The 113,494-nt window shown below is 72.3% G+C and carries 100 protein-coding genes and 1 tRNA gene (1 of these 101 cut by a window edge); 38 read left to right on the top strand and 63 right to left on the bottom strand.

Annotated elements, in window-relative coordinates; genetic code table 11:
• The 6 genes from ACZ6WH_RS32180 to ACZ6WH_RS32155 form a co-directional block, all read left to right on the top strand.
• Positions 1 to 603 carry the 3' portion of a coiled-coil domain-containing protein gene (locus ACZ6WH_RS32180; RefSeq protein WP_361555727.1) on the top strand. 333 nt of this gene lie to the left of the window's left edge, so the window shows 603 of its 936 coding nt (coding positions 334–936); its start codon lies beyond the left edge, outside the window; the stop codon is at positions 601 to 603.
• A 251-nt stretch (positions 604 to 854) separates the two neighbouring features.
• Entirely contained in the window at positions 855 to 1,898 is a 1,044-nt protein-coding gene (locus ACZ6WH_RS32175) for an ABC transporter ATP-binding protein (protein ID WP_469732863.1), read from the top strand.
• Between the two features lie 2 nt (positions 1,899 to 1,900).
• A complete protein-coding gene (locus tag ACZ6WH_RS32170) occupies positions 1,901 to 2,671 on the top strand; it encodes an ABC transporter permease (protein ID WP_432864709.1) in 771 nt (256 codons plus the stop codon).
• Entirely contained in the window at positions 2,668 to 3,558 is an 891-nt protein-coding gene (locus ACZ6WH_RS32165) for a hypothetical protein (RefSeq protein ID WP_469732860.1), read from the top strand. Before ACZ6WH_RS32170 ends, ACZ6WH_RS32165 begins: the two co-directional genes overlap by 4 nt.
• Positions 3,559 to 3,655: 97 nt before the next feature.
• Positions 3,656 to 4,885: an ABC transporter ATP-binding protein gene (locus ACZ6WH_RS32160; RefSeq protein ID WP_469732858.1), complete on the top strand. Its 1,230-nt coding sequence runs from the start codon at positions 3,656 to 3,658 to the stop codon at positions 4,883 to 4,885.
• Complete coding sequence (locus tag ACZ6WH_RS32155; RefSeq protein WP_469732857.1) at positions 4,882 to 5,952, top strand: ABC transporter permease; 1,071 nt, start codon at positions 4,882 to 4,884, stop codon at positions 5,950 to 5,952. Before ACZ6WH_RS32160 ends, ACZ6WH_RS32155 begins: the two co-directional genes overlap by 4 nt.
• 51 nt (positions 5,953 to 6,003) lie before the next feature.
• On the opposite strand, the gene ACZ6WH_RS32150 is transcribed toward ACZ6WH_RS32155, so the two are convergent.
• Positions 6,004 to 6,321, bottom strand: coding sequence for an ATP/GTP-binding protein (locus ACZ6WH_RS32150; RefSeq protein WP_361555709.1), 318 nt, complete (start codon positions 6,319 to 6,321; stop codon positions 6,004 to 6,006).
• Positions 6,322 to 6,513: 192 nt separating this feature from the next.
• Between ACZ6WH_RS32150 and ACZ6WH_RS32145 the strand changes: the two genes are divergently transcribed.
• A complete protein-coding gene (locus ACZ6WH_RS32145) occupies positions 6,514 to 7,542 on the top strand; it encodes an LLM class flavin-dependent oxidoreductase (RefSeq protein WP_469732854.1) in 1,029 nt (342 codons plus the stop codon).
• Positions 7,543 to 7,733: 191 nt separating this feature from the next.
• On the opposite strand, the gene ACZ6WH_RS32140 is transcribed toward ACZ6WH_RS32145, so the two are convergent.
• Positions 7,734 to 8,126, bottom strand: coding sequence for an SCO5389 family protein (locus tag ACZ6WH_RS32140; protein ID WP_469732852.1), 393 nt, complete (start codon positions 8,124 to 8,126; stop codon positions 7,734 to 7,736).
• A gap of 283 nt (positions 8,127 to 8,409) precedes the next feature.
• On the opposite strand from ACZ6WH_RS32140, the gene nucS reads away from it, so the two are divergent.
• A complete protein-coding gene (gene nucS / locus ACZ6WH_RS32135) occupies positions 8,410 to 9,072 on the top strand; it encodes an endonuclease NucS (protein WP_361555700.1) in 663 nt (220 codons plus the stop codon).
• An 85-nt stretch (positions 9,073 to 9,157) separates the two neighbouring features.
• On the opposite strand, the gene ACZ6WH_RS32130 is transcribed toward nucS, so the two are convergent.
• From ACZ6WH_RS32130 to ACZ6WH_RS32115, 4 genes are all read right to left on the bottom strand, one after another.
• Complete coding sequence (locus ACZ6WH_RS32130) at positions 9,158 to 11,656, bottom strand: ATP-binding protein (RefSeq protein ID WP_469732850.1); 2,499 nt, start codon at positions 11,654 to 11,656, stop codon at positions 9,158 to 9,160.
• Between the two features lie 285 nt (positions 11,657 to 11,941).
• Positions 11,942 to 12,265, bottom strand: coding sequence for an STAS domain-containing protein (locus tag ACZ6WH_RS32125; RefSeq protein ID WP_469732848.1), 324 nt, complete (start codon positions 12,263 to 12,265; stop codon positions 11,942 to 11,944).
• 220 nt (positions 12,266 to 12,485) lie between these two features.
• Positions 12,486 to 13,334, bottom strand: coding sequence for a 3-hydroxyacyl-CoA dehydrogenase family protein (locus ACZ6WH_RS32120; RefSeq protein ID WP_469732846.1), 849 nt, complete (start codon positions 13,332 to 13,334; stop codon positions 12,486 to 12,488).
• A gap of 182 nt (positions 13,335 to 13,516) precedes the next feature.
• Complete coding sequence (locus tag ACZ6WH_RS32115) at positions 13,517 to 14,173, bottom strand: TetR/AcrR family transcriptional regulator (RefSeq protein WP_469732844.1); 657 nt, start codon at positions 14,171 to 14,173, stop codon at positions 13,517 to 13,519.
• A gap of 81 nt (positions 14,174 to 14,254) precedes the next feature.
• Here ACZ6WH_RS32115 and ACZ6WH_RS32110 point away from each other — a divergent pair, with 81 nt between their 5' ends.
• From ACZ6WH_RS32110 to ACZ6WH_RS32100, 3 genes are read left to right on the top strand one after another with little or no spacing between them, the layout of a single operon-like run.
• A complete protein-coding gene (locus ACZ6WH_RS32110; RefSeq protein WP_469732843.1) occupies positions 14,255 to 15,037 on the top strand; it encodes an ABC transporter ATP-binding protein in 783 nt (260 codons plus the stop codon).
• Between the two features lie 13 nt (positions 15,038 to 15,050).
• Entirely contained in the window at positions 15,051 to 15,806 is a 756-nt protein-coding gene (locus tag ACZ6WH_RS32105) for an ABC transporter permease (protein ID WP_469732842.1), read from the top strand.
• Between the two features lie 13 nt (positions 15,807 to 15,819).
• On the top strand, positions 15,820 to 16,407 hold the full coding sequence (locus tag ACZ6WH_RS32100; RefSeq protein ID WP_469732840.1) for a cob(I)yrinic acid a,c-diamide adenosyltransferase: 588 nt from the start codon (positions 15,820 to 15,822) through the stop codon (positions 16,405 to 16,407).
• Here the strand turns inward: ACZ6WH_RS32100 and ACZ6WH_RS32095 are convergent, their stop codons facing one another.
• Positions 16,408 to 17,010: a hypothetical protein gene (locus ACZ6WH_RS32095; RefSeq protein ID WP_469732838.1), complete on the bottom strand. Its 603-nt coding sequence runs from the start codon at positions 17,008 to 17,010 to the stop codon at positions 16,408 to 16,410.
• 160 nt (positions 17,011 to 17,170) lie between these two features.
• Between ACZ6WH_RS32095 and ACZ6WH_RS32090 the strand changes: the two genes are divergently transcribed.
• The gene (locus tag ACZ6WH_RS32090; protein ID WP_469732836.1) at positions 17,171 to 18,358 is read left to right on the top strand and encodes a sensor histidine kinase; all 1,188 of its coding nucleotides are present in this window, start codon (positions 17,171 to 17,173) and stop codon (positions 18,356 to 18,358) included.
• Complete coding sequence (locus ACZ6WH_RS32085; protein WP_469732834.1) at positions 18,355 to 19,032, top strand: response regulator; 678 nt, start codon at positions 18,355 to 18,357, stop codon at positions 19,030 to 19,032. Before ACZ6WH_RS32090 ends, ACZ6WH_RS32085 begins: the two co-directional genes overlap by 4 nt.
• A gap of 78 nt (positions 19,033 to 19,110) precedes the next feature.
• Here the strand turns inward: ACZ6WH_RS32085 and ACZ6WH_RS32080 are convergent, their stop codons facing one another.
• The 25 genes from ACZ6WH_RS32080 to ACZ6WH_RS31960 form a co-directional block, all read right to left on the bottom strand.
• A complete protein-coding gene (locus ACZ6WH_RS32080) occupies positions 19,111 to 19,578 on the bottom strand; it encodes a DUF2550 domain-containing protein (RefSeq protein WP_052865207.1) in 468 nt (155 codons plus the stop codon).
• 118 nt (positions 19,579 to 19,696) lie between these two features.
• Positions 19,697 to 20,080: a F0F1 ATP synthase subunit epsilon gene (locus tag ACZ6WH_RS32075; RefSeq protein ID WP_030258514.1), complete on the bottom strand. Its 384-nt coding sequence runs from the start codon at positions 20,078 to 20,080 to the stop codon at positions 19,697 to 19,699.
• 109 nt (positions 20,081 to 20,189) lie between these two features.
• Positions 20,190 to 21,632 (bottom strand): F0F1 ATP synthase subunit beta, encoded by a 1,443-nt coding sequence (gene atpD / locus ACZ6WH_RS32070; protein WP_432858835.1) that lies wholly within the window; start codon positions 21,630 to 21,632, stop codon positions 20,190 to 20,192.
• Between the two features lie 5 nt (positions 21,633 to 21,637).
• Entirely contained in the window at positions 21,638 to 22,555 is a 918-nt protein-coding gene (locus ACZ6WH_RS32065; protein ID WP_469732831.1) for a F0F1 ATP synthase subunit gamma, read from the bottom strand.
• A gap of 20 nt (positions 22,556 to 22,575) precedes the next feature.
• A complete protein-coding gene (atpA, locus tag ACZ6WH_RS32060) occupies positions 22,576 to 24,168 on the bottom strand; it encodes a F0F1 ATP synthase subunit alpha (protein ID WP_432858831.1) in 1,593 nt (530 codons plus the stop codon).
• A 154-nt stretch (positions 24,169 to 24,322) separates the two neighbouring features.
• The gene (locus tag ACZ6WH_RS32055) at positions 24,323 to 25,138 is read right to left on the bottom strand and encodes a F0F1 ATP synthase subunit delta (RefSeq protein WP_432858829.1); all 816 of its coding nucleotides are present in this window, start codon (positions 25,136 to 25,138) and stop codon (positions 24,323 to 24,325) included.
• Positions 25,135 to 25,698, bottom strand: coding sequence for a F0F1 ATP synthase subunit B (locus ACZ6WH_RS32050; RefSeq protein WP_469733212.1), 564 nt, complete (start codon positions 25,696 to 25,698; stop codon positions 25,135 to 25,137). The genes ACZ6WH_RS32055 and ACZ6WH_RS32050 overlap by 4 nt, the downstream gene beginning before the upstream one ends.
• A gap of 48 nt (positions 25,699 to 25,746) precedes the next feature.
• Positions 25,747 to 25,989 carry an ATP synthase F0 subunit C gene (gene atpE, locus ACZ6WH_RS32045; protein WP_143940224.1) on the bottom strand — a complete coding sequence of 81 codons (243 nt, stop codon included), beginning with the start codon at positions 25,987 to 25,989 and terminating at the stop codon, positions 25,747 to 25,749.
• Between the two features lie 78 nt (positions 25,990 to 26,067).
• A complete protein-coding gene (atpB, locus tag ACZ6WH_RS32040) occupies positions 26,068 to 26,871 on the bottom strand; it encodes a F0F1 ATP synthase subunit A (RefSeq protein ID WP_469733210.1) in 804 nt (267 codons plus the stop codon).
• Positions 26,872 to 27,147: 276 nt separating this feature from the next.
• A complete protein-coding gene (locus ACZ6WH_RS32035; protein WP_362208658.1) occupies positions 27,148 to 27,585 on the bottom strand; it encodes a hypothetical protein in 438 nt (145 codons plus the stop codon).
• 316 nt (positions 27,586 to 27,901) lie between these two features.
• Positions 27,902 to 29,245, bottom strand: a complete 1,344-nt coding sequence (locus tag ACZ6WH_RS32030; protein WP_469732827.1) for an MraY family glycosyltransferase — start codon at positions 29,243 to 29,245, stop codon at positions 27,902 to 27,904.
• A 99-nt stretch (positions 29,246 to 29,344) separates the two neighbouring features.
• On the bottom strand, positions 29,345 to 30,688 hold the full coding sequence (locus ACZ6WH_RS32025; RefSeq protein ID WP_469732825.1) for a serine hydroxymethyltransferase: 1,344 nt from the start codon (positions 30,686 to 30,688) through the stop codon (positions 29,345 to 29,347).
• A gap of 146 nt (positions 30,689 to 30,834) precedes the next feature.
• A complete protein-coding gene (locus ACZ6WH_RS32020) occupies positions 30,835 to 31,494 on the bottom strand; it encodes an arsenate reductase/protein-tyrosine-phosphatase family protein (protein WP_361555641.1) in 660 nt (219 codons plus the stop codon).
• The gene (locus tag ACZ6WH_RS32015; protein ID WP_361555638.1) at positions 31,491 to 32,138 is read right to left on the bottom strand and encodes an L-threonylcarbamoyladenylate synthase; all 648 of its coding nucleotides are present in this window, start codon (positions 32,136 to 32,138) and stop codon (positions 31,491 to 31,493) included. The genes ACZ6WH_RS32020 and ACZ6WH_RS32015 overlap by 4 nt, the downstream gene beginning before the upstream one ends.
• An 88-nt stretch (positions 32,139 to 32,226) precedes the next feature.
• Positions 32,227 to 33,108: a peptide chain release factor N(5)-glutamine methyltransferase gene (gene prmC, locus ACZ6WH_RS32010; RefSeq protein ID WP_432858820.1), complete on the bottom strand. Its 882-nt coding sequence runs from the start codon at positions 33,106 to 33,108 to the stop codon at positions 32,227 to 32,229.
• 67 nt (positions 33,109 to 33,175) lie between these two features.
• Entirely contained in the window at positions 33,176 to 34,246 is a 1,071-nt protein-coding gene (gene prfA, locus ACZ6WH_RS32005; protein ID WP_399710386.1) for a peptide chain release factor 1, read from the bottom strand.
• A 133-nt stretch (positions 34,247 to 34,379) separates the two neighbouring features.
• On the bottom strand, positions 34,380 to 34,604 hold the full coding sequence (gene rpmE, locus ACZ6WH_RS32000) for a 50S ribosomal protein L31 (protein WP_469732822.1): 225 nt from the start codon (positions 34,602 to 34,604) through the stop codon (positions 34,380 to 34,382).
• A gap of 167 nt (positions 34,605 to 34,771) precedes the next feature.
• Entirely contained in the window at positions 34,772 to 35,896 is a 1,125-nt protein-coding gene (locus ACZ6WH_RS31995; protein ID WP_432858817.1) for an LCP family protein, read from the bottom strand.
• Between the two features lie 383 nt (positions 35,897 to 36,279).
• A complete protein-coding gene (gene rho / locus ACZ6WH_RS31990; protein WP_469732819.1) occupies positions 36,280 to 38,373 on the bottom strand; it encodes a transcription termination factor Rho in 2,094 nt (697 codons plus the stop codon).
• Positions 38,374 to 38,755: 382 nt separating this feature from the next.
• Positions 38,756 to 39,673, bottom strand: a complete 918-nt coding sequence (thrB, locus tag ACZ6WH_RS31985; RefSeq protein ID WP_361555623.1) for a homoserine kinase — start codon at positions 39,671 to 39,673, stop codon at positions 38,756 to 38,758.
• A gap of 354 nt (positions 39,674 to 40,027) precedes the next feature.
• Positions 40,028 to 41,110 (bottom strand): threonine synthase, encoded by a 1,083-nt coding sequence (thrC, locus tag ACZ6WH_RS31980; protein WP_030621153.1) that lies wholly within the window; start codon positions 41,108 to 41,110, stop codon positions 40,028 to 40,030.
• An 8-nt stretch (positions 41,111 to 41,118) separates the two neighbouring features.
• Positions 41,119 to 42,420: a homoserine dehydrogenase gene (locus ACZ6WH_RS31975; RefSeq protein WP_432858811.1), complete on the bottom strand. Its 1,302-nt coding sequence runs from the start codon at positions 42,418 to 42,420 to the stop codon at positions 41,119 to 41,121.
• A 121-nt stretch (positions 42,421 to 42,541) separates the two neighbouring features.
• On the bottom strand, positions 42,542 to 43,933 hold the full coding sequence (gene lysA / locus ACZ6WH_RS31970) for a diaminopimelate decarboxylase (RefSeq protein ID WP_469732816.1): 1,392 nt from the start codon (positions 43,931 to 43,933) through the stop codon (positions 42,542 to 42,544).
• 25 nt (positions 43,934 to 43,958) lie between these two features.
• Positions 43,959 to 45,128, bottom strand: a complete 1,170-nt coding sequence (gene nrtL / locus ACZ6WH_RS31965) for an ArgS-related anticodon-binding protein NrtL (RefSeq protein WP_469732814.1) — start codon at positions 45,126 to 45,128, stop codon at positions 43,959 to 43,961.
• Positions 45,129 to 45,382: 254 nt separating this feature from the next.
• Positions 45,383 to 45,841, bottom strand: a complete 459-nt coding sequence (locus ACZ6WH_RS31960) for a response regulator (protein WP_469732812.1) — start codon at positions 45,839 to 45,841, stop codon at positions 45,383 to 45,385.
• Between the two features lie 203 nt (positions 45,842 to 46,044).
• Between ACZ6WH_RS31960 and ACZ6WH_RS31955 the strand changes: the two genes are divergently transcribed.
• Positions 46,045 to 46,116: transfer RNA gene (locus ACZ6WH_RS31955), tRNA-Arg, on the top strand.
• A 146-nt stretch (positions 46,117 to 46,262) separates the two neighbouring features.
• Here the strand turns inward: ACZ6WH_RS31955 and ACZ6WH_RS31950 are convergent.
• Entirely contained in the window at positions 46,263 to 46,748 is a 486-nt protein-coding gene (locus ACZ6WH_RS31950; RefSeq protein WP_469732810.1) for an MSMEG_6728 family protein, read from the bottom strand.
• 174 nt (positions 46,749 to 46,922) lie between these two features.
• Between ACZ6WH_RS31950 and ACZ6WH_RS31945 the strand changes: the two genes are divergently transcribed.
• Positions 46,923 to 50,015 (top strand): ATP-binding protein, encoded by a 3,093-nt coding sequence (locus ACZ6WH_RS31945; RefSeq protein ID WP_469732808.1) that lies wholly within the window; start codon positions 46,923 to 46,925, stop codon positions 50,013 to 50,015.
• 101 nt (positions 50,016 to 50,116) lie between these two features.
• On the opposite strand, the gene ACZ6WH_RS31940 is transcribed toward ACZ6WH_RS31945, so the two are convergent.
• From ACZ6WH_RS31940 to ACZ6WH_RS31920, 5 genes are all read right to left on the bottom strand, one after another.
• Positions 50,117 to 50,758 carry a LutC/YkgG family protein gene (locus ACZ6WH_RS31940; protein ID WP_469732806.1) on the bottom strand — a complete coding sequence of 214 codons (642 nt, stop codon included), beginning with the start codon at positions 50,756 to 50,758 and terminating at the stop codon, positions 50,117 to 50,119.
• Positions 50,755 to 52,374, bottom strand: a complete 1,620-nt coding sequence (locus tag ACZ6WH_RS31935; protein ID WP_469732804.1) for a lactate utilization protein B — start codon at positions 52,372 to 52,374, stop codon at positions 50,755 to 50,757. Before ACZ6WH_RS31935 ends, ACZ6WH_RS31940 begins: the two co-directional genes overlap by 4 nt.
• Positions 52,371 to 53,174: a (Fe-S)-binding protein gene (locus ACZ6WH_RS31930; protein ID WP_469732802.1), complete on the bottom strand. Its 804-nt coding sequence runs from the start codon at positions 53,172 to 53,174 to the stop codon at positions 52,371 to 52,373. Before ACZ6WH_RS31930 ends, ACZ6WH_RS31935 begins: the two co-directional genes overlap by 4 nt.
• A 179-nt stretch (positions 53,175 to 53,353) precedes the next feature.
• Positions 53,354 to 54,085, bottom strand: coding sequence for a FadR/GntR family transcriptional regulator (locus ACZ6WH_RS31925; protein ID WP_469732800.1), 732 nt, complete (start codon positions 54,083 to 54,085; stop codon positions 53,354 to 53,356).
• A gap of 198 nt (positions 54,086 to 54,283) precedes the next feature.
• Positions 54,284 to 55,570: a cytochrome P450 gene (locus tag ACZ6WH_RS31920; RefSeq protein ID WP_469732798.1), complete on the bottom strand. Its 1,287-nt coding sequence runs from the start codon at positions 55,568 to 55,570 to the stop codon at positions 54,284 to 54,286.
• 208 nt (positions 55,571 to 55,778) lie between these two features.
• Here ACZ6WH_RS31920 and ACZ6WH_RS31915 point away from each other — a divergent pair, with 208 nt between their 5' ends.
• The 5 genes from ACZ6WH_RS31915 (at position 55,779) to ACZ6WH_RS31895 (ending at position 60,842) form a co-directional block, all read left to right on the top strand.
• A complete protein-coding gene (locus ACZ6WH_RS31915; protein WP_469732796.1) occupies positions 55,779 to 57,335 on the top strand; it encodes an FtsW/RodA/SpoVE family cell cycle protein in 1,557 nt (518 codons plus the stop codon).
• Between the two features lie 40 nt (positions 57,336 to 57,375).
• Positions 57,376 to 58,833 (top strand): penicillin-binding transpeptidase domain-containing protein, encoded by a 1,458-nt coding sequence (locus ACZ6WH_RS31910; protein ID WP_469732794.1) that lies wholly within the window; start codon positions 57,376 to 57,378, stop codon positions 58,831 to 58,833.
• A gap of 66 nt (positions 58,834 to 58,899) precedes the next feature.
• Positions 58,900 to 59,358: an HD domain-containing protein gene (locus ACZ6WH_RS31905; protein WP_469732792.1), complete on the top strand. Its 459-nt coding sequence runs from the start codon at positions 58,900 to 58,902 to the stop codon at positions 59,356 to 59,358.
• Between the two features lie 133 nt (positions 59,359 to 59,491).
• Positions 59,492 to 60,304: an ABC transporter ATP-binding protein gene (locus ACZ6WH_RS31900; protein ID WP_432858777.1), complete on the top strand. Its 813-nt coding sequence runs from the start codon at positions 59,492 to 59,494 to the stop codon at positions 60,302 to 60,304.
• 55 nt (positions 60,305 to 60,359) lie between these two features.
• A complete protein-coding gene (locus ACZ6WH_RS31895; protein WP_469732790.1) occupies positions 60,360 to 60,842 on the top strand; it encodes a DUF3291 domain-containing protein in 483 nt (160 codons plus the stop codon).
• 11 nt (positions 60,843 to 60,853) lie between these two features.
• Here the strand turns inward: ACZ6WH_RS31895 and ACZ6WH_RS31890 are convergent, their stop codons facing one another.
• Both ACZ6WH_RS31890 and ACZ6WH_RS31885 read right to left on the bottom strand, forming a co-directional pair.
• Positions 60,854 to 61,225 (bottom strand): hypothetical protein, encoded by a 372-nt coding sequence (locus ACZ6WH_RS31890; protein WP_469733208.1) that lies wholly within the window; start codon positions 61,223 to 61,225, stop codon positions 60,854 to 60,856.
• A gap of 53 nt (positions 61,226 to 61,278) precedes the next feature.
• Positions 61,279 to 62,385 (bottom strand): ferritin-like domain-containing protein, encoded by a 1,107-nt coding sequence (locus tag ACZ6WH_RS31885; protein WP_432858773.1) that lies wholly within the window; start codon positions 62,383 to 62,385, stop codon positions 61,279 to 61,281.
• 168 nt (positions 62,386 to 62,553) lie between these two features.
• On the opposite strand from ACZ6WH_RS31885, the gene ACZ6WH_RS31880 reads away from it, so the two are divergent.
• From ACZ6WH_RS31880 to ACZ6WH_RS31865, 4 genes are all read left to right on the top strand, one after another.
• Entirely contained in the window at positions 62,554 to 63,498 is a 945-nt protein-coding gene (locus ACZ6WH_RS31880) for an AurF N-oxygenase family protein (protein ID WP_432858771.1), read from the top strand.
• A gap of 61 nt (positions 63,499 to 63,559) precedes the next feature.
• On the top strand, positions 63,560 to 64,300 hold the full coding sequence (locus ACZ6WH_RS31875; RefSeq protein ID WP_469732787.1) for a TetR/AcrR family transcriptional regulator: 741 nt from the start codon (positions 63,560 to 63,562) through the stop codon (positions 64,298 to 64,300).
• 47 nt (positions 64,301 to 64,347) lie between these two features.
• The gene (locus ACZ6WH_RS31870; protein ID WP_469732785.1) at positions 64,348 to 64,614 is read left to right on the top strand and encodes a hypothetical protein; all 267 of its coding nucleotides are present in this window, start codon (positions 64,348 to 64,350) and stop codon (positions 64,612 to 64,614) included.
• A 180-nt stretch (positions 64,615 to 64,794) separates the two neighbouring features.
• A complete protein-coding gene (locus tag ACZ6WH_RS31865) occupies positions 64,795 to 65,919 on the top strand; it encodes a C40 family peptidase (protein ID WP_469732783.1) in 1,125 nt (374 codons plus the stop codon).
• A gap of 73 nt (positions 65,920 to 65,992) precedes the next feature.
• On the opposite strand, the gene ACZ6WH_RS31860 is transcribed toward ACZ6WH_RS31865, so the two are convergent.
• Genes ACZ6WH_RS31860 through ACZ6WH_RS31840 form a run of 5 tightly spaced genes read right to left on the bottom strand, consistent with a single transcriptional unit; the run spans position 65,993 to position 71,723 of the window.
• A complete protein-coding gene (locus tag ACZ6WH_RS31860; RefSeq protein WP_432858765.1) occupies positions 65,993 to 67,246 on the bottom strand; it encodes a styrene monooxygenase/indole monooxygenase family protein in 1,254 nt (417 codons plus the stop codon).
• Positions 67,247 to 67,287: 41 nt separating this feature from the next.
• Entirely contained in the window at positions 67,288 to 67,902 is a 615-nt protein-coding gene (locus ACZ6WH_RS31855) for a GTP-binding protein (protein ID WP_432858763.1), read from the bottom strand.
• A gap of 4 nt (positions 67,903 to 67,906) precedes the next feature.
• On the bottom strand, positions 67,907 to 68,308 hold the full coding sequence (locus ACZ6WH_RS31850) for a DUF742 domain-containing protein (RefSeq protein ID WP_432858761.1): 402 nt from the start codon (positions 68,306 to 68,308) through the stop codon (positions 67,907 to 67,909).
• Positions 68,305 to 68,790: a roadblock/LC7 domain-containing protein gene (locus ACZ6WH_RS31845; RefSeq protein WP_432858759.1), complete on the bottom strand. Its 486-nt coding sequence runs from the start codon at positions 68,788 to 68,790 to the stop codon at positions 68,305 to 68,307. Before ACZ6WH_RS31845 ends, ACZ6WH_RS31850 begins: the two co-directional genes overlap by 4 nt.
• Complete coding sequence (locus ACZ6WH_RS31840) at positions 68,790 to 71,723, bottom strand: sensor histidine kinase (protein ID WP_469732780.1); 2,934 nt, start codon at positions 71,721 to 71,723, stop codon at positions 68,790 to 68,792. Before ACZ6WH_RS31840 ends, ACZ6WH_RS31845 begins: the two co-directional genes overlap by 1 nt.
• Positions 71,724 to 72,291: 568 nt before the next feature.
• Here ACZ6WH_RS31840 and ACZ6WH_RS31835 point away from each other — a divergent pair.
• A complete protein-coding gene (locus ACZ6WH_RS31835; RefSeq protein ID WP_469732778.1) occupies positions 72,292 to 73,137 on the top strand; it encodes a hypothetical protein in 846 nt (281 codons plus the stop codon).
• 102 nt (positions 73,138 to 73,239) lie between these two features.
• Here ACZ6WH_RS31835 and ACZ6WH_RS31830 read toward each other — a convergent pair whose 3' ends face one another.
• Entirely contained in the window at positions 73,240 to 73,728 is a 489-nt protein-coding gene (locus ACZ6WH_RS31830) for a MarR family winged helix-turn-helix transcriptional regulator (protein ID WP_469733206.1), read from the bottom strand.
• A gap of 272 nt (positions 73,729 to 74,000) precedes the next feature.
• On the opposite strand from ACZ6WH_RS31830, the gene ACZ6WH_RS31825 reads away from it, so the two are divergent.
• A complete protein-coding gene (locus ACZ6WH_RS31825; protein WP_469732776.1) occupies positions 74,001 to 74,870 on the top strand; it encodes a lysozyme in 870 nt (289 codons plus the stop codon).
• A gap of 123 nt (positions 74,871 to 74,993) precedes the next feature.
• Positions 74,994 to 75,815, top strand: a complete 822-nt coding sequence (locus ACZ6WH_RS31820) for a lysozyme (protein WP_469732774.1) — start codon at positions 74,994 to 74,996, stop codon at positions 75,813 to 75,815.
• 4 nt (positions 75,816 to 75,819) lie between these two features.
• Here ACZ6WH_RS31820 and ACZ6WH_RS31815 read toward each other — a convergent pair whose 3' ends face one another.
• Both ACZ6WH_RS31815 and lon read right to left on the bottom strand, forming a co-directional pair.
• Entirely contained in the window at positions 75,820 to 76,407 is a 588-nt protein-coding gene (locus ACZ6WH_RS31815; protein ID WP_469732772.1) for a Uma2 family endonuclease, read from the bottom strand.
• 132 nt (positions 76,408 to 76,539) lie between these two features.
• Entirely contained in the window at positions 76,540 to 78,948 is a 2,409-nt protein-coding gene (gene lon, locus ACZ6WH_RS31810; RefSeq protein ID WP_469732770.1) for an endopeptidase La, read from the bottom strand.
• Between the two features lie 150 nt (positions 78,949 to 79,098).
• Here lon and ACZ6WH_RS31805 point away from each other — a divergent pair, with 150 nt between their 5' ends.
• The 4 genes from ACZ6WH_RS31805 to ACZ6WH_RS31790 all read left to right on the top strand — a co-directional run bounded on the left by ACZ6WH_RS31805 (position 79,099) and on the right by ACZ6WH_RS31790 (position 85,800).
• Entirely contained in the window at positions 79,099 to 79,794 is a 696-nt protein-coding gene (locus ACZ6WH_RS31805) for a spermidine synthase family protein (protein ID WP_469732768.1), read from the top strand.
• 124 nt (positions 79,795 to 79,918) lie between these two features.
• Positions 79,919 to 80,662: a response regulator transcription factor gene (locus tag ACZ6WH_RS31800; protein ID WP_361555513.1), complete on the top strand. Its 744-nt coding sequence runs from the start codon at positions 79,919 to 79,921 to the stop codon at positions 80,660 to 80,662.
• Entirely contained in the window at positions 80,659 to 81,774 is a 1,116-nt protein-coding gene (locus ACZ6WH_RS31795) for a HAMP domain-containing sensor histidine kinase (protein ID WP_432858747.1), read from the top strand. The genes ACZ6WH_RS31800 and ACZ6WH_RS31795 overlap by 4 nt, the downstream gene beginning before the upstream one ends.
• Positions 81,775 to 82,035: 261 nt before the next feature.
• On the top strand, positions 82,036 to 85,800 hold the full coding sequence (locus ACZ6WH_RS31790) for a multifunctional oxoglutarate decarboxylase/oxoglutarate dehydrogenase thiamine pyrophosphate-binding subunit/dihydrolipoyllysine-residue succinyltransferase subunit (protein WP_469732760.1): 3,765 nt from the start codon (positions 82,036 to 82,038) through the stop codon (positions 85,798 to 85,800).
• A 99-nt stretch (positions 85,801 to 85,899) separates the two neighbouring features.
• Here the strand turns inward: ACZ6WH_RS31790 and fxsT (ACZ6WH_RS31785) are convergent, their stop codons facing one another.
• The 9 genes from fxsT (ACZ6WH_RS31785) to ACZ6WH_RS31745 all read right to left on the bottom strand — a co-directional run bounded on the left by fxsT (ACZ6WH_RS31785) (position 85,900) and on the right by ACZ6WH_RS31745 (position 101,857).
• Positions 85,900 to 88,689, bottom strand: coding sequence for an FxSxx-COOH system tetratricopeptide repeat protein (gene fxsT / locus ACZ6WH_RS31785; protein WP_469732758.1), 2,790 nt, complete (start codon positions 88,687 to 88,689; stop codon positions 85,900 to 85,902).
• 135 nt (positions 88,690 to 88,824) lie between these two features.
• Entirely contained in the window at positions 88,825 to 91,821 is a 2,997-nt protein-coding gene (gene fxsT, locus ACZ6WH_RS31780) for an FxSxx-COOH system tetratricopeptide repeat protein (RefSeq protein ID WP_432858741.1), read from the bottom strand.
• 100 nt (positions 91,822 to 91,921) lie between these two features.
• On the bottom strand, positions 91,922 to 93,319 hold the full coding sequence (locus ACZ6WH_RS31775; protein ID WP_469732756.1) for an aKG-HExxH-type peptide beta-hydroxylase: 1,398 nt from the start codon (positions 93,317 to 93,319) through the stop codon (positions 91,922 to 91,924).
• Positions 93,316 to 94,518, bottom strand: a complete 1,203-nt coding sequence (locus tag ACZ6WH_RS31770; protein WP_469732754.1) for an FxsB family cyclophane-forming radical SAM/SPASM peptide maturase — start codon at positions 94,516 to 94,518, stop codon at positions 93,316 to 93,318. Before ACZ6WH_RS31770 ends, ACZ6WH_RS31775 begins: the two co-directional genes overlap by 4 nt.
• 160 nt (positions 94,519 to 94,678) lie before the next feature.
• Positions 94,679 to 94,909: an FxSxx-COOH cyclophane-containing RiPP peptide gene (gene fxsA / locus ACZ6WH_RS31765; protein ID WP_469732752.1), complete on the bottom strand. Its 231-nt coding sequence runs from the start codon at positions 94,907 to 94,909 to the stop codon at positions 94,679 to 94,681.
• A gap of 58 nt (positions 94,910 to 94,967) precedes the next feature.
• Positions 94,968 to 98,264, bottom strand: a complete 3,297-nt coding sequence (locus ACZ6WH_RS31760) for an SAV_2336 N-terminal domain-related protein (RefSeq protein WP_469732749.1) — start codon at positions 98,262 to 98,264, stop codon at positions 94,968 to 94,970.
• Between the two features lie 4 nt (positions 98,265 to 98,268).
• A complete protein-coding gene (locus ACZ6WH_RS31755) occupies positions 98,269 to 99,291 on the bottom strand; it encodes an AAA family ATPase (RefSeq protein ID WP_361555486.1) in 1,023 nt (340 codons plus the stop codon).
• A 110-nt stretch (positions 99,292 to 99,401) separates the two neighbouring features.
• Positions 99,402 to 101,429, bottom strand: a complete 2,028-nt coding sequence (locus ACZ6WH_RS31750; RefSeq protein ID WP_469732747.1) for a VMAP-C domain-containing protein — start codon at positions 101,427 to 101,429, stop codon at positions 99,402 to 99,404.
• A complete protein-coding gene (locus ACZ6WH_RS31745) occupies positions 101,426 to 101,857 on the bottom strand; it encodes a CU044_2847 family protein (protein ID WP_469732745.1) in 432 nt (143 codons plus the stop codon). The genes ACZ6WH_RS31750 and ACZ6WH_RS31745 overlap by 4 nt, the downstream gene beginning before the upstream one ends.
• A gap of 126 nt (positions 101,858 to 101,983) precedes the next feature.
• Here ACZ6WH_RS31745 and ACZ6WH_RS31740 point away from each other — a divergent pair, with 126 nt between their 5' ends.
• The 4 genes from ACZ6WH_RS31740 (at position 101,984) to ACZ6WH_RS31725 (ending at position 105,264) form a co-directional block, all read left to right on the top strand.
• Positions 101,984 to 102,163: a DUF6104 family protein gene (locus tag ACZ6WH_RS31740; protein WP_018536135.1), complete on the top strand. Its 180-nt coding sequence runs from the start codon at positions 101,984 to 101,986 to the stop codon at positions 102,161 to 102,163.
• Positions 102,164 to 102,277: 114 nt separating this feature from the next.
• On the top strand, positions 102,278 to 103,156 hold the full coding sequence (locus tag ACZ6WH_RS31735) for a DUF4097 family beta strand repeat-containing protein (RefSeq protein ID WP_469732743.1): 879 nt from the start codon (positions 102,278 to 102,280) through the stop codon (positions 103,154 to 103,156).
• A 3-nt stretch (positions 103,157 to 103,159) separates the two neighbouring features.
• The gene (locus tag ACZ6WH_RS31730) at positions 103,160 to 104,206 is read left to right on the top strand and encodes a PadR family transcriptional regulator (RefSeq protein ID WP_469732741.1); all 1,047 of its coding nucleotides are present in this window, start codon (positions 103,160 to 103,162) and stop codon (positions 104,204 to 104,206) included.
• A gap of 179 nt (positions 104,207 to 104,385) precedes the next feature.
• Entirely contained in the window at positions 104,386 to 105,264 is an 879-nt protein-coding gene (locus ACZ6WH_RS31725) for an SCO6745 family protein (RefSeq protein ID WP_469732739.1), read from the top strand.
• A gap of 36 nt (positions 105,265 to 105,300) precedes the next feature.
• Here the strand turns inward: ACZ6WH_RS31725 and ACZ6WH_RS31720 are convergent, their stop codons facing one another.
• The 6 genes from ACZ6WH_RS31720 to ACZ6WH_RS31695 form a co-directional block, all read right to left on the bottom strand.
• Positions 105,301 to 105,852 (bottom strand): Clp protease N-terminal domain-containing protein, encoded by a 552-nt coding sequence (locus tag ACZ6WH_RS31720; RefSeq protein ID WP_469732737.1) that lies wholly within the window; start codon positions 105,850 to 105,852, stop codon positions 105,301 to 105,303.
• Positions 105,852 to 106,061, bottom strand: coding sequence for a helix-turn-helix domain-containing protein (locus ACZ6WH_RS31715; RefSeq protein WP_361555465.1), 210 nt, complete (start codon positions 106,059 to 106,061; stop codon positions 105,852 to 105,854). Before ACZ6WH_RS31715 ends, ACZ6WH_RS31720 begins: the two co-directional genes overlap by 1 nt.
• 91 nt (positions 106,062 to 106,152) lie before the next feature.
• On the bottom strand, positions 106,153 to 107,385 hold the full coding sequence (locus ACZ6WH_RS31710) for an extracellular solute-binding protein (RefSeq protein WP_469732735.1): 1,233 nt from the start codon (positions 107,383 to 107,385) through the stop codon (positions 106,153 to 106,155).
• Positions 107,386 to 107,589: 204 nt separating this feature from the next.
• Positions 107,590 to 108,198 carry a HutD/Ves family protein gene (locus ACZ6WH_RS31705; RefSeq protein ID WP_469732733.1) on the bottom strand — a complete coding sequence of 203 codons (609 nt, stop codon included), beginning with the start codon at positions 108,196 to 108,198 and terminating at the stop codon, positions 107,590 to 107,592.
• Positions 108,198 to 109,160 carry a zinc-binding dehydrogenase gene (locus ACZ6WH_RS31700; protein ID WP_432858717.1) on the bottom strand — a complete coding sequence of 321 codons (963 nt, stop codon included), beginning with the start codon at positions 109,158 to 109,160 and terminating at the stop codon, positions 108,198 to 108,200. The genes ACZ6WH_RS31705 and ACZ6WH_RS31700 overlap by 1 nt, the downstream gene beginning before the upstream one ends.
• A 219-nt stretch (positions 109,161 to 109,379) precedes the next feature.
• Positions 109,380 to 110,585, bottom strand: a complete 1,206-nt coding sequence (locus ACZ6WH_RS31695) for an NAD(P)-dependent malic enzyme (protein ID WP_361555453.1) — start codon at positions 110,583 to 110,585, stop codon at positions 109,380 to 109,382.
• A gap of 540 nt (positions 110,586 to 111,125) precedes the next feature.
• Here ACZ6WH_RS31695 and ACZ6WH_RS31690 point away from each other — a divergent pair.
• From ACZ6WH_RS31690 to ACZ6WH_RS31680, 3 genes are all read left to right on the top strand, one after another.
• Positions 111,126 to 112,094 (top strand): ABC transporter substrate-binding protein, encoded by a 969-nt coding sequence (locus tag ACZ6WH_RS31690; RefSeq protein WP_432858715.1) that lies wholly within the window; start codon positions 111,126 to 111,128, stop codon positions 112,092 to 112,094.
• 57 nt (positions 112,095 to 112,151) lie between these two features.
• Positions 112,152 to 113,093 (top strand): amino acid ABC transporter permease, encoded by a 942-nt coding sequence (locus ACZ6WH_RS31685; RefSeq protein ID WP_469732730.1) that lies wholly within the window; start codon positions 112,152 to 112,154, stop codon positions 113,091 to 113,093.
• A 29-nt stretch (positions 113,094 to 113,122) separates the two neighbouring features.
• A partial coding sequence (locus ACZ6WH_RS31680) for an ATP-binding cassette domain-containing protein (RefSeq protein WP_469733204.1) occupies positions 113,123 to 113,494 on the top strand: 372 nt, incomplete at its 3' end.

Here is a 113,494-nt window from a genome sequence, read left to right as displayed (position 1 = left end):
CGTAACGACGCCGAGGCATTCGCCGCCGAGCGCAAGGCCAAGGCGGAGGACGAGGGCGCCCGGATCGTCGAGAAGGCGAAGGGCGAGGCGCAGACGCTGCGGTCCGACGCGCAGAAGGACGCGCAGTCCAAGCGCGAGGAGGCGGACTCCCTCTTCGAGGAGACCCGCGCGAAGGCCGCCCAGGCCGCGGCCGACTTCGAGACGAACCTCGCCAAGCGCCGCGAGCAGTCCGAGCGCGACCTCGCCTCGCGTCAGGCCAAGGCCGAGAAGCGCCTCGCCGAGATCGAGCACCGCGCCGAGCAGCTCCGCCTGGAGGCCGAGAAGCTGCGGACGGACGCGGAGCGCCGGGCCCGCCAGACGGTGGAGACCGCGCAGCGCCAGGCCGAGGACATCGTGGCCGACGCGAACGCCAAGGCGGACCGTATCCGCAGCGAATCCGAGCGCGAGCTGGCGGCGCTGACGAACCGCCGCGACTCCATCAACGCCCAGCTGACCAACGTCCGCGAGATGCTCGCGACGCTGACCGGTGCCGCGGTGGCCGCCGCCGGCAACCCGGGCGAGGAGGACTCGTCCCGCGGTGTGCCGGCCCAGCAGGGCCGCTGACGCGGCGTAGCGCCGACCGTCCGCCCCGTGCCGTGTTCCGCGGCGCGGGGCGGACGTGTGTCCGGGTGCGGCGGCTCGTACGAGTGCGGGTCTCGTGCCGCGGGCCGTATCGCGGCCTGGCGGCCGCTCGTCCTCAACCTCCCCCAGCTGCCGCTGGGAGGTGCCAGCTGCCGCTGGGACGTGCCCCCAGGACAGGCTGGATCGGGTGTATCCAGGCGGCGGAGGAGCGCTACCGCGCCTAGCGTGGACACATGATCGAGATTGAAGGGCTGACGAAGCGGTACGGCGAGAAGCTTGCCGTCGACCGGCTGACCTTCACCGTCCGGCCCGGCATCATCACCGGCTTTCTCGGCCCCAACGGCGCCGGGAAGTCGACCACCATGCGGATGATGCTCGGCCTGGACAACCCCACCGCCGGCACGTCCCGCATCGACGGCAAGCACTACCGGCAGCTGAAGGACCCGCTCAAGTACGTAGGTGCCCTGCTGGACGCCAAGGCGATGCACGGCGGCCGCAGCGCCTACCACCACCTGCTCTGCCTGGCGCAGAGCAACGGCATTCCGCGCGCCCGCGTCCACCAGGCGCTGGACACGGTGGGCCTGACCGCGGTCGCCAAGAAGCGCGCCAAGGGGTTCTCGCTCGGCATGGGACAGCGGCTCGGCATCGCCGCCGCGCTGCTCGGCGACCCGCGGATCCTGATGTTCGACGAGCCGGTCAACGGTCTCGACCCCGAAGGCATCCACTGGATCCGCAACCTCATGAAGAGCCTGGCGTCCCAGGGCCGTACGGTCTTCGTCTCCTCGCACCTGATGAGCGAGATGGCGCTGACCGCCGACCACCTGGTCGTCATCGGGCAGGGCCGGCTGCTCGCCGACACCTCCATGGCCGACTTCATCCGGCGCAACTCGCGCAGCTACGTCAGGATGCGCTCGCCCGAGCACGAGCGGCTGCGGGACGTGCTGGCGGAGGCCGGGCACAGCGCCGTACCGGCGGCGGACGGAGCGCTGGAGATCGACGGGGTGAGCGCCGACCACCTGGGCGAGCTGGCCGCCGGGCACGGCCTCGTCCTCCACGAACTCAGCCCGCAGCAGGCGTCACTGGAGGAGGCGTTCATGCAGCTCACCGCGGAGTCGGTGGAGTACCACGCGCACTCGGGAACGACGGACCCGGCGGCCCCGGCGGGTCCGTCGGGAGCGGCCCCCGGGGCGGGTGCGGGCCCGGGGACGGGTGCGGCCCCGCAGGCGGGCCCCGCGCCCGGCTGGGGCGAGGACTGGCGCCGGAAGAAGGGGCGCTGACGATGGCGGTGGTCTCCCAGGTCATCGGTTCGGAATGGACCAAGATCAGGTCGGTGCGCTCCACGGTGTGGACGCTGGGCATCGCCGTGGTCGTCACGGTCGCGCTGGGCGCGCTGATCTGCCTGCTCGTCAAGAACGACTTCGGGTCCATGCCGGCCCGCGAGCGGCTGACGTTCGACCCGACCAACACGGCCTTCGCCGGGATGGGGCTGGGCCAGCTCGCGATGATCGTCTTCGGGGTGCTGGTGGTCTCCAACGAGTACAGCACGGGCATGATCCGTACCTCGCTCGCCGCCGTGCCGCAGCGCGCCACCTTCCTCACCAGCAAGATCGTCGTGGCCACGGTGCTCGCCTTCGTCGTGTCGCTGGTGACCGCCTTCCTCGCCTTCTTCATCGGCCAGGCCATGCTCGGACCCGACCTGCGCGTGGCGCTGGGCGACCCGGGCGTGCTGCGCGCGGTCTTCGGCGGCGCGCTCTACATGACGCTGATCGCGGTGTTCTCCATGGGCGTGGCCTCGATGCTGCGCAGCCCGATGCTCTCGCTGGGCATCCTCATGCCGTTCTTCTTCCTGATCTCCAACATCCTGGGCACCGTCTCGGCCACCCGGAAGATCGGCCGCTACCTCCCCGACCAGGCGGGCCAGCGGATCATGAAGGTGGTGCTCACCGACGACGTGCCGTACGGGCCGTGGGGCGGGCTCGGCATCATGGCCCTGTGGGTGATCGCCGCGCTGGCCGGCGGCTACCTCCTGCTCAAGAAGCGGGACGCATGACGTCGGTACGGGCCGCCGGCCTCGGCGCCGTACCGGCCCTGGAACCGCTCAGCTACCCGGGACGCCCGGTCGCGGCGCCCGCCCTCCTGGACGGCGAGGCGCTGCTGCCGCTCACCGCCGTCCCCGGCCGGCACCGGGTCGGCGGCTGGCGCCTCGGCCCGGACCCCGACCGCACGCTCGACGACGTCCTGCGCACCCGCGGCCTGCCGCTCACCGGGCGGCGCCACCCCGTCCTCGCCGTCGGCTCCAACGCCTCCCCCGCCCAGATCGCCTACAAGCTCACCCGGACCGAGGTGCCGGTGGCCGTGCCGATGGTCCCGGTACGGGTCGGGGGTATCGGCGTGGGCAGCTCCGCGCACGTCGGGACGCCGGGCTACGTGGCCGCCGCGCCCTTCGCCGACCCGCACTCCGAGGTGACGCTGGTGGCGGGGTGGCTGGACGCCGCGCAGCTGGCGGTCGTGGACGCCACCGAGGCCCGCTACCACCGGATCCTGCTGTCCGGCGACCGCTTCCCGATGACGCTGCCCTCCGGGGAGCGGCTGGGCGGCGCGTACCTCTACGTCAGCCGGTACGGCGTGCTGGCCGGGCCGGACGGCCGGCCGCGGCCCGCCGAGGCGCAGCCGGCGCTGCTCGCCGCGCTGCTGGCCGGCTCGGCGGCGCTGCGGCGGCTCCTGGGCCCCGACCCGCGGGCGTGGGTGAAGCGGGCCTCGGCGGACGGGGCGGTGCGCGCCGCGGCCCGGCAGGTCTTCCGGGCGGAGGGCCGGGTGGTGCCGCAGCCGGAGTTCACCCCATACGTGGACGACGACGCGGAGGTCCTGACGTACGACGATCTTCCGCCCATCGGGGGCGGCGCGGGACTTCGTGGGTCACCGACACGCGGGGATTGAGTGGAACCGTCAATGGCTCGATAACCTCCTAACCCTCACGGGGGCATGAGGTCACTTCGGCATGCCGTGCCCCACACCATCTCGCGAGGGGCGGAGAATGATCGAGGCAGTCGGCCTGACGAAGCGCTACGGCGCCAAGACGGCCGTGCACAACCTGTCGTTCCAGGTACGGCCGGGCACCGTCACCGGCTTCCTGGGGCCCAACGGGTCCGGGAAGTCCACCACGATGCGCATGATCCTGGGGCTGGACACCCCGACGGCCGGGCACGTGACGATCGGCGGCCACCCCTTCCGCAAGCTGCCGAACGCGCCCCGCCAGGTCGGCGCGCTGCTCGACGCCAAGGCCGTGCACGGCGGCCGCAGCGCCCGCCAGCACCTGCTGTCGCTGGCCCAGCTCGCCGGGATCCCGCCCCGCCGGGTGGACGAGGTGCTCGGCCTGGTCGGCCTGCAGGACGTGGCCAAGAAGCGGTCCAAGGGCTTCTCGCTGGGCATGGGGCAGCGCCTCGGCATCGCCTCCGCGATGCTCGGCGACCCGCAGGTGCTCCTCTTCGACGAGCCGGTCAACGGCCTGGACCCGGACGGCATCCTCTGGGTCCGCAACCTGATGAAGCAGCTGGCCTCGGAGGGCCGTACGGTCTTCGTCTCCTCGCACCTGATGAGCGAGATGGCGCTGACCGCCGAGCACCTGATCGTGATCGGCCGCGGCCAGCTGCTCGCCGACATGAACGTCAAGGACTTCATCGCGGCCAACTCCACCGGCTTCGCGCGGGTCCGCACCCCGGACACCGAGCCCGGCCAGGCCGAGAAGCTGACCGCCGCGCTGGGCGGGGCGGGCGGCCAGGTCGCGCCCGAGCCGGACGGCGCGCTGCGCGTGACCGGGCTGGCGCTGCCGCAGATCAGCGATCTGGCGCACGAGGCCGGCGTCCGGCTGTGGGAGCTCTCGCCGCACCAGGCCTCCCTGGAGGAGGCGTACATGCAGCTGACGCAGAGCGCCGTGGACTACCGCTCGGCGATGCCGCCGCAGGTCCCGCACGGTGCGGTGCCGCCGCAGGCGGTCGCACAGCCGCCCGGTATGCCGCCGCAGGGGTACGCGGGTGGCCCGTACGCCGGACAGCCCGGGCCGCAGGCCGGTATGCCGCCGCAGGCCGGTATGCCGGGGCCGTACGGGCAGCCCGGCCCCTTCGCCGGTGCGCCCCCGCAGGGCGCGCCCGTGCCCGGCCCGTACGGAGCGCCGCCGCAGGCCCAGCCTCAGCCCCAGGCCCCTGCCGGGCCGCCGCACGCCGCCCCCGCCGATCCGACCCAGCAGCACAGCGAGGACGCCCGATGACCACCCCCGAGCAGCCGCAGCAGCAGCCGCAGCAGCCGCGCCAGGACGTACCGCCCCGTCAGGACGAGGGCACGATGATGCTGAACGCCGTCGGGGCGCGGGGCGCCCAGCCGCAGGCGCAGCCTCAGCCTCAGCCGCAGGGCCAGCAGCCTCCCCAGGCCCCGCCGCAGCAGTACCAGCACCCCCAGCAGGCTCCGGTCCCCACCCCACCGCAGCCGCAGCCCGGGCAGCACGCCGCCGGTCCCCCGCAGTCGCAGCTGCCCGGGTCCGGCTACGTCTCCCCCATTCCGGTGCGGCGGGCCCACCTCGGCCACGCGCTGGCCTCGGAGTGGACGAAGATCAAGTCGGTCCGCTCCACGGTGTGGACGCTCGGCGTGATGATCCTCCTCGTCGTCGGCATCGGCGCGCTCACCGGCATCGGCATCTCCGCGAGCGGCACGAACCTGGGCAGCGAGTCGCCGCTGGGCTTCGGCATGTTCGGCATGCTGCTCGGCCTGATGTGCGTGATCACGCTGGGTGTGCTGTGCGTCTCCTCCGAGTACGGCACCGGCATGATCCGTACGACGCTGACCGCATGCCCCAGCCGGGCGCGGGTGCTCGCGGCGAAGGCGATCGTCTTCTTCCTGCTGTCCTTCGTGGTCACCGCCGTGACCACGGCGGTGGTGGCGCTGCTGCTGACCGGCATGCTCAGCGGCCAGGGCGGCGCCACGCCGGACGGCTCCGAGTGGTTCAAGGCGACGATCGGCGTCAGCCTCTACGTCGCGATGATCGGGCTGCTCGCGCTGGCCGTGGGCGCGCTGCTGCGGCACTCCGCCGGCGCCATCACCATCATGATCGGCCTGGTGCTGCTGCCACTGGTGCTGGCGCTGTTCATGATGGCGGAGAGCCTGTCGGACCTGCGGGAGTGGCTGTTCGAGTACTCCATCCCCAGCCAGCTCGGCGTGATGTACAGCAACGCCGTGGCCTCGTCCGGCCCGTCGGGCTGGGAGCCGCTGTGGATCATGACGGGGCTGACGGCCGTCGTCCTCGGCGGCGCCTTCGTGGCGCTCAACCAGCGGGACGTGTAGGCCCGCACCGGGAAGGACCGGCCGGGAGGCCGGAAAGCGCCGCTCCGAGGGTCAGTATCGGGGCGCGTTACGGGACCGCTGGAGCCGGGCGCTCCGGCGGTCCCGCGCGTTCCAGCAGGCCTTGTGCCAGTGTCTGCGGTCGTCGCCGTCGCTGTGCTGCGGCCAGGCCACCACATGCGGCACGCCGGGCGGGATCTCCTGGTCACAGCCCGGGCAGCGGTAGTGCTTGGCGGCCGCGCCCCCGCCGATGTGGCGGACGTACCACTCCTCGCCGCGCCACTCCGCCGTACTCTCCAGTCCGTACCGGCTGCCGCCCACGCGGTCCGAGGGATTCTCACCGCCGCGTGGACGGTTTCGACGGGGGGACACTGGGCACCTCGGGACTTCTCTGGGGGAGTAACGGCCTGTTACCAGACTACGGTGCGGGGCCGGCGTCCCGGGTCCCCTGTCGCAATGCTGCGATCATCAGGAAACTTCGCCGGGAGCCGTGCCTTTGGCACGTGTCAGCCGTTGTTGCCTGTAAGGGGGATGTCGCGTCGGCTGCGAGGAGGCAGAAGAGCGATGCGCGTTGGGGCATTCATCCTGGCCGCCCAGTTTCCGGGCCAGGGCGAGGGGGAGACACTGCATCGGGCCGTCCGGTCCGCCGAGGTGGCCGAGGAGGCCGGGCTCGACGACGTCTGGGTGGCAGAGCATCATTTCGTGCCGTACGGCATCTGCCCGTCGGCGGTGACGCTGGCCGCGCAGCTGCTGGGGCGTACGCACCGCATCGGTGTCGGCACGGCCGTCAGCGTACTGCCGACGGCGCATCCGGTCGCGGTCGGTGAGCAGGCGGCACTGCTGCATCTGACGTCCGGCGGGCGGTTCACGCTCGGCGTCGGGCGGGGCGGGCCGTGGGTGGACCTGGAGGTCTTCGGGTCCGGCCTCGCGGCGTACGAGGAAGGCTTTCCGGAATCCCTGGACCTGCTGCTGCGCTGGCTGCGCGAGCCGCGGGTCGGGGCCGCCGGGGCGCGGTACGCCTTCCGGGACGTGGCGGTGGTGCCGCGGCCCGCGGAGGAGCCGGCCGGGCGGGACGGCCCGCCGGTGGTGGTGGCCTGCACCTCTCCCGGGTCCGTGCGGCTCGCGGCCGAGCGCGGCCTGCCGATGCTGCTCGGGATGCACGCGGCGGACGAGGAAAAGGCCGAGATGGTCGCCTGCTGGCGGCGTACGGCGCTGGCCGCGGGGCGGGATCCGGACGAGGTCGCCGCGGTCGGGCATGTCTCGGCGGGCATCGCGCAGATCGCCGACACCCGGCAGGACGCCACGGAGATCCTGCTGAAGTCGATGCCCGGCTGGCTGCGCCAGGGGCTGGCGGCCCATGTCACGGTCGACGGCCGGCACCGCGCCATGCGGGATCCGCTGGCCTACACCGAGTTGCTGTGCGGGCTCCATCCGGTCGGGACACCGGAGAGCTGCGCCGACCGGCTCGCCGCGTCGGCGGAGAAGACGGGGATCAGGCGCTACGCCCTGCTGGTCGAGGGCTCCGGCGACCTCGCCACGACGGAGGAGAACATCCGCCGGCTGGGCAAAGAGGTCCTTCCGGTACTGCCCTGAGGGCGCCGCCGGGCGCGGTCGGGCGAGAGACCCCAGGGGCCGGGGGGTCCGGAGAGAACGTTCATGTGCCCGGTGGACGGACCGCCCGCCGGCGGGGCCGGTTGACCCCGCCGGCGGACCGTCGTCCGATGCCGCCGCTGCGTACTGACGTCAGGCGCCACATCCCACGTACGCGGCGGCGGCAACTCCCATCAGCAGTCGCGCAGTTCGGGCGACTGGTTCAGCAACTGGCCCCGCATGGAGGTGAAGCGGGCCAGACGGTCGTCCACCGCCGAGTCGAGCGGGAAGACCGCGACCCGGTGGCAGTTCTGGAACGCCAGCCGCACACCGAAATGGCGTTCAAGCGACCCGCGTATCGCGTCACTCGCCAGCGCTCGCAGCAGTTGGCCGCGCGCCTGCTCGTCGGGCGGCGGGGTCTGGTTGTCGGCGAACTGTCCGCCGTCCACCTTCAGCCGGGCCACCAGCGTGCTGATCATCTCCCATGCATAGGGCAGAGAGGTCCGGACGCAGTCGACAAATGCGGCTTCGTCGACCTCGCCTCGCTCGGCCTGTTCGAGGAGGGCCGGTGAGACGTCGAGCGACATGAGGTTCTCCTCTCGCGGCTCCAATTGGGGCGGAGCCTCAGGGATAGGGCAGAGAATCGCCACGCAGCGTGTCCGCGTCACGACCCCCCGCGTCAACGGTATTCCGCCTTTCTTGACCGCACCAGGAGATTGCGCACACAACCGGCCACGGGAGTCCGCCGGAGCTGCGCCGGTTTCGGCCGCAACGTCGCGTGCGTACCGGACCCGCCGCCTTCCGGGCCTCCCGGGCGGACGGTACGGGCGAATCGCGTGCACCACCCGCTGTCGAGTAGCGTGGCGCACCATGCGTCTCGTCATCGCCCGTTGCTCCGTGGACTACGCCGGCCGGCTCACCGCCCACCTGCCCTCCGCCCCCCGTCTGATCCTGGTCAAGGCAGACGGCAGCGTCTCCATCCACGCTGACGACCGGGCCTACAAACCGCTGAACTGGATGTCCCCGCCGTGCACCCTCAAGGGTGGCGACAGCGACGTGTGGACCGTGGAGAACAAGGCGGGCGAGAAGCTGATCATCACGATGGAGGAGATCATGCACGACTCCTCCCACGAACTGGGCGTGGACCCGGGGCTCATCAAGGACGGCGTGGAAGCGCACCTTCAGGAGCTGCTCGCGGACCGGATCGACACCCTCGGCGAGGGCTACTCCCTGATTCGGCGTGAATACCCCACCGCGATCGGCCCGGTGGACATCCTGTGCCGGGATGCGGACGGTGCGACCGTCGCCGTGGAGATCAAGCGGCGCGGCGAGATCGACGGTGTCGAGCAGCTGACCCGCTACCTCGAACTCCTCAACCGCGACCCGCACCTCGCCCCGGTGAAGGGCGTGTTCGCGGCGCAGGAGATCAAGCCGCAGGCCCGGGTGCTGGCCACCGACCGCGGCATCGGCTGCGTGGTCCTGGACTACGACGCGCTGCGCGGTATCGAGGACGACAAGCTGCGGCTGTTCTGAGGGCCCGGCCCCTCCCCCGTACGCACGCGACGGCCCGCCCGCGAGAGATACGCGGGCGGGCCGTCGTGCGTCGTTGCAGAGACCGTCAGGCCGTCGGCTCGCCCGCTCCCGACGCGGTGCCGCCGGTGCCCTCGCTCATCGGGCTGCTCGCGGTCTGCGACGGGCTCTGCGAGTCGCCGGTGGTCGGGTCGTCCGTCGGATCCGGCGTGGTCGGCTCCTCCGTCGGCGTGGGCTCCTCCGTCGGCTCGGTGGGCTCGCTCGTCGGCGGCGTGGGCTTCTGGGTGGGCCTGTGGGTCGGCCTGTGCGTGGGCGGCGTCGGCTTGCCCGGCGAGGTCGTCGGCCCCGTGGAGCCGGAGGGCTCCTCGCCCGGCTCGGTGGTGCCCGGGGTGCCGGGCTCGCCGCTGGTGGCGGGGTCGCCGGGCCGGGTGGCGCCGGAATCGGCGGGCTCGCCGGTACGGGCGCCGGTGCCGTTGTTCCAGCGGCCGGAGTCGCTGCTCGATCCCTGGCTCGGCTCGTCGGCGGTGAGGCCGCCGCCGTCCTTGCCCTCCTCCGCCGACTGCTCGGACTTGACCTTGTCGGCGGGGCTGTCGCCGCCGGAGGTGGCGCCGAGCGTGACGATCGTGCCGAGGACGGCGGCCAGCAGGGCGCCCGCGCCGGCCGCGACCACGTTGCGGCGCGCGCCGGAGAAGACCGCTCGCTTCCGCTTCGCCGGGGCCGACGGGGCCGGAGCGGCGGTGACGGCGGGGGCGACCACGGTCGCCGCGGTCTCGTCCACCCGCGGCACGGGCGTGGTGATCGCGGTCGGCGACCCGGGCGGCGAGGCCGACTCGTCCGTCCCGACCAGCGGCACCTCCTCGCCGGCCGCCGTCACCGCGGCCGCGGTGACCTCGGCCGACACGGGCACACCGGTACGGTCGGCGACCAGGGCGAGGGCGCGCCGCCCCGCGACGGCGCCGCGCCGGTCGGCGAGCGCGCCGCGCAGTCCTATGGACGCCTCCAGTTCGGCGCGGGCCTTGTCCAGGTTGCCCAGGCAGAGCGCGAGGACGCCCAACTCGTGGTGGAAGTACGCCTCTTCGCCCACCTCGCCGGCGATCCTGGCGGCCTCCTGGCCGTGCCGGAGGCTGCGCTCCCAGGCGTTCCACTGCAGGGCGGCGGCGAAGGCGGGAGCCGCGGTACGGGCGAGCAGCACGGCGGCGCTGGCGTGCCCGGACTCCCGGCTCGCGGTCAGCCGGGCCATGGCGGCGAGCAGCGCGTCGGCCTCGGCGGCGGCCCGCTCGGGGGCGACGGAGTGGTGTCCGGCCCACCAGGAGTAGTGCTGGGCGGCGGCGTGCGCGCGGCCGGCCGCGCCCTCGGCGTACCCGGCGGCGGTGAGCTGGTCCAGCACGGTCGCGGCGAGGCGGTAGTGGGTGCCGGCGGGGCTGATGAGCCCGCAGGCCAGCAGGTCGCCCAGGACGGCGTCGGCGTGCGGGTCCTTGAACAGCGCGGGCAGGTGGGTGGGGTGCGGGAGGTCGCCGCCGAGGGCGACGGCCAGCCGCAGCGTGTCCTGCGCCGCCGGTGCCAGCCGCTCGGCGATGAGCGTGGCGAACGAGCCGGCCTGGGGGATGCCCGGCAGCGGCGGTACGTCGTCGGAGTCGGCCGGCTCACCGCCGTCCGCCGTACCGTCGGCGGGCGCCGCGGCGCGCAGCCGGTCGCGCTGCCGCAGGACCGCGCCGGCCTGCAGGAAGCGCAGCGGGAGCCCTTCGGACTCGAACCAGAGGTCGCCCGCCCAGGCGGCCTCCTGCTCGGAGAGCGGCCGGCCGGCGGCGCGCTCCAGCAGTTCCTGGCAGGCGGCGCGGCCGAGGCCGGAGACGAAGACCTCTTCGATGTGCGAGGCGGCGGAGGGCGCGGGCACGTCGGGCGTGGCCGAGAGCAGGAAGGCGCACTCGGGGGTGGCGGCCAGCAGCTCCTCCAGCGGCTCGCCGCCGAACTCCAGGTCGTCCACGATCACCACGGCGCCGATGCCGGCCAGCGCGGTGAGCAGCTCGGGGCGGCCCGGGCGGTACGTCGGCGTGCGGTGCACGGCGGCGAACAGGTCGTACATCACGTCGGTGGCCGTACGGCGGTACCCGGAGAGCCGGACGACGCCGTCGGGCGCGAGGCCGGCGCAGGCGGTGGCGACGGCGTCCAGCAGCCGCGTGCGGCCGGCGCCGGCGGGGCCGGTGAGGCGTACGGAGCGGCCGCGGGTGAGCAGCCGGGTCAGCCGTTCGGTCTCCTCCCGGCGCTCCAGCAGCGGGAGCCGGTCCACGGGGTGTGCGAGGCCGCCGGGCGGCACCGGTGGCGCGCTCGTGGCCCGGGTCCGCTCGGCGCGCTCCTTGGGCGTCTGCTTCTGGGGCGTGCCCGGCTCCTCGCCCGGCGGGGTCGGCTCGATCTCGCTGCCGTCGACGGGGTTGACGGTGAGCAGGTAGTCCCCGGCGACCAGGCGGGCGGTGCGTGCCGGGCCGTCCGGCGGTACGAACTGCCGGCTTCCGGTGCCGGACGGGAGCCGGCCGGCAGGGTGCTCCTGCGCGCCGTGCTCCTCCGGCCGCCGGCCGTTGTGCGGATCCATGGAATCGAGCCCCCAGATGCGTGGCGTGCCGAACTGCTCTCCCGGCCGTCCGCACTCCCCGACCGGGCCGGGACGGGTCGCCCCGGCCGCCGCTCCTGGTCCGGTGTCCGCCGCGGCCGTCCGGGACGCGACGAAACCGAACATTAAGCCTCGGACAGTATCTATGATGCGCCGGGGTCCTGCTCTGACCGGTACGTCACGGATTCACGAGGATCACTGCGGTATGTACCACTTCCGCCTCTCACTTCCCGGCGGCCGTACGGCTCCTCGCAGGTCACACGGTCCTCAGACGCGGGGCAGCGACTCCGCTTCGATGCCGCCCTCGATGGCGAGAATGCGATGCAACCGTGTGGCCACCAGCAGGCGCTGCATCTGGGGCGGCACCCCGCGCAGTACGAGCCGGCGGTTCACCCGGCCCGCACGGCGGTGCGCGCCCATGATCACGCCGAGTCCGGTGGCGTCCCAGGAGTCCAGTTCGGTCAGGTCCAGGACCAGGTCACCGCGACCGGAGTCGACTGCGGTGTGCAGGGCCGTACGGGCGTCCGCCGCGCTGCGTACGTCGAGGCGGCCCCCGACGACCAGCTCGACGTGGTCGCCCTTGATGTGCATATGCGCTCCCCGTGATGCGAAATGTATTTTGCGTCTACAGAACTGACTGCCTCTCACACGACGAAGTTGCCGCCTGTAAGCGAACCGATACCGAAACCACTCGGCCGAGTGACGGCTGAACGGGTGTTGGCATCGGGTCGTGCGGGAATCCCGGCATTCCCGTGCCGGGGTCCGGGGCGCGGGCTTCCGGAGCCCGCGCCCGTGGTCGGGCCCGGACTTCTCAGTGCTCGTAGAATCCCTGCCCGCTCTTGCGGCCGATATCGCCTGCGTCCACCATGCGGCGCATGAGCTCCGGCGGCGCGAACTTCTCGTCCTGCGATTCGGTGTAGATGTTCTCGGTGGCGTGCAGGAGGATGTCGACGCCCGTGAGGTCGGCGGTGGCCAGCGGGCCCATCGCGTGACCGAAGCCCAGCTTGCAGGCGGTGTCGATGTCCTCGGCCGTGGCCACGCCGGACTCGTAGAGCTTGGCGGCCTCGACGACCAGCGCCGAGATGAGCCGGGTGGTGACAAATCCGGCCACATCGCGGTTGACGACGATGCAGGTCTTGCCGACCGACTCGGCGAACTCCCGCGCGGCGGCGAGCGTTTCGTCGCTCGTCTTGTAACCGCGCACCAGCTCGCACAGCTGCATCATCGGCACCGGCGAGAAGAAGTGCGCGCCCACGACCCGATCGGGGCGGGAGGTGGCCGCCGCGATCTTGGTGATCGGGATGGCGGAGGTGTTGGAGGCCAGTACGGCGTCCTCCCGGACCAGCTTGTCCAGCGTCGAGAAGATCTCCCGCTTGATCTCGATCTTCTCGAAGACGGCCTCGACGACGATGTCGGCGTCGGCGGCCGCCTCCAGGTCGGTGGTGGTGGTGATGCGGGCCAGCGCCTGCTCGGCGGCGGCCGCGTCCAGCTTGCCCTTGGCGACGAACTTCTCGTACGACGCCTCGATGCCGCTCCGGCCGCGGGCCAGCGCACCGTCGGTGACGTCCCGGAGGGTCACGTCCCAGCCGGCCTGGGCCGAGACCTGTGCGATGCCGGAACCCATGAGTCCGGCCCCGATGACGGCGAGCTTCCTTGCCACTGAACGACCCCTCACACGCTGTGCACTTCACGACTTCTCCCGGGCGACGTTAGCGCCCGTTCGCCTCGGTTGGGAGGTCTGACGAGTGCGTCCTGTCTCACATGACGGACATCACACCGGAACGGCCCCCGCCCGCCACGCCTGGCACCCGGCACCCCATCGCGCCGCCGGTGGCGACCGGCTCACTCCGGCGCGCGCACCGCGTAGTTGAGCACCCGTTCGCTGAGCAGGTCCTCCAGCTCGTCCAGCAGCGCCAGCGCCTCCCGGGACACCTCGGCCGCCTTGCGGCCCGCGGTCATCTCGCGGCCGATGTGGGCCATGAGCGTCGCGTGCGCCCAGTTCAGCTGTCCCGCCACGAGGACCGGCAGCAGGTCCCCCTCCTCGGCGCCGACCTCCTCGCACAGCGTGCGCTCCAGGTGCTCGGCCGTCTCCTGCTGGATGTACCACAGCCGCGCCTTCAGGGCCGCCGAGCCGTGGATCACCCGCATGAACCGCTCGTACCCCTCGAACAGCCCCACCCGCGGCGAGACCGCCTCCACCTCGTCGCGCAGCTCGCGCAGCACCGCGGCGGCGGCCGACTCCCCGGCACCCCGGGCCCGCACCCAGCGCGAGAGCCGGTCCACGACCCCCTTGCTGCGGTCGAAGAAGAGGTCCTCCTTGGCCGGGAAGTAGTTGTAGACGGTGTTCACGGAGACCTCGCAGGCCTCGGCGATCTCCGCGACGGTCACCGCGTCGAAGCCGCGCTCCAGGAAGAGCCCGGTGGCGACGTCCGACAGGTACTGCCGGGTCTGCCGCTTCTTCCGCTCGCGCAGCCCTTCCTTCTTCGACCCCTCGCTCATGGCCCCATCCTAGGCGCGTTTGCATGGTCTGAAAATTTGGGGCCATTGCAAAATTGTGGCCACTCTGCTTTTCTTGCCGTCATGCCCGCCATCACCGCCACCGGCCTGTCCCGGACCTTCACGACCAAGCGCGGCCCCGTCGAGGCGGTCCGCTCCGTCGACCTCACCGCCGAACGCGGCGAGATCGTCGGCCTGCTCGGCCCCAACGGCGCCGGCAAGACGACGACCCTGCGCATGCTCACCACGCTGCTGCCGCCCACCGGCGGCACCGCCACCGTCGCGGGCTGCGACCTCGCCCGCGACCCGGCGGGCGTCCGCGAGCGGACCGGGTACGTCGCCCAGTCCGGCGGCGTCGACCCGTCCGTGTCGGTACGCGAGGAGCTGGTCACCCAGGGCCGGCTGTACCGGCTCGCCAAGGCCGACGCCACCGCGCGCGCCGCCGAACTCGCCGCCGACCTGGGCCTGGAAGGGCTGCTGGACCGGAAGTCCGCCGCGCTCTCGGGCGGCCAGCGGCGCCGGCTCGACCTCGCCATGGGCCTCATCCACCGGCCCGAGGTGCTCTTCCTCGACGAGCCGACCACCGGGCTGGACCCCGGCAGCCGCGCCGACCTGTGGGACCTGGTCCGCCGGATCCGCGCCGAGCACGGCACCACCGTCGTGCTGACCACGCACTACCTCGACGAGGCCGACGCGCTCGCCGACCGGCTGATCGTCGTCGACCACGGCGTCGTCGTCGCCGAGGGCCGGCCCCCCGCGCTCAAGGAGCGGTACGCCGGATCGGCCGCCGCCTCCCTCCAGGACGCCTTCCTCGCCCTCACCGGCCGCTCGGTCACCACCGAGGACGCCTCACCCCTCTCCGTCTGAGGAGCCCGACCCGATGTCCGCACTGCTCTCCGACACCGCGCTGGTCTTCGGGCGGTACGCCCGCCAGACCCTGCGCTCGAAGTTCCAGATCCTCTTCGGCGTCCTGATGCCGCTGCTGTACCTGCTCTTCTTCGGGCCGCTGCTGACCGGCCTGCCGCTCGGCTCCGCCGGCAGCTCCTGGCAGGTGCTGGTGCCCGGCCTGCTGCTTCAACTCGCCCTGTTCGGCGCCTCGTTCTGCGGCTTCGCGATCATCATCGAGAAGAACTACGGGGTGGTGGAACGGATGCGGGTCACCCCCGTCAGCCGGCTCGCGCTGCTCCTCGGCCGGGTACTGCGCGACACCCTCCTCTTCGTCTTCCAGACGGTGCTGCTGGTCCTCGTCGCCCTGGCCATGGGCCTGCGCGCGCCCCTGGGCGGCATCCTGACCGGCTTCGGCTTCGTCGCGCTGCTGGTCGTCTCGCTCGCGTCACTGTCGTACGCGCTGGCCCTGAAGGTCCGTACGCCGCAGGAGTTCGGCCCGGTCATCAACGCCCTGACCATGCCGTCCATGCTGCTCTCCGGCCTGATGCTGCCCATGGCGCTGGGCCCCGGCTGGCTGGACGCCCTCTCGCACCTCATGCCGCTGCGCTATCTGGTGGACGCGGTGCGGGACGCGTACGTGGGCCAGTACGCGACCGCGCACATGCTGTACGGCGTCCTCGTCGCGCTCGGCCTCGCCGCGCTCGCCGTGACGGTCGGCACACGTGTCTTCCGCCGGGCCGGGGCATAACTACGCTGGCGGAATGGTCAATCTGACGCGCATCTACACCCGTACCGGCGACCAGGGCACCACCGCCCTCGGCGACATGAGCCGGACCGCCAAGACCGATCTGCGGATCGCGGCCTACGCCGACGCCAACGAGGCCAACGCCGTCATCGGCAGCGCCATCGCCCTCGGCGGCCTCCCCGAGGAGGTCGTCAAGGTCCTCGTCCGCGTCCAGAACGACCTCTTCGACGTGGGCGCCGACCTCTCGACGCCGGTCGTGGCGGACCCGGAGTTCCCGCCGCTGCGCGTCGAGCAGGCCTACATCGACAAGCTGGAGGCGGACTGCGACCACTTCCTGGAGCAGCTGGAGAAGCTCCGCAGCTTCATCCTGCCCGGCGGCACGCCCGGCGCGGCCCTGCTGCACCAGGCGTGCACGGTCGTCCGGCGGGCCGAGCGGTCCACCTGGGCCGCCCTGGAGGTGCACGGCGCCGGTGAAAAAAATGGCAGCATGAACACGCTCACCGCCACCTACCTCAACCGCCTCTCCGACCTGCTCTTCATCCTGGCCCGGACGGCGAACAAGGAGATCGGCGACGTGCTGTGGGTCCCGGGCGGCGAGCGCTGATCAGGGCTTGGACAGGGACCGGGGGCGCTCCCCCGCGCCGTCCCCGGCCCCGTCCGGCCCCGGCTCCCGCTCGCCCTTCTTCGGCTGCTTCGGCCAGATCGTGTACGTGAGGGCGATCAGCCCGTGGATCCCCACGATGCGGGCCGCCGTGGCCTGCCAGGACCGCAGCGAGGCGGTGTCGCCGTCCCCCGCGTACCAGACCGCCGCCTGGAGCAGCCCTGCCGCGACCGCGCCCATCACCACCGTGCGCAGCCACAGCTTCCACTCGTGCACCGCACGCGCCCGGCCGTACCCGGCGCCCGGCGGCTTCGGCCCGCCCGCGAAGCGGTACGCGAACTGCCCGTCCGCCCACCGGATCGTGTAGTGGCCGTAGGCGACCGTGAAGCCGATGTAGACCGCGGCCAGCCCGTGTTTCCAGTCCGCCTGCGCACCGTTGCGCAGGTCGATCACCGTCGCCACGAGCAGCACCAGCTCCAGCAGCGGCTCCATCAGCAGGACCGCGGCCCCGGTGCGCGGCATCCGCGCCAGATAGCGCAGCGCCAGCCCCGCGGCCAGCAGCACCCAGAACCCGACCTCGCACAGCACGACCAGCGTCACGATCACGGTTCGCTCCTCTCCCTCCCCTCCAGCCTCCGCGCCCCGCGCCCCCGATTCGTCGTCGCCCATGACGATCCGGCACTGCATCCTTCGATGTACGCGGCGCCGGCGGCGGATCGTCGCCGGTAGGGAGGCCCGGACGGGCCCGGCCGTGTTGGATGGCAGGGTGAGCCCCTTCACCGCCCCCGGCCGCCCGCACCGCGACGACGTCCTCATCGCGGTGTCCGGCCTGCTCGGGGGCGTACTGCTGTGGTTCCTCGGACTGCACGGCGGCCCGCCCCTGCTGCCCGCGCAGCTCGCGCTGGTCGCCCTCGCCGCGATGTCCGGCGCCGAGCTGCTGCGCCGCACCGCGCCCGGCACGGCCCTGGCCGTCGGCGTGGCCGCGATGGTCCTCGACGTGCTCAGCGGCACGGTGATCGCCACCGTGCTGATGTTCACCGACGTGATCTACGCGGCCGTCATGTACGGCACCCCGGCCGCGGCCCGCCGCATCCCCCGCGCCTGCGTCCTGGTCACCGTCCTCGCCACCCTGCTGCCCGTCGCCCTGCTCCGCGACCCGCAGGCGCTGCTCATCGGCGTCGCGGTCGGCGTCGGCACGATCGGCCCGGCCTGGACCGCGGTCATCATCCGCAGCCACCGCGAGGCCGCCCAGGCCGCCCGGCTGCGTGCCGAGCAGACCGCGCTGCTGGCCGAGCTGGACCGCCGGGAGGCCGTCCTGTCCGAGCGCGCCCGGATGGCCCGGGAGCTGCACGACATGGTCGCCAACCACCTCTCGGCCATCGCCATCCACGCCACCGCCGCCCAGTCCCTCGACGACCCCGCGGCGACCGGCGACGCGCTCGGCGTCATCCGCGAGAACAGCGTGCAGGGCCTGGCGGAGATGCGCCGCCTCATCGGCCTCCTGCGGGACGCCGGGGCCCAGGACGCGCCGGCCGCCACGCCCCGGCTCGACGCCCTGGACGCCCTCCTGGAGCGCGCCCGCGGCCACGGCGCCGGCAGCGGCCTCACCTTCACCCTCGCCGACGAACGCCAGCCCGGCGGTTCCGCGCTCGCGGCCCCGGTGGAGCTGGCCGCGTACCGGATCGTCCAGGAGTCCGTGACGAACGCGCTCAAGCACGCGGCGCCCGGCGAGGTGACCGTACGCATCGAACGCGCCGACGGCGCCCTGTCGCTCGCCGTCACCAGTCCCTACGGCCGGCGCCCCGGCCCGAGCGCGCCCGGCTCCGGCTCCGGACTGGTCGGCATGCGCGAGCGGGCCGCGCTGCTGCACGGGACGTTCGACGCGGCCCCCGACGGAGACGTATGGCGCGTACGGGCGACCCTGCCCGCCGACGAGAAGGAGCACCCCCGATGACCGACCGTACCGACCGTCCGATCCGGGTCCTGGTGGCCGAGGACCAGTCGGCCGTCCGCGCGGGCCTGGTCCTCATCCTGCGCTCGGCGCCCGACATCGAGGTGGCCGGGGAGGCGGCGGACGGCGAGGAAGCGGTCCGGCTGGCCGCCGGGCTCCGCCCGGACCTGGTGCTGATGGACGTCCAGATGCCCCGGCTGGACGGCGTCTCGGCCACCCGCGAGATCACCGCTCAGGGCCTGGCCGACGTCCTGGTGCTGACCACCTTCGACCTGGACGAGTACGTCTTCGGGGCGCTCCGCGCGGGCGCGGCCGGATTCCTGCTGAAGACCAGCGACGCGGCGGAGCTGCTGGCGGCGGTCCGTACGGTGGCGGCCGGCGAGGGGATCATCGCGCCCGCCGTGACCCGGCGGCTGATCGCGGAGTTCGCGGCGCCGCGTCCGGCAGCCGCCGCCCAGGACACCGCCGTCCTCGACGTGCTCACCCCACGGGAGCGCGAGGTGCTGGGCTGCCTGGGCGAAGGGCTGTCCAACGCGGCCGTCGCGGCCCGCCTGGACATGGCGGAGGCGACGGTGAAAACGCACGTCAGCAGGGTGCTGAACAAGCTGGAGCTGCGCAGCCGCGTACAGGCCGCCGTGCTCGCCCAGGAACTGGGCCTCGGCCGCGAGCACGCCTGACGCAGGACCGGGCCCGCAGCTCCTCCCGGGAATTCCCCGGAGGAGCGGCCCCCGGAAAACAGAAAACCCGGACAGTCGTCAAGCCACGTTGACTCTCTGTCCGGGTGGTGCCGCCTCCAGCCAGGCGAGGAAGCCCGTGAGCGCGTCCTCGCTCATCGCCAGCTCCAGGCGCGTGCCCCGATGCCGGCAGGCGAGGACGATGGAGTCGGAGAGCAGGGCCAGCTCCTCCTCGCCCTCCGGGCTGCGCCGCTCCAGTACCTCGATGGAGGCCCGCTCCAGGATGCGCCGTGGGCGCGGCGCATAGGAGAAGACCCGGAACCACTCGACGCGGTCACCGTTGTACCGGGCCACGCCGTAGATCCAGCCTTTGCCGCTGGGCTCGCCGTCCGGCGTCGTGACGGCCGCCGCGGCGGGCACGTCCCAGCGCAGACTGCAGTCGAACGTGCCGCCGGACCGCTGGATCAGCCGCCGCCGCAGTCCGAAGACGAAGAGCCCCAGTAGTACCAGGACGACGACCGCGGCACTCACACACAGAGCGAGGACCATCTCCACCGACCTCCTCGCCTCGAATACGGTTACGCACCTGCATCGGCTCAGCCGCGGACCGCTCTGGAGAATTCCAGCGCAGCCCGCGGCTGAGGGTAAAGCTCGTCTGTGACAGGGTTCAGTGAACGCCTGCCACCGCACGCAGCCGGACATCGGCGCGGCGCTCGGCGGCCGCGTCGGCCTCCGACTTCGCCCGCTCCAAGGCCCGCTCCGCGCGCTGGACATCGATCTCGTCCGACAGCTCGGCGATCTCCGCGAGCAGAGAAAGCTTGTTGTCGGCGAACGAGATGAAGCCGCCGTGCACCGCGGCAACGACGGTGCCGTCGCCGCTCTCGCCGGTCGTACGAATCGTCACCGGACCGGACTCCAGCACGCCGAGCAGCGGCTGGTGACCGGGCATGACGCCGATGTCGCCCGACGAGGTGCGCGCGACGACCAGGCTGGCCTCGCCGGACCAGACCTGACGGTCCGCGGCGACCAACTCGACGTGCAGCTCAGCCACGATGGCTCCTCGGGTCTTCACCTGCCGGGATCAGCAGATGTCGGGTCAAATACTAGTGGGCGTCGGCGCCGGGGGCGGCCACGGCCGCCCCCGGAACCGGAAGCCGGGGTCAGGAGACGCCCAGCTCCTTGGCGTTGGCCTTGAGGTCCTCAATGCCGCCGCACATGAAGAACGCCTGCTCGGGGAAGTGGTCGTACTCACCGTCGCAGATCGCGTTGAACGCCGAGATGGACTCGTCCAGCGACACGTCCGAACCGTCGACACCGGTGAACTGCTTCGCCACGTGGGTGTTCTGCGACAGGAAGCGCTCGACACGACGGGCACGGTGGACAACGAGCTTGTCCTCCTCGCCCAGCTCGTCGATACCGAGAATCGCGATGATGTCCTGCAGGTCCTTGTACTTCTGCAGGATCGTCTTCACGCGGGAGGCGCAGTCGTAGTGCTCCTGCGTGATGTACCGCGGGTCCAGGATGCGGGACGTCGAGTCCAGCGGGTCCACCGCCGGGTAGATGCCCTTCTCCGAGATCGGACGCGACAGAACGGTCGTGGCGTCCAGGTGCGCGAAGGTGGTCGCCGGCGCCGGGTCGGTCAGGTCGTCAGCGGGGACGTAGATCGCCTGCATCGAGGTGATCGAGTGACCACGGGTCGAGGTGATGCGCTCCTGCAGGAGGCCCATCTCGTCCGCCAGGTTCGGCTGGTAACCCACCGCGGAGGGCATGCGGCCCAGCAGGGTGGACACCTCGGAACCCGCCTGGGTGTACCGGAAGATGTTGTCGATGAAGAAGAGGACGTCCTGCTTCTGGACGTCACGGAAGTACTCCGCCATCGTCAGACCGGCCAGCGCGACCCGCAGACGGGTGCCCGGGGGCTCGTCCATCTGGCCGAAGACCAGCGCGGTCTTGTCGATGACGCCGGAGTCCGTCATCTCCTCGATGAGGTCGTTGCCCTCACGGGTACGCTCACCGACGCCCGCGAACACCGACACACCGTCGTGGTTGTTGGCCACACGGTAGATCATTTCCTGGATCAGAACGGTCTTGCCGACACCGGCACCACCGAACAGACCGATCTTGCCGCCCTTGACGTACGGGGTCAGCAGGTCGATGACCTTGACGCCGGTCTCGAACATCTCGGTCTTGGACTCGAGCTGGTCGAAGGTCGGGGCCTTGCGGTGGATGGGCCAGCGCTCGGTGACCTCGGAAGCCGCCTCCGGCTTGTTGAGGATCTCGCCGAGGGTGTTGAACACCTTGCCCTTGGTGACGTCACCGACGGGGACGGTGATGCCCGTGCCCGTGTCGGTCACCGCGGCCTGGCGGACCAGACCGTCGGTGGGCTGCATCGAGATCGCGCGGACCATGCCGTCGCCCAGGTGCTGGGCGACCTCAAGGGTCAGCGTCTTCTTGACGCCGGCCTCGGCCGGGTCGTCGACCTCGACGGTCAGCGCGTTGTAGATGTCCGGCATCGCGTCGACGGGGAACTCCACGTCGACGACCGGGCCGATGACCCGCGCGACGCGGCCCGTCGCCGTGGCCGTCTCAACAGTGGTGGTCATAGTTGTCAGTCACTCCCCGCGGTCGCGTCGGCCAGTGCGCTCGCGCCACCGACGATCTCGCTGATTTCCTGGGTGATTTCGGCCTGGCGGGCCTGGTTTGCAAGCCGCGAGAGCGACTTGATGAGCTCTTCCGCGTTGTCCGTCGCCGACTTCATCGCGCGCCGGCGGGCGGCGTGCTCGGAGGCGGCGGACTGCAGCAGCGCGTTGTAGATGCGCGACTCCACGTACCGCGGCAGCAGGGCGTCCAGGACGTCCTCCGCCGACGGCTCGAAGTCGAACAGCGGCAGCAGCTCGTCCTTCGCCGACTCGTCCTCGCCGTCCTTCGCGTCGAGGCTGAGCGGCAGCAGCCGGTCGTCGACCGGCGTCTGCGTCATCATCGAAACGAACTCGGTGAAGACGATGTGCAGCTCGTCCACGCCGCCCTCGGCCGTGTCCTTCCGGACGGACTCGATGAGCGGTGCGGCGACGGCCTTGGCGTCCGCGTACGTCGGGCTGTCGGTGAAGCCGGTCCACGACTCCTCGACCTTGCGCTCGCGGAAGCCGTAGTACGACACACCCTTGCGGCCGACGATGTAGGTGTCGACCTCCTTGCCCGCGCCCTTGAGCCGCTCGGTGAGCTGCTCGGCGGCCTTGATGGCGTTGGAGGAGTAGCCGCCCGCGAGACCGCGGTCGCTCGTGATGAGCAGCACCGCGGCCCGGGTCGGGTTCTCCGCCTCGGTCGTCAGGGCGTGGTTGGTGTTCGAGCCGGTAGCAACCGCCGTCACCGCGCGGGTCAGTTCACTCGCGTACGGCGTCGATGCCGCCACCTGGCGCTGCGCCTTGACGATGCGCGAGGCGGCGATCATCTCCATCGCCTTGGTGATCTTCTTGGTCGCGGTGACGGAGCGGATGCGACGCTTGTAGACCCGGAGCTGGGCTCCCATGGATCAGGTCCCTTCCGTCGTCACTTGGCGGCGCCGGCCGAAGCGTCCTCACCGAGCAGCTTGCCGTCCGAGGTCTCGAACTGCTGCTTGAAGGTGGAGACCGACTCGGTAAGGGCCTGGATGGTGTCGTCGGACATCTTGCCGCCCTCGACGATGCTGGTGAGCAGCTCCTTCTTCTCGCGGCCCATCCAGTCCAGGAGCTCGCGCTCGAAGCGGCGGATGTCCTCCACCGGGACGTCGTCCATCTTGCCGGTGGTACCGGCCCAGATGGAGACGACCTGCTCCTCGACGGGCATCGGCTGGTACTGACCCTGCTTGAGCAGCTCGGTCATGCGCTGACCGCGGGACAGCTGGGCCTTGGAGGCCGCGTCCAGGTCGGAACCGAAGGCGGCGAACGCCTCCAGCTCACGGAACTGGGCGAGGTCCACACGGAGGCGGCCGGAGACCTGCTTCATGGCCTTGTGCTGGGCGGAGCCACCGACTCGGGAGACGGAGATACCGACGTTCAGCGCCGGGCGCTGGCCCGCGTTGAACAGGTCGGACTCCAGGAAGCACTGGCCGTCGGTGATGGAGATGACGTTGGTCGGAATGAACGCCGACACGTCGTTCGCCTTGGTCTCGACGATCGGCAGACCGGTCATCGAGCCGGCGCCCATGTCGTCCGACAGCTTCGCGCAACGCTCCAGCAGACGCGAGTGCAGGTAGAAGACGTCGCCCGGGTAGGCCTCACGGCCCGGCGGACGGCGCAGCAGCAGCGACACGGCACGGTAGGCGTCGGCCTGCTTCGACAGGTCGTCGAAGATGATCAGGACGTGCTTGCCCTCGTACATCCAGTGCTGGCCGATGGCCGAGCCGGTGTAGGGGGCGAGGTACTTGAAGCCGGCCGGGTCGGACGCCGGAGCCGCGACGATCGTCGTGTACTCCAGGGCGCCGGCCTCCTCCAGGGCACCGCGCACGGACGCGATGGTGGAGCCCTTCTGGCCGACCGCGACGTAGATGCAGCGGACCTGCTTCTTCGGGTCGCCCGAGCGCCAGTTGTCGCGCTGGTTGATGATGGTGTCGACGGCCAGCGCGGTCTTGCCGGTCTGGCGGTCGCCGATGATCAGCTGACGCTGACCGCGGCCGATCGGCACCATCGAGTCGACGGCCTTGTAGCCGGTCTGCATCGGCTCGTGGACCGACTTACGGACCATGACGCCCGGAGCCTGCAGCTCCAGGGCGCGGCGGCCCTCGGACTCGATCTCGCCGAGGCCGTCGATCGGGTTGCCCAGCGGGTCGACGACGCGGCCGAGGTAGCCCTCGCCCACGGCGACCGAGAGCACCTCACCGGTGCGCTGCACCGGCTGGCCCTCCTCGATACCGCTGAACTCGCCGAGGACGACCGCACCGATCTCGCGCTCTTCGAGGTTCAGCGCGAGGCCGAGGGTGCCGTCCTCGAACTTCAGCAGTTCGTTCGCCATCGCCGAGGGAAGTCCCTCGACCTTCGCGATGCCGTCACCGGCCTCGCTGACCGTCCCGACCTCCTCGCGCGAGGCCGCGTCCGGCTTGTACGCCTGGACAAAGTTCTCCAGCGCGTCCCGGATCTCCTCCGGCCGGATCGTGAGCTCCGCCATCTGGGTTCCCTGCTCTCCTTGTTGGGCCCGAAGTCTTGTTGCGGGGTATGGGGCTCCCCCGCCGCAGGCAGAGGGCGGGTTCGCCCCCTGTTGCTGTCCCTGCGTTACGGCCCAACTCGGGCCGCTGCTCATGCTGTTGAGTTGGTTGGCTGTTTCAGCCGGCCATCCGCCGGGTCGCCTCGTCCAGGCGCTCGGAGATGGTCCCGTTGATGACCTCGTCACCGATGCGTACCTGCACGCCGCCGAGGACCTCGGGGTCCACGTCGAGGTTCAGGTGGACCCGCCGGCCGTACAGCGAGGCGAGGGCAGCGCCCAGGCGCTGCTTCTGGCTCTCACTGATCGGCACCGCGGAGGTGACCACCGCGACCAGCCGGTCCCGGCGGTGCGCGGCCAGCTTGGACAGGGCGTCCAGCCCCGCCTCCAGGCTACGGCCCCGCGGCTGTGCGACGAGTCGCACGACCAGGCGCTCGGTGACCGGGTTCGCCCGGCCGCCCAGCAGCGAGCGGATCAGCTCGGCCTTGGCCGAGGCGTCCGCCCGGCGGTCGGTCAGTGCGGAGCGCAGCTCGGCCGAGGAGGACACGATCCGGCCGAACCGGAACAGCTCGTCCTCCACGTCGTCGAGCGCCCCGGCCCGCTGCGCGGCGGTGAGGTCGGCGCTGTACGCCAGCTCCTCGATGCCGTCCACCAGGTCGCGCGACTGCGACCAGCGGGAGCGGACCATGCCGGAGACCAGATCGACGGTCTCGCCGCCGACCTGGCTGCCCAGCAGGCGCCCGGCCAGCTCGGCCTTCGCCTCGCCGGCCTGCGCCGGGTCGGTGAGGACCCGACGCAGCGACACCTCGCGGTCGAGCAGCGCGGTGACGGCAGCCAGCTCCTCGGCGAGCTTCGCCGCGTCGACGGAGGCGTTGTCCGTCAGTGCGTCGAGGCGCTCGCGTGCGGAGGCCAGTGCCTCGCGGCTCGCTCCATTCATCGGCCGGCCTCGGCCTTCGCCGTGTCGGTCGCCGCCTTGGTCTCGAGCTCGTCGAGGAAGCGGTCGATGGTGCGGCTCTGCCGGGCGTGGTCCTCGAGGGACTCACCGACGAGCTTGCCGGCCAGGTCGGTGGCGAGCTTGCCCACGTCCTGACGCAGCGTGTGCGCGGCCTGCTTCCGGTCCGCCTCGATCTGGGTGTGACCGGCGGCGATGATCTCCTCACGCTGCCGCTGGCCTTCCGCACGCATCTCGGCGATGAGCGCGGCACCCTGCTCCTGCGCCTCCTGGCGCAGACGAGCGGCCTCGTGGCGGGCGTCGGCGAGCTGGGCCCGGTAGTCCTCCAGGACCTGCTGGGCCTCGGCCTGGGCGGCCTCCGCCTTCTCCATGCCACCTTCGATCGCCGCGCGGCGCTCGTCCAGAACCTTGTTGATGTTCGGGAGGAGCTTCTTGGCGAGGAAGCCGAAGACGATGAAGAAGGCGATCAGGCCGATGACAAGCTCTGGGATCGGCGGGATGAGGGGGTTCTGCGGAACCTCTACCTCACTCGCCAGGCTGACCAGGGTCACGTCAATGCCTTCCGTCTATAAGGGTCGTCGTAGTGCTTCGGCTTACTTGTAAACGAAGCCCATGACGATGCCGATGAGGGCGAGCGCCTCACAGAAGGCGAAACCCATGATCTGGTTGGTGCGGATCAGGCCGGCGGCCTCGGGCTGGCGGGCCAGGGCCTGGGTGCCGTTACCGAAGATGATGCCGACGCCGACGCCGGGGCCGATGGCGGCCAGGCCGTAACCGATCGCGCTGGCGCTGCCGGTGAACGCGTCGGCGGAGGCAAGGGTCTGGAGAGCGGACATGCCGGTTCTTCCTTCTCTTTCAAGGACCGATGGGGGTTGGCCACCGGACGTCTGGTGTGTATCGGGGAGGCGGGGTGCTCAGTGGTGCTCGGCGAGCGCGCCCTGGACGTAGTTGCAGGCCAGCAGCACGAAGACGTACGCCTGGACGGCCTGGATGAACAGCTCGAAGGCGGTCATCACGATGGTCATCACGAAGGACGCGCCCGCGTAGACGAAGCCGACGCCGTTCGCGAGGTAGAAGCTGGCGATGGTGAACATCACGATCAGCATGTGGCCCGCGAACATGTTCGCGAAGAGCCGGACCGCGTGGGTGAAGGGCCGGATGATCAGGTTCGAGAAGAACTCGATGACCATCAGCAGCGGCAGGACCCAGCCGAGCGACTTGTCGTAGCCCGTGAAGTTCTTGAGGGCGCCGACGAAACCGTGCTTCTTGAAGGTCAGACCCACCCAGAGCAGCCAGACCATCAGGGCCAGGCCGGCGGGGAACGCGATGACCGAGGTCACCGGGAACTGGGCGACCGGAATGATCGACCAGATGTTCATGACCCATACGAAGAAGAACAGCGCGACCATGAAGGGGACGTACTTGTCGCCCTCCTTCTTGCCGAGCGCGTCGTACACGAGCCCGCGGCGCACGAAGTCGTAACCGGCCTCCGCGATCATCTGCAGCTTGCCCGGCACGACCTTGGCCCGGCCGAAAGCAGCCCAGAAGAACCACACCACGACGACGGTGCTGACCAGGGCCAGCAGCATCGGCTTGTTGAAGTTGAAGCTGCCGATCGAGAAGAGCGGGTCGAAGACGAACGAGTGCAGGCCGGGAGCCTCGAAGCCACACCCTGGAATGAAGAGGTGGCACTCGGTGTTAAAGGCGAGCGTATTCATGTCAGCACTCACCGCGAGCTCCTTCAGCGTGGCGCATAGGTACGGCAACCTCGTTGTGTCGGCGCGGCGTTGATCCGCGGAACGGCACTGGACTGGTCTTACGGATTTGGGGGCGGCACATCGGCACTGGGCCGGTTCGCATCACAGGCGGGGGCCGCAGGATTCGTACTTCCTGCCCCGGGGGACTCGGGAGCCGCGCCGCCTGCGCCAACTGTGCCGCAGATGGCACCGGACGATAGCAGGCTCTCACGGCTGCGTTTATCCCGGCCCTACGTCTCACGGCGTGGACCCCGCCGTTTCCGCGCGCTTGGCTTCCGCGGCTTCGGGGTCGACGTAGAGAATCTTCGCCTTCATGTAGCCGCGGGCCTGTGCGGCGATCCACACGAGGGTCGAGGCGAGCAGTGTGAACGCGAAGGCCTTCGTATCAAAAAGAGACGTGTCCTTGAACGCGAGCAGGAAGACCCCGACGAACAGGATCTGCACGGCGTACAGCAGCAGCCCCATCATCTGGAACAGCGCGGGGTATTTCTTCGCGGTCTGCTGAAGGACGACGAGGCTGATGCCCATCACGAAGAGCACCAGCGCCACACCGAACACGGCACCGATCGCGCCCTTGCCGCCGGCGACCAGCGCACTGACGACGACGGCGAGAGCGCCGACGACAAGCGTGGGTACGAGGGCACGAAGAAACAGGCGAGCGTCATGTGACTGCATGGCGGCGCTCCGGCGGGGTGGGGGCGGGTGTGCTCGCGGACGAGCGTAGACCCGGTACGACGGTGGTCAGCCGAGCCGAGCGGCCCGATCGATTCGGGACTTACGGCTCTATCACCGGGTCTCGTGAACGGTATCACAAACTATTTGATGAGGTCTTTACCTACTTCGTGTGCTACCTGTCACACGTGAGCAGTACTCCGCGCGTTGGTGCACTGACAGCCGCCACTTTGTGTGCTATGGGCACAGAATAGTCCGATTTTCAGTGTGGCGAACATAATCTCGAACATGTTCCAAAGAAGTTTCCGGAACCTCTCGTTCAGTGCCGGCTGCCGACCCGTCGCCAGTCCTGGAAGCGGGACCGGTCGCCGATCGCGGTCGCTCCGTTGATCCCGGCCGGCACCACTTCCCGCGGCTCCTCCCCCGCCTCCGCGTCCGCGGAACCGGCTTCCGGAGCCGTGCCCTCCGCGTCCGTCGCGACGGCCCGGCGCCGGTACCGCGGGGGCACCATCCGCTCCGCCCAGCGCGGCGCCCGCGGCGTGAACCGCGGCAGCAGCAGGAGGCCCAGGCCGACCGCGCTCAGCGCGACGATGCCCAGGACGATCCAGACGCTGGCGTTGTTGACCGAGTACGCCACCGCGCCGAACGCGATCAGCGCCGACCAGAAGTACATGATCAGCACCGCGCGGCTGTGCGAGTGACCGATCTCCAGCAGCCGGTGGTGCAGGTGGCCGCGGTCGGCGGTGAACGGCGACTGACCGTTCCAGGTACGCCGCACGATCGCCAGGACCAGGTCGGCGAAGGGCACCGCGATGATGGTCAGCGGCAGCAGCAGCGGGATGTAGACGGGCACCATCGTGTGCACCGCGGCCCGCTCCGAACCGGCGAACAGCTGCATCGCGTCCGGGTCCACCTGGCCCGTGACGGAGATCGCGCCCGCCGCCAGCACCAGCCCGATCAGCATCGAGCCCGAGTCGCCCATGAAGATCCGCGCCGGGTGCATGTTGTGCGGCAGGAAGCCCAGGCACATGCCCATCAGGATCGCCGCGAAGAGGGAAGCGGGCGCCGCCGCCTCCAGGCCGTAGCCGTACCAGATGCGGTACGCGTACATGAAGAACGCCGCGGCCGCGATGCACACCATGCCGGAGGCGAGGCCGTCCAGGCCGTCGACGAAGTTCACCGCGTTGATGGTGATCACGACCAGCGCGACGGTGAGCAGCGTGCCCTGCATGGGGGTCAGCGAGACCGTGCCGACGCCGGGCACCGGGATCCACAGGATGGTCAGGCCCTGGAGGACCATCACGCCCGCGGCGATCATCTGCCCGCCGAGCTTGATGAGCGCGTCCACGCCCCACTTGTCGTCCAGGACGCCGAGGATCCAGATCAGCGCGGCGCCCGAGAGGAGCGCCCGCGGCTCGTTGGAGAACTCGAAGACGCTCTTGATGTTCGTGAAGTGGGCGGAGACGAGCAGACCCGCGCACAGACCGCCGAACATCGCGATGCCGCCGAGTCGCGGCGTCGGTTCGCGGTGCACGTCGCGGGCGCGGATCTCCGGCATCGCGCCGGCCGCGATCGCGAATTTCCGTACCGGCCCGGTCAGCAGGTAAGTGACCGCGGCCGTGACGCACAGCGTCAGCAGGTATTCACGCACGGGCTGCCCCATTGGTATCGCTGGCCATCACAGCCACACACCATATGCGTGTCCGCCCCTCAGCCGTGAATGTAGGTAACGACGTTCCTCGCGCGCGAACGGTTCCCCGATTCAGGCCAGTGGGGGATATGGCGGGAAGTTCCGGACCAGTTCCGTGGTCCCCGCACGGACCGTGCCGTCCTCCCGCAGCGCCGCTCCGATCAGTGCCCCGATGCGTGTCATCTCTGCTTCCCCCATTCCCTGAGTGGAAACGGCGGCGGTACCCAGCCGGATGCCGGTCCTGCGCTTCGCGGCGTCCGCCGGACCGGGCAGCGCGCAGGTGTCCAGGACGATGCCGGCCGCGGCCAGCCGCCCGCGCGCCGTCCGGGCGTCCAGCCCCAGCGGCGCGGTGTCCGCGGTGATCAGGTGGGTGTCGGTGCCCCCGGTGGTCACCGTCAGCCCCTCGGCCTCCAGCGCCGCGGCGAGCGTCCGCGCATTGCCCGTCACCCGATGGGCGTACGCCGCGAACGCCGGCATCGACGCCTCCCCGAAGGCGACCGCCTTCGCCGCGACCGTGTGCATCTGCGCACCGCCCTGGGTGAACGGGAACACCGCCCGGTCGATCCGCTCGGCCAGGTCGGCGCCGCACAGGATCATGCCGCCGCGCGGGCCGCGCAGGACCTTGTGGGTGGTCGCGCAGACCACGTCGGCGTACGGCACCGGGTTCGGCGCCGCTCCCCCGGCCACCAGCCCGATGGGGTGCGCGGCGTCCGCGATGAGGTACGCGCCCACCTCGTCGGCGATCTCCCGGAAGGCCGCGTAGTCGATGTGGCGCGGATAGGAGATCGAGCCGCAGACGATGGCCTTGGGGCGGCGCCGCACCGCCAGCTCCCGGATGGCGGCGTAGTCCAGCAGCCCGGTGTCCGGGTCCACGCCGTACCCGGCGAAGTCGAACCAGCGGCCGGAGAAGTTCGCGGCCGAGCCGTGCGTCAGATGGCCGCCGTGCGGCAGCGCCATGGCCAGCACGCTGTCCCCGGGGCGCAGCAGGGCGGCGTAGGCGGCCAGCACGGCCGAAGAGCCGCTGTGGGCCTGCACGTTGGCGTGTTCGGCGCCGAAGAGGGCCTTGGCGCGCTCCACCGCCGTCCGCTCGGCGAAGTCCACCAGCTCGCAGCCGCCGTGGTGGCGGGCGCCGGGGTAGCCCTCGGCGTACTTGTTGGCGAGCGGGGAGCCGAGCGCGGCGAGCACGGCGGGCGAGGTGAAGTTCTCCGCGGCGATCAACTGGAGGCCCGACGCCTGCCGGGCGCTCTCGCCGAGCAGCGCGTCGGCGATCTGCGGGTCCTGGGCGCGCAACTGGTCGAAGCCGGGGCCGCCCCAGGGCTCTGCGGCCATGCTCCCGGGCGGCCGGCCGTCGCTCTGCTGCCGGACCGGCCGGGCGTGCGGGGTGGCGCTGCGGGTGGACGCGGGAGTCGCTGACATCGCTCGCTCCGGGCCTCGTACGGGGGACGTACGTCCAATGTAGGCGCGGAACGGCCTCCGGGCGCGGTGTACGGCGCGACGGGGCGGCCGGGCGGGTGGCGAGGGGTCTTTACGGCCGGCCGGCGGGCAGGGCGGCACAGGGCCGCTCAGGCGCGTGCGGGGACTCCTGTGAGGGCGGTGACGACCGGGTCGAGGGCCTGGTTGATCTCGTCGCCGATGGAGCGGAAGAACGTGATGGGCGCGCCGTAGGGGTCGTGCACCTCGTCGGCCTCGGCGTTCGGCGCGAGGAGCCAGCCGCGCAGCGCGGCCGCCGCGCCCACCAGCGCGCGGGCGCGGTCCACCAGGCCGCCGTCGGGCAGCGCCGGGTCGGGCTCGGGCAGGGTGGCCGGATCTATGGCCTTCACCAGCCGGTTGAACTCCTTGAGGGTGAAGGTGCGCAGCCCCGCGGAGTGGCCCATGGAGATGACCTGGGCGCGGTGGTCGCGGGTGGCGGTGAGCACCAGGTCCGCGCGGATGACGTGCTCGTCCAGCAGCTCACGGCCGATGAACCCGTCGGGGTCGGCGCCGTAGTCGGCCAGCACGGTGGCGGCGTGGGTCTCCATCGGGGCGCCCTCGTGGCCCCAGGTGCCGGCGCTCTCCACCACGATGCCGCTGGTCAGCTCGGTACCGAGTCTGCATTGCAGGCCATGGCGGTGCAGCCGCTCGGTGATCGGCGAGCGGCAGACGTTGCCGGTGCTGACGTGGAGGATGCGGAAGGTGTAGTCGTCCTGCGTTCCCGCTATGCCACGCCCCTGCGGGGCCATCAATTGGCCACCTCGAGCTCGGGTACGACCTTGCGGAGCTCGTCGGCGTCGATCGCGCCGGCCCGCAGCAGCCGCGGGATCTTCCCGGTGACGTCGACGATGGAGGACGGTACGGCGGCCGGGGTGGGCCCGCCGTCGAGGTACACGGAGATGGAGTCGCCCAGCATCTCCTGCGCCGCGTCGCAGTCCTGCGGGGACGGGTGTCCCGTGAGGTTGGCGCTGGAGACGGCCATCGGGCCGAACTCGGTCAGCAGATCGATGGCGACCGGGTGCAGCGGCATCCGTACCGCCACCGTGCCACGGGTCTCCCCCAGGTCCCAGGTCAGCGACGGCTGGTGCCGGGCGACCAGGGTCAGCGCGCCGGGCCAGAAGGCGTCGACCAGCTCCCAGGCCTGCTCGGAGAAGTCGGTGACCAGGCCGTGCAGGGTGTTCGGGGAGCCGACCAGGACCGGCGAGGGCATGTTGCGGCCGCGGCCCTTGGCCTCCAGGAGGTCGCCGACGGCCTCCGAGCTGAAGGCGTCCGCGCCGACCCCGTAGACGGTGTCGGTCGGCAGCACGACCAGCTCCCCGCGCCGGACCGCCGAGGCGGCCTCACGCAGGCCGGTCGCGCGGTCGGTCGCGTCGCTGCAGTCGTATCGCCGTGCCATTAGCGGGCCTCCTGGTGCGGAACGGTGGTGGGGTGGGAACGGCGGCGCCCGGCGGCGGCCGGGGCCCGGTCGGGAGCTGCGGGTGCGGTCACGGCATCGCCCTGCGGGCGGTCGCGAAACGCGGGCGGTTGTTCAGGTCGGGGTGGTCGGCCGCGTCCGCCCAGCCGCGCTCCTCGGTGAAGATCCACGGCACCTGGCCGCCCTGGGTGTCGGCGTGCTCGATCACGACGACGCCGCCGGGCCGCAGCAGGCGGTGTGCGGTGCGCTCGATGCCCCGGATGGTGTCCAGGCCGTCGTCACCGGAGAAGAGCGCGAGCTCGGGGTCGTGGTCGCGCGCCTCCGGTGCCACGTGCTCCCACTCGGTCAGCGGGATGTACGGGGGGTTGGAGATGACCAGGTCCACCTGGCCGTCCAGCTCGGGCAGCGCGGTCAGCGCGTCGCCCTGATGGAGAACGACGCGGGACCCCTCGACGTTCTTGCGTGTCCACACCAGGGCGTCCTCGGACAGCTCCACGGCGTGCACCCGCGAGCGCGGGACCTCCTGGGCGAGCGCGAGCGCGATGGCGCCGGAGCCGGTGCACAGGTCGACGATGAGCGGCTCGACGACGTCCATCGCGCGGACGGCGTCTATGGCCCAGCCCACCACCGACTCGGTCTCCGGCCGGGGCACGAACACCCCGGGGCCGACGTGCAGTTCCAGGTACCGGAAGAAGGCGCGCCCGGTGATGTGCTGGAGCGGCTCGCGGGCCTCGCGGCGGGCGATCGCCTCCCAGTACCGGGCGTCGAAGTCCGCGTCGCCCACCATGTGCAGCTGGGACCGCTTCACGCCGTGCACGTGGGCGGCGAGCTCCTCGGCGTCGAAGCGGGGCGAGGGCACGCCGGCGTCGGCCAGCCGCTGGGTCGCCTGGGCCACCTCGGCGAGCAGCACAGACCGGGCCTTGGGGGGACGGCCCCCGGGAGACTGCTGCACTGGTCCTCCAGCCGGTACGTACTTCGGTCGTGCGGTGTGAAGCGGGCGCCGGGCGCCCGCCCGCGGCTTACTGCGCTGCGGCGAGCTTGGCCGCCGAGTCGGCGTCCACGCAGGCCTGGATGACCGGGTCGAGCTCGCCGTCCAGCACCTGGTCCAAGTTGTACGCCTTGAAGCCCACCCGGTGGTCGGAGATCCGGTTTTCCGGGAAGTTGTAGGTCCGGATCCGCTCGGAACGGTCGACCGTACGTACCTGACTGCGGCGGGCGTCCGACGCTTCCCGCTCGGCCTCCTCCTGCGCCGCCGCGAGCAGCCGGGAGCGCAGGATGCGGAGCGCCTGCTCCTTGTTCTGCAGCTGGCTCTTCTCGTTCTGGCAGGAGACGACGATGCCGGTGGGCAGGTGGGTGATGCGCACCGCGGAGTCGGTGGTGTTGACCGACTGGCCGCCCGGGCCCGAGGAGCGGTAGACGTCGATCCGCAGGTCGTTCGGGCCGATCTCGACCTCGACCTCCTCGGCCTCGGGCGTGACGAGCACGCCGGCGGCGGAGGTGTGGATACGGCCCTGGGACTCGGTGGCGGGCACCCGCTGCACGCGGTGCACCCCGCCCTCGTACTTGAGGCGCGCCCACACGCCCTGGCCGGGCTCGGTCTGGCCCTTGGTCTTCACGGCGACCTGGACGTCCTTGTAGCCGCCGAGGTCGGACTCGTTGGCTTCGAGGATCTCGGTCTTCCAGCCGAGGCGCTCGGCGTAGCGCAGGTACATCCGCAGCAGGTCGCCGGCGAACAGCGCGGACTCCTCGCCGCCCTCGCCGGCCTTGACCTCAAGGATCACGTCCTTGTCGTCGCTGGGGTCGCGCGGGACGAGCAGCAGCCGCAGCTTCTCGGTCAGCTCCTCGCGGCGGACCTCGCCCTCCTTCACCTCGTCGGCGAAGTCGGGGTCGTCGGCGGCGAGTTCGCGGGCCGTCTCGATGTCGTCCCCGGTCTGCTTCCAGGCGCGGTACGTGGCGATGATCGGGGTCAGTTCGGCGTAACGCTTGTTGAGCCGCATCGCCTCGCGCTGGTCGGCGTGGACCGCGGGGTCGGCGAGCCGCTTCTCGAGGTCGGCGTGCTCGCCGATCAGTTCCTCGACCGCCTCGAACATCGTGGTGTTCCTCTGCTGGCTGGGATGTACCGGGGGCGCCCGCGGCCGGGGGGACCGGCGGGCCATTGACGGCAAAACGCCGGTCCGGTCGCCCCTGCGCGGGGGCGACCGAGAACCGGCGCCTTGTGGGTCGCTACTTCTTGGCGGACCCGGCGTTCTTGCCGAAGCGGGCCTCGAAGCGGGCCACGCGGCCACCGGTGTCGAGGATCTTCTGCTTGCCCGTGTAGAACGGGTGGCACTCGGAGCAGACGTCGGCGCGGATGGTGCCGTCCGCAACGGTGCTACGGGTGGTGAACGAGGCGCCACAGGTGCAGCTGACCTGGGTCTCGAAGTACTCCGGGTGGATGTCGCGCTTCAAGGGATTCTCCTATGTATCGGGAGGGCACCGGGTCGTGCTCGCGGGATGCGTCACGTGAACCGGGGCCGACGGTCCAGTTTGCCAGTACTGGCCGCATCTCCCCAAACCGGGGGGCGGCTGCCGTTATTCCCGGCCCGGGTGCGGGCCGGGAGACGGAGCCGCCCCTCTCACCGTACGTAGTCGGACGTGCCGCCCTTGTCGCCGGCCGAGTCCTTCAGGGCCGACTTCGGGATGGTCCTGTCCTCCCGCAGCGCCTTCCAGACCTGCTTGTTCGCGGCCTCCAGCGGCAGCACCCGGTTCGGGTTCTGCGGGTCGTAGGTCACCGGCAGGGTGGCCATGTTGATGTGGTCCGAGCCGATGCCCCCGACGCTCTTGGCCAGGCCGACCAGCGCGTTGACCGAGTTCAGCCGGGTGTCGGTGGTGATCGCCTTGGTGGCGGTGTCCCCGATGTCGTACAGCTTCGTCGGGTTCGACAGCACACCGACGTCCTTGACCTGGTCCATCAGCGCCTTGATGAAGGTCTGCTGCAGCTGGATGCGGCCCAGGTCACTGCCGTCGCCGCCGGGCACGCCGTGCCGGGTGCGGACCAGGCCGAGGGCCTGCTCGCCGTCCAGGGTGTGGGTGCCGGGGTTCAGGTCGAGGTGGCTGTCCGGGTCGTGGATCGCCTTCTTCGTGGTGATCTCGACGCCGCCGAGGGCGGTGATGAGCTTCTTGAAGCCACTGAAGTCGACCTCGACGAAATGGTCCATACGGATGCCGCTCATGGACTCCACCGTCTTGACGGCACAGGCCGGACCGCCGACCTCGTACGCGGTGTTGAACATGACGTGCTGCGCACCGGGGGTCTGCTGCCCGCCCTTGGTGCACGAGGGCCGCGAGATCAGGGTGTCCCGGGGGATGGAGACGACGCTGGCCTTCTTGTGGCCCTTGTAGACGTGCACCACCATCGCGGTGTCCGAGCGGGCGCCGCCGCCGTCCGAGCCGTACTTGGCGTTGTCCCCGGCCCGGGAGTCCGAGCCGAGCACCAGGATGTCCATCGAACCGTTGTCGACGTCGTCCGGGCGGTCGGCGCCCAGTGCCGCGTCGATGTCGACGCCCTTGAGGTTGCCGTTCAGCTGGTAGTAGACGAACCCGAGCCCCGCGCCGCCCAGCAGCACGCAGCTCACCAGGGCGCAGAGTGTGATCGTCAGCGCCCTGCGGCGCCTCGTGGGTCCCTTGCGCCGGCGGCCGGTGGCGCGTATGCCGCGGGAACGGCCCTCGGCCGTCCGCGCGGCCCTGCTGCTGTCCGCCATCTGCTCCTCAGTCCTTGCTGCTCGGCTGGCCTCGCCGTCCCCGGCTGTCACGTCCTCTCACCGGTGGTGTCCCGCACCTTGTCAGACGGGAGGCATCCGGGAAGGGTTGCACAGACGGCGGGGCCGTCCCGGTCGCTCCGGCCGGGCGTGCCGGAGCCGGCGTACAGCCGTTCGCACCTCGCTCACCAGGGCTTTTGTCCGGTCTGCCGTATACGGGACGGGACGTTTGCGGACTTTATGTCTGTGCGGAAGGTCTCAGGGCGCGGCTGTCGGACGCGGCATGCGTCACAGCATTTTCACGGCCCGGACGCACGGGTGACGGCACGACGAAGCCCTCCCCGCCGGGTGGCGGGGAGGGCTTCGCTCGACGGTGCCGGCGGGCGTCAGTCGTTGCCGTTGCCCGCGGTCGGCGTCGTCTTCTGGATCTGGAGCAGGAACTCCGCGTTGGACTTCGTCTGCTTCATCTTGTCCAGCAGCAGCTCGATGGCCTGCTGCTGGTCCAGGGCGTGCAGCACCCGGCGCAGCTTCCACACGATCGCCAGCTCGTCGCTGCCGAGCAGGATCTCTTCCTTACGGGTGCTGGACGCGTCCACGTCCACCGCCGGGAAGATGCGCTTGTCCGAGAGCTTCCGGTCGAGCTTGAGCTCCATGTTGCCGGTGCCCTTGAACTCCTCGAAGATCACCTCGTCCATCCGCGAGCCGGTCTCGACCAGCGCGGTGGCCAGGATGGTCAGCGAGCCGCCGTCCTCGATGTTGCGCGCGGCACCGAAGAACTTCTTCGGCGGGTACAGCGCGGTCGAGTCGACACCACCGGACAGGATGCGGCCGGAGGCAGGCGCCGCGAGGTTGTACGCGCGGCCCAGACGGGTGATGGAGTCCAGCAGGACGACGACGTCGTGGCCCAGCTCCACCAGGCGCTTGGCCCGCTCGATGGCGAGCTCGGCGACGGTGGTGTGGTCCTCGGCCGGGCGGTCGAAGGTCGAGGAGATGACCTCGCCCTTGACCGACCGCTGCATGTCGGTGACCTCTTCCGGACGCTCGTCGACGAGGACGACCATCAGGTGGCACTCGGGGTTGTTGCGGGTGATCGAGTTGGCGATCGCCTGCATGATCATGGTCTTGCCGGTCTTCGGCGGGGCCACGATCAGACCGCGCTGGCCCTTGCCGATCGGCGACACGAGGTCGATGATCCGCGTGGTCAGCTGGCCGGCCTCGCCCTCCAGGCGCAGCCGCTCCTGCGGGTACAGGGGGGTCAGCTTGCCGAACTCCGGGCGGCCGCGGCCCTGTTCGGGGGCGACGGAGTTGACGGAGTCCAGGCGCACCAGCGCGTTGAACTTCTCGCGGCGCTCGCCCTCACGGGGCTGGCGGACCGCACCGGTGACGTGGTCACCCTTGCGGAGGCCGTTCTTGCGGACCTGGGCGAGGGAGACGTACACGTCGTTCGGGCCCGGGAGGTAACCGGAGGTCCGGATGAACGCGTAGTTGTCGAGGATGTCCAGGATGCCCGCGACGGGGATCAGGACGTCGTCCTCGGCGACCTGCGGCTCGGCGCCGAAGTCGTCACGGCCCCGACGGCCACGGCGGTCGCGGTAACGGCCCCGGCGACCGCGGCGGCCGCCCTGGCCGTCGTCGTCGAAGTCGTCCTGGCGGTTGCCACCGCCGCCACCGCCCTGCTGACGGTTGCCGCCGCCCTGCTGGCCGCCGCCGTCGTTGCCGTCGTTGTTCTTGCGGCGGTCCCGGTCCCGGTCCCGGTCGCGGCCCCGGCGGTCGCCCTTCTGGCCGCGGTCCTGACGGTCACCGCGGTCCTGGCGGTCACCCCGGTCCTGACGGCCCTCGCCGCCCTTCCGGCCCTCGCCGTCCTGGCCGGAACCGTCCTTCTGACCGTCCTTGACCTCGGTCTTCGCCTCGGCCTTGGCCTCGCCGCGCGAGCCCTCCTTGGCCTCGCCGGCGGACTCGGGGCTGCCGGCCGCGGCGGTGGCGCGGCGGCGGCGGCGCTCGCCCGCCGGCTGCTCGTCACTGGCGCCCTGGCCGGGGATGTCGATCTGCTGCTGGCCGGCGGCGGTGTCCGCGGCCTTCTCCGCCTTGGCGGGCTTCTCGGCGGTCTTTTCGGCGCTCTTCTCGGCCGCGGCCTCGCCGGTACGGGCCTTGGAGGTGGCCCGGCGCTTCGGCTTGGCCTCGGCGGGAGCCTCGGCGGACGCGTCGGCGCCCTTGGCCGCACCGGCTCCGCCGGCGGCCTGCTTCTCCTTGATGACCTCGATGAGCTGGCTCTTGCGCATCCGCGCGGTGCCCTTGATGCCGAGGCTGGAGGCTACCTGCTGCAGCTCGGCCAGGACCATGCCCTCGAGGCCGGTGCCGGAACGGCGTCGCCGCGAGGCACCAGTGGCGGCCCCGGTGGCAGGCGCGGCGGGAGCGTCCGTGGCGGGCGCTGCGGCATCGCCATCGGTGCGTACGCCCATCAGATCGGTGGTGTCGCTCACGAAGGGTCCTTCCCTGGAGCGGGCGTCGGCCTGTCTGGCTCGGCGACCGGTTGTGCTGTCCGACCGCGGTCCCTGGACATTCACGGGCCGGGCCGGGGCGGTGGTCCCGCCGGATTCGGCGGAGAGATCAGTTCATGGTTCCGACGCGAAAGATGCTGCGCATTCATGCAGGTCACGCTTCATGCACATCACGCCGATTTCCGGAGCGTGCTCGCTTCTGCTTTAGGCCTTCGCTCCAAGCAGGTTGGGAGGCTCCCGGAAGAAAGGTGGTCCCGACTGGGGACACGGAGTACCTCGCCGCTGCGGCGTCGAGTACTCACTTGAGGTTAACACTACCGGATCCAACAAACATTCCCCCTCTCTCAGACCGGCAATCCGTCGGTCACCCGGCGAGCGGCAGCACGCTCGTTCCTGCTGCGTCGAGGGACAGCCGGTTGGCCGCCCACCCCTCGCCCGCCAGGGTCGCGACCTTGTCGGCCGCTCCCTCCTCGACCAGCGCGAGCACCGTCGGGCCCGCGCCGGAGACGACCGCGGGGACACCGTCCGCCCGCAGTCGGTTCACCAGGGCCACGCTCTCCGGCATCGCCGGCGCCCGGTACTCCTGGTGAAGTCGGTCCTCGGTCGCGGCGAGCAGCAGCTCGGGGCGCCTGGTCAGGGCCTCGACGAGCAGTGCGGCGCGACCGGCGTTCGCCGCGGCGTCACCGTGCGGGACGGTCCGCGGCAGCAGGCCCCGGGCGGTCTCGGTGAGCACGGGCTTACCCGGTACGAAAACCACCGGAACGACGGAATCGGCGGGGTCCATCCTGATGGCTCGCGCTGCGCCGGCGTCCATCCAGGACAGGGTGAATCCGCCGAGCAGACAGGCGGCGACGTTGTCGGGGTGGCCCTCGATCTCGGTGGCCAGTTCCAGCAGCGCGGCGTCGTCGAGCTTCTGCTCGCCGCCTATCGTCACGGCGCGCGCCGCGACGATGCCGGCGCAGATGGCCGCGGAGGAGGAGCCGAGGCCCCGGCCGTGCGGGATGCGGTTGGCACAGACGACCTCCAGGCCGCGCGGCTGCCCGCCCAGCAGGTCGAATGCGGTGCGCAGGGACCGTACGAGCAGGTGGCTCTCGTCGCGCGGCAGGGTGTCGGCACCCTCACCCGCGATGTCCACGTGCAGCCCGGAGTCGGCGACGCGTACTACGACGTCGTCGTACAGGCCCAGGGACAGGCCGAGGGCGTCGAAGCCGGGACCGAGATTGGCGCTGGTGGCGGGGGTGCGCACCCGGACGGCGGCGGCGCGGAACGCTGGACCGGCCATCGCTCGATGACTCTCCTTGATGTGAAACTGCGGTACTGCCCCGGAGCGCCGCGGTGCCGAGGCACCTGATCGGCTCATGGGGTCCGTTCTGACCTGCCCTGCACACCACTGCACTATGCCGCGGGGAGGGGAGTTGGCTGCCAGCCTATCGAAGGAAGGTTCAGTGGCGACATAGGGCGCACGGGAGGCGCACGATTCGTGTCGCGCGCCCTCTCATGCCACACCACTCACTTTGCAGCCTTTGCAGGATTTGCCCTGCGGGTCCTGCGGGGCCGGTGCGACACGCGCGCCGACCCCGTCCGGACCGTTCCGACCGGCTGTTTCCGGTCGATTTTTTGTCTTACGACAGATGCCTTACGCCAGGCCCAGCCGCTCGGCGGCGGCGTCCGCGTCGACCGGAACCGTCACCGGCTGCGGCGCGCCGGCCACCGCCCAGTCCGGGTCCTTCAGACCGTTGCCGGTCACGGTGCACACGATCTTCTGGCCCGGGTCGACCCTGCCCTCTTCGGCGGCCTTCAGCAGACCGGCCACCGAAGCGGCCGAGGCCGGCTCCACGAAGACACCCTCCTGCGAGGCCAACAGGCGGTACGCAGCGAGGATCTGACGGTCGGTCACCTCATCGATGGCGCCGCCCGACTCGTCCCGCGCGGCCTCCGCGAAGGACCAGGAGGCCGGGTTGCCGATGCGGATCGCGGTGGCGATCGTGCTCGGGTCCTTGACCACCTCGCCACGCACGATCGGCGCGCTGCCGGACGCCTGGAAGCCCCACATGCGCGGCGCGCGGGAGGAGATCCCGTCGGCCGCGTACTCCTTGTAGCCCTTCCAGTACGCGGTGATGTTTCCGGCGTTGCCGACCGGCAGCACGTGGATGTCGGGCGCGTCGCCCAGCATGTCCACGATTTCGAAGGCCGCGGTCTTCTGGCCCTCGATGCGGACCGGGTTGACGGAGTTCACAAGTGCGACCGGGTACTTCTCCGAGAGCCCGCGGGCGAGCGTCAGACAGTCGTCGAAATTCCCGTCGACCTGGAGAATCTTCGCCCCGTGCACCAGGGCCTGGCCCATCTTGCCCAGGGCGATCTTGCCCTGCGGGACCAGTACGGCGCTGACCATGCGGGCACGCACGGCGTACGCCGCCGCGGAGGCCGAAGTGTTGCCCGTGGAGGCACAGATGACGGCCTGCGCACCCTCCTCCTTGGCCCGGGTGATGGCCATCGTCATGCCGCGGTCCTTGAAGGAACCGGTGGGGTTGGCGCCCTCGACCTTGAGGTGCACCTCACAGCCGGTGCGCTCGGAGAGCACCTGCGCCGGCACGAGCGGCGTACCGCCCTCGCGCAGGGTGACGACCTCGGTCGTGTCCTTGACCGGCAGGCGGTCGCGGTACTCCTCGATGATGCCGCGCCACTGGTGGGTGGTACCGGCGCTGGTAATGGCAGACATGGGTTCCTTTACTCCCCTTCGACCCGCATGATGCTGGCGACGCCCCGGACGGTGTCCAGATTGCGCAGCGCCTCGACGGTCGAGGACAGCGCCGCGTCGGCGGCGCGGTGGGTGACGACGACGAGGGACGCCTCGCCGCCTCCGTCCGGCCGGCCTTGCTGGCGCACCGTATCGATCGATACGCCGTGCTCGGCGAAGACCATGGCGACCTGGGCCAGGACGCCGGGTTTGTCGGCCACATCGAGGCTGATGTGGTAGCGGGTGACGACCTCGCCCATGGGGCCGACCGGGAGCTGCGTGTACGCGGACTCGCCCGGCCCGGTGGCCTCGCTGAGCTTGTTGCGGCAGACCGCGACCAGGTCGCCGAGGACGGCCGAGGCGGTCGGCGAGCCACCGGCGCCGGGACCGTAGAACATCAGCTGCCCGGCGGCGTCCGACTCCACGAAGACGGCGTTGTACGCCTCGCGCACGGACGCCAGCGGGTGGGTCAGCGGGATCATCGCGGGGTGGACCCGCGCGGTGACCGAAGCACCGTCGGCGGCCCGCTCGCAGATCGCCAGCAGCTTGACCGTGCAGCCCATGCGCTTGGCGGAGGCGATGTCGGCCGCGGTGACCTCGGTGAGGCCCTCGCGGTGCACGTCGTCGATGGTCACCCGGGTGTGGAAGGCGATGCCGGCCAGGATCGCGGCCTTGGCGGCGGCGTCGAACCCCTCGACGTCCGCGGTCGGGTCGGCCTCGGCGTACCCCAGCGCCGTCGCCTCGTCCAGCGCCTCGCTGTAGCCGGCGCCGCTGGTGTCCATCTTGTCGAGGATGAAGTTGGTCGTGCCGTTCACGATGCCGAGCACCCGGTTGACCTTGTCCCCGGCCAGCGACTCGCGCAGCGGCCGGACCAGCGGAATCGCACCGGCCACCGCGGCCTCGTAGTACAGATCCGCGCCGTGCTCCTCGGCGGCCGCGTGCAGCGCCGCGCCGTCCGCCGCGACCAGCGCCTTGTTGGCGGAGACCACGCTCGCGCCGTGCTCGAAGGCGGTGGTGATGAGCTTCCGGGCCGGCTCGATGCCGCCGATGACCTCGATGACCACGTCGATGTCCCCGCGCTTGACCAGCGCGGTCGCGTCGGTGGTGACCAGCTCGGCGGGCACGCCCTCCCGGACCCGGTCCGGGCGGCGGACGGCGATGCCCGCGAGCTCCACGGGCGCGCCGATCCTGGCTGTGAGGTCGTCCGCGTGCGTCGTCATGATGCGTGCCACCTCTGAGCCGACCACACCACAGCCCAGGAGCGCCACCTTCAGCGGACGCGTACGCATCATTCGACCTCTGCTTCTTCCGTGTTGCGGTCCCGAGGGACCGGGACCTGTTCGCAATGGACCAGTCTCACTCACCGGACGGCAATTTCTTGACTTCGTCCAGATCCCGAGACATCTATTTCACTTATCCGACATCGAGCCGCAGGAGATCTTCCTCCGTCTCGCGCCGCACGATCACCCGGGCCTCGCCCTGGCTCACCGCCACGACCGGGGGCCGCAGCGCGTGGTTGTAGTTGCTGGCCATCGACCGGCAGTACGCACCGGTCGCCGGCACGGCCAGCAGGTCACCCGGCGCCAGGTCCGACGGCAGGAACGCGTCCCGCACGACGATGTCACCGCTCTCGCAGTGCTTGCCGACCACCCGCGAGAGCATCGGCGCGGCGTCCGAGGTCCGCGAGACCAGCGCCACGCTGTACTCCGCGTCGTACAGCGCCGTACGGATATTGTCCGACATCCCGCCGTCGACGCTGACATACGTCCGCAGGCCTTCCAGCTCCTTGACCGTGCCCACCTCGTACAGGGTGAACGCGGTCGGGCCCACGATGGCGCGGCCCGGCTCGACCGAGAGCCGCGGCACGGCCAGCCCGGCGGCCTCGCACTCGTGCCGCACGATCTCCCCGAGCGCCTTCGCGATCTCGTGCGGCTCCCGCGGGTCGTCGTCCGAGGTGTAGGCGATACCGAGGCCACCGCCCAGGTCGATCTCCGGCAGCTCGACCCCGTGCTCCTCCCGCACGTCCGCCAGCAGCTGCACGACGCGCCGCGCGGACACCTCGAAGCCGGCCATGTCGAAGATCTGCGACCCGATGTGCGAGTGGATGCCGGTCAGCTCCAGCCCGTCCAGCTTCAGCACCCGGCGCACGGCCTCGGCGGCCTGCCCGTCGGCCAGCGCGATACCGAACTTCTGGTCCTCGTGCGCGGTGGCGATGAACTCGTGCGTGTGCGCCTCCACGCCCACGGTCACCCGGATCTGCACCGCCTGCCGCTTCCCCAGCCGGTCGGCGATGTGCGCGACCCGCGCGATCTCCTGGAACGAGTCGACGACGATCCGCCCGACCCCGGCCTCCACGGCCCGCCGGATCTCGCCCTCGCTCTTGTTGTTGCCGTGCAGCGCGATCCGCTCCGCCGGCATCCCGGCCGCGAGCGCCGTGGCCAGCTCGCCCGCGGAGCAGACGTCGAGGTTCAGCCCCTCCTCGTGCAGCCACCGCACGATGGCCCGCGACAGGAAGGCCTTTCCGGCGTAGAAGACATCGGCCTCTTCCCCGAAGGCGTCCTTCCAGGCCCGGCACCGCTCCCGGAAGTCGTCCTCGTCGAGGAAGTACGCGGGAGTACCGAACTGCTCCTTCAAATCGGCAACGCTCATCCCGCCGACGGTGACGACACCGTCGGCGTCCCGCCGCACCGTCCGGGACCAGACCCGCGGGTCCAGGTCGTTCAGATCGGCGGGCGGAGCGGTGTAGTGGCCCTCGGGCAGTACGTCGGCGTGGCGGGGCCCTGCGGGGTGCGCGGAACGGCTCATGACGGTGGGAGATCCCCTCGGAGGTTCAGAGGTGTTCGGGTGCGGAGACGCCCAGCAGGGTCAGGCCGTTCGCGAGCACCGTACCGGCGGCCTGGGCGACGGCCAGCCGGGCGCGGTGAACGGCCATGGGTTTCTGCTCTCCGGCGGGAAGCGGCGGACAACTGGCAAGGAAGCGGAGGACGGCGTCGGCGGTCACTTCCAGGTGCCGCGCCAGCCGGTCGGGCGCCCGCAGCCGCGCGGCGGCCGCGAGCACCGCGGGGTAGGCGGCCAGTGCGGCGTGCAGGGGCGTGTACGGGACGTCACTTTCAGCGGCGGTGGCACCGTCAGGGGCGATGACACCGTCGGTGGCCGTTCCGCCGGCGACTGCCTCGTCCGTGGCGGCTCCGGGAACGACAGCTTCTTCCGTTCCGGAAACGACGGCTTCTTCCGTGCCGACCCCATCGGCGCCCGCACCGAGCACGCCCAGGTCGTGGGCGTTGCGCGACACTGCGCACGTACGAGCGTACGCGTACTGGACCAGGAACCGCGGATTGCCCTCCCGCTGCACCGGCCGCTCCGGAACCCGCACGTGATCATGCGCGGCGGGGTACACCAACACCCACCGCATCTCGTCCCGCCCGAGCCGCGCGAGCAACTCGTCGGCGGTGACGTACTCCCCGGTCGTGTCCTTCACGGGGACGGGTCGCACGGCTTCCCCACCGGGCCGGGTCCCCTCCCCCGCGGCCTCCATGATCGCCCGCAACGCGTCCGCGACAGCCGCAGCCCGGGGGCCGGGGGCGGGACGGAGGTCGACGGGGGGCGAGGTGAGATGGACGCCCGGGGAGGCGGCCTCGGGGAGTCGCCCGCGCCGGCCGTACGCGGGGCCCGCCGCCAGCACGTCCCGGACGAGCGCGGCAGGGGCGTCGCCCCCCAGCGTGATGTTCAGAAATCCGGGCCCGGCGACATCCACCGCCGCGATCCCCGGCACCCGGGCCAGCCGCTTGGCGACGACCCCCGCGACCTCCCGCGGCCGCGCCCCCGCGGCCTTCGCCAGCCGCAGCGCGACATTCGTGGCGTAGTCCCCACAGCCGTCATGCGGCGGCGGGGCCACCTCCACCCGCTCGGGCAGGGCACTCTCCGCCAGCACGAGCTCCCGCGCCTCGACAGCACCGCGCACGGAGCGCAGGACGGTGCGGGAGAGCTCAGCGGGAGTCACAGGACAAGCGTATGGGAGAAGGGGGGCGGGTATGCGAACGGGTTTCGCCCTTCGGACACCGCCTGCCCGCCGCGCCGGCCATCGGCAGCGCGGCGGGCGCGGCGCGCAGGGCCCCGGGTCCGACGCGCAGGGCGGCGGGTCCGGCCTCGCGCGGGGCGGTGGGTCCGGCCTCCGGCAGGGCAGCGCCACACGACGCCGCCCGCATCCTCAGCCCACTCCCCTTCGCGCTGCCGCTGCCCGCCGTGCCGGCCATGTCACCCCGTAGGCCGGGCGGCGGGCTCGGAATCCGGATCGGCATCGGCCGCCCCGTCCGGCCCGCCCCCGGGTCCGGAGCCACGGGCCCCGCTCAGCAACTGGCGCACGGTCCGTATCAGCTCGACCGGCTCGAACGGCTTGGCGAGGAACGCGTCCACCCCGAGCGCTTCCCCGCTGTCCACCTCCAGCTGCGTGCACGCGCTGATGATGGCGATCGGGAGCTCCCTGGTACGCGGATCGGCGCGCAGCCTCTCGGCGGTACGCAGTCCGTTCAACCGCGGCATGACGACATCGAGCGTCACCACATCAGGACACACGTCGTGCACGATGTCGAGGCACTCGGCACCATCAGCCGCGGTCACGACCTCGAAGCCCTCCAGCTCGAGATTGACCCTGATCAACTGCCGGATGACCTTGTTGTCGTCGACAACAAGGACCCGGCCGGGCAAGCCAGGCACATATTGAGACTAAGCGCCTGCCACCTGCTGCGTCCGGGTTTTCCCCACTTCCGCCCCGTGCGAGGGACCTTTCCCCGATCACCGCGGCCACCCCGTCCCCATGCGCTAGCGACCGACGTTCGACGTCCTCCCGAAACCCGTTCATGACCACCCCACCCAAGCTGGTAGTGTTCTACCCGTCGCAAGCGCACAGCGCCCGACACGCCCCCGTAGCTCAGGGGATAGAGCAACGGCCTCCGGAGCCGTGTGCGCAGGTTCGAATCCTGCCGGGGGCACTTCGCCTGGAACAGCGTGATGACACCGCTGACCAGCCCAAGTGCCAAGAACGAAGGGTCGGACCCAGTACCACTGGGTCCGGCCCTTCGTCGTTGTTGCGGGCCGGGCTCGGGAGGTCGGGGCCGTGCCTGGGGTGGCGGTGGTGTCAGGGGGAGTTGGGCGGGGCGGAGGCCCGGTCCGATGTCGGCCATACGTAGGGCAGGCCATCGGGGACGTCCGGGAAGTGGTGGCGGTAGTGGGCCGGGTCCTTGGTGCGGAGGGCGGACTGGTGGCTGCGGTGGAAGGCGGGGTCGCCGAGCCAGTTGGGGAGGTCGCCTGAGGCGGAGAGGGTGGCGTAGTCGCGGGGTGGGGTGTCGGGGAACGTGGCGGCGTAGTCCTGGGTGAGGGTGCGGGCGCAGGTGTCCTGGCGGCCGGTTGCGGTCCAGGCGTCGCAGATCTCCAGGCCGTACCGGACGAGGGCCTCCTCGTAGCCCGTCCACATGCGGACCGCCGGGTGGTGGCGCCAGCCGTAACCGGGGACGGTGAGGCCGCGCAGGACCTGGAGTGCCTCGACGCGCTGCTTGCCGAGGCGGCGGGCGTCGAGGACCGCGGCGGAGGCCGCGAAGTCCGGGTACGGGAGGAATGTCTGCATGGGGGATGCGTAACCGGTCGCTTGCGGGTGTAATCGGGCCCCGTCCGCGTCGGGCGGCGCGTCTTGTCAGGGTGGGGGCGGGGAAGTAGTTTCGCGGTCAACCGCGGTGACCGGGGGTAAGGGGAACGGGTGGTCGCGGCGGGTCACGGTCTCGTGTTCGGGTCGGAGATGCTGATGCTGCGTTCCGCCTTCCGTCGGTCAGGGGCGCCGGTACTCGTCGGCCGCGGCGGGGAGCTGCGTGCCCTGGTGGACGCGCTCGGGCAGGCGCCGTCCGTCGTGCTCGTGGAGGGCGAGGCGGGCATCGGGAAGACGCGGTTGATCCGGGAGGCGATCGGCCATCCGTCGGTACGGGGGCGGCGGATTCTGCTCGGTACGTGTCATCCGTTGCGTGAGCCGTTTCCGTACGGGCCTGTCTTTGATCTGTTGCGGCAGTTGGACGGGCGGATGGACGCCGTCGCCGGGCGGCTGAGCCCGGTGTGCGGGGCGCTGCGGCCGTATCTGCCGGAGCTGGCGGCGTCCCTGCCGCCCGCGCCGGACCCGCTGCCGGACCACCGGGCGGGGCGGCACCGGCTGTTCCGGGCGGTGCGGGAGCTGCTGGCGGCGCTCGGGCCGGTGGTCGTGGTCGTGGAGGATCTGCACTGGGCGGACGACGGGACGCGGGATCTGGTGCGGTTCCTGGTGGACGATCCGCCGGGCGGGATGGCCACGGTGCTCAGCTACCGGCGGGAGGATCTGCCGGGAGGAGCGCTGCCGTTGGGGCGCGCGTACCGGGAGCCGCCGGGCACCACGGCGGCTCTGCTGCGGCTGGGGCCGCTGGACGTGGCCAGCGTGCGGAGTCTGGCCGCCGCGATCGGCGGGGGCACGGAGGTGTCGGCCGCGTTCGCCGCCGGGCTGCACGAGCGGACGGCCGGTATCCCACTCGTGCTGGAAGAGGTCGTACGCGCGCTGGACGGGAACGGGTACGAGGGTGCGGCGGGGCGGCTCGGCAGCGGCACGGCGCGCGAGACGCTGGACGCGCTGGAGGTGCCCGCGCTGCTGCGGGACGCCATGGCGGAGCGGATGGGTGGGCTGTCCGGGGCCGCTGCCGCCGTGGTGCACGCCGTTGCCGTGCTGCGCGTTCCGGCCGGTGAGGACCTGATCGCGGCGACGGCCACCCGGACGCCCTGGGAGGCCACGACGGCAGCAGGCACCGACGCGATCGGCGACGGCACGCGTGAGGCGCGGCGGGCCGGCGAGGGCGGCGACGGCGCGCGAGAAGCGTTGCGGGCCGACGAGACCGGCGACGGGAGGCGGGAAGTGTCGCGCGCCGACGAGATCGACCACGGCGCGCGGGAAGCGCTGCGCGCCGGCGAGGTCGGCGACGGTATCCGGGAGGCGTTGCGGGCCGGGGTGCTCTACGACTGCGGGGACGACCGGTACGGGTTCCGGCACACGCTCGCGCAGCAGGCGGTGTACGGCGGGCTGGCGGGGGTGGACCGGCGGCGGCTGCACGAGAGGGCCGTGGCCGCGCTCGCCGGGGCCGAGCCGCCGCCGTTGGTGCAGCTCGCGTACCACGCGCGGCAGGCCGGTGACCTGGCCGCCTGGCTGCGGTACGGGGAGGCGGCGGCCGAGGCGGCGCGGGATATGGGCGACACCGCGGTCGTCGTGGAGATCCTGGAGGGCCTGCTGTCCGACCAGCGGCTGGGGGCCGCCGAGCGCGGCCGGCTGGCGACGGAGCTGAGCCGGGTCGCCGTCATGGGGCTGTCGTTCCGCAGGGCGGCCCGGCTGCTCGAACGCGTCGTGCGCGACCGCGGCCTGCCCGTCGCCGTACGCGGCGAGATCCGCCTCAACCTCGGGCTGCTGCAGCACAACCAGGCCGGCGACTACGAACAGGGGCGGGCCGACACCGAGACCGCCGTGGCCGAGCTGCGGGAGCGGCCGGCGCTGGCGGCCCGGGGCATGGCGGCCCTGGCGATGCCCAGCTGGGGCGAGCATCCGTACGCGGTGCACCAGCGGTGGGCGGAACGGGCCGAGGAGCTGGTCGCGGGGCAGGCGGTGGCCGGGCAGGCGGATCCCGCCCTGCGGATGGCGGTACGCGGCAACCACCTCGCGCTGCGGGCGAGCAAGGGCGAACCGGGCGTATGGGCGGACATCGAGGAGATGGTGCGCGCGGGCCGGACGGCGGCCGAACGGCTCCAGGTCGCCCGGCTGTGCGGCAACGTCGCGGAGGCGGCCGCCTGGCTGGGCCACCACGACCGCGCCGAGCACTTCCGCCGTACCGGGACGCGGCTCGCGGCCGAGTGCGGCGCGCCGTTCCTGCAGGGCATCATCGACGGCACCGCGCTGCGGCTGGAGTGGCACGGCGGCCGGTGGCAGGGGCTGGACGGCCGGGCGCGGCAGGTGCTCGACGTGGTGCAGGGGGTCTCCGGCATCTCCGCCGACGCGCATCTCGTACTGGGCTGGCTCGCCGTCGCCCGCGGCGAGTGGGAGGAGGCCGCGGCGGAACTGGGCGCCGCGGCGCTGGACGACCCGGCCAACGCGCCGGCGCCGATACTGGCCGCCGCGTCCGGCGCGATGGTCCGGGTGCTCCTCGCGCGCGGCGAGCCGGCGGCGGCCTGCGCGGAGGCGGAGCGGGCGGTCGCCCGGGTACGCCGCAAGGACATCTGGGCCTGGGGCGGCGACCTCGTCCCCATGGCGGTGATCGCCCTCGTACGGAGCGGGCGCGGCGGTGAGGCGGCGGCGCTGGGCGAGGAGTTCGCCGGGGCGGCCGCCGGGATCGACGCGCCGCTGGCGGCGGCCGCGGCGGAGGTGTGCCGCGGCGTGGTGGCGTGCGCGCGTGAACGGTACGGGGAGGCGGTGGCCGCCTTCGGCCGGGCGCGGGACGGGTACGCCGCGCTGCCACGGCCGTACTCCGAGGCCCGGGCCGCCGAGGCGGCGGCGCGCTGCCGGCTGGCGGCCGGGGACCGGGGCGCGGCGGGTGCGGTCGCCGAACTCGCCGATGCCTTCGCGAGGCTGGGCGCCACGCGGGACGCGGCGCGCTGCCGCCGGGTGCTGCGGGGCAACGGGGTGGTGACGCCGTCGCGGCGCGGCCGGCGTGGTTACGGAGACGAGCTGTCACCCCGGGAGCGCGAGGTGGCCCGGCTGGTGGCCCTGGGACACACCAATCGGGAGATCGCCGACGTGCTGTTCCTCTCGCCCCGCACGGTGGAACAGCACGTGGCGAAGGTGCTGCGCAAACTGGGCGTGACCTCACGCGCGGGGGTGACGGGGGCGTCGGTCGGGGGGTGAGGGGGCCGTCCTGCTCGGCCGCCGTGATCCGTTGGCCGCCGTCGTACGCCTGCCGGTCGTAGCTGACGGCGAGGCGTGGGGCCTCGATGGTCGGGCGGACCTCACACGTCCGTGCGGAGCACCACCACCAGCGTCCGGGGCCCGTGTACGCCCTCCACTCGTTCCAGTTCGATGTCGGAGGTGGCGGAGGGGCCGCTGATGAGGGTGGTGGGGCGGGTCGGGTGGAGGCGGGCCACGGTCTCGGGGATGCCGGCCTCGACCGATGAGGCGTCGACGACGCAGAGGTGGAGGTCGGGGACGAGGGTGAGGGCGCGGCGGCCCTGGTCGGGCGAGGCGTCGAGGAAGATGGTGCCGGTCTCCGCGCAGGTGACGGCGGAGGCGGTCACCACCCCGTCCAGCGCGTCCAGTTCGGGCGCGGGGGTCTCGGCGGAGTCGTGCCGTACCTCGCCGTCGTACGCCGTGAGCCAGGTCGGGTCGAGGCCGGGCGGTACGCCGATGCGGCGCGCGCCGTGGTCGCGGAGCGCGGTGGCGATCACGTCGGCGGCGCCGGCGGCCTCGCAGCTGTGGACCTCGGCCTTGTAGTCGATCAGGCGGTCGGTGAGCAGTTCCAGGAGTCCGGCTTCGGGGAGGGTGCGGCCGGTGCGGTAGTCGCGCGGGACGGTGACCTCGGGGGCGGGCGCGAGGGCCAGCGCGTCCTGGATGCGGCCGAGGATCGTTTCGCGGGCGGTGGCGGGTGTGGTCACTGTTCCTCCTCGTCGGGGCCGGTGCCCTCGGTGCGGGCCGGTGCCGCTTCCTCCGCGGCGGTCCGGATCACTTCCGTCCCCTCCGCGGTCCGTAGCGCTTCCGCTCCCTCCTCCGCCGCGGTCCGCATCGCCGCCGCGCCCTCCCCCGACGCCAGCCATGCCCGGAAGGTCTCCTTCGGTGGGGCGGGGGTGTCGCGGCTGTCGCTCCAGCCGTTGAAGGGCGGCGGGAGGTGGGCGATGCGGCCGTCCCTGCCCGCGACGACGCGGGCCGCGCCCGCTGCCTTCTGGGCGGTCGTGAAGAGCTTCGGGCGGCCCATCACGGCGGCCGCGGCCTTCATGGCCAGCTTCTCGGCCGTCGTGCCGGCGGCCTCGGTGTGCTGGTGGCGGAGTTCGACGAGGAGGGAGGGGATGTCGATCTTGACCGGGCAGGCGTCGTAGCAGGCGCCGCAGAGCGTGGAGGCGTACGGGAGTGAGCTGTTGGGGTCGTTCTTGGCGGCGTCCATCCCGGCGAGCTGCGGGGTGAGGACGGCGCCGATCGGGCCGGGGTAGGTCGAGCCGTAGGCGTGGCCGCCGGCCCGCTCGTACACCGGGCATACGTTCAGGCAGGCCGAGCAGCGGATGCAGTTCAGGGCCTGACGGCCGATCTTGTCGGCGAGCGCCGCCGTGCGCCCGTTGTCGAGGAGAACGAGGTGGAAGTTCTGCGGGCCGTCGCCCGGGGTGACGCCCGTCCACATCGACGTGTACGGGTTCATCCGCTCGCCGGTGGAGGAGCGCGGCAGCAGCTGGAGGAAGACCTCCAGGTCGGCGAAGCGCGGGAGGACCTTTTCGATGCCCATGACGGTGATGAGCGTGTCGGGGAGGGTCAGGCACATGCGGCCGTTGCCCTCCGACTCCACCACCGAGAGGGTGCCGGTCTCGGCGATGCCGAAGTTGGCGCCGGAGACGGCGACGGGCGTGGTCAGGAACTTCTCGCGCAGGTAGGCGCGGGCGGCGGCCGCCAAGTGCGCCGGTACGGAGTCCAGTTCGGGGTCCACGCCGGGGATGCCGGCCTTGAAGATCTCGCGGATCTCGTCGCGGTTGCGGTGGATGGCGGGGACGAGGATGTGGGACGGCTTGTCGTCGGCGAGCTGGACGATCAGCTCGGCGAGGTCGGTCTCGTACGCCGTGATGCCCTGGTCCGCGAGGTGCTCGTTGAGGCCGATCTCCTGGGTGGCCATCGACTTGACCTTGATGACCTCGTCGGAGCCGGTCTCCTCGACCAGCCGGGTGACGATCGCGTTGGCCTCGACGCCGTCGCGCGCCCAGTGGACGGTGCCGCCGTGCTCGGTGACCTTCGCCTCCAGCTGTTCCAGCAGCTCGGGGAGGCGGTTCATGGTGTCGGTCTTGATCGCGGACCCGGCGTCGCGCAGCGCCTCCCAGTCGGGGAGTTCGCCGGTGACGGCCAGCCGCTTGGCGCGGATGGTGTGGGTGGCCCTGCCGAGGTTGCGGCGCAGCTGGTCGTTGCGGAGTTCGTCGTGGGCGGCCCGGGGGAACTTCCGGTCACCGCGGAGGTTGCCGGTGCCGTACGGCGAACGGGGCGGAACGGTGGGCATGCCGAGGTAGGTGGGGGTGCTCATCGGGCGGCCTCCAGCGGGGTGCCGGACGCCTCGTGGGTGCCGGGCTCCGGCAGGACGTACGGCTGGGTACGGGTGGACGCGAGGATCTGCGCCAGGTGGAGGGTGCGGGTACCGGCCCGGATGCGGGAGAGGCCGCCGCCGATGTGCATCAGGCAGGACGAGTCGCCGGCCGTGCAGACCTCGGCTCCGGTGCCGGTGACGTGGCGCATCTTGTCGGCGAGCATCGCGGCGGAGGTCTCGGCGTTCTTGACCGCGAAGGTGCCGCCGAAGCCGCAGCAGGCATCGGCCTCCGGCAGCTCGACGAGGTCGATGGCCTCGACGGCGCGCAGCAGCCGCAGCGGCTTCTCGCCGACCCGCAGCATGCGGAGCGAGTGGCAGGTGGGGTGGTACGTCACCCGGTGCGGGAAGTAGGCGCCGACGTCGGTCGTGCCCACCGCGTCGACCAGGAACTCCGACAGCTCGTACGTCTTGGTGCGCACTGCCGCGACGCCGGCGCGCAGGGCCGCGTCGCCGTACCGCTCGGCCACGATCCCGTGCTGGTGCCGGACGGAGCCCGCGCAGGAACCGGAGGGCATGACGACCGCCTCGATCGAGGGGTCGCCGAACTGCTCGGCGAAGCCGCGTACCAGCGGGACCGGCTCGCGCTGGTAGCCGGTGTTGACGTGCATCTGGCCGCAGCAGGTCTGGTCCGGCGGGAAGACCACGTCGTGGCCGAGCCGGGCGAGCAGGACGGCGGTGGCTTTCACCGCGTCGGGGAAGAGCGTGTCTCCCAGACAGGTGGCGAAGAGTCCGACGCGCATGGGACCTCCGAAGGGGGTGACCGTGGCCGTCGTCGGCCGGCTGGCTGGCTGGCTGGCTGGCTGTGCACCGGGCACCGTCGTACGACCTCTTTATGGTCGGACCATACTAGAGCGGGGCGGGTGTGAGGAGTGGCGGGTGTGGTGACGGCGTGGGAAGGCGTGGGCGCGAGGGCCCGGCGTCAGTCCGCCGGGCCGTCGTCCACCAGCGTGCCGTGGAACCCCCGGATGTGCCGTTCGGCCAGGTCGGCGGCGCCGTCGCCGTCGCCGGCCCGCACCAGGCGGAGCAGTTCGGTGTGCTCGGCGTTGAGCGCGGCCGCGGTCGCCGGCCAGTCCTCGGCCGCCTCCAGGGCGCGCAGGATCAGCGGACGGACGGACTCGCGGACGGCGGAGGTGAGGGTGGAGGTGAGCGCGTTGCCGGAGCTGCGGGCGATCTGGACGTGGAACCGGGTGTCCAGGTCGTTGAACTCCGCCACGCTCACCTCCGGCGACGCCATCCGCGCGACGAGCTCCGCCGCCTCGTCGAGGTCCGCGGCGGCGGCATGCTCGGCGGCCGCGTGGAAACTGGAGCGTTCCAGGGTGACGCGGGCCTCCAGGACGTCCTCCAGGCAGTAGCTGCCGAGAGCGAAGTGGAGGCGGAGCAGCCGGCCGAGCGCGTCGTCGGGGTTCCGGACGATCCGGGCGCCCGCGTCGGGACCACGGCCGGCCTGGGCGACCAGGACGCCGATCGTCTCCAGGACGCGGAGCGCCTCACGGAGCGCGGAGCGGCTGACGCCCAGTACCGGGGCCAGCTCACGCTCGGGCGGCAGCCGGTCGCCGGCCTTCAGCTCGCCGGCCAGCACCCGCTCCTCGATGCTTTCGAGAACGAGTTCGTGCGTACGGGACTGCCGTACGGGTCGCCATTCGACAGCCATCCGTCACTCCCTGGTCGGCCCGGCACTGCGTCCTGATCGGCCGGCGCGCTCACCGAAAAACTATGTCACACGGCAGGTCAAGCCGTGATTGCGGTCGGACCGGACGCTTTCGTTCCCCCTGTGGTTCTCCCTCTGCACATCCCCCTTTTGGTCCCGCCCGCACGCCGGCACCGGCGCCCCGGCCGGTGCCCCGCGCACTCAGCCGTGCAGGCGTACCGGCAGCGATTCCACTCCGTAGACGATGGACAGCTTGCGGAATGCCAGTTCCTGTTCCGGAACGGCGAGCCGCATGTTCGGGAATCTGCGGACAAGTGCCGGATAAGCGGCGCGGAGTTCCATCCGGGCCAGTTCGGCGCCGACGCAGCGGTGGATTCCGTAACCGAATGCGAGGTGCGAGGGGACCTTGCGATGCGGATCGAAGTGTTCCATGTCCGGGCCGAGCTTTTCGTCCCGGTCCGCGCCGCTGAGCGAGCACAGCACGACGTCACCCTCGGCCATGCGGACGCCGCCGATTTCGACCTCCTCCCGGGCGAACCGGGGAAAGGCGACCTGTACGACGGTGAGATAGCGAAGCAATTCCTCGACATAGCGGTCGGCGGCGTCGTCGCCGTCCTTCAGCGCCGCGAAGTGGTCGGGGTCGCGCAGCAGGACGAGGGCGCCGAGCGCGAGCATGCTCGCGGTGGTCTCGAAGCCGCCGGTGAGCACGCCGTCGGCGAGTCCGGCCAGCTCGTCGTCGGTGACGGTGTCGCCGTGGTCGCGGACGATCTGGCCGAGCAGGCCGTCACCGGGGTTCTTGCGCTCCTTCTTGACGATCTCCTGGAAATAGGCGAGCGATTCCGATATGGCGCCGAAGGAGGCGTTCGCGCCGCCGAAGAGGTCGAAGCGGGCCGCGCTCAGCCGCTCGAAGTCGGCGCGGTCCTCGTAAGGAACTCCCAGCAGCTCACAGATGACGAGGGAGGGAATGGGCAGGGCAAAGGTGTGGACGATGTCGACGGGCTCCCCCGAGCGCCCGAGGCGCTCCATTTCCGCCAGCCGGTCCTCGACGATCTCGTGGATGCGGGGCGTGAGCCGGTTGAGCCGGCGCATGGTGAATTCGGGGGTCAGCAGCCGGCGCAGCCGGGTGTGGTCCGGCGGGTCGGCGAATCCCAGGCCGCCGGGATTCTTCCCGGCGTCGGCGCCGGCATTGCCGACGAGGTTGGTGTAATCGGTGCTGAAGGCCTTCGCCTTGCCCAGCACCTCCTTGACCTCGTCATAGCCGGTGACCAGCCACACATTCGAGGCGAGCGGCACGGGAAGGACACTCACCGGCGACTTCTGCCGCACTTCCGACAAGTCGGCCACCGGGTCAAGGCCGTGGCGACGCAGCGGCATGAGGGTGGACTCGGGCAAGAAGGGCATTCGAGACAGATCGAAGCCCTTTTTCTGAGTCCGCGCGAGATATCTGCGGGCCAGCCAAGCGGTGACGCCCGAGCGGATTTTGGTCATGCCCGCAATACTGCCTGGCCGATACCCGTGCTGACCAAGCGACCTGGCAGCGAAGTGATAACAAGATGAACGTCTGTTACGCCCGGTGCGCCCCGTCGGCCACCCTTTGCACCCTCTTGCCCCCGCCACCCCGTACCCCGGCGGCACAGGGGCCTGATCATGATCGTCCTCGGTGGCATCCGCCCGGCCGCTTGCTACTTTGCCTGACATGACCGCGACCACGGCCCCGACGGCGGACGCCCCTCCCCCAGGAATCCGGCTGCCCCGGCGCCGCGGCGTGGAACTGCTGCTGCTCGCCGGCGCCGTCCTGATCAGCGTCTACGGTTACGTCGAAGTCGGCCTGGCGCGGCACGGCACCGTCCCGACCGGCGCCGCGAGCTACGGCGCGGGGCTGGCCGTACTGGCGCTCCTCGGCCATCTCGCCGTACGGTTCCGGGCGCCGTACGCCGATCCGCTTCTGCTGCCGATCGCGGTCCTGCTCAACGGCCTCGGCCTGGTCCTGATCTTCCGGCTCGACCAGGAGACCCCGAAGGACGAGGCGGCGCCCACCCAGCTGATCTGGTCGGCGCTCGGCGTGGCGCTGTTCATCGGCGTGCTGGCGCTGCTGCGCGACTACCGGGTGCTCCAGCGGTACGCCTACCTCAGCGTCGCCGCCGCGCTCGTCCTGATGGTCGTGCCGATCCTCTTCCCCGCGGTCAACGGCGCGAAGATCTGGATCCGGTTCGCCGGGTTCTCCATCCAGCCCGGCGAGTTCGCGAAGATCCTGCTCAGCGTCTTCTTCGCGGCCTATCTCGCGGCGAACCGGCACGCGCTCGCCTACACCGGCCGCCGGCTGTGGCGGATGCAGCTCCCCACCGGCCGGGTGCTCGGCCCCATCGTCGCGATCTGGCTGATCAGCGTGGCCGTGCTGGTGCTGGAGCGGGACCTGGGCACCTCTCTCCTCTTCTTCGGTGTCTTCGTCGTGCTGCTGTACGCGGCCACCGGGCGCACCGGCTGGATCGCCGTCGGGCTGCTGCTCGCCGCGGTCGGCGCGGCCGCCGTGGGCAGCGTCGAGCCGCATGTGCACAGCCGGGTCGCGGACTGGCTGCACCCCTTCGCGAGCATCGAGCGGGGCGAGGGCGCGAGTCAGCTCGCCCTGTCGCTGTTCGCGTTCGGCGCGGGCGGCATGCTCGGCACCGGCCTCGGCCAGGGCCACTCCGCGCTCATCGGCTTCGCCATGAAGTCGGACTTCATCCTGGCCACCGCGGGCGAGGAGCTGGGCTACACCGGCCTCACCGCGCTCTTCCTCCTCTACACACTGCTGGTCGCGCGCGGTTACCGCGCGGGCCTGGCGATCCGCGAACCCTTCGGCCGGCTGCTCGCGGTCGGCCTGTCCTCGCTCCTCGCCATCCAGGTGTTCGTGATCGCGGGCGGGGTGATGGGGCTGATCCCGCTCACCGGGATGGCGATGCCCTTCCTGGCCCAGGGCGGCTCCTCCGTCGTCACCAACTGGATCATGATCGCGCTGCTCGTCCGCATCAGCGACCGGGCGCGGCGGCCCCGGCCGGTCCGCGCGGACACCGGAGTGATCGCGCGGGTGGTGGTGCCGGAGGCGGGGGCCGACGGGGGCGACGGCCCGCCCGGCGACGGACGGGATCCCGGCGAGGGCCCCGGGCCGGCCGGCGGACGGCGCGCGGGGCGGGCCGGCGGACAGCCCGGCGGCCGGCGCCGCCGCCGGGCCGGGAACGCGCGCCGCGACCGCCGCCGGAACGGAGGCGCCAAATGACCCCGGTGACCTCTCCCCTTCACCGGATCGGAGCCGACCGGTGATCCGCCACATCCGACGTACCTCGGCGTTCTGTCTCCTCCTCCTGGTCCTGCTGCTCCTGAACGCCGCCCGTGTGCAGCTCCTCAACTCCGAGGAGTACGCCCGCAACCCCGCCAACCGCCGGGCCGACCTCCAGCGGTACGACCAGCCGCGGGGTGCCATCGTGGTCGGCGACCGGCCCGTGACCGGCTCCCGGGACAGCGGCGGCACACTGCGGTACGCCCGTACCTACACCCAGGGACCGCTGTACGCGCCGGTGACCGGGTACGCCTCGCAGGTCTACGGCACCTCTCTCCTGGAGAACGCCGAGGACGGGATCCTCTCCGGCACCGACGCCCGGCTCTCGCCCGTCCCGCTCCGGACCGCCCTCACCCGCGAACAGCAGCCGGCCGGTGACGTGGTCACCACCATCGCCCCGGCGCTGCAGCGAGCCGCTTACGAGGGCCTGGGCGGCAAGAAGGGCGCGGTCGCCGCCGTGGAACCGGCGACCGGGAAGATCCTCGCCCTGGTCAGCACGCCCTCGTACGACCCCGGCCGGCTGTCCGGCAGCGGCCCCGCCACCACCGACGCCTGGACCCGGCTCAACGCGGACGCCGACCGGCCGATGCTCAACCGGGCGCTGCGCCAGACCTATCCGCCCGGCTCGACGTTCAAGGTCGTCACCGCGGCGGCGGCGCTGGAGCACGGCGTGGTGGAGGACCCCGACGCGGCCACGGACACCCCGAGCCCGTACACCCTGCCCGGCACCTCCACCCGGCTCACCAACGAGGCGGGCGGCTGCGAGGACGCCACGCTGCGGCGCGCCTTCGAGGTCTCCTGCAACACCGTCTTCGCGCGCCTGGGCGTGGACGTCGGGCCGGACGGAATGGCGGACACGGCCGAGAAGTTCGGCTTCAACGACGACGGGCTGATGATCCCGTCGCGGGTCGCCGAGAGCACCTTCGACACCGACATGGACGACGCGCAGCTCGCGCTCTCCTCCATCGGCCAGTACAACACCGCCGCCACCCCGCTCCAGATGGCGATGGTCGCCGCCGCGGTCGCCAACGACGGTGATCTGCGGCGCCCGTTCCTGGTGGACCGGCTGACCGACGCGCGGGGGAACACCCGCACCCACACCCGTTCGCGCCGCCTGCACCGCGCGATGAGCGAGGACACCGCACGGCGGCTCCGCGCGCTGATGACCGACGTGGTCACCAAGGGCACCGGTACGAAGGCGGCCATCCCCGGCGCGACCGTCGGCGGCAAGACCGGCACCGCCCAGCACGGCGTCGGCAACTCCGGCACCCCGTATGCCTGGTTCCTCTCCTGGGCGCAGGCGGACGGCGCGGAAGTCCCTGCCGTCGCGGTGGCCGTCGTGGTCGAGGACGCGTCGGCGAACCGCGCCGACATCAGCGGCGGCGGCAGCGCGGCCCCGATCGCCCGGCAGGTCATGCGCGCGGCGCTCGACCAGTGAACCCGGGCTCCGCAGGCGCTCCCACCGCGCGCCCCGGCCCGCCGCACCCCGGGGGACAATGCCCCCATGACTGACACGGGATTGCTGACACTGTCCGAGGTGGAGGCGCTGGCGCGGCGCGCGCACGAGGGGCAGACGGACAAGGCCGGGCGGCCGTACGCCGAGCATCTGGCGGCGGTGGCGGCGGGGGTGCGGGCGCGGGGCGGGAGTGCCGAGCAGATCGCGGCGGCGTGGCTGCACGACTCGGTGGAGGACGACGCGCTGTCGGCGAAGTGGCTGGCGGAGGCGGCGCTGACGCGGGCCACGAAGGACATGATCCTGGCCGTCACGAAGCGGGCGGGTGAGCCGCCGGAGGAGTACGCCGCGCGGATCCTGGCCACGCCCGGCGCGCTGCTGGTCAAGGAGGCCGACCTCGCGCACAACGCGGATCCGGACCGGCTGGCCGTCCTGGACCCGGCGACCCGGGACCGGCTGACGGCGAAGTACGCGCGGATGCGGGGGCTGCTCGGACTGGCCGGGAACTGAGGACCGTGGCGGCGTACGGCTCGGGGTGACGCGCGGCGCGCGGGCGGCGTGCGGTGGCCGGGGCCGGGCGTGTTCCGTTCCAGCCGCCGGACACCTCCGCATAAACATGCCCAATGCAGCTAACCTGCCGCGCATGAGCGCATCGGACGACACCCAGGAGCGTGTGATCGCCGCCCTTTCGGGGGCGAGCGTCCGCCGCATCACCACCGGCCAGGTCATCCTCGACGACATCGACTGGTCCGTACGCAACGGCGAGCACTGGGCGCTGCTCGGCGCGAACGGTGCCGGGAAGACCACCATCCTCCGCCTGGTCGGCGCGCTGATGTTCCCCACCACCGGCACCGTCGAGGTGCTCGGGCACCGGCTCGGCACGGTCGACGTACGGGAGCTGCGGGCCGCGATCGGGCTGGTCTCCAGCGCGCAGAAGGTGCCGCAGGACCTTCCCGGGCACACGGTCGTCCTCACCGGCGCCAGCGGCACCGTGCAGCCGCTGTGGAAGAAGTACGACGGTGCCGTGCGGGACCGCGCCCACGCGCTGCTGACCGAGCTGGACTGCAAGGAGCTGGCGGACCGGCCGTACGGGGTGTGCTCGGGCGGGCAGCGGGCCCGGCTGCTCATCGCCCGCGCGCTGATGGCCGACCCCTCGCTGCTGCTGCTCGACGAGCCGTTCAACGCGCTCGACCTGCCGTCCCGCGAGGACTTGATCGACACCATGCACCAACTGGCCCTGAACCGGCCGGAACTGGCGACGATCACCGTGACCCACCACCTGGAGGAGCTGTCGCCGGCCATCGGCCACGCGGTCCTGCTCCGCGACGGCCGCGTCCAGGCGAAGGGGCCGGTCGAGGAGGTGCTGACCGGGGACGGGATGACGGCGTGCTTCGGCCGCCCGATCGAGGTCACCCGCCACGAGGGCCGCTGGCTGGCCCGCTCGGGACGCCGCTGACCACGATGCGGACGGCCCGCTGACCGTGCCCGCGCCCCCTGGCTAAGGTGCGGGCATGGTCACGTCATCAGCGGCGACGCCGCAGCCCGCGCCCTTACCCGTACTGGCCCAGGTCAACATCGCCCGGCTCAAGGCGCCACTGGACTCCCCCGAACTCAAGGCGTTCGTCGACGGGCTGGACCCGGTGAACGCGCTGGCCGAGGCCGCCGACGGGTTCCTGTGGCGGCTGAAGTCGGAGGGCGGGGACGCCACCGACATCAGCATCTTCGGCGACGAGTGGCTGATCGTGAACATGTCGGTGTGGCGGGACGTCCCCGCGCTCACCGCCTTCATGTACACCGGTCTGCACCGGGAGTTCCTGGCGCGGCGACGCGAGTGGTTCGAGAAGGTCGACGAGGCGATGACCGCGCTGTGGTGGGTCGCGCCGGGCCACGAGCCGACCGTCGCGGAGGCCGAGGAGCGCCTGCTGCACCTGCGGGAGCACGGCCCGGCCCCGCGCTCCTTCAGCCTCCGTACGACGTTTCCTGCCGCTCTCTGAGCCGGCACGTACTACGACGTCCCCCGCCGCTCCCTGAACAGCGCGTACCCGGTCGCCGCCGCGCCCGCGCCCTCCCACAGGCCCACGCCCAGGAAGCCCGCCGGCACCGCGCCGCCGATCACGACACCCGTGAAGACGGCGCAGGTCAGCAGGCGGAAGGGCACGGTCCAGCGGAAGAAGGCCCGCCAGTCGGCCGCGGCGGCGAGCAGGTAGTACGCGCCCATGTTGAACGAGGCCATCGAGGACGCGGTGAGAAAGGCGCGGGTGTGGTCGGCGGGGGCGCGTACGGCCGGGTCTGCGAAGCCGAGCGAGGCGAGCAGCGCGCCGGGCGCGACCAGCCCGGCCGCGCCCATCACCAGCGCGCAGGCGCCGAAGACGGCCATCGTCCAGCCGGACGCCGACCGCGGCAGGCCGGGCCGCCGGGGTCTTCCGGACACTACGCGGCGCCACCGCGCTCGATCGCCTCGGCCACCTCGGCGGTACGGGCCGCCTCCTCGGCCGCGAAGCGTTCCGCGTCCAGCTTCTCGGCCACCTCCTCGTCCTGGGCCATCAGCAGGTCCAGGTTGGAGTCGCCGAGGTCGAAGACGCCCATGTCGAGGTAGGTCTGCTGGAGCCGCTTGCCCCACAGGCCGATGTCCTTCACGCACGGGACGATGCGGCTGAAGAGCAGCTTCCGGAAGAGGTGCAGGAACTCGGACTGCTCGGTGAACTCCTCGGCCTCCGCCTTGGGTATGCCCCAGTTCTCCAGCACTTCGAGGCCGCGCAGCCGGTCGCGCATCAGGTAGCAGCCCTCGATGACGAAGTCCTCGCGCTCGCGCAGCTCGGCCTCGGTGAGCTGCTTGTAGTAGTCGCGCAGCGCCATCCGCCCGAAGGCTACGTGGCGGGCCTCGTCCTGCATGACGTACGCGAGTATCTGCTTCGGGAGCGGCTTGTTGGTGGTGTCGCGGATCATGCCGAAGGCGGCCAGGGCCAGGCCCTCGATGAGGACCTGCATGCCGAGGTAGGGCATGTCCCAGCGGGAGTCCTTGAGGGTGTCGTTCAGCAGCGACTGGAGGTTGTCGTTGATCGGGTAGAGCATCCCGATCTTCTCCTGGAGGAAGCGGCTGTAGATCTCGGCGTGCCGCGCCTCGTCCATGGTCTGGGTCGCGGAGTAGAACTTCGCGTCCAGGTCCGGCACCGACTCCACGATCCGCGCCGCGCAGACCATCGCGCCCTGCTCACCGTGGAGGAACTGGCTGAACTGCCAGGAGGTGTAGTGCTGCCGCAGCTCCCCGCGCTCCTTCTGCGACATCCGGTCCCAGTACTTCGTGCCGTACAGGGACATGGACTCGTCGGGCGTGCCGAGCGGGTCGTGCGGGTCGACCTCCAGGTCCCAGTCGATGCGCAGGTCCGCGTCCCACTGCTTGTCCTTGCCCTTCTTGTACAGGGCGAGGAGGCGGTCGCGCCCGTCGTCGTACTCCCAGGTGAAACGGGCCGCGCCGGTCGCGGGCACCTGCCACAGCGACTCACCCGGAGCGGTGACGTAGAGGTCATGCGTGGACATGGGGAGCCTCCTCGGGTCCGGACGCCGCGGCGCGTCCGGTAGTTGGCAGGCTCACACGCACCTTACCGACGGGTCAATAAGTCGTGCGCGGGGGATTGACGGCCTTACTGACGCGCAGTCTCATAAGACGTGACCGCCGGTAACCCCATGAGCGAGGTACCCACAGTCATGACGACAGCTCCCGACATCAGTACGGCGGAGACCGAGGTCCTGCGGGACGCGCTCGGACTGCTCAAGGACCGCGAGCAGGTCGCCGAGCGCCTGCTGGACTCCTCCGCGAAGCACTCGTTCGACCCGGACACCGAGCTGGACTGGGACGCGCCGATGGTGGAGGGGAAGTGGTTCTGGCCCCCGGAGCTGGTCTCCCTCTACGACACCCCGCTGTGGCATCGCATGCCCGAGGAACAGCGCATCGAACTCTCCAAGCACGAGGCGGCGTCCCTGGCCTCCCTCGGCATCTGGTTCGAGATCATCCTGATGCAGCTGCTCACCCGGCACATCTACGACAAGTCGCCGACCAGCTCGCACGTGCGCTACGCGCTCACCGAGATAGCCGACGAGTGCCGGCACTCCAACATGTTCGCCAGGCTGATAAGCCGCAGCGGGGCGCCCGTCTACCCCGTCTCGAAGACCCACCACAACCTCGGCCGGCTCTTCAAGACGGTCTCCACCACGCCCGGTTCGTTCACCGCGACCCTCCTCGGCGAGGAGATCCTGGACTGGATGCAGCGGCTCACCTTCCCCGACGAGCGCATCCAGCCGCTGGTCCGCGGCGTGACCCGGATCCACGTCGTGGAGGAGGCGCGGCACGTCCGGTACGCCCGTGAGGAACTGCGCCGCCAGATGACCACCGCGCCCCGCTGGAGCTGCGAGTTCACCCGGCTCACCTCCGGCGAGTTCGCCCGCGTCTTCTCGCAGGCGTTCATCAATCCGCTGGTCTACACGAACGTCGGGCTGAACCGCGCGGAGGCCGTCGCCCAGGTGAAGGCCAGCGGCCACCGGCGCGAGGTCATGCAGACCGGCGCCAAGCGGCTGACCGACTTCCTGGACGAGATCGGCGTGCTGCGCGGTGCCGGCCGCAAGCTCTGGCAGACCTCCGGCCTGCTGGCCTGAGGAAGCTACGGAGACCAACCACCCCCGGACCGAGGAGAACGGTGCGGTTACGCTGCTGTTCATGAACGGCAGCGGCACCGCCCCAGCAGTCCCCCGCCCCGCCTACCGGCGGCTGAGCGTGGCGGAGCGGCGTGCCCAGCTGCTGACGGCGGCGCTCGGCCTCTTTGCCCAACGGGCGCCGGAGGACGTGTCGTTGGACGACGTGGCGAACGCCGCCGAGGTCTCCCGGCCGCTGGTCTACCGGTACTTCCCCGGCGGCAAGCAGCAGTTGTACGAGGCCGCGCTGCGCAGTGCGGCCGACGACCTCGAAGGCTGCTTCGCCGAGGCGGAGACCGGCCCGCTGACCGAGCGGCTGGGCCGCGCCCTGGACCGCTACCTCGCCTTCGTCGACCAGCACGACACCGGGTTCAGCGCCCTGCTCCAGGGCGGCAGCGTGGTGGAGACGGCCCGTACCGACGCCATCGTCGACGAGGTACGGCGCACGGCCGCCGAGCAGATCCTGCACCACCTCGGCGCGCCCGAGCCCGGCCCCCGGCTGCGGATGATGGTCCGTACGTGGATCACCGCCGTCGAGGCCGCCTCGCTGATCTGGGTGGACGAGGAGAAGCGGCCGCCGCTGGACGAGCTGCGCGACTGGCTGGTCGACCACTTCGTGGCGCTGATCGTCGTGACCTCGGCGACGGACGAGGAGACCGCGCGGATCGCGGCCGCCGCGCTGGCGGCCGAGACCCGCGAGGGCCCGGTCGGCACCCTCGTGCGGCGGCTGGCACCGGCCCTCGGGGACGCCGCCCACCTGCTCTGAACCCGGCGCACGGCCGCCGGGCGCGGCCCTGATGTGACACTGACCGCGTGAGAAGCGAGAACACGCCCTTCGTCGGCGGCCCCCTGGACGGCCGGGTGCTGCCGGTCCTGGTCGGCGCGACCGGCCGGCCGCCCGCCCGGTACGAGATCCCGGTCCCGGGCACGGACGGCGCGCCGGACACGGTGCACGTCTACCGGCGCGAGCCGGGCCCCACCGGACGGCTCGGGCTGCCGCGCGGCTGGGTGTACACGTACGCGGCGGATGCGCGACCGGGTGAGGGGCGGCCCAAGTGGCCGTGGTCGCGGAGGCATTGACGGAACTTCCGGCATCCGCCGGGCGTTCTTCCCTCGCACGACGGCGGCTGATCGGGTGACGCCCGTCCCCCGGTTCGCCCGCTCCCTGAGCGGGCAGGAGTGCCGCGTGGCACCATCCGAACGTATCGGATGGTCGGTCCAGAGCGGAGGTGCAGGGTGCGGGGACGGTTCCGGCGGTCGGTGGGGACGGTGGCTCTGCTGGGCGCTGCCGCCGCGGCACTGCCCGCGGCTCCCGGGTACGCGGCGCCGCGGCCCGCGCCGCCCGACATCCCCGTGAGCGAGCTGCTGACCCGGCTGCAGAAGCTGTACCAGCAGACGGAGGCGGCCAGCGAGGCGTACAACGCCACCGAGGAGGACCTCAAGGCGCAGGCGAAGCGGTCCAAGAAGCTGGACGGCCGGCTGAAGGACGCCCGCGCCGACCTGGCGCAGGGCCGCGCGGACGCCGGCCGGCTGGCGCGCGAGCAGTACACCGGCTCAGGACCCGGCGGCCTCTCCCCGTACGTGCAGTTCCTGCTCTCCAAGGACCCCGAGCAGGCGCTGGACCGCGGCCATCTGCTCAAGGAGGCGGCCGGCCACCAGGCCGACACCGTCACCCGGCTCGCCGGCAGCGCCGAGAAGGCCGACCGGCTGGCGACCGAGGCGAAGAAGGCACTGGACAAGAAGAAGTCCCTGGCCGAGAAGCAGAAGAAGCAGAAGGCGCAGGTCGAGAGCCGGCTGCGCGAGGTGGAGGCCATGCTCTCCTCCCTCTCGCCCGAGCAGCTGGCGGAGCTGAGCCGGCTGGAGCGGGCCGACATGAAGGACGCGCAGCGGGCGTTCCTCGGCTCCGGAAAGCTCGGCGGCCCGCAGGCCCCGTCGAAGGGCGGCCAGCGGGCCATGGCGTACGCGCTGACGCAGGTCGGCAAGCCGTACGTCTGGGGTGCCGAGGGCCCGGACTCCTTCGACTGCTCCGGGCTGACCAGCCAGGCCTGGGCGCACGCCGGGAAGCCCATCCCCCGCACGAGCCAGGAGCAGTGGAAGCAGCTGCCGCACGTCAGCCTGCGCAAGCTCCGCCCCGGCGACCTGATCATCTACTTCCCGGGCGCGACGCACGTGGCGATGTACATCGGCGAGGGCATGGTCGTCCAGGCCCCCCGCCCCAACGCCCAGGTCAAGATCTCCCCGATCGCCGCCAACCCCCTCCTGGGCGCCGTCCGCCCCGACGAGAACGCCCCGAGCCTGAAGGACTACACCCCGCCCGAGATCCCGGACGGCGCCACGGACGGCGACGACACGGGCTACGGCGACTCCTCCGCACCCGGCGACTGACGGTCCCCGCACGACAGCGGGGCGGCTCCCCCCCGAGGGAGCCGCCCCGCTCTGTCGTTCCGAGACCGTTGCGTCAGGCCGTCAGCGACGCGAGGTACGCGCCCGTCTTCTCCGGCTCATAGAAGAAGTTCTCGAAGTCGGAGGGGTCGTTGAAGCCATTGGCGAAACGATCGGCCGCCGGCTGGAGCTGGCCGGCCGCGCCGATGAGGTTCAGGACGTGCTCCGGCGGCGGGGCCAGCATCGCGTTCGTCCACTTGGTGACGTGCTGGGCGGTGTTCCAGTACCGGTCGAAGGTGGCCTGCATGAAGTCCGCGTCGAACGGCTTGTCACCGTGCTCGATGATCGAGTCGAGGTACGCCTTGGCGCACTTGGACGCGGAGTTCGAGCCCTGGCCCGTGATCGGGTCGTTGGCCACGACCACGTCGGCCACGCCGAGCACCAGGCCGCCCGAGGGCAGCTTGCCGATGGGGTTGCGGACGGTCGGCGCGTACCGGCCGGCCAGCGTGCCGTTCGCGTCGGTCAGCTCGACCTTCGTGGAGCGCGCGTACTCCCACGGCACGAACTTCTCCAGCAGCTCCAGCGTGAGCGCCAGGTGCTCGTTGGGGTCCTTCACACCCTGGAAGGCGTCCAGCGGGCCGCCGGGGATGCCCTCCCAGAAGAGGATGTCGGCACGGCCGGACGTCGTGTACGTCGGCATGACGAACAGCTCGCCGACGCCGGGCACGAGGTTGCAGCGCACCGCGTCGAACTCGGGGTGCTCCGGGCGGGGGCCCATGCCGTGCACGTACGCGACGGCCAGCGCGCGCTGCGGGGTGTCGTACGGGGAACGCGAGGCGTCCCGGCCGAACATGGACACCAGCTCGCCCTTGCCCGCCGAGACCAGCGTCAGGTCGTAGCGGGAGGCGAAGAAGTCGAGGTCGGAGACGGCGGCGCCGTGGATGACGAGCTGACCGCCGCGCTGCGCGAAGGTCTCCATCCAGCCGGCCATCTTCACGCGCTGGTCGACGGACTGCGCGTACCCGTCGAGCTTGCCGACCCAGTCGATGGCGCGCTGCGTGCCCTCGGGGGACTCGTGGCTGCCCGGTGCGGCGACGGAGACCCCCAGGCCCTCGATGCGCGGGGCCTGGCTCTCCCAGAAGTTGATCTGAAGGTCGCGCTCGTACTGGAGGGCGGTGTGGAACATGCACTGCGTCGACATGACCCGCCCTGAACGGATCTCGTCGGCGGTGCGATTGGACATGAGGGTGACCTCATAGCCCTGGGACTGCAGTCCGAGGGCCAGCTGGAGACCGGACTGGCCGGCTCCGATGATGAGTATCTTCCGCATGGTGGTGCTCTTCTCTGCTGGGGCTCGCGAGCGGTGCGAACCTATTCGGGGGTCAACTCCAGGGCATGCGCGACGAGAGTGAGCAAGGACTCCACGACCGTGATCCGATTCCGTGCATCCATGATCACCACGGGCACGTCGAGCGGTACGGAAAGGGCCTCGCGCACGTCATCGACCGCGTATTCGGCGGTCCCCTCGAAGTGGTTGACGGCGACGACGTACGGAAGACCGCAGCTCTCGAAGTAGTCGAGAGCGGGGAAGCAGTCCTCCAGCCGCCGGGTGTCCGCCATCACTATCGCGCCGATGGCACCCCGGACCAGGTCGTCCCACATGAACCAGAACCGCTGCTGACCCGGCGTACCGAAGAGGTACAGCACCAGGTCCTGGTCGAGCGTGATGCGGCCGAAGTCCATCGCGACCGTGGTCGTGGTCTTCTCCGGGGTGGCCGTCAGGTCGTCGGTGTCCTCACTGGCCTGCGTCATCACCGCTTCGGTCTGCAGCGGCGTGATCTCGGAGACCGACCCGACGAAGGTCGTCTTGCCGACGCCGAACCCGCCCGCCACCACGATCTTGGTGGCGATGGGGGCCCGCGTGCGGTCCGTCTGCCAGCTCTGCAGCCCTTCGTCGGCGGCAGGCGTCCCGGCGCTCGCCGTCATCGTCTCAGAGCCTGCGAAGTCCACTCAGCACCCTCTCAAGCAGCGCGCGGTCGGGCTGGCCGGTGCCGTGACCGGAGCCGTAGACGCGGATCTTTCCCTGGTCGGCGAGGTCGCTGAGCAGGACGCGGACCACGCCCAGCGGCATTTTGAGCAGCGCGGAGATCTCCGCGACGGACCGCATCCGGCGGCACAGTTCGACGATGGCGCGCATCTCGGGCATCACGCGGTCGGCCCAGGCGCCCGCGGTCAGCTCGCGGCGCTCCTCGGGCGCGTCCAGCGCGGCCACGAAGGTCTCCACGAGCAGGACGTGTCCGAAGCGGGTGCGGCCGCCCGTGAGCGAATACGGCCGCACACGCGCGGGTTTCCTGTCCCCGCCTCGTGTGGGGAGTTTGGGTGCGGTACTCACTGGACGCTCTCCATCGACTTGCGCAGTTCGCTGCGGAGTTCGGGGGTGAGGACATGGCCGGCCCGGCCGACGAAGAGCGCCATGTGGTACGCGACGACACTCATGTCGCAGTCGGGGGTCGCGTGCACGCCGAGCAGCGAACCGTCGCTGATGTAGCTGACGAACAGGCTGCCCTCGTCCATGGCGATCATCGTCTGCTTGACCGTTCCGCCGTCCATCAGCTTCGCCGCACCGTTGGTGAGGCTGCCGACGCCGGAGACGATGGTGGCCAGGTCCGCGCTGGACCCCCGCGGGCCGCGCGGGGCCCCGGTGTCAGCGGCCCCCTCGGCCAGCTCCGGGTCGGAGGCCAGCAGCAGCAGTCCGTCCGACGACACCACGGCCACCGAACGGATGCCCGGCACCTCGTCGACCAGATTGGACAACAGCCACTGCAGATTCCGTGCCTGGCTGCTCAGTCCGTAAGCAGTGGGCGCTTGCGCCATCAATCGCGTGCCTCCTCGACAACGTGACTCTCTCCCGGGGCCCCCGCTCCGTCGGTGTCCGTTTGTGGGATGGTCCGGTCCGCCGTGTGCTCCGCGATCTCGGCGGCCACGTCCCGGCGGCCCTCGCGCGCCCCTTGCTGGAAACCGCCCAGCCGGCGCCGCAGCGCTTCGGCGTTCACCCCGCCGCTCTGGCGCGGGGCACTCGGCGGCCGCTGTGCCACGACGCGGGGCGTGCGCTTGGGCAGCCCCATGTCGGTGAGCCGCCGTGCGGGCGGCTCCTCCTCGGTCCCGGCCCGGCTGTGCTCGGCGCCGTCGTCGTACGGGGACGGCGCGGCGGCGGCCCGGTCCTCGTCGGCGACGTACGGCGACCGGCCGGCCGGCGCACCGCCGGTGTCCGGCTCGCCGTCGGGGTCACCGGAGAAGTCCGGTACTCCCGGGCGCCCGGCACCGGCCGTCGGCGCGTACCCCTCGGGGCCGGCCGCGGCAGGCGTCCGGGGAGCGGCCGGGGCCTGCGCCTCCGGAGCGTGCGCCGCCGGGGCCTGGGCCTGCGCCGCCGGGTCGTGAGGGCCGTACGGTGCCTGCGGCGCCGGTGCCGCGGGGCCGGCCTGCGGGTACCCGCCCGGCGTCCCCGCGTCGGGCGCACCCGCACCCGGCGCTGCCCTGTCCGGGCCCAGGCCCGCCGCGTCGATGGACCGCTCCGCGGCCTCGATCAGCGGGTCGGCATGCTGCCCGGGAAGGGGGCCGGTGAGGGGGTCCGGCAGGGGATCCGTCAGCGGATCGCCGACGGGGGCCGGAGCCGGCTGCGCGTGCTGCGGCTGCTGTACCTGCTGCGCCTGCGGCCCGGCCTGCTCCACCTGGCGCCGGTCCTGCTGCGGCGTCAGGGGGCGCTGGCCACGGGCGGGCAGCGCGTTGGAGTTGGCCTCGGCGACCGAACCCGGGAGGGTCGGTCCGGCCTGCACCGTGCCGGGCTGCGCGGCGGCGGCCGGCGTCGGACGGGTCGGCAGGATGGACTTCGGCAGCACCACGACGGCGGTGACCCCGCCCTGCTGCTGGTCGCGCAGCTGGACGCGGACGCCGTGCCGCGCGGCGAGCCGTACGACGACGTACAGGCCGAGACCGAGCGCCTCGTCGACGGTCTCCGAGGAGGTCGCGGTCTCCGGGTCCGCCAGCCGCTGGTTCAGCTCCGCCATCCGCTCGGCGGTCATCCCTATGCCCTGGTCCTGGACGGAGAGCATCAGTTCGCCGCTCTCCAGCAGCCAGCCGGACAACTCGACGTGCGCGTCCGGCGGGGAGAACGCCGTGGCGTTGTCCAGCAGCTCGGAGATCAGGTGGCTGACGTCGTCGGCGGCGAAGCCGGCGACCTGGGAGTGCGGCGGCAGCGACTGGATGCGCACCCGCTCGTACCGCTCGATCTCGCTGATCGAGGCGCGCAGCACGTCCAGCAGCGGCACCGGCACGGCGTTGTGGTTGCTGTGCTCGGAGCCGGACAGGACGAGGAGGTTCTCGCTGTTGCGGCGGACCCGGGCGGCGAAGTGGTCGAGCTTGTAGAGGGTGTCCAGGCGCTCGGGGTCCTGCTCCTTCTCCTCCAGGCTCTCGATGACGCCGAGCTGGCGCTCGACGAGGCCGACCGTACGCATCGCCAGGCTGACGAAACGGTTGTTGACGCCCGAACGCAGGGCGGCCAGCCGTTCGGTGAGGTCGGCCCGCTCCTCCAGCAGCACGTCGCGCTCGGCGGCCAGCCGCTTGCGGCCGCTCGCCATCCGGGCGCGCTCGCCCTCGGCCTCGGCGGCCTTCTTCGCCAGCTCGGCGACCTGCGCGTGCAGCGTGTTCACCGAGCGGACGGTCTGCGCGTACTCGTCGTTGCGGCCCTTGTACTCGACGGGCTGCTCGTCGGCCGGGTCCTCGGCGACCCGCGCGGCCCCGCGGCGCAGCGCGGACAGCGGCTGGGTCATCGTGCGCGCGGACCAGATGCTGATGCCGACGGCGAGCAGCAGGCAGAGGCCCACCAGCCCGATGCGGATCTCCAGCGTGGTGACGTCGTCGTCCCGGAGCGTGCCCATGGACTTCACGTCGGCGGTGGTCAGCGAGGACTCCACGCTGCGCATCAGGCCGATGCGGGTGGTGAGCGTGGACCCGATCCGCTCGCGGTTCAGCTGGAGGTCGAGGGGGGTCAGCCGCGACTGGTCGGTGAGCCGGGTGAGGTAGCGCTCGGCGGTGTCGACGTCGGTGCCGTTGACGGTCCGGTCGTAGCTGTCGCGGGAATGCGCGTCCGCGCTCTGCCGGAAGTCGGCGATCGCGGCCTGCGCGCGGACGTGCGACTGCTGTGCGGCGGCCGACAGGTCCGGCTGCTGTCCGCCGCTCGCCAGCGCGGCGAGCAGCAGTCCGCGGGTGGCGGAGGCCTGTTCGGTGGCGCGGGCGAGGAGCGGCAGGGCCTGGGCGTGGGAGCCGGCGGCGAGCGCGCGGGGCGGCACCTTGCGGGCGATGTCGGTCGAAATGGCGTCCAGCGCCTGAATGGTGGCACTGTAGGACTTGAAGGTGTCCAGCGCGGTGCCCCGGCCCGTCAGTCCCTGCTGCCGGACCTCGGGCAGCGTCTTCAGCAGCTTGCCGGCGTCGGCGAACGCCGCGGTCTCGGCGGAGCTCTCGTCCGCCTCGGCGCGCAGGTCCTTGATCTGCCGGTCCACGCGGGCCCGCTGGGCCTCCGACACGCCGCCGCCGCTCTGCGTGGTGCGGCCGGTCGCGACGTACGTCGTCATGGCGTCGCGCTCGTCGGCGAGGGAGTGGGACAGGGTCACCGCGCGGGCGTTCAGCTCGCCGAGGTCGACCAGCTCCTGGGAGCCGTCCACGTCCTGTGTCGCCGAGGCGATGACCGGCGTGCCGACCGCGAGGACGGCGACGGCGACCACCGCCACGGCCCCCACGAGCCTGTTGCGCACGCGCGCGGGACGTCCGCCCGCGCGGCCACCGTCCGTACCGGACCTGGCCGGGCCGGCCGGTGTTCCCGGCTCCACCACGTCACCCCGAAGCCGCTTTTTCCGCACCGCTGCTCGCAATCCTGTCTCGCCTGCCCACGCCGTGTGGCCTTGCGGACCCGGCCGTTCTCCCCCGGAGGGCGGACCTGCGACGCGTCCGCGGCACCTCACGCCCCTGCCGGGGTAACAGTCCGGCTGTGCGCGTCCCGGTGAGCGAATGACCCCACCCCATGATCCGGAATACGACCATTTCACCGGTGCCGCGCGGCGGCCCGGCAACACTTGCCCGGCCACCTGAATGAGTGAACATCAATCGGAAGTTGACCATCAACTTCCTCTGTGAGGCGCAACAGTAGGCCATCGGCAGGCGGGTTTGGAGAACCGTCGCCGTCCTGGCAGGATGCCCGCCCGCATTTTCCGGAGCGGCTTTTCCGCGGCCCGGAGCGCCGGAGCGGGCGCCTCACCCGCCCCGCGCAACGCGAACCGCGCATTCCGGACGGCCTCTTCCGGCCGTTCCGGCATCCTGGCTCGCATGCGCATCGAACTCGCCACGGAGCCCGGCGACCCCCAACGCCCCAACGAGGACTACGCATCAGTCGCGCTGCCCGCGTCCGGTGAGGGCGGCGTGCTCGTCCTGCTCGACGGCGTGACGCCGCCGGCGGAGGACTTCGGGTGCCACCACGACGTGCCGTGGTTCACCGCACGCCTCGGGGGCGCGATGCTCGAACTGTCCGGTTCGCTCCGCGACATGACGCTCACTGAGGCGCTCGCCGAAGCCATCGGCCGCACCGCCGCGGCCCACCGCGACACCTGTGACCTTTCTCACAGCAGGACTCCGCAGGCAACGGCCATCGCCGCACGCTGGTCCCGTTACGCCGTGGAGTACCTGGTGCTGTCGGACTCGGCGCTGCTCGTCGAGGCGCCGGACGGGACCGTCGAGGCGGTGCTGGACGAGCGTCTCGCGCAGTTGCCGGCCTCGGTCGGCGAGCTGCGGGCCGCCGTACGGGCCCTGCCGGAGGGGTCCGCCGAACGGGCGGCGGCGGCCCGCGAGTACGTCGCCGCGGTCGAGGCGCTGCGCAACGCCGAGGGGGGCTTCTGGACGGCGGCCGCCGATCCGTCCGTCGCGGAGCGGGCGGTCACCGGCAGCGTGCCGCGCGACCGGGTCCGTTCGCTGACCGCGCTGAGCGACGGGGCCGGGCGCTGGGTGGAGGTGTTCCGGGAGGGCACCTGGACCGACTGCCTCGCCGTGGTGCGCAAGGAGGGGCCGCGGGCGCTCGTCGAGCGGGTGCGGGCCATGGAGAACGCGGACGCCGACGGACTGTCCTTCCCGCGGGGGAAGCTGCACGACGACGCCGCGGTGGTGTACGCGGAACTGTGAACGCGGTGCGGGCGCGGCGAAGGGCGGCGCGGGCAACGGACGGAGCGGGCGCGACGGCAACGGGCGGCGCGGGTGCGACGGCAACGTGCGGCGCCCCCGCCGTCACCCGTCCGCCGCCTCCCGGCCGGGCCCGGCGCCCGGCTCCGGTTCCTCGTGAAGCTCCTGCTCTTGTTCATCGTTCAACCGATGGAGGAGCCGCGCCAGTTCGCCGATCTCCCCTCGGTCCCAGGAGGCGAGCCGGCGGGCATAACGGTCCCGCCGGGCGTCGCGTACCCGGGTGAAGCGGGCCAGCCCCTCGTCGGTCAGCCGGACCAGGACGGCACGCCCGTCGGCCGGGTCCTTCTCGCGGGCGACCAGCCCGAGGTCGTCCAGCGCCCGCAGCTGACGGCTGATGGTCGCCTTGCCGACGCCGAAGTAGCAGGCGAGTTCGGTGGCCCGCTGCTCGCCCGCGTCGGCCAGTCGGACCAGCAGCCCGTACGCCGAGGGCTCCAGATCCGGGTGCACCTCGCGGGCCATCTCGCCGGACGAGGCGCGGGCCCGGCGCAGGAATACCGCCAACTCGCGTTCCAGCGAAAGGAACAGGTCGTCCATACCGTCGGGCCGTCGCGCCGCCGCCCCGTCGGTTCCGGTGTTGTGCACGTCAGCGCCCTTTCCCGTTTTCCGGACGATGGAAGAATTTTTCAGCGGCGGCCGATTCCGCAGCTGAGACAGTATTTCGCAGGATTAGACCAACGGAATCATCCGACCCCCTTTCCGCTCCAGGTCTACGCGCGTACCGTCATTTATGGCATGACCACACCAAGTCATGATCCACGGTCGGCCTCTCCCCCCCTCAGATCCCACCGAGATCTTCGGAGTCACGTATGCACGTGCACAGATCCGGCCCGGCCCGCCACCCCCGGCGCTCCGCCGCCAGGGTGGCCGGAATCCTCCTCACCCTGCTCGCGCTGCTCGGCGGCACCTTCGGCACCGCCGCCGCCACGGAGCCCGCCGCCACCCCCGCGAAGGACGCCCCCGAACCCACCCACCCCGGCCAGGACTGGGCCGGTTCGCAGATCGCCGAGCACGAGGGCGGCACCGGCCTGCCGGCCGCGCCCTCGCTCCAGGCGTCCGTCGAAGGAGTGGACGTCAGCGGCCATCAGGGCAACGTCACCTGGTCGACGCTGTGGAACAGCGGAGTGAAGTTCGCCTACGTCAAGGCGACCGAATCGACCAGCTACATCAACCCCTATTTCGCTCAGCAGTACAACGGGTCCTACAACTCCGGGATGATCCGCGGGGCCTACCACTTCGCGACGCCCAACACCTCCAGCGGCGCCGCCCAGGCCAATTACTTCGTGGACCACGGAGGCGGCTGGTCCAAGGACGGCAAGACCCTGCCCGGGGCGCTCGACATGGAGTACAACCCGTACGGCCAGGTCTGCTACGGCATGAGCGCAACGGCGCTGGTCAACTGGATGAAGGACTGGTTCGCCACGTACAAGGGACGGACCGGACGGGACGCGGTGATCTACACCTCCACCAGCTGGTGGAAGCAGTGCACCGGCAACTACGCGGGCTTCGGGAACACCAACCCGCTGTGGATCCCGCGGTACGGCTCCTCCGTCGGGGAACTGCCGGCCGGCTGGGGCTTCCACACCATCTGGCAGTACACGTCCACCGGACCGACCGTGGGCGACCACAACCTCTTCAACGGGGCGTACGACCGTCTCCAGGCGCTCGCGAACGGGTAAGAGGCGGACAGGGCTCCCCCACCGTGCCGCGCGGACCCGCGCCGGGATCATCCCGCGGGTCCGCGCCGCACGGCGCCCTGTCCTCCCCCTCCCCTTGCGCGTCTTCGAAAGAGGCTCCCCCCTATGCGCATACGCCGGTGCATCACGCTGCTCTGCACACTCGGCACGGCCCTCACGGTGGCCGTGCCCGCATCCGCCGCATCCGCCGCAACCACCCCGACCGACGGCTCCCGCGCCTCCGGAACCGACCACCGCGCGGGCTCCACGATCCGTTCCCACGAGGGCGCCGCCGCGCCGGACACGGCACCGCGGCCGCTCGCCGGGGTGGCCGGCATGGACGTCAGCAGCCACCAGGGCAACGTCAACTGGTCCGCCGCCTGGCGCGCCGGCGCCCGCTTCGCCGTCGTCAAGGCGACCGAGGGCACGAGCTACCGCAACCCCAAGTACGGCCAGCAGTACGGCGGGTCGTACGACGTCGGCATGGTCCGCGGCGCGTACCACTTCGCCATACCCAGCTCCTCCTCCGGCGCCGCGCAGGCCAACTACTTCGTGAACAACGGCGGGGGCTGGAAGGCGGACGGCCGCACCCTGCCGCCCGCGCTGGACATCGAGTACAACCCGTACGGCAGCATCTGCTACGGCCTGAGCCGGGCGGCCATGGCGGCCTGGATCCGTGACTTCGGCAAGACGGTGCACGCCCGTACCGGCCGCCACCCGATGATCTACACCTCCACCAACTGGTGGAAGCAGTGCGTCGGCGACAACGCGTCCTTCGGCATGAACCACCCGCTGTGGATCGCCCGCTACTCGTCCTCCCCCGGCCCCCTCCCGGCCGGCTGGTCGGCGCACACCATCTGGCAGTACGACGACAGCGGCCGCTTCCCCGGCGACCAGAACATGTTCAACGGCTCGGTGGACCAGCTGCGGAAGCTGGCTACGGGGTAACCCGTCAGTCGCGGGGGAACCTGTCGGTCGCCAGAGTCATGCCGAGGACTGTGTCGGTCAGGTCCACGGGCTCACCGAAATCCAGGGACAGCTTGCTTCGGTACTCGCCATCCTTGGGCTTGGTGAAGACGTGACACTGGGCGGTGTACGGATCCGCGATCAGGTACACGGGCACCTCAGCGGCGGCGTAGGCGTCCTTCTTCTTGCCGTAGTCGTTGGCGGCCGTCTCGCGTGAGATCACTTCAAGGACGAACTCGACATCCTGATAGCGCCAGCGTCCCTTCTCGCTCTTCTTCGCGTCATCGGAGAGCTTGAAGATGTCGGGGCAGAAACCGTTGCGATACCCCGGCAGATCGAGGCGGACGTCCATCAGGATCTCGCTGTCCGAACCGAAACGAGCCCCCAGCTGCAACAGCACATGCTTGATGATGTTCGAGTCTGTGTCCCTCTGCGGCGACATCTGGACGGCCCCCCCCCCGACGACCTCTGCCCTGAAACCCTCGGGGATGCCGTACAGAAACTCGAACACCTCGTCCAAGTACTGCTCGTCGATGTCGGCCATGTCGATCCTGTCGATCGGTGCGATGGTCACCGTGCCGCTCCTCCCCGCTGCCGCGGATTGCGAGCAGCCGCGCAGTACAACGATACGCACGGTGACCAGGGCACGCCCGGCCCGGAGCCCCGCGTGGCGGGGTTCCGGGCCGTCGTCGTCGGTCCGCGGGCGTCACGCCGCCACCGGTACCTCCGGGGAAGCCGGGGCGGACGCCGGGGTCAGGGCCAGGTCGAGGACCTGGCGGACGTCGGAGACCGGGTGGACGTCGAGCTTCTCCAGGATCTCGGCGGGGACGTCGTCCAGGTCGGCCTCGTTGCGCTTCGGGATCACGACCGTCGTGATGCCCGCGCGGTGTGCCGCGAGGAGTTTCTGCTTGACGCCGCCGATGGGCAGCACGCGGCCGGTGAGGGAGACCTCGCCGGTCATCGCCACGTCGGGGCGGACCTGGCGGCCGGAGAGCAGCGACGCCAGTGCCGTGGTCATGGTGATGCCCGCGCTCGGGCCGTCCTTGGGCACCGCGCCCGCCGGGACGTGCAGGTGCACGCCGCGCTCCTTCAGGTCGGCGACGGGCAGCTCCAGTTCCGCGCCGTGCGAGCGGAGGAAGGAGAGGGCGATGTGCGCCGATTCCTTCATCACGTCGCCGAGCTGGCCGGTGAGCTGGAGTCCTGAGCCGCCGGTCTCGGCGTCGGCGAGCGAGGCCTCGACGTACAGGACGTCGCCGCCCGCGCCGGTCACGGCGAGGCCGGTGACCACGCCGGGCACCGCCGTACGCCGTTCCTCCGGGTCCTGCGCCGACTCCGGGACGTGGTGCGGCCGCCCGATGAGCGGGCGCAGCTCGTCCGTGCCGACGGTGAAGGGCAGGTCCTGCTCGCCCAGTTCGTGCTTGGCCGCGACCTTGCGGAGCAGTCGCGCGATGGCGCGCTCCAGGTTCCGTACGCCCGCCTCGCGGGTGTACTCGCCGGCGAGCCTGCGCAGCGCGGCGTCCTCGATCACGACCTCGCCGGTCTCCAGGCCCGCCTTCTCCAGCTGGCGCGGGAGCAGGTGGTCGCGGGCGATGGTGACCTTCTCGTCCTCGGTGTAGCCGTCCAGCCGGACCAGGTCCATGCGGTCCAGGAGCGGCTCCGGGATCGCTTCGAGGACGTTGGCCGTGGCGAGGAAGACCACGTCGGAGAGGTCGAGCTCGACCTCCAGGTAGTGGTCGCGGAAGGTGTGGTTCTGCGCCGGGTCGAGGACTTCGAGCAGGGCGGCGGCCGGGTCGCCGCGGAAGTCGGAGCCGACCTTGTCGATCTCGTCGAGGAGGACGACCGGGTTCATGGAACCGGCTTCCTTGATGGCGCGGACGATACGGCCCGGCAGCGCGCCGACGTACGTACGGCGGTGGCCGCGGATCTCCGCCTCGTCCCGGACGCCGCCGAGCGCGACGCGGACGAACTTGCGGCCCATGGCGCGGGCGACGGACTCGCCGAGGCTGGTCTTGCCGACGCCGGGCGGGCCCGTGAGCGCGAGGACCGCCCCGCCGCGACGGCCGCCGACCAGGCCGAGGCCGCGGTCGGCGCGGCGCTTGCGTACGGCCAGGTACTCGGTGATGCGTTCCTTGACGTCGTCCAGGCCCGCGTGGTCCGCGTCCAGGACGGCGCGGGCGCCCTTGATGTCGTACGCGTCCTCGGTGCGCTCGTTCCACGGCAGCTCCAGGACGGTGTCCAGCCAGGTGCGGATCCAGGAGCCCTCGGGGCTCTGGTCGCTGGACCGCTCCAGCTTGTCGACCTCCTTGAGGGCGGCCTTGCGGACGTCCTCGGGCAGGTCGGCGGCCTCGACGCGGGCGCGGTAGTCGTCGCTCTCGTCGTCCGGGTCGCCGTTCAGCTCGGACAGCTCCTTGCGGACCGCCTCCAGCTGGCGGCGGAGCAGGAACTCGCGCTGCTGCTTGTCGACGCCCTCCTGGACGTCCTTGGCAATGGACTCGGCGACGTCCTGCTCGGCGAGGTGCTCGCGGAGCGCCTCGGTGGCGTCCTTCAGGCGGGCCACCGGGTCGGTGGTCTCCAGGAGGCGCACCTTCTGCTCGGTGGTCAGGAAGGGCGAGTACCCGGAGTTGTCGGCGAGCTGACCGACGTCCTCGATCTGCTGGACGCGGTCCACGACCTGCCAGGCGCCGCGCTTGCGCAGCCAGCTGGTGGCCAGGGCCTTGTACTCCTTGACCAGTTCGGTGACCGCGCCGGGCAACGGCTCGGGAACGGTCTCGTCGACCGTGGTGCCCTCGACCCAGAGGGCGGCGCCGGGCCCGGTCGTACCGGAGCCGATCCGCACGCGGCCCAGGCCGCGGATGAGCGCGCCGGGGTCGCCGTCGGACAGCCGGCCGACCTGCTCGACCTTGCCGAGCGTGCCGATGCCGGCGTACGTGCCGTCGATCCGTGGAACGAGCAGCACCCGTGGCTTGTTACCGGGTGAGGCGGCGGCCTGCGCGGCCTCCACCGCGGCGCGTACGTCCGGATCGGAAAGGTCCAGCGGCACCACCATGCCCGGCAGGACGACCTCGTCGTCGAGGGGCAGCACGGGCAGGGTGAGCGGTGTGGACGTCGAAGCCATGATCTCCCCTTCGGCAGGCAAGTTGAGCTGTACTCACTCAATGCTCATGAGCCGATGGATGTTCCCCGGGCCGTGTTCGCTGTGAGCGATCAGCCGCTGACTCGTACAGTGGGGGCGCCCGGCACCCACGACCCCGGAGGCCCCGCACCCATGTCAGCCCCCTTCGAGACCGACGAGGCGCCCGTCACACTGGAGCGCCGGGACGGACCGTACGGCGAGGTGGTGCTGCGGCGGCGGGGCGCGCACTTCGAGATCATCGCCAACGGGTGCTTCCTGATGGACACCTCCGACGGACGGTCGGAACGGCTGCTCGTCGATGCCGCCCTCGCCGCGCTGCCCGGCGACCGCGCGCGGCCGTCCGTACTGATCGGCGGCCTCGGCGTCGGGTTCTCCCTGGCCCGCGCGGCGGCGGAGCCGCGCTGGGGCCGGATCGCGGTCGTCGAGCGCGAGGAGGCGGTGGTCGACTGGCACCGCTCGGGGCCGCTGGACGCGGTGTCGGGCCCGGCCCTGGCCGATCCGCGCACCGAGATCGTCCCGGCCGACCTGGTCGCGTACGTACGCGCCGGAGCCGGCGCCGCGACCTTCGACGCGCTCTGCCTGGACATCGACAACGGGCCGGACTGGACCGTCACCGAGGACAACGACGGCCTCTACTCCCCGGGCGGCCTCGCGGCCTGCCGGGACCGGCTGACGCCCGGCGGAGTGCTCGCCGTATGGTCCGCGCAGCCCTCCGCCTCCTTCGAGTCCGCTCTCCGGAATGTGGGGTTCAGCGAGGTTCGCACCGAAGAGATCCCCGTTGTCCGAGGCGTCCCCGACGTGGTGCACCTCGCGAGGAAACGCGCGTAGCCGCGGGTCTCATCGTGCCTTTACGCTGCTGCCAGCAGTGTGCGACCAGCCGGTACACCGGGTCAGCAGGTCGGCACAACCAGTCAGTAACGCGACCACGCACGGGGAAATTCAGGGGCGGGCGATGGACCAGACTCAGACCACCCACGGCGCCGCCGCGGCGGCGGCCACGCCCGGCGCACAGCGGCGAGTGCTCGTCGTCGAGGACGACCCGACGATCGTGGACGCCATCGCGGCCCGGCTGCGCGCCGAGGGCTTCCAGGTGCAGACCGCCGTCGACGGCCCCTCCGCGGTCGACACCGCCGAGGCCTGGCAGCCCGACCTGCTCGTCCTCGACATCATGCTGCCGGGCTTCGACGGCCTGGAGGTGTGCCGCCGGGTGCAGGCGCAGCGGCCGGTCCCGGTGATGATGCTCACCGCGCGGGACGACGAGACGGACATGCTCGTCGGACTCGGCGTCGGCGCCGACGACTACATGACAAAACCGTTCTCCATGCGGGAACTGGCCGCCCGCGTGCACGTCCTGCTGCGCCGCGTCGAGCGGGCCGCGCTGGCCGCGCACACCCCCCGCAGCGGCATCCTGCGCCTGGGCGAGCTGGAGATCGACCACGCCCAGCGGCGGGTCCGGGTGCGCGGCGCCGACGTGCATCTCACCCCGACCGAGTTCGACCTGCTGGTGTGCCTGGCCAACACCCCGCGCGCCGTCCTCTCCCGCGAGCAGCTGCTGGCCGAGGTCTGGGACTGGGCGGACGCCTCCGGCACCCGTACGGTCGACAGCCACATCAAGGCGCTCCGGCGGAAGATCGGCGCCGAGCGGATCCGCACGGTGCACGGCGTCGGTTACGCGCTGGAGACCCCGCCGGCATGAGGTCGCCCCGGCCTCTGGCGCGCGAGCTCTGGCAGCGGGCCTGGGAGGCGATGCGCCCGCTCGACCCCTACCGGTCGGTCAAGGCGGCACTCGGCGCGCTGGTCACCGTTTCGGTGATCATCACGACGCTGCTGGTCCTCGTCGCGTTCCACTCGGCGACCGAGCTGCGGGTCATCACCGTCTTCTCGATCATCGCCTCGCTGCTGATCACCCAGTTCGTCGCGCAGGGTCTCACCGCCCCGCTGGACGAGATGACGGACGTGACCCGGGCCATGGCCGGCGGTGACTACACCCGGCGGGTGCAGGGCAGCCGGCGGGACGAGTTCGGCGAGCTGGCGGAAGCCTTCAACCGGATGGCCGCGGACCTGGAGGCGGTGGACACCCATCGCAAAGAGCTGGTCGCCAACGTCTCGCACGAGCTGCGCACCCCGATCGCCGCGCTCCGCGCCGTGCTGGAGAACGTCGTCGACGGGGTCTCCGAGGCCGATCCTGAGACGATGCGCACCGCGCTGAGCCAGACCGAGCGGCTGGGCCGGCTGGTCGAGCACCTGCTGGACCTCTCCCGGCTGGACAACGGGGTCATCCCGCTGCACGCCCGCCGCTTCGAGGTCTGGCCGTACCTCTCCGGGGTGCTGAAGGAGGCCAACATGAGCCGCAGCGCCTCCACCCTCGCCGTCGGCTCCAGCCACCACAGCCGTACGGACGTCCACCTCCACCTGGACGTCTCGCCGCCGGAGCTGACCGCGCACGCGGACGCCGAGCGGCTGCACCAGGTCGTCGCCAACCTGATCGACAACGGCATCAAGCACAGCCCGCCGCACGGCCGGGTGACCGTACGGGCACGCCGCGGCGAGGGGGCCGGCAGCCTGGTCCTGGAGGTGCAGGACGAGGGTCCGGGCATCCCCGCGTCCGAGCGGCACCGGGTCTTCGAGCGGTTCAACCGCGGCGGGCCGGCCCCCTCCGGTCCGGGCACCGACGGCGGTACGGGCCTCGGACTGGCGATCGCACGCTGGGCGGTGGATCTGCACGGCGGGCGCATCGGAGTGGCCGAATCCCCACGTGGCTGCCGGATCCGCGTCACCCTTCCGGGGACCGGTCAGCCTCGTCCTTGACGCCCGGTGACGTAGGGTCGGTGGCGGAACCACTCATTCGGGGTGTTCCCCGTGTCCCCACCGGGGGTGCGATGGCGATACCCCCTACCCAGGCGCGAGCGAACCACGCATGTTTCCCGCCAAGTCGTTCCCCGAAACCCGCCGCCAAATGTGACGTGCGCGACGAGTACCCCTCCCGGACTGCAGCATCGGTCGACAGAGGCGTAGCCTTTATTCCCGCTGTCCACCACCTTTAGGAAGCGGAAGAGGGCGGTTGCCGCCGTGTCGCCACAGTCCCCCAACACTTCGAGTGCCTCGACCGACCAAGACGGGCAGGGTAAGAACCCTGCAGCCGGATTCGGTGCGAACGAGTGGCTCGTCGACGAGATCTACCAGCAGTACCTCCAGGACCCGAACTCGGTAGACCGAGCCTGGTGGGACTTCTTCGCCGACTACAAGCCGGGCGCCCCGGTGACGTCGGGCACCCCAGCTGACGAAGCCAAGCCGGCCGCCAAGCCGGCCGCTGCCGCCCCGGCCAAGGCCGAGGCCAAGCCCGCGGCCGCGCAGCCGGCGCCCGCGAAGCCCGCGCCGGCGAAGGCCGCCCCGGCCCCGGCCAAGGCGGCTCCGGCCGCCAAGCCCGCGGCCAAGGCGGACGCCAAGCCTGCCGCCGAGGCGCCCGAGGGCCCCGAGCTCGTCACGCTGCGCGGTCCCTCCGCCGCCGTGGCGAAGAACATGAACGCCTCGCTGGAGCTGCCCACGGCCACGTCCGTGCGCGCCGTCCCCGTGAAGCTGCTGTTCGACAACCGCATCGTCATGAACAACCACCTCAAGCGCGCCCGCGGTGGGAAGGTCTCCTTCACCCACCTCATCGGGTACGCCATGGTGCAGGCGCTCAAGGCGATGCCCTCGATGAACTACTCGTTCGCCGAGAAGGACGGCAAGCCCACCCTGGTCAAGCCGGACCACGTGAACCTCGGTCTGGCCATCGACCTGGTGAAGCCGAACGGCGACCGCCAGCTCGTCGTCGCGGCCATCAAGAAGGCCGAGACGCTCAGCTTCTTCGAGTTCTGGCAGGCGTACGAGGACATCGTCCGCCGCGCCCGGGTCGGCAAGCTGACGATGGAGGACTTCACCGGCGTCACCGCGTCGCTGACCAACCCCGGCGGCATCGGCACCGTGCACTCCGTGCCGCGCCTGATGCCCGGCCAGGGCCTCATCGTCGGCGTCGGCGCGATGGACTACCCCGCCGAGTTCCAGGGCACCTCGCAGGACACCCTGAACAAGCTGGGCATCTCCAAGGTCATGACGCTGACCAGCACCTATGACCACCGCGTGATCCAGGGCGCCGCCTCCGGCGAGTTCCTGCGGATCATGAGCCAGCTGCTGCTCGGCGAGAACGACTTCTTCGACGACATCTTCAAGTCGCTGCGGATCCCGTACGAGCCGGTCCGGTGGCTGAAGGACATCGACGTCAGCCACGACGACGACGTCTCCAAGGCGGCCCGGGTCTTCGACCTGATCCACGCCTACCGGGTGCGCGGCCACGTCATGGCCGACACCGACCCGCTGGAGTACAAGCAGCGCAAGCACGCCGACCTGGACATCACCGAGCACGGCCTCACCCTGTGGGACCTGGAGCGCGAGTTCGCGGTCGGCGGCTTCTCCGGCAAGTCGATGATGAAGCTCCGCGACATCCTCGGCGTGCTGCGCGACTCGTACTGCCGCACCACCGGCATCGAGTACATGCACATCCAGGACCCCAAGCAGCGCAAGTGGCTGCAGGACCGCCTGGAGCGCCCGCACACCCCGCCGGAGCGCGACGAGCAGCTGCGCATCCTGCGCCGTCTGAACTCCGCCGAGGCCTTCGAGACCTTCCTGCAGACGAAGTACGTCGGCCAGAAGCGCTTCTCGCTGGAGGGCGGCGAGTCCGTCATCCCGATGCTGGACGCGGTCATCGACTCCGCGGCCGAGTCGCGGCTGGACGAGGTCGTCATCGGCATGGCCCACCGCGGCCGGCTGAACGTCCTCGCCAACATCGTCGGCAAGTCCTACGCGCAGATCTTCCGCGAGTTCGAGGGCAACCTCGACCCGAAGTCGATGCACGGCTCCGGCGACGTGAAGTACCACCTGGGCGCCGAGGGCACCTTCACCGGCCTGGACGGCGAGCAGATCAAGGTCTCGCTCACCGCCAACCCCTCCCACCTGGAGGCCGTGGACCCGGTCGTCGAGGGTGTCGCCCGCGCGAAGCAGGACATCATCGGCAAGGGCGGCACGGACTTCACCGTCCTCCCCGTCCAGCTGCACGGTGACGCCGCGTTCGCCGGCCAGGGCGTGGTCGCCGAGACGCTGAACATGTCGCAGCTGCGGGGCTACCGCACCGGCGGCACGGTCCACATCGTCATCAACAACCAGGTCGGCTTCACCGCCGCGCCGGAGTCGGCCCGCTCCTCCATGTACGCCACCGACGTGGCCCGCATGATCGAGGCGCCGATCTTCCACGTGAACGGTGACGACCCGGAGGCCGTGGTGCGCGTCGCGCGTCTCGCCTTCGAGTTCCGCCAGGCGTTCAACAAGGACGTCGTCATCGACCTGATCTGCTACCGCCGCCGCGGCCACAACGAGTCGGACAACCCGGCCTTCACCCAGCCGCTGATGTACGACCTGATCGACAAGAAGCGCTCGGTGCGCAAGCTCTACACCGAGTCCCTCATCGGTCGTGGCGACATCACGCTGGAAGAGGCCGAGCAGGCGCTGCAGGACTTCCAGGGCCAGCTGGAGAAGGTCTTCACGGAGGTCCGCGAGGCCACCACGACCCCGGCGGCCCCCGAGGTCCCGCAGCCGCAGGCCGAGTTCCCGGTCCACGTGGACACCGCGGTCTCCCAGGAGGTCGTGAAGCGGATCGCCGAGTCCCAGGTCAACATCCCCGACCGGGTCACCGTCCACCCGCGTCTGCTGCCCCAGCTGCAGCGCCGCGCGGCCATGGTCGAGGACGGCACGATCGACTGGGGCATGGGCGAGACCCTGGCCATCGGTTCGCTGCTGATGGAGGGCACCCCGGTCCGGCTCGCCGGCCAGGACTCCCGTCGCGGCACCTTCGGTCAGCGTCACGCGGTCCTCATCGACCGGGAGACGGGCAACGACTACACGCCGCTGCTCTACCTCTCCGAGGACCAGGAGCGGTTCAACGTCTACGACTCGCTGCTCAGCGAGTACGCGGCGATGGGCTTCGAGTACGGCTACTCCCTCGCCCGGCCCGAGTCGCTGGTCATGTGGGAGGCGCAGTTCGGTGACTTCGTCAACGGCGCGCAGACCGTCGTGGATGAGTTCATCTCCTCCGCCGAGCAGAAGTGGGGCCAGACCTCCGGCGTCACCCTGCTCCTGCCGCACGGCTACGAGGGCCAGGGCCCGGACCACTCCTCGGCCCGCATCGAGCGGTTCCTGCAGCTGTGCGCGCAGAACAACATGACCGTCGCGATGCCGACGCTCCCCTCCAACTACTTCCACCTGCTGCGCTGGCAGGTGCACAACCCGCACCACAAGCCGCTGGTCGTCTTCACCCCGAAGTCGATGCTGCGTCTGAAGGCCGCGGCGTCGAAGACGGAGGAGTTCACCACCGGCGGCTTCCGCCCGGTGATCGGCGACGACTCGGTCGACCCGAACGCCGTGCAGAAGGTCGTCTTCTGCTCCGGCAAGGTCTACTACGACCTGGAGGCGGAGCGGGAGAAGCGCGGCGCGAACGACGTCGCGATCGTCCGCATCGAGCGCCTGTACCCGCTGCCCGGCAAGGAGCTCCAGGCGGAGATCGCCAAGTTCCCGAACGCGGGCAAGTTCCTCTGGGTCCAGGAGGAGCCCGCCAACCAGGGCGCCTGGCCGTTCCTCGGCCTGAACCTGATCGACCACCTGGACCTGGCGGTCGGCGCCGACGTGCCGCACAAGGAGCGCCTGCGCCGCATCTCGCGGCCGCACGGCTCCTCCCCGGCCGTCGGCTCGGCCAAGCGCCACCAGGCCGAGCAGGCCCAGCTCATCGCCGAGGCGTTCGACGCCTGAGCCACCGGCTCGCACGGCACCTGAAGGGGCGGGGCCCCACCGAAGCGATTCGGTGGGGCCCTGCCCCTTCGGCGTACGCCGCCGGTCCGTCGGCGGCGCTCAGATCGTCAGCGGCTCGAAGTCGCGGAGCTGGTACGGCGGCAGGTCCGCCTCGGTGGAGCGGGTGTCGTGCGCCAGCGCGAGCGTCCAGGGGTGGCCGGGGCCGACCGCGATCTCCATGGCGGGCAGGGCGCGGGAGAGCGTGCCCAGGGCCGCGGCACGGTCGCCCGTCGCGAGCAGCGCCAGCGCGTGGTTGGCGTCGCTGCCGACGGTGTACGGGTGGGCGGGGCCGAGCAGGTCGCGGTAGGCCCGGTACGTGCGCTCGGCCATCGCCAGGGCGCGCTCCGGGTCGCCGGACTCCCGCTCCAGGCAGCCGGCGCCGGACGCGATCATCAGGGTGAGCGGGTCCCGGCGGCCCAGCAGCCGCGCCGACCGCTCCAGCAGCGCCTGCATGCCCTGCCGGGCGCGCTCCCCCTGTCCCGCTCCCCGGCGGCAGAGCGCCAGGTTGTGCGCGGCGCGCAGCGTCTGCGGGTGGTCGGCGCCCAGCAGCCGGTGGTGGGCCCGCGCGTTCCGCTCCTGGGTCTCCAGGGCCAGGTCGGTGCGGCCGGTGAGCCGCAGCCCTGTGGCGTGGTGCAGCTCGGAGTAGAGCGTCCAGGGGTGGTCGGTGCCGAGGATCTCGCCGCGCGCCCGCAGGGTCTCCTGGTCCAGTTCCACGGCCTGGTCGTGGGCGCCGAGGAGCCGCAGGGAGACCGCGAGGTTGTTCTGCGCGGCGAGGGTGCGGGCGTCGCGGTCGCCGAAGGTCTCCCGGCTGCCGTCGAGGACGTACCGGGAGAGTTCCAGCGCCTCCTGGTAGCGGGCGAGGCCGCGCAGGTCGGCGGCGAGGCCGGCGGCGGCGCGCAGGATCTCGGCGTCCGGGGCGCTGCGCCTGCTGAGCAGCCGTTCCAGCGCGGGCCGGTCCAGCGCCTCGCAGGCCCCGTACTGCCCGGTGGCCCGCAGCAGGTTGGTGTGCGCGTGCAGCAGGTCCAGGCGGTGCGGGTGGTCCTCGGGCAGCAGCCGCTCCCAGGTGAGGTCGGCGCGCCGGGCGAGGGCGAGGCCGGTGTCCTGCGCGCCGGTGAGGTAGGCGTAGCGCAGGCAGTGCAGTACCGGTACGGCGGACTCCGCGGGGTCGGCGTCCAGCGCGCCGGCGGGCAGCAGGTGCGGCAGCAGCCCGGCGTACGCGGGCCAGTGGGCCGGTTCGTCGGGGCGGCCGGGGTCGGCGGCGGCGAGCGCGCCGCGGACGGCCCGGGCGTACCGCTCCCGCTCCGGTCCCGGGATGCCCTCGCGGACCAGGAGCCGGACCATGCGGTGCAGGTGGACGCAGGCCACCTCGGTGCCGTCGGCGGACTCAGTGGCCTCCACTACGGAGTAGCGGGCGAGCAGCCGCAGGGCTTCCTGGAGCCGCCGCGGGTCGCCGGTGACCGGCGCGAAGTCGCCGCGGATCAGGGCGAGGAGGCCGACCGGTACGGTGCCGGGCGCGAGGACGGCGCACAGCCGCAGCACTTCGGCGGCGTCCGGTGCGGTCTCGGCGATGCGGTCGAGCAGGGCGGTCCAGGCCGCGGCGAAGGTCATCGGGAAGTCGTCGGCGACCACCGTGCGGGCGTCCGCGATGCCGCCCTCCAGGAGGCGCAGGTACCGGTCGACGCTCATGTCGGAGTCGTTCAGCCAGCCCGCCGTCTGGTCCAGCAGGAGCGGCAGGTCCTCCAGCGCGGCGGCCAGCCGGTCGGCGTCGGCCGCGGTCAGCCGCGGGGCGCGGCGGCGGACGAAGGCGACGCTCTCCGGGCGGCCGAGGACGGGGACCGGGAGGAGGAGGGTGTTGTGGGTGTCCCAGGAGCGGTTGCGGGAGGTGATCAGGACGTGGCCCGAGCCGCTGGGCAGCAGGTCCGCCACGGCCGCCGGGTCGTCGGCGCCGTCCAGCACGAGCAGCCAGCGGCGGTACGGCTCGCCGCGGCGCAGCGCGTCGACGACCGCGCCCAGCCGCTCCCCCGGGCCGGTGCGCAGCCCCAGCTCGGGGGCGAGCGCCGCCATCTTGCGCCGGGCGCGGTCGCCCGTACCGGCGTTGACCCACCACACCACGTCGTACTCGGTCGCGAAGCGGTGCACGTACTCGGCGGCCAGCTGGGTCTTGCCCACCCCCGCCATGCCCAGGAGGGTGCAGACGGCGGCGCCGCGCACGGAGCGCTCCAGACGGCGGTGGATGTGGGCGAGGAGCGCGGCGCGGCCGGTGAAGCGGGGGTTGCGGCGCGGCACGCCGCCCCAGACGGCGGGGGCGTCCAGCGGGAAGCGCGGGCCGCCGGTGCCGGGCGCGGGGGTGTCCGGGAGGCCGAGGCGGCGCAGCAGGAGGCGCTCGGCGTGGTGCGCGCCGGCCTCGGTGAGCTGTGCCGGGCCGAGCGCGGCGGCGCCGGCCGGGAGGTTGCCGGGATCGGTGACGGAGACGGCGGCGAAGCGGCCGGGGTGGGCGGCGTTCACGGCGGCGAGCGCGGTGTCCCACTCCCGGCCGGTGCGGACGCCGGGCTGGAAGTAGCCGGCGCTGAAGACCAGCAGTATCCGGCCGCCGGAGAGGGTGAGGCCGGCGAGCGCGGAGCGCAGCTCCATGGCGGCGGGCGGGTCCCAGTGGTGCAGCGGGGCGCGCAGCCCGTGGCGTTCGAGGCGGTCGGCGATCCAGTCGCCCCAGGCGCGGCTGTCCGCGGCGACGCTGACGGTGACCCGCGGGCCGGTGGGCGGCCCGGGGCGCACCGGCCGGGCGGGCCGCGGGACCCGGGCGGTCGCGCCCGTCGGCCGCTGCGGGAACGTCGACTCCGCCGGCTGTGCCATACGGTCCTGCTCTCCTGTCAAGGGACCGTCGATACGGCCCTGTTCTTCCGTATCCCACGGCGCCGGGCCGCCGCGAGCGGATTCCGGCCTAGTGCGCGGGGCGGCCACGGCACGCGCCCCGCCGCTGACGCACCCTCAGATGATCTGCGGTTCGAAGTCCCAGAAGGGCCGGGTGCGGGCGCGCGCCGAGACGGTGTGGGCGTGCTGCGGGCCCAGTACGGTGCTCAGCCCGGTCAGCGCCTCCTCCTCCAGCTTGTCGGCCTCCTGGCGTTTGCGCAGGCCGCGCAGGTCCGCGGCGAGCGCCACCTGGCCGGAGAGGGTCAGTGGGTGGCGCAGGCCGAGGGTGGCGACGGCCCGGGTGACGGTGTCCCGGCCCAGCTCCGCCGCGCTCTCCGGGTCACCAGCGAAGTTGCGGGCCGCCGCGGCGTTCAGCGCGCACCCCAGTGTCCAGGGGTGGTCGGGGCCGACGGCCCGGTCCATCCCCGCCAGCGCCTCCTCGGTCAGCAGCAGGGCCTGCTGCCGTTCGCCCGCGGCGCGCAGCACCAGCGCGTGGTTGGCCTGCGCGCCGATCGCGTACGGGTGGGCCTCGCCCAGCTGGAAGCGGTACCGGTCGGTGACCCGCTCGCCGATCTCCCTGGCCTGGTCCAGGCTGCCGTGCTCGCGGGCGAAGCAGGAGTAGCTGACGCCGACCATGAGGGTGAGCGGGTCGGCCTCGCCCAGCACCCGTTCGCAGCGCTCCAGGACCCGGCCCAGCAGCCGGCCGGCCTTGGGGCGTTCGCCGGAACGGTAGTAGCACAGCCCGAGGTTGTGCTCGGCGCGGAGCGTCTGGGGGTTGTCGTTGCCCATGACGATGCGGTGCACCCGGGCGCTGTGCTCCTGGACCGAGGTGGCCTCGGCGTACCGGCCGAGCAGCCGCAGGTCGGTGGCGACGTGGATCTCGGAGAAGAGGGACCAGTTGTGGCGCGGGCGCAGCAGCTCGCGGCGGGCCTCCAGGGTGCGGCGGTTCAGCGCGAGGGACTCGGTGTAGCGGCCGAGGAGGCGGAGCGAGACGGCGAGGTTGTTCTGCGCGTTGAGGGTGCGCGAGTCCTGCTCGCCGACCAGGTCGGTGTAGCCCTGCAGGACGGTGGTGGACAGCTCCAGCGCCTCGTCGAAGCGGCCGAGGCCGCGCAGGTCGGCGGCGAGCCCGTTGGCGGCGCGCAGCGTGTCCAGGTCGCGCGGGCCCTGGGTGTCGCGCAGGTGGTCCAGGACGATGCGGTCCAGCGCCTCGGTGGCGGCGTAGTCGCCGGTGGCGCGGAGCAGGTTGGCGTAGTGGTAGCTGAGGTCCCAGATCCGCGGGTGGGTGTCGCCGAGCGTCTCCCGCCAGCGGGCGAGGGCACGTTCGGCGAGCTTGAGCCCGGCGCGGTACTCACCCGAGAGGTACATGTACCGCAGCACGTTCAGGACCAGGTTCTGCACGTCGGGGTCCCGGCTGACCAGGACGTCGGCGGCCTTGAGGTGCTGGGCGATCTCGGCGAACCGCGGCCAGAGCCGGGTGTCGGTGGGGCGCAGCGGATCGGCCGCGGCCAGGGCGCGCTGGGCGACGCGGCTGTACTCCTCGATCTGCCGGTCCGGCATCAGGGCGCGGACGGTCTGGTGGACCATGCGGTGCATGTAGAGGATCTCGCCGCCGGGCGAGACGTCGTCGGCGGTGACGTCGTGGGACTCGATGCGCACGACGGAGTACTGCAGGAGCTTGCTGAGGGCCTGGTTCCACAGCAGCGGGTCGTTCATCAGCCCGGTCAGCTCCTCCGGCAGGTCGCCGGGCGGGAGCTCGCGGAGCAGCCGTACGGGGATGGCGGCGGGCGCGAAGAAGGAGCACAGCCGCAGCAGGTCGACGGAGGCGGGGACGGCCTCGCTCAGCCGGTTCTGCAGTATCGACCAGGAGGTCTGGTACGTCATCGGGAAGTCGTGGGCGACCCGGACGACCTCGGCGTCGGCGCCGCTCTCCAGCAGTCCGACGTACTCGTCGACGGACATCGAGGAATCGCTGAGCCAGCCGGCGGTCTGGTCGAGCAGCAGCGGCAGGTCCTCCAGGGCCTCGGCGAGCCGGCCGGCCTCCTCGCGGTCCAGGCGCGGGGCGCGCCGGCGTACGAAGGCGATGGACTCCTCGCGGGTGTAGACGGGGACCTCGAACATCATGCTGTTGTGCTCGCCCCACTCGCGGTTCTGCGAGGTGAGCAGTACGTGGCCGGGCCCGGAGGGCAGCATGTCGGCGACGTGTTCGGGCTGGTCGGCGCCGTCCAGGACGAGCAGCCAGCGGGAGGAGGGGTCGCCGCGGCGGAGCGCGTCGCGGACGGCGCGCAGCCGCTCGCCGTACTCCTGCCCGGTGGTCAGCCCGAGGGCGGGGGCCAGCTCGGCCAGCCGCTGGCGCATGGGGGTGCGCTCGCCCGCCGAGACCCACCACACCACGTCGTACTCGGAGCCGAAGCGGTAGACGTACTCGGTGGCCAGCTGGGTCTTGCCGACGCCGGACATGCCGTACAGCGTGCAGACGGCGGCGCCGCGCTCGGCCTGCTGGAGGCGGTGGTAGACGTCGGCGAGGAGGGGCTCGCGGCCGGTGAAGCGGGTGTTGCGGCGCGGCACGCCGCCCCAGACGCGCGGCTGCTCCTGGGGGTAGCGGGGGCCCTCGCCGTCCTCCTCCGGTTCGGGGTGCGGGTCGGCGTCGATGCCGAGCCGGGCCAGCAGCCGGCGTTCGGCCTCGCGGGCCCCGACGTCCGCCAGTTCGGCGGCGCCGAAGACGGCGGTGGCGGTGGGCAGCGCGTTGGTGGTGACGGAGACGGCGGCGAACTTGTCCTGGCGCTCGGCGACGACCGTGCGCAGCGCGCCGTTCCACTCGTCGTGGCTGCGCGGGCCGAGCTGGATGTACCAGTCGCTGAGCACGATGAGGACGGTGCCCTCGGCGAGCGCGAGGTCGCGCAGCGCGTCCTCCAGCGGGGTGCCGGCGCGGGGGTCCCAGCGCTGGAAGGCGACCCGCATGCCGTGCCGTTCCAGCCGGTCGCCGATCCAGGCGGCCCAGGCGCGGTTGAACCCGGCGAAGCTGATCGTGACGGGTGGCCGGCCTCCGTGGGAAAGGGTCCTGCGCGCTGCGGGCATTCGAACGACTCCCTCGTCTTGCGTACGAACGAACGGCCGGGCAAGGACCGTCAGAGCTGCCCTCGTGGGGAACATACACCGGCGAACCGGCCGTCGGCGGTCATCGCGCGTGCTGACGTCGCCACATCGTCCGCGAGGTCTCCACGTAAGCGCTCGCACGGGCCAAGTAGCCCTCCGGAGGCGGTCGTTCCCGCAATCGGGTGAGCCGTTCCGCTATGGCTCCGGTCAGCACGCGGCCGGCCGGGGTGAGGGCGCGCGAGCCGAGCAGCGTGGGCAGCGCGGCGCCGACCTGTTCCCGGCAGCGGGAGTGCTCGGCCCAGGCGGTGTGGCGCTCCAGCGCGTTCTCGGCGGTCAGCGCGAAGCGCTGCCAGTAGTCGGCGAGGGCGAGGTGGGAGTACGTGCCCTGGAGCAGCCCGTCGAAGGGGCGCGGGTCGGGCCGCCAGGGCGCCCAGTGCCGGGTGGTGCCGGTGTCGTGGTGCAGCGGTGTCAGCTCGGTGAGCGCCGCGAGCTTGGCGTGCTGGAGCTCGTGGACGAGCGTGGCGGCGAGGAAGGCGGCGGTCTGCGGTGCGGAGCTGAGGACCGCACCGAACGCCTCGCGGCGGGTGCCGCTGCAGTGCGCGGGGCCCGCGGCGTGCGGCCCGGCCTGGGGCGGCGGCGCGAGCGGCACGATGCAGTCCAGCAGGATCCCGGCCTCCAGGGCGCGGGTCGGGCCGCCGCGCTCCAGCAGCGGCCGGGCCCCGGCCCAGGCGGCCTGCCAGCCGGCGCGTCCGTCCGCGCCGAGCGGTTCGGCGGGCTTGAGTCCGTGCCGCTCCAGGCCGCTGTCGGCCGTGCGGAACGGGTCGAGGTCGTCGAGGAGCACCGGGCGCGGGCCGCCGGTGAGCGGGCGCAGCGGCCGCCACGCGGGGTCCGACGACTCCCAGACGCCGTCGGGCCGGCGGCACAGCACGGCGGGCGGCCCCGCGGCCGGGCGGAGGGTCAACCTGCCGTCCCGGTGGGTGAGTTCGACGTCGGGCCGCGGTCCCCGGTGTCCGGCGTCCGTGCCGCGCAGGGTGTGGGCGCCGAGGGTGGGCAGGGCGAGCGTGCCGTTCGCGGCGCGCAGCCGCAGCGTGAACGGGAGCCCGGCGCGGGCGGCGGCTGCGGCGGCGACGGCCCCGAGGTGTTCCAGGTCGGGCAGGAGGTCCGGCGGCGGGACGGCGGCCGCGAGGCCGCGCAGCACGCGCCGTACCCAGGGCCCGAGGAGCGGGTAGTACAGCACCTGGCGGGTGGCGTCCCGGCCCGCGCGGTCCGCCGCCTCCAGCAGTCCCCAGTGCTCGGCGACCCGGGCAGCGGCGGACCGCGGCACGGTGGGGGTACGGGCGGTGTCCACCGCGTCCAGCAGCGCGCGCAGCGCCAGCAGCCGCCGTACCCGCTGGTCGTCGACGAGCAGCCCCAGCGCCTCGGCCCCGCCTTCGGACCGGCCCAGCTCGCGCAGCAGGTCCAGGGGTATCCGGCTGCTCATCGCGCGGGCCCCCGCGCCGCACCGGCCAGCCGTCCCGCCGCGTGCCGGATCAGGCGCTGGAGGTCGGCGCAGTACACCGAGGGGTTGGCGAAGCCGCTGCCGCGCCGGTAGCGGTGCGCGTACTGCCCGCCGCCGCACACCCGTACCAGCGGGCAGGCGCGGCACACGGGGGCGAGGGCCGCGGCGCCCGCGTGCCGGGCGGCGACGCCGGGATGCCGGAGCGCGTCGTCGAAGGTGTGCCGGAAGACGTCCAGGCCGGTGGCGGCGGCGCCTTCGTACGCGGACTTCAGGGAGTCGACCTGTTCGATGCTGCCGTCGGTCTCCACGACGACGGCGGTGAACGGGGTCAGGCCCAGCGACTCGCCGCCCGCCGGCGCGCCCATCAGCAGCGCCAGGCACTCCTCGAAGAGCCGGACGCCGGGCTGTCCCGGGCCGCCGTCCCACCAGGCGTCGAAGGCGGCGGCGAGCCAGTCGCCGTACGGGGTGGGGCGGTCGGCGGCGCCGGGAGTGAGGCCCGGTGGCGGGGTGGTCCAGTTGCCGTGCGGGAGCAGCAGGTCCAGGCGTGGCGGGCGGAACGCGGCGAGCGAGGCGTAGGTCTCGGCCGGGTCGGTGCGCGGGTCGACGACGGCGAGGACGCCGGCGTACGCGTCCGGCTGCACCTCGGCGAGCAGCCGCAGCCCGCGGACAGCGCGCGACCAGGCGGGGCGCCCCGCGTGGTCCACGCGCGCGGCGTTGTGCGCGGGCAGCCCGCCGTCGAGGCTGACGCCCACCCGTATGCCGTGTGCCGCGAGGGTGCGCAGCCGGTCGCGGGTGAGCAGGGTGCCGTTGGTCTGCACGGTGGGGTGCAGGGCGCAGTCCTCCGGCATCAGGGCGCGCAGCCGGTCCACGGCGCGGCCGAGCCGGCCGGCGCCGGCCAGCAGGGGCTCGCCGCCGTGCAGGACGAGGGCGGCGTGCCGGAGGCCGTGGGCCGCCGCGTGCTCGGCGATCCGCCGGGCCGTGCGGTCCAGTACCGCGTCGCTCATCATGGCCGGGCGGTCCCGCCAGCCGTGGTCGGCGGCTTCGTAGAGGTAGCAGTAGCGGCAGGCGAGGTTGCAGTGGCCGTGCACCTTGAGGACGAACTGCCGGAAGGGGTGCCCGGAGGAGGGGACGTCCGGCCGGTCCGCCGCCGGGCCCGCGTCCCGTACGGTCTGCTGCGCCACGTCGGCACCCCCAAAGCCGCGGCCCGCGCAGGGGCGGCCCCCGTCGCCGGTCCGTGGCGGAGTATCCCTGCGGGGCGGCGTCACCAAACCGGCTCCGATCGGCCGTGTCCGGTTCCGTCGGTCCCAACGACCGAAAATGTTCGGGTGACGTCGGTTCACGTCAGAAAGCGCTGTTGAAGCCCCACAGCATCTCGGTGGGCTCGTCCACCCGCGTCCGTATCCGCTCCAGCACCTCGGCCAGTACCGGGTGCTCCACCGTCCGCAGCTCCGCGAGGTCCAGGGCGAGCAGGTCCGGCAGTTCGGGCAGCCCGTCCACCGGCGGCACCGCGGCCCCGTCCGCCCCCGCGCGGTCCACCGGCCGCGCCTCCGTGTCCTTGCCGCTCGCGCTCATCGCTTGCCCCTTCCCGCCAACTGCCCCCGTTGCGAGGTCGCTTACAGGCTGCCGCCTGTCACCTGCCGATGTCCACGATCCGGCGCGAGGTCTCCTCGGCCGCCGGCCCGCCCCCGTCCGGCAGCCGCCGCCACTCCTCCAGGGCGAGCCGGTAGGCGTCCCGCGCGGCCCGCGGCCGGCGCGCGTCCTCGTACACCTCGCCCCGCAGGTGGTACGCGCGGGCGCGCAGCCGTACGGCGGGTGCGGGGTCGGCCGCGTCCTCCTGGGCCGCGCGCGCCGCGTCCGCGGCCCGCCGGTACGCGTCGGCCGCCTGCTCCAGCTGCGCGTCCAGGCGGGTGCGGCGGTGCGCCAGCCGGTGCGTGCCGCCCAGCTCCAGGAAGCACTCGGCGCGCACCATCGGGTCGGCGGCGGACTGCGCGGCGAGCCCGAAGAGGTGCTCGGCCTCCCGCAGGTCCACCCGGTCGTCGTCGGTCCTCCGGAGCATCAGGGCACGGCCGAGGGTCAGCAGCCGCCGCGCCAGCCGCGGGTCGCCGGCCGCGGTCTCCATCCGGCAGTCCCGCAGCACCCGGACCGTGCGGTGGATGACGGCCCGGCCGCCGGGCTCGCGGGCCCGGCGCATCAGTGCCCCGCCCCACTCCTCGATCAGGTCGCCGTAGCCCTCCCGGTCCCGCGGCACCGCCCGGCAGGCCGCTTCGTAACCGCGGTCGGCCTCCGCCAGATGCCGTACGTCGCCGTCCGCCTCGAAGCGCCGCACCGCCAGCCGGGCGGCGCGCACCAGCACGTTGGCCCGCTCGTCCGGCCCCTGCGCGGCCCGCCCCATCTCGTCGATCAGCCGTCCGGCGCGGTCCAGCGCGCCACCGGTCAGCGTCAGCAGCGCGTCCACCAGCTCCAGCCGGGCCCACAGCCGGGCTTCCCCGGGCGCGTCCTCGGCGGCCATCGCGTCGGTCGCGTGCGTGAGCGACTCCGCCGCCTGCTGGGCGTACGCCGCCGCCTGTTCGCGGTCGGCGGCCGTGCCGGACAGCCGCAGCAGCGCCCGCCCGTGCGCCAGCGGCAGACCGAAGGGCCGGTCCTCGTCGTACGGCCAGGCGTCGGCGAACGCCTCCAGCATCCCGACCGTCTCCTGCAGCAGCCCGCTGTCGCCGCCGAGCTGCCACTGCTCCTCCAGGACCCGCACCCGCTCCAGGGTGATCGCCAGGGCGTGCCACGGCTCCAGGCCCGCGGTCGCGCACACGGCGGTGAACTCCCGGTCGGCGCGGCGCAGCAGCTCCAGCGCGCCGCGCCCGTCGCCGGCCGCGCGCCGCTCCGCCGCCTGCCTGTGCAGCACCCGGCCCAGGGCCGCACGGGCCCGCGCGGCGCCGGACTGCGCGGCCGTGCGCGCCGCGTCGTGCGCCTCGCGGAGCAGCGCCCGGCCGCCCTGGAGCTCCCACAGCCGCAGCAGGGTCTCCGCCAGCTCGCTCCACAGCACGGCGTCGGCACCGCGGTGCCGTTCGCCCTCGGTGGCGTGCCGCAGCAGCTGCACCGCGTCGATGAGGTTCTGCACCATGCCGTCGGCGGCGAACCGCCGCACCAGGTCCTGGGAGCGGCGCACCGCCTCCGAGGACGCCGGGCCGCCGGGGCCCTCGTACGCGTCGGCCGAGACGCTGCGCAGCGGGATGAACCGCTCCAGGACGTGCGCCGCGACCTCGGCGAACGGCTGCGGGACGCGCACGCCGGGCCCGTCCGGCAGGGGCGGGGTGCGCAGCCGCGCCACCGACTCCACGGCGTCCGCGATTCGGTCGCCGGTGAGCTGGGCGATGGCGAGCGCCGGGAAGTTCGGGCCGCCCTTGCCGAACCGCTGTTCCACGTACGCGGAGCAGTGCTTGAGCACCAGCAGCGCCTCGTCCCTGCCCAGCGGCCCGAGCAGCACCTCCTGCACGCCCTTGACGAACTCGTACCAGGGGCCGCCGGCCATCGACTCGCCGTCCGTGCGCGTGAGCAGCCCGCCGAGCAGCACCTCCGACAGCTCCGCCGGCCCGGTACCGGGCAGCATCGTGCGCTGCACCAGCTGCATCACCGGCAGGCAGAGCGGTGCCGCGGCCAGATAGACGGCGAGCTGGGCCGCGCCGGGGGAGGCGGCGCGCCGGAAGCGCGCGACGACCTCGGTGGCGGGCAGCGGATCGCGGGGCCGCGGCGCGGGGGCCGGCGGCTGGTCGGCGCGGAGCCAGCCGACGGCGGCGGGCACCTGTCCCGCGCCCGTACCGGAGAGCAGCCTCGCCCAGGCGGCGAGGGCGCCCGCGGCGGGCGGCAGCACGGGGACCGGCAGCGCGCCGGGCGCGGCCTGCGCGGTGTCGCCCGTGAAGTGCAGGGCCGTGGCGTACGAGGGACCCTCGCCGCGGCGCAGCGTGCCGTAGGAGACGGGCAGCCGGGTGCGGGACCACATGCGCTGCGGGAGCGGCTGGAGGACGGCGAGCGGGCCGTGCCGGGCGAGCCGGTGCAGCAGCCGGTGGGCACGGCCGCTGCGCCACAGGGGCCCCGCGCAGTCGCTGACCAGGACGGTGACCCGGCGCCCCGTGGGGTCGCTGAGCTGGTCGGCGGAGCGTAACGGCGCATGGCCCGGCTCGAAGCGGCGGGAGACCGCGGGCCGGCCGTCCGGGCCCTGGTGCAGGAACTGCACCTGTACGTCACGGAAGGCACCCAACTGCGCGAAGACCTGCTGGAGTTCGTGCAGCAGCCGGTCCCATACGCACATCGAGGACGAGGCGTCCATCACCAGCTGGAGCGACGCCTCGGCCCGCGGCACCGCACGGAACACCGGCATCACCAGTCCGCCGGACCGTGCGCTGCGCTCCGCCGTCGCCCGCTCGTCCAGCACGTGCCGCACGGCCGGCGCCGCGCTGCGGTAGCGCTGGAGCGGGCGCAGCGCGCGCTGCAGGGCGAGCAGGTCGGGCAGCGCTGAGGCGGCGGGCACCCCCACGGGCAGTCCGGTGCCGTACGGCCCCGCGGGCGCGCCGGAGCCGTCCGCACCGCCGCTCACGGGCGGGTCCTGGCCGGCCGGGTAGAGCGCGACGCGGGAGGTGCCGGGCGGGCCGGCGGAGCCGCTGCCCGCCGGTTCGCGGTCGGGGCCGGTGCCGCTCGCGGGCCGGTCGGCGCGCGCGGGCGCCGCCGTCCGCGCTTCCGGCACCCCGGCGCCGGCGTCCGCCGGGCCGGCGTCGCTCTCCCGTTCCGCCGCGGCCTCGCGCGGCCGGTACCACTGCGCCAGCCACAGGGCGTCGGCCAGCTCCCCGGCGTCCGGGTCCAGGCCCGCGCCGCGCAGCGCGGCGACCACGTCGGCCCAGCTCTGCGGGGCGGTGGGGCGTCCTGCACGGTCCCGCGTCACGCCCTCACCTCGGCCGGTCGAGGCGCTGGATGAGGAGGTCGGCGAGCCGGTCGCGGGTGGTCGGGGCGGCCTGGTGGGTGAGGTAGATGGCGTTCAGCAGCTGGTCGGCGGCGAGCAGTTCGCTGCGGGAGCGTTCCAGGAAGCGGGCGATCAGGTCGTCGCCCGCGCGGGCCGCCTCCTCGCCGAGGTGCGCCCGTACGACCGTGGCCAGCCGCTTGTGGTCGGGCTGGCCCAGCTCCAGGTGGATGCAGCGGCGCAACAGCGGGGCGGGGAAGTCGCGTTCGCCGTTGCTGGTGAGGATGACGAAGGGGAAGGCGTGGCAGCGCACCCGGCCGTCGCGGATGCGCACCTTCTGCCCGTCGTCGGTGAGCACCTCGACCTCGGGCTCCCGCTCGGCCAGCCGCTCCAGCTCGGGAATGGAGAACTCGCCCTCCTCCAGGACGTTCAGCAGGTCGTTGGGGAGGTCGATGTCGCTCTTGTCCAGCTCGTCGACGAGCAGGACGCGCGGCTGCGCGGTGGGCAGCAGTGCCGTACCGAGCGGGCCGAGCCGGATGTAGCTGCCGATGCCGCCGGGCGCCGCGGCCTGCGCGCCGGGCCCGCCGGCCGCCCGGCTGCTCGCGGCGATCTGTACGTCCTGCAGCCGGGCGATGGCGTCGTAGTGGTACAGCCCGTCGCCGAGCGTCGTCCGGCTCACGATCGGCCAGCGCAGCACCCTGCCGAGCTTCAGCTCGTGCGCGACGGCGTGCGCGAGGGTGCTCTTGCCGGTGCCGGGATTGCCGGTGACCAGCAGCGGCCGGCGCAGGTACAGCGCGGCGTTGACGATCTCCAGCTCCTCGGCGCTGGGCCGGTGCATCTCCGCGACGTGCTCGCCGAGCCGCCGGGTGGAGGAGCTGTCGGTGGCGGGGCCCGGCGCGACGAGCGGGGCGCCGTCGAAGTCCCGCCAGGGCGGTGGGTCGGGAAGCGCCGCGATGCCGTCGTGGGGCTCGCCCGTGCCGCGGTAGATGAGCCATTCGTTCGGTTCGCTCACTGCGAACTCCTCGTCACTGGTGGGTCATCGGCGGTTGCGCACCGGCCACGCTCCGACCGTATCGGGACCGGCGGCGGCCCGGTAGGAGCACACGGAAAGCCATGTGACCCTCACGGTGTCTCCAGCACGTCGTCGTCCCCCGGGAGCGGACGCCCGGGATCGTCGTACAGCAGCGTGATCCCGCGTGACCAGTATGCTTCCGGCTCCGCCGCGCCGATGCCGGCGCGCAGCTCACGGACGGCGGCGGGCAGCCGGTGGGCGGTCGTCCCGCTCTTCACCGTGCGCAGGATCCCGCGGTGGTACTCCCCGCACACGGGGTCCATGCGCTCCCTGCGCCACAGTGCCACCGGATGGCCGCCGGCGACGATCCGGCGGATCGCCTCGCGCCCGCCGTCGCCGCCGGGGACCCGGCACAGCACGGGGAAGAACCGCGCTTCCAGATCGCGCAGCGCGTCCGCCGTGACCTCCTCGGGGCGGCCCTCGTGGCAGTCCACGCAGGCGTGTTCCATGCCGTCCTCGTGCAGCCGCGCCCAGCGCTCCCGCGCCACGGCCCCCGGCGCCGCGCCCTCCTCCGGCGGCGGCTCGGCGGGCCGGTCGGCGCAGCGCACCACCACCGGCCGCAGCTCGCCGATCGGCGGGGAGCCGGGCGGAATCCGCCAGGTGTCCACCGCCAGGTCCAGCAGCGCCTGCCGGAGGGCGACCTCCAGGACGGCGGGGCGGCCCGGCTCGTCGCTGCGGCGGAACGCCTCGCCGAGCGGCCCGGCCAGCTCGGCGGGCAGGTCGGCCGGCGCCGTGCCGTGCCGGCCCTCGCCCAGCGGCAGGTCGCCGGTGGGTCTGCTCGCGGTGATGTACCAGTCGAACCGGCCCTGCTCCCAGGCGCGTTCGGTGATCTCCAGAAGCACCGAGGGCAGCGGGACGGCGGCCGCGGTCTCCTCCGCTCGCCGGGACCGGCCGACCGCGCGGGCCCGCACCCGGGCGTGCCACTCGGCACCCAGGCGGTTCCTTGCCAGCGGCGGCAGTTCGGTCATCGCCAGGTCGCGCACCCAGTCCCAGACCGCGTCCGCCGCCTCGGCCGCCGCCGGAAAGGGGTGCTCGGCGGTCGCCGCGTACACCGCGTACCGAAGCACAGCCTCCAACTCGCTGTGGGTGTCCCGCAGTTCCAGCCGGTCGAGGTAGACCTCCAGGCCCTCGCGCCAGCCGCGGGGCGCGAGCCGCAGCCCCTCGCCACGTCTCGGGAGCAGCTCGTCGACCAGCGCCACCAGCGCGGGCGTGCCGGCCGGCGGCGGCAGCTGGGCCAGCAGGCCGTGCAGCACCACCCGGCGCTTGGGCGTCAGCGCGGCGACGGTGGCGGCCGCGGCGGGCAGTCCGCTCTGCGCCTCGGTCCAGGTGTCCCGGGCCTCGCTGACGTCGGCGTGCAGATCGGCGTGGTGCCGGTCGTGGGCGTGCAGCACGCGGTGGTACGGGTCGTCCTCCTCGCGGCCGATCCGGACGCCGGGGACGCCGATGCGGCGCAGCTGGGCCAGCGGGATGCCGAGCCCGCCGTCCCGCGCGCCGCCCCGCCGGCCCTTCAGCACGCCGATGACCTCGCCGCGCTCCACGTCGACCAGCGGACCGCCGGACAGCCCCGCCGGCATCTCGTCCTCGTTGCCCAGCCGCAGCAGCCCCTGGTCGCCGAACTCGCCACGGACCCCGCAGCGCCCGTCGAACGCGCCGACCGTCCCGGCGATCTCGGTGTACCCGAAGTAGGCGACGCGCTCGCCGCCGTGCGCCCGCCCCGTGCGCGGCGAGAGCCAGCAGCAGGCGTGCGTGGTGGGCCGGAGCAGCCGGATCAGAGCGAGGTCGGGCGCGGGCAGCCAGCCGTCGGTGCGCACGGCGGGCTCGGCCCATTCGACACGGCCGCGCACGCTGCCCCCTTCGAAGCCGACGCCCACCTCGCCCCCCTCGCCCTCCAGCGCCACATGGGCGCAGGTGAGCACCCAGTTGGGGGCGACGAAGAAGCCGCTGCCCCACAGGGACGGCTCCGGCAACCCTTCGTGGGGATACCCGTCGTGGGCGGCGTGGATGCGCACGGTGGCGGCCTTGACGAGCGGGGCGAAGCGCCGGGAGAAGTACGCGTCCGGATCGTGCGCCCCGTTCATGCGCCGCCCCCGGTCCCGCCCTCCGCGAGGTCGGCGGGCGGGCCGCCCTGCCAGGTGAGGGTGACGTTGATGGCGGCCTTGGCCTCGCCGTCGGCGAGCAGCCCGACCAGGCTGCCGGACTTCCCGCTCAGCTCGATCCCGAACTGCACGCTGACCTCGTCGGGCCGCAGCCCCCGCAGCGCGCCGGCGAGCGACCGCGCGACGCCGTGCACCAGCCCGTCCAGGCTCTCCATCCGCCCGACGACGCGATCGGTGAAGAAGCCGCTGTCGACGTAGTCGGTGCCCTCTCCCCCGCCGCGCCGCCCGCTGTCCACGTACGCCGCGCTCCGGGGCCGCGGCAGGAGCCCTTCCGCGCCGGATATCCGGGCCCAGACGGGCGTACCGTCCGGCAGTTCGATGCGTGCGACACGCGTCGTGTCCTCGCTCATGCCACCCCCCGCTGCAGCTGCGCCAGGAGGCCGGCCGGGCACTCGGTGCCGATGCGGACCCCCCGACCGCGGCTGCCTATCCTGACCTGGAATGTCTTACCCCTACCCCTTTAGCGGAGCGCTCACGTGTATTTCACCGACCGAGGCATCGAGGAGCTGGAGAGCCGGCGCGGCGAGGAGGAGGTGACCCTCGGCTGGGTCGCCGAGCAGCTGCGCACGTTCGTCGACCTCAACCCCGACTTCGAGGTCCCGGTGGAGCGGCTGGCGACGTGGCTGGCACGGCTGGACGACGAGGACGACGAATAGGGGCGCACGGCGGCGCCGGGGCGCGCGGCGCTTGACGTGACACGACCGCGATATATCGTGTTCCGTAGGGAACGCGATATGTTGCGTTGCCCGTCCACACAGGGGAGGCCTGTCATGTCCGTCAGGGAAGAGTGGCCGGACGGCCCGGTCGAGGTGACCGGACCACGCACGCTCGACGTCGACGCGGCGGTGAACGCGCTGCAGGTACGGGTGTACGGCGGCACCGTCAACGTCGTCGGCAGCGCGACGGCCGAGCGCACCCGCGTCGAGATCGGCGAGGTCAAGGGCCCGCCGCTGACCGTCTCCTACGACGACGGCACGCTCACCGTCGGCTACGACGACCTGCCCTGGCGAGGGCTGCTGAAGTTCCTCGACCGCAAGGGGTGGCAGCGCGACGCCGTCGTGTCGGTGACCGTGCCGGCCGCCACCCGGGTCGAGGTCGGCACGGTCGGCGCGAGCGTCGTGCTCTCCGGCGTCACCGGACGCACGGAGCTGCGCGGCGTCTCCGGCGACACCACCCTGGTCCGGCTGACCGGGCCGGTCAGGGCCGAGACCGTCACCGGCAGGGTCGAGGCGCAGGCGGTCACCGGCGACCTCCGCTTCCAGTCCGTCTCCGGCGATCTGACCGTCATCGACGGCGGCGGCAGTTCGGTGCGGGCCGAGTCGGTCACCGGCGACATGGTCGTGGACCTGGACCCGGCGGCCAGGGGCACCGACGTGCACCTGACGACGGTCTCCGGCGAGGTCGCCATCCGGCTGCCGGACCCCGCCGACGCCGAGGTGGACGCCAGCACCACCAGCGGCCGGGTCTCCAACGCCTTCGACGACCTCCGCGTCGGCGGCCAGTGGGGCACCAAGAGCATCACCGGGCGGCTCGGCGCGGGCACCGGGCGCCTGAAGGTCACCACCGTCTCCGGCTCCCTGGCGCTGCTGCGCCGCCCGCGCTCCGAGGACGCCCCCGCCGACCCGCCTGCCGACAAGAAGGTGCTGTAACCCATGCCCCCCGTCTTCGCGCACGGCCGTCTCCGTCTGTACCTGCTGAAGCTGCTGGACGAGGCGCCCCGCCACGGTTACGAGATCATCCGGCTGCTGGAGGAGCGCTTCCAGGGCCTGTACGCGCCGTCCGCCGGCACCGTCTACCCGCGGCTGGCCAAGCTCTCCGACGAGGGCCTGGTCACGCACGCCACCGAGGGCGGCCGCAAGGTGTACTCCATCACCGACGCAGGCCGCGCCGAACTGGCCGCACGCGGCGGCGAACTCGCCGAACTGGAGCTGGAGATCCGGGAGTCGGTGGCCGCGCTCGCCTCCGACATCCGTGAGGACGTCAGCGGCTCGGCACGCGACCTGCGCCGCGAGATGCGCGAGGCCGCCCGGGCGACCCACAAGCAGGGCGCGCGCACGGGCGGTACGCGGTCCGGCAGCGGCGGGCCGCAGGGCCACCCCGACCCGGCGGACTTCTTCGACCGCGCCTACGGCGACCCCGACGCCTGGCGGCAGGCCAAGGAGGAGTTCCGGCGCGCCAAGGAGGAGTGGAAGGAGCAGGCCCGGCGGGCCAAGGAGGAGAGCCGGCGCGCCAAGCAGGAGGCGCAGCGCGCCCGCAAGCAGGCCAAGAACGCCAAGGACTCCGCGCGCGAGGAGGTGCAGGAGGCCATCCGGCGGGTGCAGGAGAAGACCCAGGACCACGTGCGTTCGGGCGACTGGCAGGGCGCGGTGCGCGAGGCGCTGTCCGAGGTGTCCCGCGAGGTCGGCCGCTTCACCGACGGCCTCACCGGCGCGGCCGGCCCGGCCGGCCCCACCGACCTCACCAAGGACACTCCCCCCGGGGCGGACACGACGGCCCCGCCCGCCCCGGCGTGGGCGAACGATCCGGCCACCGGCGACCCGGCCCGCGACCTGGACCGGTTGCTGGACCGGTTCCGCGACGACGTCCGGGACGCCGCACGCGACCACGGCGTGGACGAGGAGCAGTTGGCGGAGGCGCGCAGGCAGCTCGCGGCGACCGCGGCGCACATCGGTGCGCTGTTGCGCCGCTCCGCACGATAGTCACACACGGTCATTTTCGAAGGGCTGGGTTCACCCCGGGTAATCGGGGCACCCGGCCCTTCGCAGGGCCGCACGTCCGCCCACGGACCGACTACGGCGTTCCGTAGACCCCTGGCCTTGCCCACGCTTAGAGTCAACTCTTCTCGCTCATAGGGATCTTGAAGGCCATGAGGTGTGCGATGTCGGAATATCCCGCGGTTGCCCGTCGGCTGTGGCACCAGCTCGAACCGCTCCACGCCACCCTCTACTACTCCCCCGAGGCCTTCGAGGAAGCAGCGGCCCTCGGCTACGACGTCGGCACCCGCTGGCCCAGCTACTTCGCCTGGCGCACCGCTCCGCTGGGCGCCGCCGGGCCCGAGCTGGTCGCCGCCACGTACTACAGCTTCAGCCCGCGGATGGTCGAGCAGTACGTGCCGCTGATCTGGTCGACCGCCGCGCCCGCCAAGGTCCTCGAGGCCCGGCTGCGCGCGATGGACCGGGTGCTGCGCCGGCTGATGGGCGACCGGCTGACGAAGGACCAGGTCACGGAGGCGGCCCGGCTGGCCCGGCAGGCCGCGGAGAACGCCATCCCCGCCGCCCGCCCGCTGGCCGCCGCCAACCTGGACCTGCCCTGGCCCGCCGAGCCGCACCTGGAGCTGTGGCAGGCGCTCACCGTCCTGCGCGAGCACCGCGGCGACGGGCATCTGGCCGCACTGCTCACCGCGGGCCTGGACCCCTGCGAGTCGCTGGTCTCCTTCGCCGCGGTGGGCGCCGCCCCCGAGGACCACTTCCGCAGCCGCGGCTGGACCTCGGCGGAGTGGCGCCAGGCCCGGGACCGGCTCGCCGCGCGCGGCTGGATCGCGCCCGACGGCCGGGCCACCGACCGCGCCCGCGAGGGCCGGGAGGAGATCGAGCGGCTGACGGACCGGCTGGCGGCGGGCCCCTGGCGGGCGCTGGGCCGGGCCCGCGCCGACCGCCTCGCGCAGCTGGTCAACCCGCTGCTGGCGGCCGTCTTCGAGTCCGGGCACCTGCCGAAGGCCACCACCCTCGGCATCGGCCGGATACGGGTCGCGTACTGACGCCCGCCACCGGCGCCCGGACGACGGCCGGCGCCGTCAGGCCGCCCGGGACCGCTCGGCGAGCACCCGCTCGACCTCGCCGCGGGTCACGCCGTGCTCCGCCAGGACGGCGGTGGCCACGCCGGTACCCGTGGTCAGCGCGAGCAGCAGGTGCTCGTCGCCGATGTGCTTCTCGCCGCGGCCGAGTGCGATCCGCAGCGAGCGCTCCAGCACGCTCTTGGCCTCGCGGCTGAACGGGCGCCGCCCGAAACGCGCCCGCGCCCTGGGGCGCGCCAGTGCGCCGGCCCCGTGCTCCGCCTCCACCCGCGAGACGATCTCCTCGACGTCGATGCCGAGCCCGGCCAGGGCCGCGGTGTCGGCCGGCGAGAGCCCGCCGCGACGGCGCGCCTGTGCCAGCGCCTCCGTCACCGCCGCCCGGCGCGCGGACGCACCGAGCGCCGCCAGCGCCCCGGCCGCGGGCGTGTCCTCCCGTTCCAGCAGGGCGAGGAGCAGCTCCTCCTCGCCCACCGTGCCGCTGCCCGTGCGGTCGGCGCAGGCGACGGCGCCCCGTACGACCTCCCGGGCGCTCACCGTGAATTTCTCGAACATCAGCGCCTCCCGTGCTTCTTGTGGACCGCCTGCCGGCTGACGCCCAGCTCGTCGGCGATCTCCTGCCACGACCAGCCCTTCACGCGGGCACTGCGTACCTGTACGGCTTCGAGCTGCTCCAGCAGCCGGCGCAGGGCGGCGACGGCCCGCAGCCCGATACGCGGGTCCCGGTCGCCCGCCCGCTCGGCGAGTTCCGTTGCTTCCGTCATGGTGTCAACGTAGGTTGACATGACTCACGCGTCAACCACGGTTGACGAACGAGGTGCGGCACGGACCGGCACGGCCGCTCAGGAGACCTGCTCAGGAGACCTGCGACATCTCGCTGTCCGCCTTGTGCTGGATCGCGGAGAGCACGGCCGCCGGATCCCCGCCCTCGCTGACGGCCCGGGCGATCCGCTTCTGGAGCGCGGCGGTCACCTGCGGGCCGCCGACCGTGTCCAGCTGCGGGAACTGCGCGTCGCGCAGCTGGTCGACGAAGGGCCACAGCGCACGGTGGTGGCCGTCGGCGCGCATCGCCTCGGCGGCCGGGACGGTGACCGGCAGCGTGCCCTGGTGCTCGGCGTACCGGGTGACGTTCGGCGTGCTGTAGAGGAAGTCCAGGAAAGCGCCCGCCTCCCGGGCGTGCCCGCGCTGCTGGAACGCCACCAGCCAGTCGGTGCTGCCGGTGGGTGTCGCGGTGCCGCCCTGCCGCCGCGGGAACGGGGCCGTCGCGTACGGCAGGTGCGCCCGGTCGGCGCGCGCCATCAGCGCCGGGTGGGCGAGCAGCATGCCGGCCTTCCCTTCGACGAAGGCCCGGTAGGCCTCGGACCGGTTCAGCCCCGCGCCCTCGGGGCCGGTCAGCCCCGGGACCACCAGCCGGTCGCGGACGGCGCGGAGCGCGGTGGTGTTCTGCGGGGAGTCCAGGATCCAGCTGCCGCCGAGGCCCACGTAGGAGCCGTTGTTGCCGAGCAGCCAGCTCAGCGCCTCGTCCTCGGCTGCCTCCGGCCCGAGCTGCAGCGCGTACGGCGTGCGCACGCCCGCTTCCCGCAGCGCCGCGGCGTCCGTGGCCAGTTCGGACCAGGACGTCGGGGGACCGTCGAGATCGGCCTTCTTGAACAGCTTCTTGTTGTAGAAGAGGCGCGGCGTGCTCGCGCGGAACGGCAGCCCGTACTGCACGTGGCTGATCTCGCCCGCGCGGGCCAGCGCCGGGACGAAGTCCGCCTGGGTGGCGATGGAGAGCAGATCGTCCGCGCTGTAGAGCCGCTCGGACCGCGCGTACGAGGCGAAGGCGCCCGTCTGTGCGATGTCCGGCGCGTTCCCGGCCGCGACGCGGTCCGCCACCGCCTCGGTCAGCCGGGTGTGCGGCACCGGGTCCAGTTCGACCGCGATGTCCGGGTGCCGCTTCTCGAAGGCGGCGACGAGGCCGTTCCAGTAGGCGGTGGCGTCCGCGCCGTCCGCGCCGTAGTCGGCCACCACCACCTTCAGGGTGACGTCCGCGTTCCCCGGGCCGCCCGTGCCGCACGCGCCGAGCGAGAGGGCCAGCGTGGCGGCCACCCCCGATGCCGCGCACCGGAGACCGGCCGCCCGTCTCATCGCCCCTGCTGCCCGCCCCGCCGCGCATAAGGAAGCGCGTCGCCGCCGTATGACCATGTCCGCCCCTGTGCCGAATTCCCACTGGCGAACGAGTGGTTCCCCCCGGCCGTCCCTCCGCCATCCCTGGGCACATGCTCACCCACGGGTCGCACACGGGCGCGGAAATCAGCCGCCGACTGCTGTGACGGACGGGACGAGTGTGACGACGGCGGCGACACCGTCCGGGCCCGCGTCGAGGTCGGCAGCGGTCCCCGCTGACAGCAGCGCGGCGTCGTACCGGCCGAGCCGTACCGGCTCCCCGGCCGCGGCGGGCGTCAGCAGCGCCTCACCGGCCACCGCCACGACCAGTACGGCCGCCTGCGGGCCCGCCGCCGCGCGTACCGCGTACCGGCCGCGGGCCATCGCCACGTCGGCGGCGCACCGCCCCTCCCGCACCATGACGTTGAAGTTGACGACGGGGCCGCCGGTGAGCCGGCAGTCCGTGGCGGCGCAACCGGCGAACGACAGCGGCCGGAACCGCTCGGTGACGGCCGTCCGCTCCCCGTCGATCGTCAGCTCCAGCCCGTCCCCGGCCACCATCGTGAGGATGCGCCGGACGCCGGGCAGCGGGGAGTACGGGCCGTCCCGGTCCACGTCCGCCAGGCTGACCCGCCAGGCGAAGCCGGACCAGCCGGCGCCGGGCGGCCCGGTGGCGATCTCCCGGGTGGTGCCGCCCCCGTTGCTCCAGGGGGCGGCGGCGCGTCCGGCGGCCGGCAGCAGTCGTACGGGCTCCATCAGACGGTCAGCACGACCTTGCCGAAGAGGTCACCCTCCGCCATCTTCGCGAAGCCCTCGCGGGCCCGGTCCAGCGGCAGCTCGGAGTCGATGACCGGCTTGACGCCCTTGGCGGCGCAGAAGTCCAGCAGCCCGGCCAGCTCCTCCTTGCTGCCCATCGTCGAGCCGACGACCTTCAGCTCCAGGAAGAAGATGCGGTTCAGCTCGGTCTTCTCGGGGTTGAAGCCGCTGGTGGCGCCGGAGATGACGAGGGTGCCGCCGGGCTTGAGGGACTTCACCGAATGCGACCAGGTGGCCGCACCGACGGTCTCGATCACCGCGTCGACCCGCTGGGGCAGCCGCTCACCGGACGCGAAGGCGCCCTCGGCGCCCAGGTCCAGCGCCCGCTTGCGCTTGGCCTCGTCCCGGCTGGTGGCGAAGACCCGCAGGCCCGCGGCCGCGCCGAGCACGATCGCCGCGGTGGCCACGCCGCCGCCCGCGCCCTGGACCAGTACCGAGTCGCCGGGCCGTACGCCGGCGTTGGTGAAGAGCATCCGGTACGCCGTCAGCCAGGCGGTCGGCAGGCACGCGGCCTCCGCGAAGGTGAGGCCCTTCGGCTTGGGCAGCACGTTCCAGGCCGGGACGGCGACCTGCTCGGCGAAGGTGCCCTGGTACCGCTCGGTGAGGATGGAGCGGGGCTCCTTCGGGCCGACGCCGTGGCCGGTCTGGCCGATCACCGAGTGGACGACGACCTCGTTGCCGTCCGCGTCGGTGCCGGCCGCGTCGCAGCCGAGGATCATCGGGAGGGCTTCTTCGCCGAGCCCCACACCGCGCAGCGACCAGAGGTCGTGGTGGTTGAGGGAGGCGGCCTTGACGTTGACGGTCGTCCAGCCGGGGCGGACCTCCGGAGCCGGGCGCTCGCCCAACTCCAGGCCGCTGAGCGGATCGTCACGGTCGATTCGGGCGGCGTAGGCAGCGAACATGATCCCAACGTAGGCGTCGGGTGCACCGTTGTGGAACCACTACGCGGTGTGACACGCGCCCCTTCAGGGGCGCGGGGAACTGCGCGCTCAGCCACGGCGTGGCGGCACTCGGCGGAGGCGTACCCCTACGGCGCCGGCGCTGCGCCCCATACGAGGCCGGGTCCGCTCTCCCCCAGGGGAAGCGGACCCGGACCACAGGCGCCGGCGGCGCCATCGGCGTCAGCGGCGAGCGACGCCCTCCGCACGGGCGGCGGCGGCCACCGCGGCCGTCACCGCCGGGGCGACCCGCTCGTCGAACGGCGAGGGGATGACCTTGTCCGCGCTCAGCTCGTCCGCGACCACGGCGGCCAGTGCCTCGGCGGCGGCGAGCTTCATGCCCTCGGTGATCTGCGACGCGCGCACCTGGAGGGCGCCCGCGAAGATGCCCGGGAAGGCGAGCACGTTGTTGATCTGGTTCGGGTAGTCGCTGCGCCCGGTGGCGACGACGGCGGCGTACTTGTGCGCCACGTCGGGGTGGATCTCCGGGTTCGGGTTGGCCATCGCGAAGATCAGCGAGTCCTTCGCCATCTTCGCCACCGCCTCCTCGGGGACCGTGCCGCCGGAGACGCCGATGAACACGTCCGCACCTTCCAGCGCCGACTCCAGGGAACCGGTGAGCCCGCCCTTGTTGGTGAAGCCGGCCACCTCCCGCTTGACGTCGGTGAGGTCCTCGCGGTCCGCCGAGACGACGCCCTTGCGGTCGCAGACCGCGACGTCGCCGATGCCCGCCTCGATGAGGATCTTGGCGATGGCGACACCGGCCGCACCGGCGCCGGAGATCACCGCACGCAGCTGCCCGAGGGAGCGGTCGGTGAGCTTGGCGGCGTTGCGCAGCGCGGCCAGCGTGACCACGGCGGTGCCGTGCTGGTCGTCGTGGAAGATCGGGATGTCCAGCTTCTCCTGAAGCCGACGCTCGATCTCGAAGCAGCGCGGCGCGGAGATGTCCTCCAGGTTCACGCCTCCGAAGGAGGGCGCGAGCCGCACCACGGTGTCGACGATCTCATCGGTGTCGGTCGTGCCGAGCGCGATCGGCACCGCGTCGACCCCGCCGAACTGCTTGAAGAGGATGGCCTTGCCTTCCATCACGGGAAGGGAGGCCTCCGGGCCGATGTCGCCGAGCCCGAGCACCGCGGTGCCGTCCGTGACCACGGCGACGACCTGGGACTTCCAGGTGTAGTCGTGGACGAGTTCGGGCTGCTCGGCGATGGCGCTGCACACCTTGGCCACGCCGGGCGTGTACGCGAGGGACAGGTCGTCCCGGTCACGCACCGGCACTGTCGCCTGGACGGCCATCTTGCCGCCCCGGTGGAGCGCGAAGGCCGGATCGAACGGCTCTCCGTCCGTGCTGTCGCTGTCGCTGCGAGGATTGACGATCTCCGCTGCCACTGGTCTGACCCCTTTGTCGTAAATCAGTTGAGGGTGGCCACTCCCTGGTTGAGGGGTGGGCGGGCACCGCGTCCGCGCCCTGAGCAGCGGATGCCCGCCGCGCGGGGGGAGGTACGGACGCCGGGCGCGCCGCACACGCGCCCTGAGCCCCGGATGAGGGGTGTAACGACCCTTTGTACCCGACGGGCGTGCGCCCCGACGAGTCGGATTGGTTACCCTCGCGTTCGCGATTCCGACAATAACCGCGAATACCGCGGAAAGCAGGAGCCCGGATCACTCGGCGTCCACATGCCGAGACTTCCGTTCCGGTAATGCCTCCCGCAAGGCCCCCGGCGGACCCGTCATCCTTCGTTGACCAGCCATGGCCCGTCCGTTATCCGATTTTGACCTGAGCGACAGTCCGAATAACGGAGTCCGGATGGCAAGATTCCGTGACCGAACGAGGTCGCGATGCCCGAAGGTGTGCGCCCGGCCCCACTCCCGCCGGCTTTCCACGCCTCGGTCCGCAGTCGGCTCATTCCGATCCGCAGGAGGAAACGCATGACCGCAAGCTCCACCCGTCGCCCGGCTTCCGGCAGGTCACGCGCGGTCGCCGGCGCGGCGACAGCGGTCGTGGCCGCCCTCCTGCTCAGCGGCTGCGGCGACCAGACGGACGCCGCCATCGCCGCCCGCGAGGCCGCGAAGAACCGTGACGTGCACGCGCCGCTCTTCAAGAAGCTGCCCAAGGCCGTCCAGGACAAGGGTTTCCTCCAGATCGGCTCGGACGCCACGTACAAGCCGGTGGAATTCCGTAAGAACGGTGCGATCGTCGGCATCGACCCCGACCTCGCCGAGGCCATGAGCAAGCAGCTGGGCATTCAGCTCAATTTCAACAACGCCACCTTCGACACCCTCATGGGCGGTCTGAAGTCCAAGCGCTACGACCTCGCGATGTCCGCGATGACGGACACCAAGGAGCGCCAGGAAGGCATCGACTCCACCACCGGCAAGAAGATCGGCGAGGGCGTCGACTTCATCGACTACTTCAACGCCGGTGTCTCCCTCTACGTCCAGAAGGGCAAGAGCGGAACCGTCTCGGACTGGGCCGACCTCTGCGGGAAGACCATCGCCGTGCAGCGCGGCACCGTCTCGCACGACTACGCCAAGGACGAGTCGGCGAAGTGCAAGAAGGGCGGCCAGGAGGCGATCTCCATCGAGGCCTTCGACAACGACTCCGAGGCCCAGACCCGGCTGCGCACCGGCGGTGTGGACGCGGTCTCCAGCGACTACCCGGTCGCCGCGTACGCCGTGAAGACCTCCGGTGGCGGCAAGGACTTCGAGGTCGTCGGCGACCAGGTCGAGGCCGCTCCGTACGGCATCGCCGTGCCGAAGGGCCAGTCGGAGCTGCGGGACGCGCTCAAGGCCGCGCTGGAAGCGATCATCAAGAACGGGGACTACGCCAAGATCCTCGAAAAGTGGCAGGTCAAGGACGCCGGGGTCAAGGAAGTGAAGCTCAACGGCGGCTCCTGAGCCGTACCGCCCCTTCCCGCCCGCTGAACTCCGCCGAACCCCCGAAAGGCAACATCCGTGACTGTCGACGTCGACAAGGCGGCCCCGCCGCCGCAGGACGCCCCGCCCCCGATGCCCGAACCGATCAAGGCGATACCCGTGCGCCACTACGGCCGCTGGGTGGCGGCCCTGGTGGTCATCGGCGTGCTCGCGCTGCTCGTCCGGGCCTTCGCCACGGGCAACGTCAACTGGGGCGCCGTCCCGGACTACCTCTTCAACCCGGACATCCTGCGGGGTCTGCGCAACACCCTCCTGATCACCGTGCTGTCCATGGTGATCGGTGTGGTGCTCGGCGTGATCCTCGCCGTGATGCGCCAGTCCAAGAACCCGGTGACCTCGACCGTCGCGTGGTTCTACATCTGGTTCTTCCGCGGCACGCCGGTCTACGTCCAGCTCTTCCTGTGGTTCAACCTCGGCCTGGTCTTCCAGTACATCGACATCATGCCGATCTACAAGGACGAGTGGTCGGACTTCATGACCCCGTTCCTGTGCGCGCTGCTCGGCCTGGGCCTGAACGAGGCCGCGTACATGGCGGAGATCTGCCGCGCCGGCCTGACCGCCGTCGACGAGGGGCAGACCGAGGCCGCGCACGCGCTCGGCATGAGCCACGGCAGGACGCTGCGCCGGATCGTGGTGCCCCAGGCGATGCGCGTCATCGTGCCGCCGACCGGCAACGAGGTCATCAACATGCTCAAGACCTCCTCGCTGGTGATCGCCGTCCAGTACTACGACCTGCTGCAGTCCGCGCAGAACGTCGGCCGCGACTCCGGTGTCGTCGTCGAGATGCTGATCCTCGCCGCCGTCTGGTACCTGGTCGCCACCAGCGTGCTCAGCGTCGGCCAGTACTACCTGGAGCGCTACTACGCCCGCGGCTCCAGCCGCCAGCTCCCGCTCACCCCGCTGCAGCGCGCCAAGGCCAAGCTGTCCGGTGGTGCCAACCACCCCGGAGGTGCCGCATGACCGCCAAGACCGCTTCGAAGGCCGTCCCCATGGTGAAGGCCGAGGGCGTCCACAAGTCCTTCGGCCCGGCCCACATCCTCAAGGGCATCGACCTGGAGGTCGCGCCCAAGGAGGTCTTCTGCCTGATCGGCCCGTCCGGTTCCGGCAAGTCGACCTTCCTGCGCTGCATCAACCACCTGGAGAAGATCAACGCCGGCCGGCTCTCGGTCGACGGCGAGCTGGTCGGCTACCGCGAGGCCCACGGCAAGCTGTACGAGCTGCGGGACAAGGAGGTCGCGGCCCGCCGCCGCGACATCGGCATGGTCTTCCAGCGCTTCAACCTCTTCCCGCACCTGACCGCCGCGGAGAACATCATGGAGGCGCCGGTCCAGGTCAAGGGCGAGTCCAAGGCCTCGGCCCGC

It is taken from the genome of Streptomyces sp. NPDC050806, from assembly GCF_055586425.1.
Note: the sequence above shows the minus strand (reverse complement) of the source record. Positions and strands in the feature narration are given on the sequence as shown.

Excerpts from the sequence above, each read along its gene's own strand:
- ACZ6WH_RS31690 (WP_432858715.1), top strand. The coding sequence starts at position 111,126 with ATGACCGCAAGCTCCACCCGTCGCCCGGCTTCCGGCAGGTCACGCGCG.
- ACZ6WH_RS31705 (WP_469732733.1), bottom strand. The coding sequence starts at position 108,198 with ATGGAGCCCGTACGACTGCTGCCGGCCGCCGGACGCGCCGCCGCCCCC.
- thrB (WP_361555623.1), bottom strand. The coding sequence starts at position 39,673 with ATGGCCGGTCCAGCGTTCCGCGCCGCCGCCGTCCGGGTGCGCACCCCC.
- ACZ6WH_RS32170 (WP_432864709.1), top strand. The coding sequence starts at position 1,901 with ATGGCGGTGGTCTCCCAGGTCATCGGTTCGGAATGGACCAAGATCAGG.
- ACZ6WH_RS31995 (WP_432858817.1), bottom strand. The coding sequence starts at position 35,896 with ATGGCGGACAGCAGCAGGGCCGCGCGGACGGCCGAGGGCCGTTCCCGC.
- ACZ6WH_RS31745 (WP_469732745.1), bottom strand. The coding sequence starts at position 101,857 with ATGAGCGAGGACACGACGCGTGTCGCACGCATCGAACTGCCGGACGGT.
- ACZ6WH_RS32175 (WP_469732863.1), top strand. The coding sequence starts at position 855 with ATGATCGAGATTGAAGGGCTGACGAAGCGGTACGGCGAGAAGCTTGCC.
- ACZ6WH_RS32155 (WP_469732857.1), top strand. The coding sequence starts at position 4,882 with ATGACCACCCCCGAGCAGCCGCAGCAGCAGCCGCAGCAGCCGCGCCAG.
- prfA (WP_399710386.1), bottom strand. The coding sequence starts at position 34,246 with ATGTTCGAGGCGGTCGAGGAACTGATCGGCGAGCACGCCGACCTCGAG.
- ACZ6WH_RS32115 (WP_469732844.1), bottom strand. The coding sequence starts at position 14,173 with ATGAGCGAGGGGTCGAAGAAGGAAGGGCTGCGCGAGCGGAAGAAGCGG.
- ACZ6WH_RS31735 (WP_469732743.1), top strand. The coding sequence starts at position 102,278 with ATGTCCGTCAGGGAAGAGTGGCCGGACGGCCCGGTCGAGGTGACCGGA.
- ACZ6WH_RS32110 (WP_469732843.1), top strand. The coding sequence starts at position 14,255 with ATGCCCGCCATCACCGCCACCGGCCTGTCCCGGACCTTCACGACCAAG.
- fxsT (WP_469732758.1), bottom strand. The coding sequence starts at position 88,689 with ATGGCACAGCCGGCGGAGTCGACGTTCCCGCAGCGGCCGACGGGCGCG.
- ACZ6WH_RS31750 (WP_469732747.1), bottom strand. The coding sequence starts at position 101,429 with ATGAACGGGGCGCACGATCCGGACGCGTACTTCTCCCGGCGCTTCGCC.
- ACZ6WH_RS32055 (WP_432858829.1), bottom strand. The coding sequence starts at position 25,138 with ATGAATGGAGCGAGCCGCGAGGCACTGGCCTCCGCACGCGAGCGCCTC.
- fxsT (WP_432858741.1), bottom strand. The coding sequence starts at position 91,821 with ATGCCCGCAGCGCGCAGGACCCTTTCCCACGGAGGCCGGCCACCCGTC.
- ACZ6WH_RS31825 (WP_469732776.1), top strand. The coding sequence starts at position 74,001 with ATGCACGTGCACAGATCCGGCCCGGCCCGCCACCCCCGGCGCTCCGCC.
- ACZ6WH_RS31895 (WP_469732790.1), top strand. The coding sequence starts at position 60,360 with ATGGTCACGTCATCAGCGGCGACGCCGCAGCCCGCGCCCTTACCCGTA.
- thrC (WP_030621153.1), bottom strand. The coding sequence starts at position 41,110 with ATGTCTGCCATTACCAGCGCCGGTACCACCCACCAGTGGCGCGGCATC.
- lon (WP_469732770.1), bottom strand. The coding sequence starts at position 78,948 with ATGGCTTCGACGTCCACACCGCTCACCCTGCCCGTGCTGCCCCTCGAC.
- ACZ6WH_RS31920 (WP_469732798.1), bottom strand. The coding sequence starts at position 55,570 with ATGACCAAAATCCGCTCGGGCGTCACCGCTTGGCTGGCCCGCAGATAT.
- ACZ6WH_RS31900 (WP_432858777.1), top strand. The coding sequence starts at position 59,492 with ATGAGCGCATCGGACGACACCCAGGAGCGTGTGATCGCCGCCCTTTCG.
- atpE (WP_143940224.1), bottom strand. The coding sequence starts at position 25,989 with ATGTCCGCTCTCCAGACCCTTGCCTCCGCCGACGCGTTCACCGGCAGC.
- ACZ6WH_RS32105 (WP_469732842.1), top strand. The coding sequence starts at position 15,051 with ATGTCCGCACTGCTCTCCGACACCGCGCTGGTCTTCGGGCGGTACGCC.
- ACZ6WH_RS31845 (WP_432858759.1), bottom strand. The coding sequence starts at position 68,790 with ATGGCGCAAGCGCCCACTGCTTACGGACTGAGCAGCCAGGCACGGAAT.
- ACZ6WH_RS31945 (WP_469732808.1), top strand. The coding sequence starts at position 46,923 with ATGCTGCGTTCCGCCTTCCGTCGGTCAGGGGCGCCGGTACTCGTCGGC.
- ACZ6WH_RS31725 (WP_469732739.1), top strand. The coding sequence starts at position 104,386 with ATGTCGGAATATCCCGCGGTTGCCCGTCGGCTGTGGCACCAGCTCGAA.
- ACZ6WH_RS31795 (WP_432858747.1), top strand. The coding sequence starts at position 80,659 with ATGAGGTCGCCCCGGCCTCTGGCGCGCGAGCTCTGGCAGCGGGCCTGG.
- ACZ6WH_RS32140 (WP_469732852.1), bottom strand. The coding sequence starts at position 8,126 with ATGTCGCTCGACGTCTCACCGGCCCTCCTCGAACAGGCCGAGCGAGGC.
- ACZ6WH_RS31930 (WP_469732802.1), bottom strand. The coding sequence starts at position 53,174 with ATGCGCGTCGGACTCTTCGCCACCTGTCTGGGAGACACGCTCTTCCCC.
- ACZ6WH_RS31925 (WP_469732800.1), bottom strand. The coding sequence starts at position 54,085 with ATGGCTGTCGAATGGCGACCCGTACGGCAGTCCCGTACGCACGAACTC.
- ACZ6WH_RS31720 (WP_469732737.1), bottom strand. The coding sequence starts at position 105,852 with ATGTTCGAGAAATTCACGGTGAGCGCCCGGGAGGTCGTACGGGGCGCC.
- ACZ6WH_RS32125 (WP_469732848.1), bottom strand. The coding sequence starts at position 12,265 with ATGCACATCAAGGGCGACCACGTCGAGCTGGTCGTCGGGGGCCGCCTC.
- ACZ6WH_RS32025 (WP_469732825.1), bottom strand. The coding sequence starts at position 30,688 with ATGTCAGCGACTCCCGCGTCCACCCGCAGCGCCACCCCGCACGCCCGG.
- ACZ6WH_RS32085 (WP_469732834.1), top strand. The coding sequence starts at position 18,355 with ATGACCGACCGTACCGACCGTCCGATCCGGGTCCTGGTGGCCGAGGAC.
- ACZ6WH_RS31805 (WP_469732768.1), top strand. The coding sequence starts at position 79,099 with ATGTCAGCCCCCTTCGAGACCGACGAGGCGCCCGTCACACTGGAGCGC.
- ACZ6WH_RS31880 (WP_432858771.1), top strand. The coding sequence starts at position 62,554 with ATGACGACAGCTCCCGACATCAGTACGGCGGAGACCGAGGTCCTGCGG.
- ACZ6WH_RS31905 (WP_469732792.1), top strand. The coding sequence starts at position 58,900 with ATGACTGACACGGGATTGCTGACACTGTCCGAGGTGGAGGCGCTGGCG.
- ACZ6WH_RS31730 (WP_469732741.1), top strand. The coding sequence starts at position 103,160 with ATGCCCCCCGTCTTCGCGCACGGCCGTCTCCGTCTGTACCTGCTGAAG.
- lysA (WP_469732816.1), bottom strand. The coding sequence starts at position 43,933 with ATGAGCCGTTCCGCGCACCCCGCAGGGCCCCGCCACGCCGACGTACTG.
- ACZ6WH_RS31915 (WP_469732796.1), top strand. The coding sequence starts at position 55,779 with ATGACCGCGACCACGGCCCCGACGGCGGACGCCCCTCCCCCAGGAATC.
- atpD (WP_432858835.1), bottom strand. The coding sequence starts at position 21,632 with ATGACCACCACTGTTGAGACGGCCACGGCGACGGGCCGCGTCGCGCGG.
- ACZ6WH_RS31875 (WP_469732787.1), top strand. The coding sequence starts at position 63,560 with ATGAACGGCAGCGGCACCGCCCCAGCAGTCCCCCGCCCCGCCTACCGG.
- ACZ6WH_RS31855 (WP_432858763.1), bottom strand. The coding sequence starts at position 67,902 with ATGACGGCGAGCGCCGGGACGCCTGCCGCCGACGAAGGGCTGCAGAGC.
- ACZ6WH_RS32035 (WP_362208658.1), bottom strand. The coding sequence starts at position 27,585 with ATGCAGTCACATGACGCTCGCCTGTTTCTTCGTGCCCTCGTACCCACG.
- ACZ6WH_RS31935 (WP_469732804.1), bottom strand. The coding sequence starts at position 52,374 with ATGAGCACCCCCACCTACCTCGGCATGCCCACCGTTCCGCCCCGTTCG.
- ACZ6WH_RS31950 (WP_469732810.1), bottom strand. The coding sequence starts at position 46,748 with ATGCAGACATTCCTCCCGTACCCGGACTTCGCGGCCTCCGCCGCGGTC.
- ACZ6WH_RS31715 (WP_361555465.1), bottom strand. The coding sequence starts at position 106,061 with ATGACGGAAGCAACGGAACTCGCCGAGCGGGCGGGCGACCGGGACCCG.
- atpB (WP_469733210.1), bottom strand. The coding sequence starts at position 26,871 with ATGAATACGCTCGCCTTTAACACCGAGTGCCACCTCTTCATTCCAGGG.
- ACZ6WH_RS31820 (WP_469732774.1), top strand. The coding sequence starts at position 74,994 with ATGCGCATACGCCGGTGCATCACGCTGCTCTGCACACTCGGCACGGCC.
- ACZ6WH_RS31800 (WP_361555513.1), top strand. The coding sequence starts at position 79,919 with ATGGACCAGACTCAGACCACCCACGGCGCCGCCGCGGCGGCGGCCACG.
- nucS (WP_361555700.1), top strand. The coding sequence starts at position 8,410 with ATGCGTCTCGTCATCGCCCGTTGCTCCGTGGACTACGCCGGCCGGCTC.
- ACZ6WH_RS31975 (WP_432858811.1), bottom strand. The coding sequence starts at position 42,420 with ATGATGCGTACGCGTCCGCTGAAGGTGGCGCTCCTGGGCTGTGGTGTG.
- ACZ6WH_RS31890 (WP_469733208.1), bottom strand. The coding sequence starts at position 61,225 with ATGGCCGTCTTCGGCGCCTGCGCGCTGGTGATGGGCGCGGCCGGGCTG.
- ACZ6WH_RS32165 (WP_469732860.1), top strand. The coding sequence starts at position 2,668 with ATGACGTCGGTACGGGCCGCCGGCCTCGGCGCCGTACCGGCCCTGGAA.
- ACZ6WH_RS31830 (WP_469733206.1), bottom strand. The coding sequence starts at position 73,728 with ATGGACGACCTGTTCCTTTCGCTGGAACGCGAGTTGGCGGTATTCCTG.
- ACZ6WH_RS32130 (WP_469732850.1), bottom strand. The coding sequence starts at position 11,656 with ATGGATCCGCACAACGGCCGGCGGCCGGAGGAGCACGGCGCGCAGGAG.
- ACZ6WH_RS31775 (WP_469732756.1), bottom strand. The coding sequence starts at position 93,319 with ATGAGCAGCCGGATACCCCTGGACCTGCTGCGCGAGCTGGGCCGGTCC.
- ACZ6WH_RS31860 (WP_432858765.1), bottom strand. The coding sequence starts at position 67,246 with ATGCGGAAGATACTCATCATCGGAGCCGGCCAGTCCGGTCTCCAGCTG.
- ACZ6WH_RS31700 (WP_432858717.1), bottom strand. The coding sequence starts at position 109,160 with ATGTTCGCTGCCTACGCCGCCCGAATCGACCGTGACGATCCGCTCAGC.
- fxsA (WP_469732752.1), bottom strand. The coding sequence starts at position 94,909 with ATGAGCGCGAGCGGCAAGGACACGGAGGCGCGGCCGGTGGACCGCGCG.
- ACZ6WH_RS32015 (WP_361555638.1), bottom strand. The coding sequence starts at position 32,138 with ATGGCACGGCGATACGACTGCAGCGACGCGACCGACCGCGCGACCGGC.
- ACZ6WH_RS32145 (WP_469732854.1), top strand. The coding sequence starts at position 6,514 with ATGCGCGTTGGGGCATTCATCCTGGCCGCCCAGTTTCCGGGCCAGGGC.
- ACZ6WH_RS32030 (WP_469732827.1), bottom strand. The coding sequence starts at position 29,245 with ATGGGGCAGCCCGTGCGTGAATACCTGCTGACGCTGTGCGTCACGGCC.
- ACZ6WH_RS32160 (WP_469732858.1), top strand. The coding sequence starts at position 3,656 with ATGATCGAGGCAGTCGGCCTGACGAAGCGCTACGGCGCCAAGACGGCC.
- ACZ6WH_RS32080 (WP_052865207.1), bottom strand. The coding sequence starts at position 19,578 with ATGGTCCTCGCTCTGTGTGTGAGTGCCGCGGTCGTCGTCCTGGTACTA.
- ACZ6WH_RS31885 (WP_432858773.1), bottom strand. The coding sequence starts at position 62,385 with ATGTCCACGCATGACCTCTACGTCACCGCTCCGGGTGAGTCGCTGTGG.
- ACZ6WH_RS31835 (WP_469732778.1), top strand. The coding sequence starts at position 72,292 with ATGCGCATCGAACTCGCCACGGAGCCCGGCGACCCCCAACGCCCCAAC.
- atpA (WP_432858831.1), bottom strand. The coding sequence starts at position 24,168 with ATGGCGGAGCTCACGATCCGGCCGGAGGAGATCCGGGACGCGCTGGAG.
- ACZ6WH_RS32100 (WP_469732840.1), top strand. The coding sequence starts at position 15,820 with ATGGTCAATCTGACGCGCATCTACACCCGTACCGGCGACCAGGGCACC.
- ACZ6WH_RS32065 (WP_469732831.1), bottom strand. The coding sequence starts at position 22,555 with ATGGGAGCCCAGCTCCGGGTCTACAAGCGTCGCATCCGCTCCGTCACC.